Below are 115,343 nucleotides of genomic sequence, written 5' to 3'. Positions count from 1 at the left end.
GGTCCCGTCGGCCGGCGCGGCCCCGGCCGCCACGGCGGGCGGGCGGGAGCACCTGGCCCCCGGATGGCCCGCGGTCCCGCCGCAGGGCATCGAGCTGCGGCTCACCGTCGGCTGCGGCGGCATCGGTCCCGTCGACGCGCTCACCGTCGCCGCGCCGTGGGTGCAGCGGCTGTGCGCCGAGCTCCGCACCCACGGCGCGACGGTCGCCGAACGGACACCCGCCGACGGACTCGTCGAGCTCGTGGTGACGGCCCCGTCCACCGCCCCGGCCCCGTCCACCGCCCCGTCCACCGCCCCGGTCACGGCCCCGGCGGCCCCGGCCGCGCCCCCCGCGCCGGCCTCTGCGCCCGCGGCCACGGGATCCCCGGACCCGCTCGTCGAACGGACCGTCGCGCGGGTGTTCAGCGACCTGCTCGGCGGACCGGTCGAGGTGGGCACCCCGTTCTTCCAGCTCGGTGCGTCCTCGCTGACCCTGGTCCTGGCCCACCGGAGGCTGGTCGAGCTGGACCCGCAGCTCACGGTGGTCGACCTGTTCGCCCATCCCACCGTCCGCGACCTGGCCCGGCACCTCACCGCGACCGCGGCCGCGACGGAGCCGACCGGGGCGGGCGCACCCCCACCGGTGCCGGACCCGCCGGCCCCGCAGCCCGGCGACGGCCGCGCCGCCGGCCGCCGCGCCGCCCGCGCCCGCGCCGCGGCGGTGGCCGGATGAGCGACACGCACGAGCCCGTCGCCGTCGTCGGCATGGCGTGCCGGTTCCCCGGGGCCGACGACCTCGACGCCTTCTGGCAGCTGCTCGTCGACGGCCGCGAGGGCCTCACCCGGGTCGACCCGGGCGGCGTGCCGCGCGCCCTGCGCGAGCGCCCCGGCTACGTCCCCGTCGCCGGGATCCTCTCCGACCAGGACCGCTTCGACCCGGCCCCGTTCGGGCTGACCGGGGCCGAGGCGGACCTGCTCGACCCCCAGCAGCGCCTGTTCCTCCAGACCGCCTGGCACGCCCTGGACCACGCCGGGCACGGCGGCGTCCGGGACGCCGGAGCGGTCGGGGTGTTCGCCGGGTCCATGCAGTCGAGCTACCTGGCCTCCAACCTCGCCGACCGGTGGGACCCCACCGGCGCGGGCCCGGACCCGCTCGGGAGCCTCGCCACCGCCATGGCGACCCAGCCGGACTACCTGCCGTTGCAGACGGCCTTCCGGCTGGGACTGTCCGGGCCGGCCGTGGCGGTGTCGACGAGCTGCTCGACCTCGCTGGTCGCGGTGCACCTGGCCGTGCAGTCGCTGCTGAGCGGGGAGTCCGACACCGCGCTCGCCGGCGGGGTGTCGCTGATCGTGCCGCAGGGCCGCGGCTACGTGCACGTGCCCGGCGGGATCTTCTCCGCCGACGGGCACGTGCGGCCCTTCGCCGCCGCGGGCAGCGGGATCGTCTACACCCAGGGCGTCGGCGTCGTGGCGCTGCGCAGGCTGTCCGACGCGCTCGCCTCCGGCGACGTGGTCCACGCCGTCGTGCACGGCACCGCGGTCAACAACGACGGCGCCGACAAGGCCGGGTTCACCGCGCCGTCGGTACGCGGCCAGGCCCGCGTCGTCGCCGAGGCGCTCGCCGTCGCCGGGCTCGGCCCCGCCGACATCGGCCTGGTCGAGGCGCACGGCACCGCGACACCGCTCGGCGACCCGGTCGAGGTCACCGCGCTGCGCCGGGTACTCGGCGACACCGGTGAGCCGTGCGCGCTCGGCTCGGTGAAGGGCAACATCGGCCACACCAACTCCGCGGCGGGCGTCGCGTCGCTGATCAAGGCCGTGCTGGCGGTGGCGCACCGGAGGGTCCCCGCCACGCTGCACGCGGAACCGGCGAACCCGGCGCTGCGCCTGGACGGGAGCCGGTTCCGGCTCCCCGCGGTCTGCGCGCCGTGGACCGGACCCGTGCACGCCGGTGTCAGCTCGTTCGGCATCGGCGGCACCAACGCCCACGTCGTCCTCGGGCCGGCCCCGCAGCGGGCCCCGGCCGCCGACGACCCCCGGCCGCAGCTGCTGTGCGTGTCCGCCGCGACCGCCGAGGCCGCGCGGGCGACGGCCGCGCGGGTGGCCGCCGCCCTGACCTCGGGCCCGTCCGGGGTGCGGCCCGCCGACGCCGCGCACACCCTCGCCCGCGGGCGGGTCGCGCTGCCCCACCGGGTCGTCGGCGTCGGGCCCGCCGCGCTGGCCGCGGCCGCACCGGTCCACGCCGGCACCCCCCGCCTGGTGTTCGCCTTCCCCGGTGCCGGCAGTCCCCGGCCGGGGATGGCGGCCGGGCTGCACCGCGACGAACCGGTCTTCGCCGCCGCGTTCGACGAGGCCGCCGCCCTGCTCGCCCCGCACCTGGGTGCCGACGTCACCGACGCGCTGGACCCCGGCGGGCCCGCCGACCGGGTCGCCGACCCCGCGTTCGGGCTGCCCGCGCTGTTCGCGGTCTCGGTCGGCGCGGCCGCGCTGCTGCGGAGCTGGGGTGCCCGCCCGGACGCGCTGGTCGGGCACAGCCTCGGCGAGTGCGTCGCCGCCACCGTGGGCGGCGCGCTCGCGCTGCCCGACGCCGCCCGGCTCGTCGCGGCCCGCTGCCTCGCCGCGTCCCGCGCCGCGGGCGGCGGAGCGATGCTCGCCGTCGGCCTGTCCGAGGACGCGCTCACGGCCCGGCTGCCCCGCGCGCTGGACCTCGCCGTGGTCAACGGGCCCTCGGCCTGCGTGGTGTCCGGTCCCGCCGCCGAGGTGACCGCGTTCGCCGCTGCCCTCGCCGCCGATGGCGTCGGCCACGCCCCGCTCGCGGTGTCGGCCGCCATGCACTCCCGGGCGATGGACGCCGAGCTGGCCGGACTGGAGGCGGCGCTCGCCGGGCTGACCGGCGGCGCCCCGCAGATCCCGGTCGCCAGCACCGTCACCGGCCGGCTCGCCGGCGCCGAGCTGGGCACCGCGGCGCACTGGGCCGGGCAGCTGCGCCGCCCGGTGCGGTTCGCCGACGCCCTGGCGGCCGCCGTCGGGGAGGGGCCCGCCGTCGTCGTCGAGGTGGGACCGGGCACCGCACTGTCCCGGCTCGCCACCGGCGCGGAGGGGGTCGTCGCGACCGTGCCGCTCCTCGACCCCGGGCCGGGCGCCACCGGGCCGGACGCCACCGGGCCGGACGAGACCGCCGCGGCCCGCGCCGCGCTGGGACGGCTGTGGGCACACGGCGTCCCGGTCGAGCCGGGCACCCCGGCCGGGTCCGGACGCCGCCGCGTCGTGCTGCCCGGCTACGCCTTCACCCGGTCCCGGCACTGGATCGACCCGCCCGAGCAGGCCACCGGCACCGCGCCCGACGAACCGCTGCAGCTCCTCACCTGGGAGCCGGTCGCCCCGGTGACCGGCCGGCCGGACGGGGGATGGACCGTGCTCGGCGACGGCCCGCTCGCCGACACCCTGCGGCAGCGGCTCACCCCCGGACCGGACGTCATCGTCGTCGGCCCGGACCCGGGCGCCGACCCCGCGACGGCCGTGGCCGGGTTCGGGGCCCACGCCGCCGACCTCCCCGACGACGACGCGCCGCGGCTGCTGCTGGTGACCCGCCGCGGCGCCCGGATCGCCGCCGACGGCCCGGCCGACCCCGCCGCGGCCGCACTGCGTGCGCTGCCGCGGGTGCTCGGACAGGAACGGCCCGGCCTGGCCTGGGCCACCACCGACCTCGGCGCCGACACCGGCGCCGACACCGGCTCCGGTGCCGGGCCGGGTCCCGGAACCGACCGGGAGGCCGGGCTCGTCCTGGCCGAGGCCGCCGCCCTGGCCGCCGGTGGCGCCGGTGCGGTGACCGCCTGGCGCGGCGGCACCCGCTGGCGGCTCGCCCTGCGCGGCTGGGACGCCGAGCCGGACCCCGCGGCCGCCCCCGCACCGGGGACGGCGGTCGTCATCGGCGGCGCGGGCGCGGTCGGGCAGGTCGTCGCCCACCGCCTCGCCGCGGCCGGGCACCGCGTGGTCGTCACCTCCCGCACCGGGCGGGACGGCACCCGCGCCGTCGACGCCACCGACCCCGCCGCGACGACGGCCCTGCTCACCGAGCTGGCCGGCGACGGGCCGCTGTCGGTCGTCGTCCACGCCGCCGGGGTGCTCGCCGGTGCCGAGCTGGACCCGCTCCGCGAGCTCGACGCCGGACGGGTCCGCGCCCACCTCGACGCCAAGCTCGGCGGGGCACTGGCCCTGCACCGGGCGGTCACGGCGCTGCCCGCCGACCGGCGCCCGTCCCGCGTGCTGCTGATGTCCTCGGTCGCGACGCTGCTCGGCGGCGTCGGCACCGGGGCCTACGCCGCGGCCAACGCCGCGCTGGCCGCCGTCGCCGGGCCGGGATGGCAGGCCGTGCACTGGGACGGCTGGAGTGTCGGGACGGGCGCGACCGCATCGGCCGCGCTCGACGCGACCACCGGCGGCGACGCGCTCGACCGGGTGCTCGCCCTGCCCGCCGTCGACGAGCTGGCGGTCACCGCCTCGCCCCTGGCGCGCCGGATCGCCGCGGCCGGTCGGCCCCGGGCCGCGGCCGCACCCACGGGGCCCGCCCTCGACGGGGTCGAGGGGGAGGTCGCGGCGCTGTGGGGCGAGCTGTTCGGCACCCCGGTCACCGACCCGCAGGACGACTTCTTCGCCCTCGGCGGGCACTCGCTGCTCGCGACGCGGATGCTCGCGGCCCTGCACGACCGCCACGGCGTCGCGCTCGCCCTGCGCGACCTGCTCGCCGCCCCCACCGTCGCCGGGCTGGCCGCTCTGCTGACCGGGGGAGCGGCCGCCCCCACGGCCCCGGACCCGGTCGCGGCGGGGCATGACGGCGTCGCCGCCGACGGGACGTTCCCGATGACCCGGGTCCAGCACGCCTACCGGGTCGGCCGCGACGGCGGCTACGACGACGGCGGCGTGCCCTGCTACTTCTACCTGGAGTACGACGCGGACGGGCTCGACGTGCCCCGGCTGGAGACCGCCTGGAACGTCGTCGTCGCCCGGCACCCGATGCTGCGCGTGGTCGCCACCGCCGACGGCCGCTTCCGCGTCCTCGACGACGTCCCGCACTACCGGATCCGGGTGCACGACCTCACCGGCGCCGACCCGGAGCGGCGGGAGTCACGGCTCGCGTCGCTGCGCGAGCGGATCTCGACCCGGCCCGGCCCGCCGGACCGCTGGCCCCTGGTGACGATCCAGGCGGCCCTGCTCCCCGCGGGCCGGGTACGGGTCCTGATCGGCGTCGACGTACTGGTGTGCGACGCCGCGTCCTGGTGGATCGTCTCCGACGAGTGGCGGGCCGCCTACGCCGACGCCGCCGCCCCGCAGGCGCCGCCGTCGCTGCCGCCGCCGCCGCGTGTCCACCCGGCGGCGTGCACCGCCGCACTGGCCGCGCGCGCCGCCGGACCGGAGGGCCGTGCCGCCGCGGACTGGTGGCGCGGACGGCCGGTCCCCGGCCCGCCCGCGCTCCCGGTCCGGACGCCGGCGTCGACGGACGGACGGCCGCCGCGGTTCCGCCGCCGGGTCCACCGGATCGCCCCGGCCGACCATGCGGCGCTGCGCGCGCAGGCCGCCCGCCACCGCGTCACACCGACCGCGGTGCTGCTCACCGCGTTCACCGACGTGCTCGCCGAGTGGGCGGGTGCGGGCGGGTTCGGCGTGCTCCTCACGCTCTTCGACCGCCCGCCGGGCACCGCGGGCGTCGTTGGGGACTTCACCTCGCTGGTCCTGCACGGCACGCCGGAGACCCCGCACCCGGTGTTCGCCGAGCGCGCCGCCGCCACCCAGGCCCGGCTGTTCGACGAGCTCGACCACCGCGCGGCCTCCGCGCTCGACGTGCTGGCCGAACGCTCCGCCCGCACCGGCGCGGTGCACCGGGTGCCCGTGGTGTTCACCAGCGCGCTCGGCCTCGACGACGGCCGGTCCCTGGAGTGGATCGGCGAGCAGGTCGCCGCGCTGTCCTCCACCCCGCAGGTGTGGCTGGACCACCAGGTCGTCGAGGTCGCGGGCGAGCTGCGGCTGCAGTGGGACGGCCCCGAGGGCGTCCTGCCCGACGACGAGCTGGACGCCGTCACCGCCCGGCACGCCGAGCGGGTACGCCTGCTGGCCACCGACCCGGCGGCCTGGGGACCCGTCCTCGACCCGGCGGGCCCGGCTCCCTCCCCGGTTCCGGCCCCTCCGGTGCCCGGCCGGGGGGCGACGGTGCGTGCGGACGCGGCCGACGCGGTCATCCCGCTGCGCGGCGGGGACGACCCGGACCGGCCGGCGCTCGTGCTCGTCCACCCCTCCGGCGGGGACGTGCTCTGCTACGTCGAGCTGTCCCGGATGATCGACCGCCGGTTCGACGTGCTCGCCGTCGCCGACCCCCACCTGTCGCTCCCGGTGCCGCACCCCGACGCGCCGGAGACGGTGCCCGCCCTCGCGGCCGCCCACCTGGCCGCGCTGCGCGCCGCCGGACGGCGCGGGCCGTGGCTGCTGGGCGGCTGGTCGATGGGCGGCACGCTCGCCCAGGAGATGGCCGTCCAGCTGACGGCGGCGGGGGAGTCCGTCCCGCTCCTGGTCATGGTCGACTCCAACGACCCGGCGCACATCCGGCCGGTCCCCGGCACCGGGGCCGAGCTCGACCGCGCCGTCGCCGTCCGGCACCTGCGGGCGCTGGAGGCCTACCTCGGGGCGGACCTCGACGCCGACGGTCTCACCGGACCCGGCGCCCCGCCCGACCTCGTCGCGGCCGTCGCGGACCGGCTGCGCGACCACGGCCTGCTGGGCCGGGCCGAACCGGACGCGGCCGTCGTCGGGCGGCTCGCGGTGATGGCCCGGCACCTGCGGGCGCTGGCCGCGCACCGGGCGCGGCGACTCGAGGCCACCGGCACCTCGACCGTCCTGGTCCGCGCCGACCGGCGGGCGCCCCGCAACTCCGGCATCGGCATGGGCGTCGACGACACCCCGCCCGGTGCCGGGCCCGACCTCGGCTGGTCGGCGCACCTCGCCGGCCCGCTGCACACCGTCGGCGTCGACGCCCACCACTACGGCGTGCTGCACCGGCCCGCCCTCCCCGACGTCGGCGCCGCGATCGACGCGGCGCTGCTCGCACTCCTGGAACGGATCGCATGAGACGACTGCTCACCGCGGGCCTGCTGGCCTGCGCCGTCCTCGCCGGCTGCGCGGCCCCGGCACCCACCGCCGCCGGTCCGGCGGACACGGTCCGCTACGTCGCACCCGGCTCCGGCGGCGCGGCCGTCGACGACCCGCACGGGATGCTTCCCGCCGAGAGCGACATCGTGCGGATGGCGCTCACCTACGACGTGCTGACCGTCCCGGGCGACGACGGCTCCCCGCAGCCCCGGCTGGCGACGTCGTGGACCCCGGACCCCACGCTGACCCGCTGGACCGTCCGGCTGCGCGACGACGCCGTGTTCACGACCGGTGCGAAGGTCCGGGCCGCCGACGCGCTGTTCTCACTGCGCCGCATGGCGTCGAAGTCCGCGGAGAACTTCGGCCGGACGGCCATGTTCGACCTCGCCGCCTCCCGCGCCACCGACGACACCACGCTGACGCTGGTCACCCGGGCGCCCTACGCCGAGGTCGGCACCGCGCTGATGGGCGCCACGTTCGTGGTACCCGAGGGCAGCACCGACTTCACCTCCGGCCTCGTCCCGGGGTCCGGCCCGTTCCGGCCGGTGCGCTCCGACGCCCAGACCACCGTGTTCGAACGCAACGACTCCTGGTGGGGGCCGCGGCCGCCGAGCCGGGTGATCGAGGTGCGGGCGCTGGCCGACCCGCAGGCCCGCGCCCAGGCCGTGCTGTCCGGTGAGGCCGACCTCGCCGGCAGCGTCCCGCCCACCGCCGCCGACCAGGGCGCGGCCGCCGGCCTGACCGTGGTCCGCAAACCGGGCGCGACGATGTACCCGCTGGTCATGCGCACCGACACCGCGCCCTTCTCCGACCCCCGGGTCCGCGAGGCGATCCGGCTCGGCGTCGACCGGCGCCAGCTGCTCGACGCCGTGTTCGGCGGCAAGGGCACGCTCGGCAACGACCTGATCACCCCCACCGACCCGAGCAGCCCGCGCGACCTCCCGCAGATCGAACGCGACGTGCCCCGCGCCCGCGCACTGATGGCGCAGGCCGGCCTGGCCGGTGGCGTCGACGTCACGCTGCACACCACCACCGCCTACCCGGGCATGGACACCGCGGCGACCCTGCTGTCCCAGCAGCTCGCCGAGATCGGGGTGCGGGCGCGCATCGAGGTCGGCCCGCCGGACACCTACTTCAGCACCGTCTACGGCGCCGAGCCGTTCTACGTCAGCTTCCTCGGCGGCATCCCCTTCCTCGACGTGGTGCGGGTGGCGCTGACCCCCGGCTCGCCGACCAACGAGACCGCCTGGGCGGACCCGTCGTGGAACGCCCAGCTGGCCACCGCGCTGGCCGAGCCGGACACCGCGAAGCGCCGCGCCGGGCTCGGGGCTCTTCAGACCCGCCTGCGCGACGAGGGCGGCTACCTCGTGTGGGGCGTCGGCGACCGGCTCGACCTCGCCGCACCCGGGGTGACCGGGGTGTCCCCGGCGATCGGGTTCGGCGCCGGCTTCCTCGACCGGGTGCACCACGACCGATGACCGACGTCCGACCCGGCCGGGCGCCGGGCCGCAGGCGGGCGGTGGCCCGTGCGGCGGCCCGCGCCGTCCTGCGGGCCGCCGGGCTGCTGGCCGGGTCCGCGGTGGTGGTCTCCGCCGCCACCGCGGTCCTGCCCGCCGACGCCGTGACGGTCCGGGCGGGCGGCCGGGTCGACCCGGCCGCGCTCGCGGAGCTGCGCGCCGCGGCGGGCCTGGACCGGCCGTGGCCCGCCCGGTTCCTGACCTGGGTCGCCGGCCTGCTCACCGGGGACCCAGGACGGTCGCTGGTCAGCGGCCGTCCGGTCGCCGACCTCGTCGCCGGACGGGCCGGGACCACCGCCGTGCTGGTGGTCGCGGCCCTGGTGGTGGCCGTGCCGCTCGCCGCGCTGCTCGCCCGCCGGCGCGGCGCCGCCGTCGCCGCGGTCGGCTCCGCGGTGCCCCCGGTCGTGGTCGCGGTCGGGCTCGCGACGCTGCTGTCCGGCGTCCTGGGCTGGGTCCCGCCGGTGTCGCTGCTGCCGCCCGGTGAGCCCGCGTGGGCCCGGCCCGACCTGCTCGTCCTGCCCGTCCTCGCACTCGCGCTGCCGTCGGGTGCCTTCGCCGCGGGCCAGCTGCGCGGGGTCGTCGAAGACGTCGCGGCGCGGCCGTTCGTGCGCGACGCCGTGCTGCGCGGGGTCCCCGCACCGGTCGTGGCCCTGCGCTACGCCGGTCCGTTCGTCGCGGCCCCCGCGCTGCGCGTGCTCGCGGTGACCGCGGGCTCGCTGGTCGCGGGCAGCACCGTCGTCGAGACGCTGTTCGGGGTCGCCGGGCTCGGGGAGCTGCTCGTGGGCGCCGTCGCCACCCGTGACCTGCCGGTGGTCTCGGCGGTGGCGCTGCTCGCCGCGTCCGTGGTGGTCGCGGGGATGCTGGCCGCCGACCTCGTCGCCGCCGCGGCGGGCAGCCCGTGAGGCGCTCCGTGCTCCTGCCCGGGGGGCTGCTGCTCGGCCTGCTGGTCGCGCTGCCCGTCGCGGGTCCGCTCGCCGGTGGCGACCCGCTGCGGGTCGTCGCCGCGCCGTGGTCCCCGCCGCGGCCCGGCCTGCCGTGGGGCGCCGATGTCCTGGGCCGCGACGTGCTCGCCCGGGTGCTCGCCGGCGGAACCGGACCGGTCACGACGGCGGTGGCCGCCGCCCTGCTCGCCACGGCGATCGGCACCGCGGGCGGGCTGTGGGTGGGGTGGACCGGCGGGCGCCGCGCGCGTGCCGTCACCGCGCTGAGCGACCTGCTGGTCGCGGTGCCGTTGCTGCTGCTCGTCCTGGTCGCCGCGGTGACGCTGCCCGGGCCGGCCGCGGTCGTCGTCGGCACCGTCGTCGGCGGCGCGCCGCTCACCGTCCGGGTCGTCGCCGACGCCACCGCACGGGCCCGCACCGCGGGCCACGTCGAGGCCGCACTCGTCCACGGCGAACGCCCGGTCGCGGTGCTGCTGCGCGAGGTGCTGCCCGCGCACGCACCCCTGGTGGCCGCCGACCTCGCCGGCCGCGCGGTGCTCGCGCTGCAGCTGGCCGCGGCCACCTCGGTGCTCGGGTTCGGCCCGCCGCCGCCGGCCCCGGACTGGGCGGTGATGCTGCGGGAGAACCTGCCGGGGCTGAGCGTGAACCCGGCTGCGGTGCTCGCCCCGGCCGTCGCGCTCGGTGCGGTCGCGACGGTGCTGGCCGTGGTGTCGCTGCGGCTCGTGCCCGCTCGCACCGGTACGACGCGGGTCCCCGGCGGCCCGGTGCCGCCCGGCCCCGGGCTCACCGTGCGCGGGCTGCGTGTCCTCGATCCCGACGGGCGCGTCGTCCTCGACGGCCCCGACCTCGACGCGCACCCCGGGGAGGTCGTCGCCGTCGTCGGCTCGTCGGGGAGCGGCAAGACCACGCTGCTGCACGCGGTCCTGGGCACCCTGCCGGGGGGCCTGCGCGCCGTCTCGGGCGGTGTCGGCTGGGACGGCGCTCCGCTGCCCCGGGGGCGCCGCTGGCGACGGCGCACGCTCGGGCTGCTGGGGCAGGACCCGGCGCTGCACCCGCTGCGCGACGCCCGGGCCCAGCTGCCCGTCCCCGACCCGGACGCGGCGCTGCGTGCGGTCGGCCTCGACCCGGCGGCCGTCGGGGGGCTGCGGCCCGACCGGCTCTCCGGGGGCCAGGCCCGCCGGGTCGCGCTCGCCAGGGCGCTGGCCGGTGACCCCGCCCTGCTCGTGCTCGACGAGCCCACCGCGGGCCTCGACCCCGCCGCGACCGCCGTCGTCGTCGGGCTGCTGCGCGCCCGCGGCGGCGTCACCCTCGTCGTCACCCACGACCCGGCCGTCGCCGCGGTCGCCGACCGGGTCGTGCGGGTGGGCGCCCCCGCGCCGCCGCCGGCCCCGGCGGCTCCGCCGCCGTCCGGGGCCGGAACGCCGCCGTCGCCCGCCGCGGTGCCGGTCCTCGACGCGCGGCACGTCACCACGGCCGTCCCCGGGGCCGCCGCGGACGTGGACGTTCCCGTGCGGCCCGGCGGGCTGACCGTGGTCACCGGGCCGTCCGGCTGCGGCAAGACCACCCTGCTGCGGGCACTGGCCGGGGTACGGCCGGTCACCGGGGGCACCCTCGCACTGGCCGGTGCCGCGACGCCGTGGCCGGTGGGTGACCGCACGCCGGGCGTCGTCGCGCTGGTCGGGCAGCACCCCGTCCACGAGCTCAACCCGGCCCGCACCGCGGGGGCCGCCGTCGCCCGCCCGCTGCGCCGGCTCCACGGCCTGCCCGCCGCCGTCGCCCGCGCCGAGGCGGTCCGGCTGCTGGGCGCGGTCGGCCTGCCGCCCGACGTGGCGGGACGGCGCCCGGCGGCGCTGTCGGGCGGGCAGCGGCAACGGGTCGCGCTGGCCCGTGCGCTGGCCGTGCGGCCCGCGGTCCTGCTCGCCGACGAGCCGACCTCCGCGCTGGACGCGGCGACCACGGCCGCCGTCCTCGACCTGCTCGACGCCGCCCGGGCCGACGGCCTCGCCGTGCTCGCCACCACCCACGACCGCGCGCTCGTCGAACGCGCCGACCACGTCGTCGACCTCGTCGACCTCGTCGACCGCACAGCCCCCGCCCCGACCCCGTCACCCCGACCGAGAGGAACCGCCCGGTGCGCACCGAACCCACCGCCGACCCGACCCACCCCTGGATCGCGCGCATCACCCGGGGCGAGGACCTGACCCGGGTCGTCGTCGACCCGGCCGCGCTCGTCCCGCCGGACGGCGCGCTCGTCGTCGAGCACCGCGAGCACTGGACCGAGGTCTACGACTGGACCTACTCCGATCCGTCGCCGCTGGCCGGCTGGCGGGCCTCGGGGACCGGCGCGCCGCTGCCCGCCGCGCACATGGGGGAGTGGGCCGACCGCACGGCCGAGCTCGTGCTCGCCGCGCGCCCGCGCCGGGTGCTGGAGCTGGGCTGCGGCACGGGGATGCTGCTGGAGCGGATCGCCCCGCACGTCGAGGTCTACGTCGGCACCGACATCGCGGGCGACGTCGTCGACCGGCACCGCGCCGCCGCCGCGCCCGGGGTGCGGGTCGTGCGGGGCGCCGCGCACGAGGCCGGCTCGGCCGCCGTCCGGGAGGCGCTCGGCGGGCGGGCACCGGACTGCGTGGTGATCAACTCGGTGACGCAGTGCTTCCCCGACCTCGCCTACCTGACCGAGGTACTCCGTACCGCGACCGCGGTCGTCGCCGCCGGGGGGACGGTCGTCGTCGGCGACGTGCGGCACGCGGGCCTGCACCTGCGGCACTGGCGGGAGACCGTCACCGCCACCGGGCCCGCCCTCGACGACGACACCCTGGCGCGCACCGTCGCCGAGCGCGCCGCGACGGACCGTGAGCTGCTGGTCGACCCGGCCGCCCTCGCCACCGCGGCCCTCGCGGGCGGGCGCCGGATCGCCGTCGCCGTGCACGCCAAGACCCTCACCGACGACACCGAGCTGTCGCGCCACCGGTTCGACGCCGTCCTGCACGTCGACGCAGGACCCTCGCCGGTTCCGCAGGTCCTGGACTGGACCGGCGACCCGCTGGCCGGGGCGGAGCCGGTCCTGCTGCGCGGCATCCCCAACGCGTTGCTGCGTCCCGGCCCGCACGCGGTCACCGCGGCCCGGCTGCGCACCGACCTCGCCGGTCACGACGCCGCCGTCCTGCTCGACCCGGACGACCCCGAGCTGCTGGCGGTCGCCCGGCCCGCCGCCGCGGCCGCCCGGCCCGCCGCCGGGCTGGCAGGCCCGGGCCGGGCCCACGAGCCGTTCCCCGCGTTCGTGCGGAGCCGGGTCGGGCCGCTCGCACGGCGTCTCACCGGCACCGACGCGACGGTCCTGCTGCCCGTCGCCGGGCCGGACGACGTCGCAGCGGCCGACGCGGCGGGCCGGGCCGCGCTGCCCGGCGGCGCACCGGCCGGCGACGCGGGCCCCGCCGACGCGGTCGCCCGGCTCGACGCCGTCGCGCTGCGTGCCATGGCCTCGGTGCTCGACGCGGGGGACCCCGACGTCGCCCCGCGGCACGCGTGGCTGGTGCGGCGGTGGCGGGCCGAGCTCGCCGCGCACGGCGACCCCGGGCCGCAGCCGGACGGCGCGCTGCACGCGGCCTGCACCGACCTGGGCTACCCGCCCGCGATGGTCGAGTTCTTCGCCGCCGCCATGGCCCACCTGCCCGCGCTGCTGCGCGACGAGGTGCCGCTGCAGGCGCTGCTGTTCCCCGACGGCGAGATCGCCACCGCCCTGGCGAGCTACCAGGACAACACGATCAACACCTACCTCAACGGGGCGCTGGCCCACCTCGCCGCGACCACCGCACGGACCCGGGCGGAGCCGCTGCGCGTCCTGGAGCTGGGCGGCGGCGTCGGCGGCAGCACCCGCGCCGTCCTCGACGGCCTGGGGGAGGCGCCGGTCGACTACCTGTTCACCGACGTCTCACGGTTCTTCCTCGACCTGGCCGCGACCCGGTTCCCCGGGGTGCGGACCGCGCTGCTCGACGTCACCACCGACCTGGCCGCCCACGACGGCCGCCACGACCTCGTCGTCGCGGCGAACGTCCTGCACAACGCCGTCGACGTCTGCGCGACGCTCGCCGCCGTCCGCGGGGTGCTGGCCCCCGGCGGGGTGCTCGCCCTGGTCGAGTCGACCCGCGAGCACCTCCCGGCGCTGGTGTCGATGCAGTTCCTCATGTCCGCGCGTCCGGGCGCGGCCGCCGCGGGCAGCGGGGACCTGCGCGCCGGCACCGACCGGATCTTCCTGACCGAGCGGCAGTGGTGGGCCGAGCTCGCCGCTGCCGGTCTGCGGCCGGTCGCGGCGCTGCCCGGTGACACGGACCCGCTGCGGGCGCTGGGGCAGCAGCTGCTGGTGGCGACGTAGTCACCCCGCCCCGGCGGCGGTACGGCGCGGTGCGGTCACCCCTTCGCGCAGACGCACCCCTGCGAGGACCCACCCGCGATCTTCGCCGAGCAGAACCTCCGGTCGATCGCGTCGTGGTCCTCCCAGGGGTGCGGGCAGACCGGGCACAGCTCGTCCGGGGTGGTGTGGTCGGAGGCGGTCGAGGGGGTCGGGTCGTCCATGCTGGTGGTTCTCCTTCGGGGTTGTCGCCCCGAGCGGACCCGGGGACGGGTCAGCCGGCCGGTGGCCCGGTGGGGCGCCGCAGCGGGGCGCCGACCTCGTGCAGGTGACGGAGGACCTCGGCGTAGGAACGCAGGGGACCGGTCCGGGTGTAGGGCAGGCCGTGGGTGGTGCAGAACTCCTGCACGATCGGCTGAGCGCGGCGCAGGTGCGGGCGCGGCATCCGAGGGAACAGGTGGTGCTCGATCTGGTAGTTCAGGCCGCCCAGCGCGACGTCGAGCACCCGGCCGCCGAGCACGTTGCGCGAGGTCAGCACCTGCTTGTGCAGGTGGTCCAGTCGACGGCCCGCCGGGATGACCGGCATCCCCTTGTGGTTCGGAGCGAACGCCAGGCCCATGTACACGCCCCAGAGCCCCTGGTGCACGACGACGAACGCGACGGCCTGCACCGGCGCGAGGACCCAGAACACCGCCCCCAGGTACCCGACGGCGTGCGCGACGAGCAACGCCGCCTCCAGCCGCGGGCGGGGGACCTCTCGACGCAGGATCGCCCGGACGGCGGTGAGGTGCAGGCTCCACCCCTCCAGGAACAGCAGCGGGAGGAACAGGAACGCCTGGTGGCCGACCATCCATCGGACGGGGCCCCGCGTGGCGGCGGCCTGCTCGGGGCTGAAGGCGAGCACCGGGATGTCGATGTCCGGGTCGTCGTCGGCGTGGTTGGGATGGGCGTGGTGTGCGGTGTGCTGGGTGACCCAGGCACCGTAGCTCAGCCCGACCAGCCCGCCGTGCAGGTAGCCGACGACGTCGTTGGCACGCCGGCCGGCGAAGATCTGACGGTGGCCCGCGTCGTGGCCGATGAAGGCCAGCTGCGTGGTCACGACCGCGAAGAACACCGCGAGCAGCAGCTGCCACCAGGACGGGCCGAGCCACACGAACACCGTGAGGCCGCCGGCGAGCAGGACCGCGTTCGCCGCGAACAGGAGCAGGTAGGTGCGGCGGGCCTCCTGCAGCAGACCCGCTCCGGACACCAGGGCGGCCAGCTCGCCGAACCCGCCCTCCGTCGTCGGACGGGTACGACGGGGGGACGTGCCGGTGGGTGGGGACGTCGTCATGCGTGCTCTCCGGTCGACCCTCGGGACACGGGACGAGCGGTCCTCACGACCGCACGGCTCACGCGTCGGAACGAGCCGCCGGGACAGCGACCACGCGACCTGGCCGGTGCGGGAGCGGCCGGAACCGCACCACGGGACGGCACGGTCACGCCTCCGTAATGTGGCACACCGGTCGCCGGGCCGCACGCCCACGCCCGGTCGCAGTCCGGCCGGGGGCCTTCTCAGGAGCCGGGCCGGAAGGCGCGGCGGGCCGCCGCCGACAGGGCCGCCCTGCGGCGCTCGTGCACCGCGGCGGCGTCGGCCGGGTCGGCGGTGATCGTGGGGGAGGCGGGGGACCAGGCCGGTGGGAGGCCGATGACCAGGGGTGGACGTCGCGCGCGTCGAGATCGGGGTCGACGAGGCCGGCGGCCTGCGCCGCGCCGGGCTCCGGCCGGCCCGGCGGGCGCTCAGCGCTGCCGGACCGGCCGGACGAGGATCTCGTTGACGTCGATGTCGGGGGAGGTGCCGACCGCGTAGGCGACGGCGTCGGCGACGGCCTCCGGTGCGATCGCGTGCCTGCGGTAGACGGCCATGGCGTCGCGGGCGGTCGGGTCGGTGATGCCGGCGGCGAGCTCGGAGGTCACGACACCGGGGGACACCGTGGTGACCCGGATGCCCGGCGACGACTCCAGACGCAGGCCCTCGGTGATCGCCCACGCCGCGTGCTTGGTGCCGGCGTAGACCGCCGCCGTCGCGTCCACCTCGTGGGCGCCGACCGAGGCCGTCGTCACGAAGTGACCCCGGTCCGCGGAAGTGAAGTGCCCCAGGACGGCGTGGATCGTGTGGAGGAGCCCCCGGACGTTCACGTCGACCATGCGGTCCCACTCCTGCACCAGGCCGGCATCGAGGCGCGACAGCGGCATCACCCCCGCGTTGGCGACGGCGACGTCGATCCGCCCGTGCCGGGCGACGACGTCGTCGACGAGCGTGACGAGGGCGTCGCGGTCCACGACGTCGACCGGGTGCGGCTCGACACCGGGCACCTGTGCGGCGAGGTCGGCGAGCCGGTCGGCCCGCCGGGCGGTGGCGATCACGTGGTGGCCGTCGTGGGCGAGCCGGGTGGCGATCGCGCGGCCGATGCCGCTGCTCGCGCCGGTCACCAGGGCCACGGGGGTGGGGTCCGTGTCGGTCATGCCCCCTTCCTACGAGTCGCGGCGACGGCGCGGCAGGGCGCGACGGTCGTGGGAGTGCCGCACCCACCCCGGCCGGCGCGGGGTCGCCTAGGGTCGCGTCCATGGTGGCCACACCGCTCGGCGAGTACCTACGGACCCGGCGCGCACAGGTGACCCCCGACGCCGTCGGCCTGGTCCCGGCGGGGGTCCGTCGTGTCCCGGGGCTGCGTCGGGAGGAGGTCGCGCTGCTGGCCGGGATGAGCGCCGACTACTACGTGCGGCTGGAGCAGGGCCGCGAGCGGAACCCGTCGGCGCAGGTGCTGGAGGCGCTCGCGGCCGTCCTGCGGCTCGACGACGACGCCCGGATGCACCTGTTCCGGCTGGCGGGTGCGGCGCCGCGGCCCCGGGCCCCGATCGCGGACGAGCGGCTCGACCCGCAACTGGCGGCCCTGCTCGACAGCTGGCCGGGCCTGCCCGCGATCGTCCTCGGCCGCGCCTACGACGTGCTGGGGGCCAACCGGCTCGGGGCGGTGCTCGGGTTCGCCCCCGGGACCAACCTCGTCGAGAAGGTCTTCGAGGACCCGGCCTCCCGCACCTTCTACGCCGACTGGACCGCCGCGGCGGCGAACACCGCCGCCGGGTTCCGGGTGCTGCACGGCCAGGCCCCCGACGACCCCCGTGTCCGGCAGGTCCTCACGGCGATGCTCGACCGCAGCCCCGAGTTCGCCGAGCACTGGGCCCGGCACGACGCCCGGGGCAAGGGTGCCGAGCACAAGCGGCTGGTGCACCCCGACGTCGGCGCGCTGGACCTGCACCTGCAGTCGTTCGACGTCCGGTCGGCGCCGGGTCAGCAGCTCGTCGTCTACGGGTGCGAGCCGGGGTCGGAGACGGCGGACCGGCTGGAGCTGCTGGGGATCGCCGCCGCGTCCCGCGCCTGACCCCGTCGCCCGCCCGGGGCCTCAGTGCGCCGCGTCCGCCACGTCCTCGCGGGTCAGCCGCCGCCGGAACACCCAGAACGTCCACGCCTGGTAGGCGAGCACGACCGGCGTGACGACCGCGGCCACCCACGTCATGATCGTCAGCGTGTAGGGCGTCGACGCCGCGTTCACCACGGTCAGCGAGAAGGCCGGGTCGGTCGTCGACGGCAGCACGTCCGGGTACAGCGACCCGAACAGCGTCACCGCGACGGCGACGATCGCGACCGTGGTCGCGGTGAACGACCGGCCCGAGCGGCCCCGGACGGCGGCGAGGGTCCCGACGGCCAGCCCGAGGGCCGCGACCAGGACCGGGGCGAGGATCCACGCCGGGGCACCGTCGAGCAGCGTCCAGACCAGGAACACCGCACCCGCCGGGATCGCGCCCAGCCCGGCCGTCACCGCGACGGTGGCGGCGCGCTCGCGCACCGGGCCGTCGGTCTTCAGGGCCAGGAAGGCGGCTCCGTGCAGGGCGAAGACCAGGACCGTGGTGACGCCGCCGAGCAGCGCGTAGGGGTGGAGCAGGGTGAGCAGCGTGCCGGTGAACTCGTGGTCGGCGTCGAGCGGGACACCGTGCACGATGTTCGCCAGCGCCACCCCGAGCAGCAGTGCCGCGGCGAGCGACGAGCCGGTCAGCACGCGGTCCAGCACCGGGGCCCAGCGCGGCTCCTTGGCCCGGTACTCCAGCGCGATCCCGCGCAGGATCAGCGCGACGAGCAGCAGCAGGAACGCCAGGTAGAAGCCGGAGAACAGGCTCGCGTACCACTCGGGGAAGGCGGCGAAGGTTGCCCCGCCCGCGACGAGCAGCCACACCTCGTTGCCGTCCCACACCGGGCCGATCGTGCCGAGCGCGACGCGACGGTCGGTCTCGTCGCGGGCGACGACGGGCAGCAGCATCCCCACCCCGAAGTCGAAGCCCTCCAGGCAGAGGTACCCGGTCCACAGGACCGCGATCAGGACGAACCAGACGTCGACGAGAGCCATGGCGGTCTCCTCCTCAGTAGGTCGCCACGGGGGCGGCGGTGCCGGACGGTTCCGGGACGGCCGGAGCCGCAGGGGGCGGCGGACCGGCCTGGACGGCCCGGACGAGCAGGACGACCTCGACGACGGCCAGCGCGCCGTAGAGCAGCGTGAACACGACCAGCGAGGTGAGGACCGACGTCCAGCCGACGCTCGGCGAGACGCCGTCGGCGGTGCGCAGCACGCCGTAGACGACCCAGGGCTGGCGGCCCGCCTCGGTGAAGATCCAGCCCGCGGTGTTCGCGAGGAGCGGTGCGGCCAGACCCAGACCGGCGGCCGGGCCGAACCAGCGCGGCAGCCGCCGCGTGGCCCGCGCACGCCGGGTCAGCCAGAGCCCCGTGACGGCGAGCAGCCCCGCCAGCACCCCGAAACCGATCATGAGTCGGAACATCCAGTAGCTGAGCGGGATGTCCGGTGTGTACAGACCCGGCCCGAACGCGGCGACGGCCTTCTCCTGCAGCTGGTGGATGCCCTCCACCTCGCCGTCCCAGGTGCCGGTGGCCAGGAACGACAGCAGCCGCGGCACCCGCAGGCTCCACAGCTCGCGGGTGCCGTCGAGGGAGCCGACGGTGAACACCGAGAACGACGCCGGCGCGACGGTGTCGTAGAGCGCCTCCGCCGCGGCCATCTTCATCGGCTGCTGCTCGGTCATCAGCCGGGCCTGCAGGTCCCCGGTGAGGACGACGCCGAGGCTCCCGGCCAGCGTCGTCCACAGCCCGACCCGGATCGAGGGACGGAAGACCTCGGGGTGGCGGTCCCGCACCAGGTTCCACGTGCTGATCGTGACCAGGAACATCCCGGCCGTCACCAGGCAGGCGGTCAGGGTGTGGGAGAACGCCCCGACCGCGGTGGAGTTGGTCAGCAGCGCACCGAAGTCGGTCAGCTCCGCCCGGCCGGTCGCGGCGTCCACGGTGGACCCGACCGGGTGCTGCATCCAGGAGTTCGCGGCGAGGATGAAGTAGGCGCTCAGCACCGTGCCGGTCGCGGCCAGCCAGATGCAGGCCAGGTGCACGCCCTTCGACAGCCGGTCCCAGCCGAAGATCCACAGACCGAGGAAGGTGGACTCCAGGAAGAAGGCGAGCAGTCCCTCGATCGCCAGCGGGGCACCGAAGACGTCGCCGACGAAGCGGCTGTAGTCGCTCCAGTTCATCCCGAACTGGAACTCCTGCACGATGCCGGTGACGACGCCCATCGCGAAGTTGATCAGGAAGAGCTTTCCCCAGAACTGCGTCGCGCGCAGCCAGCGGTCGTCGGCGGTGACGAACCAGGTGGTCTGCAGGCCCGCGACGAGCAGGGACAGGCCGATCGTCAGCGGGACGAACAGGAAGTGGTAGACGGTGGTGATCGCGAACTGCCACCGCGCGAGGTCGAGGTTCATCACGCCCCTCCGGAGCCGGCGGGTCCCGTGTGGACCCGTCACCCGATCGTCGTCCGCGCCGGGTGGACGGGGCTCCGGGCGAAGGTCGGCCCGCGGCCCACCGGAGGGCCCGCCGGCCCGGGACGAAGGTCCCGGGCCGGTGCTCCGGGTCAGCCCGGGTCGACCAGGTCGGCGGCCGGGCGCCGCGGCGTCGCCGGGACGGGGACCCCGTGGCCCAGGCGCAGGACGACCTGCGGGGGCCGGTCCCGGGCGAGCGAGCGGCGCACCCGCTCCCGCACGTCGGGGACCTCCACCAGCTGGGACACCGGCGAGGCCGACAGTCCCTCGGCGGTCGCGGTCAGCAGCACCCGCGCCAGCGCCTCGCCGGCGCGCAGGTCGTCGCGGGGGCCGTCGAGGTGCGAGGTCAGCACCGCGATCAGCGGCGCCGACTCGAACGCGGCCGGCGCGGGCCGCGGGTGGGCGGGGCCGCCGAAGTCCCGGGTCACCCACGGGTGGTTCGGGGCCGGCAGCGGTCCGCCCGCGGAGGCGGGGACACCGTCGTCGTGGCCGCCGTGCCGCCCGGTCCAGGCCGCCATCTCCGCGACGAACGCGGGGTCGGCGGACTGGCGGGCGTGCGCCTCGCGGGCGAGGCGGCCCAGCACGGCGAGGTCGTCCGGGTCGGTCACCAGCTGCAGCCAGGCGCCCTCCTCGTAGGCGGCGCGGGTGAGCGCGGTGCGGGCCGGGGCCGGCACCGGCACGTCGGAGAACGGTCGCCGGTTCGTGTGCCGGCGCGGCACCGCCTCCAGCAGCCGTCGCTGCTCGGGGGTCGGGGGCATCACCGCGCCGCGACGGACCACCGCCAGCAGCTCCGGGTCCGACGGGTCGGGGAGCCGGGTGACGAGTGGGCGGATCCCGGCCCCGGCCAGCGCGAGACGCAGCGAGTACAGCGCCGCCCCGCAGCCGATCCGCAGCTCGCGGTCGGTCGGGTCGGCGACCGGCAGCCGTCGCGCGGGGTCGGCCCGCAGCTCGACGTGGTCGGCGCCGGTCCGGAACCGCCACGGCTGGGCGTTGTGCAGCGACGGCGCCCGACCCGCCGTGGCCAGCACCCGGGCGGTCGTCGCGGCGTCGAGACCGAGGATCGGGGTGACCGGCGCGTCCGCATCGACGGTGTCCATGATGTGCGTCCTTCCCGGGACCGGGCGTTCACCGGTGCCTGCGGGGGCGATGGTCGGCGCTGCCGGTTCCGGTCGGACAGGTGCGAAGGTCCCGGACCCCGACGGCCGTATCGTCGGGGTGGGGCGGCCCGGGACGCGGCTCCCCGGGGAGGCGGTGCCAGTGACGACCGACGACGCCGGTGACGGGACCGGGGAGATCTCCGGGCTCCTGGCCGGGCTGCGCCTGGACCACCTCATCGCCGAGGTGCAGGAGCGCCTCGCCGAGATCGCCTCCACCCGTCGGCGGACGCAGCGGCTGCTCGACGCGGTGCTCGGGGTCGCGGCCGGCCTGGAGCTGGACACCACGCTGCAGCGGATCGTGCAGTCCGCGGTGGATCTGGTCGACGCCCGCTACGGCGCACTGGGGGTGCTCGCCCCGGACGGCGGCATCGCCCGCTTCATCGACGTCGGCCTGGACGAGGCGACCCGTACCGCGCTGGGGCGCCCGCCCGAGGGCCGTGGCCTGCTCGGCCAGCTGATCGCCGACCCCCGGCCGTTGCGCCTGCACGACCTGTCGGCGCACCCGTCCTCGGTCGGCTTCCCGCCGCACCACCCGCCGATGCGCAGCTTCATCGGCGTCCCCGTGCTGGTCCGTGACTCCGTCTACGGCAATCTCTACCTCACCGAGAAGCGCACCGGCACCGAGTTCACCGCCGACGACGAGCTGATCCTCATGGCGCTCGCCGCCGCCGCCGGGATCGCCGTGCAGAACGCCGACCTGTTCGAGAAGGGCCTGCTCCGGCAGCAGTGGCTGGAGGCGCTGGCCGAGATCCGCGGGGAGGTACTGGCCGGAGCCGACGAGGCCGCCACACTCGGGCTCGTCGCCCGCCGCAGCCTGGAGCTGTCGCGCGCCGACGGGACGTCGATCGCGCTGGGCCCCGACCACGACGGCGGGTTCCGCGAGGGCGCGACCGCGGGCCGCCCGCCGCTCGTCAGCGGTCCCAAAGACGCGCTGCTGCGCCGGGCCGTCGAGCTCGGCCAGCCGGTCCTGGCCGACATCACCGAGGTCGCGGTCAGCGTCGACGGTGCCCGCGGGCCGGTCGTCGCGGTGCCGATGCGGGTCGTGGGAACGGTGCGCGGGGTCCTGGTCGCCCGCCGTGCCGCCGGGGACCCGCCGTTCCGTCCGTCCGAGGTGCCGCTGCTGGTGTCCTTCGCCGACCAGGCGGCGCTGGCCCTGGAGCTGGGGGAGAAGCAGCGGACCCAGCGCGAGCTCGCAGTGCTCGCCGACCGCGACCGCATCGCCCGCGACCTGCACGACCACGTCATCCAACGGCTGTTCGCGGTCGGCCTCACGCTGCAGGGCTCGCTGCGCCGCCTCGGCGACGACCCCGCGGGCAGCGGGGTGCGCGAGCAGGTCGAGCAGGCCGTCGGCGAGCTGGACCGCACGGTCCGCGACATCCGCACCTCGATCTTCGACCTGCACACCGCGGACCAGGAGGAGGGCGGCCTGCGGCGGCAGCTGCTCGACGCGGTCGCGCACGCGACGGCCGCATCGGGGATCGACGCGACCGTCGACACCGCGGGACCGATCGACACCGTCGTGCCCGCGCAGGTCGCCGTGCACCTGCTGGCCGTGGTGCGCGAGGCCGTGTCGAACGCGGTCCGCCACTCCGGTGCGAGCACGTTGCACGTGTCCGTCGACGCCGGGCAGGAGCTGACCGTGGAGGTCACCGACGACGGCTGCGGCATCGCGCCCACCGGCCGGCGCGGCGGACTGCGCAACCTCGCCGACCGCGCCGCCGAGCTCGGCGGCACCTCGGTCGCCGAGCGTGTCGCGACCGGTGGCACCCGGCTGCGGTGGCGGGTCCCGCTGGACTGAGCGGGTCAGTGCCCGTGGCGGCGCTCGACCGCGTAGACGGCGGCCTCGGTGCGCCGGGAGAACCCGAGCTTGTGCAGGATCGAGGACACGTAGTTCTTCACGGTCTTCTCGGCCAGGTGCAGGGTGGCGCCGATCTGACGGTTGGTGAGCCCGTCGGCGACGAGCCCGAGGATCCGCTGTTCCTGTGGGCTGAGGGTGTCGTAGCGCGGGTCGGTGTCGGCGTCGGAGCCGCCGGTGCGTAGCCGCTGCAGCACCGCGGCGGTCGCCCGCGGGTCGAGCAGCGAGCCGCCGTCCGCGACCGTGCGCACGGCACCCACGAGGTCGACGCCCGCGACCTGCTTGAGCAGGTACCCGGCGGCCCCGGCCATGATCGCGCCGAACAGTGCCTCGTCGTCGGAGTACGAGGTCAGCATCAGACAGGCCGGCGGCGGGACGACCGCGGAGCGCAGGTCGCGGCACACCGAGACGCCGTCGCCGTCGGGCAGCCGGACGTCGAGCAGGGCGACGTCCGGGCGCAGCGCGGGGACGCGGGCGAGGGCCTGCGCCGCGGTCGCGGCCTCGCCGACGATCTCGATGTCGTCCTCCATGCCGAGCAGCTGGGCCAGCCCGCGGCGGACGATCTCGTGGTCGTCGAGCAGGAACACCGAGATCGTCATGGTCGTCCTCCGGGGCCGGTCCGTCGTCGGCCCCGAGGCTAACGGGCGTTCCGGGCACCGGGCGGGTCGAAGGTCCCGGGGCCCGGGTGCCCCCGGTCACGGCGACGCCGGTGCCGCGGTCGGGTGGCGCGGCCGGTGCTGCAGTCGGTGCCGCAGTCGGTGCAGCAGTCAGTGCAGCAGGACGTCGGCGGGGCTCCGGCGCGGTGTCTCCGGCAGCTCCGCGTCGTCCTGGGGCCGGCCGACGCGCAGCAGCAGCTGCGGGTGGTCGGCGGTGCGCAGGACCTGGCGGGCCAGGTCGGCCCGGGTCCGCGAGGTCTCCAGCACCCGCGAGAGCGGGCAGGTCGCGAGACCGAGTGCGGTGGCGGCGAGCAGCACGACCCCGGCCGCCTCCCCGGCGGCGAGCCGGGCCGGGTCGTCGTCGGCGTGGGTGGTCAGCACCATGATCGTGGCCTCGTCGCGGACGGCGGCCCGGGCCGGCAGGGAGCCGCCCGGGAAGCGCACGCCCAGGTCGGCACCCGGCCGCCACGGGGCGCCGCGGGGGAGCGACCCGGCCGGGACACCGTCGTGGGAACCCGGGTAGCGGTGGGTCCAGACCAGCAGCTCGGCGGCCTGGCCGGGGCGGGCACGGATCTCCCGCGCGGCCGTGTCCTCCAGCGCGGCGAGGTGCTCGCGGGCGACCGCGTCGGTCACGGTGTGCAGGGTGGTGCCGTAGCGCGCCGCGTGCTCGCCGAGGACCGCGCGCGCGTGCCGCGAGTCCACGCCCTCGCGGAAGGGCCGCCGGTCGGTGCGCCGGTGCGGGATCGCCCGGGCCAGCGCCGCGACGGTGTGGTCGGCGGGGTCCGGGGCCGCCCCGGTGAGCCGGACCGTCGCCAGGTGGTTCCGGTCCCCGGTCGGGAACCGGACGACCTCGTGGCCCGCCCCGAGCGCGGCGAGCGCGACGTGCAGGAAGCCCAGTGCGGACCCGCAGCTGACCAGCTGGTCGCGCCGGTCGGGGTCGGTGTAGGGCAGCCGTCGGTCGGGGTCGGCGTGCAGCTCCAGCCGGTCGGTCGTGACCCGCCAGCGCCACGGCTGGGTGTTGTGCACCGAGGGCGCGCGCACCGCCGCCGCGAGCGCACGCCGCAGCACGTCCGGCCCGGACGGCGACGCCGTCACCGCGACACCGCCGCGGCGGCGAGCCCGGCCGCCCACTCCCGCCCGCCGTGTGTCCCGGCGGTGTGCAGCCGCACCGGGAGCTCCAGATCCGGCGCCGGCACCGGGTGGGGGTGCCCGTCCCCGGCGGGCGCGGCGTCGACCATCCACAGCGGACGGACCCGCAGCACGGTCGCGTGCCGGTGCAGGAACCGGCTCGCGGCGGCGCGGGCCCACGGCCTGCCCCACGCCCCGACGAGCACGACCCCGGCGACCCCGGCGAGCGTGTCCGCGTCGCCCGCCCGGACGAGGAGTGGCCGCAGCCCCTGCACCACCAGCTCGGTACCGATCGCGGCCGCGGTGTCCAGCGACCGCCGGTCGGCACCGGCCAGCGCGACCATCACCGTGAACTGCTCGCGCACCCCGGCCTCGACCATGGTGACCTCCTCCGTCGTCCCCGATCCGATGCTCCGCCGGGCACCGGGTGCAGGGCAGGGCCGGGCGGCACGCCCGGCCCGGCCGAAGGTCCCGCACTACGACTTCGGTCGGAGGCCGTGGCCGTCGGACCGATGTGCGGAGCCGGACGGCGTTCCTAGCGTCCGTCCCGACCGCGACGAGGGGACGGGAACGATGCGAGGACGACGGAGCCTCCTACGGGCGACGGTGCTGGCGCTGCTGGCCGGGCTGGCGGGTGCGGCGGTCGCCGCACCCGCGGGGGCGGCGGAACCCGCGGCGGGGCCGGAGTGGGGCCCCTGCCCCGCGGACGTGGTGGCGCCGCTGGTGGCGCTGCAGTGCACGCAGATCCCGGTGCCGCTGGACCACGGCAGCCCCGACGGCGCGCAGATCTCGATCACGGTGTCGCGGCTGGCGAGCACGAAGCCGGAGAAGCGCCGCGGGATCCTGATCCTGAACCCCGGGGGGCCGGGCGGGTCCGGGCTGGCGTTCGCGAACGACCTGGTGAAGCGCGGTCTGCCGGCGAGCGTGCAGGACAGCTACGACATCATCGGGTTCGACACCCGCGGGGTCGGCCACTCGGACCCGGTGAGCTGCGGGTTCACCACCGACCAGGACTACATCGGCAACATCCCGCCGTACGCCGCCGACGACGCGGCGGTCCTGCGGACGGCCGAGGTCGCGCGGGAGGTGGCCCAGCGGTGCGCGGCGAACGACCGCAACGGGCACCTGCGGCACGTCACGACCGCCAACGTCGCCCGGGACATGGACCGCATCCGGGCCGCGCTCGGCGAGGAGAAGGCGAGCTTCCTCGGCTTCTCCTACGGGTCGGCGCTCGGGGCGGCCTACGCCTCCCTGTTCCCCGACCGCTCCGACCGCGTCGTACTCGACAGCAACGTCGGTGACACCCACCTCGACCCCGACGGCATCCGCCGCTACGCACTCGGCGCCGAGGAGACCTTCGGGGACTTCGCCCGCTGGGCCGCCGACCGGCACGGCACCTACGGGCTGGGCGCCACCCCGGAGGAGGTGCGGCAGACCTATCTCCGGCTCGCCGCGCGGCTCGACGACCGGCCGTCGGGCGGGGTCGACGGCCGGATGTTCCGGGCGGCCACCTTCGTCGGTCTGTACGGCCCGACCCTCTACGGCAGCACCGCCGCGGCCTGGCAGTCGCTGCTGTCCGGCGACGCGCCGCCCGCCCCGGTACCGCCCGCCCCGGCACCGCCCGCGGGCCCGTCGCCGCAGGACAACGCGTACACGGCGTTCCTCGCCACCACCTGCAACGACGTCGCCTGGCCGCGGGACGTCGCGGTCTACCAGCGGGCGGTGGCGCAGGACCGCGAGCGGTTCCCCGTGTACGGCGCGGCGAGCGCGAACGTGCTGCCCTGCGCCTTCTGGCCGTACGAGCCGGCCGAGCCGCCGGTCCGTGTGCTCGACGAGGGCCCGGCGAACGTGCTGATCGTGCAGAACCGCCACGACCCGGTCACCCCGCTGCGCGGCGGTGAGCTCCTCCGGGAGAAGTTCGGCGACCGGGCCCGGCTCGTCGTCGAGAACGGGAGCGGCCACGGCGTCTACGCCGGCGTCGGGGACACCCCGTGCGCGCTGGGGGTCACGACGTCGTACCTGGTGGACGGGACACTCCCGCCCGACGACGTGGTCTGCCGCTGACCCGCTCGCGGCGGCTCGGCAGGCAGCTGTGTGCCGGGCCGCCGGGGCCCTCACCCCAGGAGCGTGAGCAGCCCGGAGAGCTCCAGCGCGTGCCGCGCCGGGCCCGGCGGCACCTCGACCCGCAGCCGGTGCCCGCGGGCGCCCGCCCGGTCGGCGGCCTCGGCGAGCAGGGCGGCGCCGTTGCTCGCGACGTAGGTCGGCCCGTCGAGGACGAGGAGCACCGGCCCGGCGGCGACCAGCTCCAGGAGCCGGTCGCGGATCTCGGCGGCCCCGGCGAGGTCGAGGTCGCCGGCCAGGGTGAGGCGGCGGGCGTCGCCGCTGCGGCCGTCGTCGTGCAGCTCGGTGCGCCGGCGTCCGGGGGAGGGCCGTACGGGCGGCGCGGGCTGCTGCGCCACGGCGGGCGTGCGCGGGTCCGGGGTGATCTGCATGCGCACCACGGTGCCCCCGCCCGCCGTGTCGATCTCGGCGGTGGTGGCGATGGCGCGGATCATCTGCAGGCCGCGCCCGCGGTAGCCGGGGTCGGGCGGCGGCGGCCGCCAGCGGCCGGTGTCGGCGACCCGGGCCCAGACGCCGTCGTGCGGGGTGTAGCCGAGGCGCAGGTGCACCTCGCCGGGCGGGTCGAACTCGGCGTAGCCGTGCTCGACGCTGTTGGCGGCGGCCTCGTCGATCGCGCGGACCAGGTCGTCGCCGAGGTCCTCGCCCAGGCCCACGTGGCCGGCCCAGCGCCGGACCCGGCGGCGCATCGCCGGCAGTTCCCGGGCGGACCCGGGGACGGTGAGGTCGATGTCGGGCGGGAGGACGCGGACGCAGACCAGCGCGGCGTCGTCGGTGTGGGCGGCCCCGGCCAGGGCCCGGCCGACGATCTGGTCGGCGAACTGCTCGGGCGGCAGCCCCGCGACCTCGGCGGCGATCCGGGCCAGCCGGTCCAGCCCCTCGTCGACGACCTCGCCGCGGCGCTCGACGAGCCCGTCGGTGTAGAGGACCAGCGTCTGCCCGGCCGCGATCGGGGCGACACCCTCGCCGAAGGGCGGCCGGCCGCGGACGCCGAGGACGGGGTTGTGGCCGCCCGCGAGGTAACGGCTGCCGTTCTCGTCGACCACCAGCACGGGCAGGTGCCCGGCCCGCGCCCAGCGCAGCTCCCCGCGGCCGGGGTCGACGACCACGCAGGCCGCCGTCGAGTAGCGGGCACCGGGGATCCAGGTCGCGAACTCGTCCAGCAGCTCCAGCGCGGACGCGGGGTCGCGGCCCTGCCGGACGGCGCCGGAGAGCACGGTCCGCAGCTGGGCCATCACCGCGGCCGCCGCGACGCCCTGTCCGACGACGTCGCCCACCGACAGCCCGACCCGCCCGTCGCCGAGGTCGACGACGTCGTACCAGTCGCCGCCGGCCTCGGTGCCCGCGGCGCCGGCCTGGTAGCGCACCGCGATCTCCACGGTGTCGAGGTCGGGCAGCCGGGTGGGTAGCAGCGTGCGCTGCAGGGTGTGGGCCACCTCCCGCTCGGCGCGGTAGAGCCGGGCGCGTTCGAGCGCCTGCGCGGCCGGGTCGGTCAGCGCGAGCAGGGTGGCGCGCTCGTTCGGGGTGAGCGGGCGCGGGGTCCCGAACGCGACCGCGATGACGCCGACGGTGCGGGCGGCGGTGACCAGCGGGAGGGTGAAGACGGTCGCGTGGCCGAGGCCGTCGAGCAGGGTGGCGGTCTCCGGGTGGCGCTCCCGCCAGTCGGTGCCCGGTTCCAGCCACAGCGCGCGGGCCTGGCGGGCGGTCACCGCCGCCGGCACCGGCGAGGTCAGCGGCACCTCGCGCCACGCCTGCGGGTCGGCGACGCCGTGCAGGGCCAGTGCCCGCAGCTGCTGCCCGGCCGGGTCGAGCTCGTAGACCGCGATCCGGCAGGTGCCGAGCAGCGCCGTCAGGTGGGTGACGACGGTCCGGGCGACCTCGGTCGGGTCGGCGGCGGCCGACAGCTGCGCGGTGGCCCGCTGCAGCAGCGCCAGCCGGTCGGCGTTGGCCCGCTCGTCGGCGAGCAGCAGCGCGTTGTCGAGCGCGAGCGCGGCCCGGTCGGCGAGCTCGGTGACGAGCTCGATGTCGTCAGGGGTGTACGGCGTGGTCCGCGGGCCCCGGACCAGCACCAGGACAGCCAGCGTCCGGCCGCGCGCGGACAGCGGCACCCCGACCGCGGAGCGTGCGGGGATCGAGGAGCCGGGGACCATCGCGCCGGGGGCGGTGTCGTCCCACAGGACGGCGGTGCCGGTGTCGAGGACCCGGAGGCCGAACGAGGTCTCGGCGGAGCGCTCGTCGAGCGCCTCCTCGGTCGCGGCGTCCGGACCGTACCGGGCGACGCGGACGAGCTGCCCGGCGTCGTCGACGCGGCGGACCGTGCACACGTCGGCCAGCCGGGTCTCGACGAGCAGCGCGGTCAGCCGCCGCAGCCGGTCGTCGACGCCGTCGGAGCCGTCCAGCTCCCGGCTGAGCCGGGCGAGCAGGGTCTGGCGTTCGGACTCGCGGTACCGGGCGTTGATGTCGGTGCCGCTGCCCACCCAGCCGGTGACCGTCCCGTCGGTGCCGGTGTGCAGCGGGACGGCGTGCTCGAGGATCCAGCGGAAGGCGCCGTCGGCGCGGCGGAGCCGGTACTCGATCTGCCAGCCCGTCCCGGAGGCGAGCGCCGGGGTCACGCGGTCGCGGTAGCGCTGCCGGTCCTGGGGGTGCAGCCCGTCGGTCCAGCCGTCGCCGAGGTCCGCGGGGACGTCCCGGCCGGTGAACTCCTGCCAGCCGGAGTTGACGTAGGTCCGCGCGCCGTCCGGGTCCGCGACCCAGATCAGGGCCGGGGCCAGGTCGGCCATGGCGGTGAACCGGGCCTCGGCGTCGCGGCGGACCCGGCCCAGCTTCAGGTGGGCGTTGACCCGGGCCACGAGCTCGGCCGCGGAGAAGGGCTTGACCAGGTAATCGTCCGCGCCGGCGCCGAGGCCCTCGATCGCGGCCTCCTCACCGGCCCGGGCGGAGAGCAGCAGGACGGGCACCCCGGCCGTACGACGGTCGCCGCGCAGCGCCGCGAGCAGCTCCATGCCGTCGAGGACCGGCATCATGATGTCGGTGACGACCAGGTCCGGCGGGCGTTCCCGGGCCGCGGTCAGCGCGGACTTCCCGTCCTCGACGAGCTGGACCTCGTAGCGGTCGGCCAGCAGCCGCTGCAGGTACTCGCGCATGTCGGCGTTGTCGTCGGCGACGAGGATCCGGCCCGCGGAGGCCGGTGCATCCGGGCCCGCCCCGTCCACGACGACGGGCGCCGGTGCCGGGCCGGGCAGCCAGCGCAGCGCCTCGCCGACGAACGCCTCCGAGGTCGCGGTCGGTGCGCCGCCCGACGCCGTGTCGGTGACGCGGTCCGGGTCGAGGTGGGCGGTGCCGGTCGGGATCCGGACGGTGAACGTGGTGCCCGCGCCCGCGGTGCTCGCCGCGGTGATCGTCCCCCCGTGCAGGGTGACCAGCTCGCGGGTCATGGCGAGCCCGATGCCCGACCCCTCGGTCGAGCGGGCGCGGGCGCCGGCGATGCGGTGGAACCGCTCGAACAGCCGGGGCAGCTCCTCGGCCGCGATCCCGGCCCCGGTGTCGGCGACGGTCAGCTCGACCGCGTCGTCGCCGTCGGCGCGCAGGGTGACCGCGACGCGGCCGTCCAGGGTGAACTTCAGAGCGTTGGACAGCAGGTTGAGGACGACCTTCTCCCAGGACTCCCGGTCGACGTGGACCGGCCCGGGCAGCGGCGGGCAGTCCACCGTGTAGTCCAGCCCGGCGCGCTCCATCGCCGACCGGAACAGGCTGGTCAGCTCGGTGGTGAAGGCGGCGAGGTCGGTCGGCTCGAACGTGGCGCGCAGCCGCCCGGCCTGCAGCCGGGAGAAGTCGAGCAGCGTGGTGACCAGCCGCCCGAGGCGCAGCGCGTTGCGGTGCACGACGTCGAGCTCCGCGGCGAGCCGGTCGGGCCCCGGCGGGTCGTCGCGCAGCTGCTCGACCGGTCCCATGATGAGCGTCAGGGGCGTGCGGAACTCGTGGCTGACGTTCGAGAAGAAGTCGGTCTTGGCGCGGTCGAGCTCGGCGAGCGCCTCGGCCCGCCGGCGCTCGGCCTCGTAGGCGCCCGCGGCGACCAGCGCGGCCCCGACCTGGCCCGCCAGGAGGTCGACGAAGGCCCGGTAGCGCTCGTCGAAGATCCGGAACGGGTTCAGCCCGACGACCAGCGCCCCCCGGATCCGGGTCTCGCCCTGCGCCCCGGCGAGCGGGACCAGCACGGCGTGCGACGGCGGCCGATCCCAGGCGCCGTGGGGCAGGCCCGGCAGGCGGGAGGCCAGGTCCTCGACGACCGCGGTGCCGCCTTCGCGCACCGGGTCGAGCGGCCAGCCGGCCGGGTCGGCACCGGGCGCGTCGGCCGCGATGCCCGTGGAGCCGGCGAGCCGGGTCCCGCCGTCCTCGGTGAACTCGTAGACGAGCCCGAACGGCACGTCCTGCGGGTTGCCTGCCAGCGCGCGCCCGACCGCGGCGTACACCTGCGCCCCGGTGCGGGTCGGCCCCAGGTCGGCGGCGAGGTCGCGCAGCGTCTGCATGCGGCGTTCGCTGAGCACGCGGTCGGTGTTCTCGGTGACCACGCACAGCATCCCGGCGACGGCGCCGTCCTCGTGCAACGGGCTGTAGGAGAAGGTGTGGTAGGTCTCCTCGGGGTAGCCGCTGCGTTCGAGGAACAGCAGGAGGTCCTCGTCCCAGGTGGCCCCACCGCCGGCGAGCACCGACCCGATCAGCGGGCTGACGTCGTCCCAGACCTCGGCCCACACCTCGCGCGCGGATCGGCCGAGCGCCCACGGGTGCTTGTCGCGCAACGTGTCGCGCCGGTAGGCGTCGTTGTAGAACATCGTGAGGTCCGGGCCCCACGCCATCCACATCGAGAACCGGGAGTCGAGCAGCATCCGGACGACGCTGCGCAGGTCCGGTGACCAGCGCTCGGGCGGGCCGAGCGGGTGGGAGGACCAGTCGTGGGCCGCCATCGCGGCGTGGACGAGGTCGGACTGCGTGCTCTCGACCGCGTCGTCGTCGCCGCGCATGAACCACCTCCTCGGCCCCGTCGGGCGGCCGTGGAAAATCTAGCCGACACCGTCCGGACGTGCGCCACTCATCGCCGAGGCGAGACATCGTCCGCGGCACCGTCGTCCGGCTCGCGGCCCGCCCGAGGTCCGCGGAGCCGCTCGGCGGCCGACGACCTGCGGCTCCACCACGAGGTGACCGTGGCCGAGGGGGACGACACCGGGTTCGTCGACGTCGGGTGTCACGACCGGACGGGGTTGTTGCGGGCGGTGGGGGCGTAGCGGCCGGGCCCGCTCAGCTGCCGTCCCAGCCGCAGATCTCACCGGTGCCGGCGTTGCGGGTGGGCTCGTCGGGGTCGGCCGGGAGCGTGGTGCCGTAGGGGCAGGGCTTGAGGCCGTGGACGCCGACCGTGCCGTCGTGGGCCACACCGCGGCCGGTGGCCGGGTCGGTGCAGGGGTAGCCCTCCGCTGGACGGTCGAGGGTGCCCGCGGTGCAACCGGTGGGTGCGGTCCAGGTCGGTCCGGCCACCGGTGGCGTCGTGCTCCGAGGCGTGGCGGCGGCGGACGTGTCCTCGCGCCACGGGCCGTCGATGCTGAGCAGGCCCGCGCCGGTGCCGGTGTCGGCCGCGTACCAGCCGAACGTGACGGAGGTCCCGTCCGCGGCGAACCGGAACGAGTCCGATCGCTTCGTGGGGGCGGTCCGCAGCGCCGCCAGGACGTCGCGACGGACGGCGGCGTTGTCGAGGTACTGCTCGGTGGCGATCCAGTCGTCCGAGCCGGTCACGCTGTAGGCGGCCCGGACCGGGTCGAGGTCCCCGGTGTCGAGCGCGGTGTGGACGGTCCGCACGGACTTCGCGATGTCGGCGGGTAACGGTGTGCCACCCGTGTCGACGAGCACGGGACCGGGCTCCGGAGCCGGCGTCGGGCGTGCCGCCGGGGCGACGACGACCGCGGGGACCGGCGCGGCGGCGGCCACGACCGCCGGAACCGGCGCGCCGTCACCGCGTCCGGCCTCGTAGGCCAGCAGCGCCGTGGAGGCGAGCAGCGAGGTCAGTACCGCAGTGGCGGCGACCGCGCGCAGCCCGGTCCTGCGTCGGGCGGGTCGCCCGGCCCACGTGGCGGTGTGTCCGTGACGATTGTTCACTGCGGCCCCCGATGGACGACGTCTACTACGCCGTCTGTCGTAGCGGGGGCTCGGATGTGAGCAGGACCGGCGGCACTTCCTCAGAACTGGGGAGGGCGTCGTGTCCGGGGAACTCGGATCACGCCGGATCCGCCGAGGCGAACCGCAGATCGGCCAGGACGTCGCGGTAGCCCTCCTCCCCGGCCGCGGCGAGGGCGTGATGAACGGTCTCGAGCAGGGCGACGGTGGCATCGGGGTGCGTCACCGCGGCGAGGGCGGGCAGAGCCATCGCCTGGGCGAGAGTCGGCGCGCGACGCTCGTCGGGGGAGGTGACGACCGTGCACGGGACCTTCGGGGTGGCGGCCAGGGCCGCGAGCGCGGTGCTCTCGTCGAGGAACACCCCCGGCAGCGGAGCCTGACCGAGGCGGGGGAGGACGTCGCCGATCCAGGCGACCCGGTCCAGACCCGTGCCGGCGATGGTGCGGTGCGCGGTCCGGAGGGCCAGCCCGCGCTGCCGGTCCGGCGGCAGTGACGTGAGGTGGTCGGCGAGGTCGTCGTCGACGAGGGCGAGCGTGTACGCGAACTCGATCGAACCGAGTGGTCCGGGCGCTCGCTGCCCGGCCCGACGGAGGTTGAGCTCGATGGCCCGCTGCCGGGCGTGCTCGGGGTCGCGGGCCCGGTCGTCCGCCCGTTGGCTCGGTGTCCGGGTCGGTGACGGGAGCCCAGCGGCGTTGTCGTGCCAGTGGCGCGCGATCTCGCTCCCGGTGCGCACCACCCGGTCGGGTTCGGCCGGGGCGGGCCAGAACTGCAGGAGGTAGTCGTCGAGCGCGGAGGCGTCGTCGATCCGGCAGTCCATGGCACGGGCGGCGTCCATCCCGTCGGCGCAGTAGCGGACCCGGTAGAAGCCGGGAGGGAGACCGAGGTCGGCGTGGTCGTCGACGAAGCCCGAGAACAGGCCCACGGGCCCGCGGGTGATCGGGAACGACACCTCGACGACATCCGGGGCGTCCGGCACCGGTGGCGCGGTCTCGTGCAGCTCGACGGTGACCGGAACGTTCCCGGTGTGCAGGCCTGTGATGAGGAAGAGCTGCCCGCGTTCGGCTGCACCACACAACCCGTTGCGTTGCCCCGCGAAGCAGTCGTCCATCGTCCAGCCCTCAACCGGTTCGGTACCGGTGCCGAGGTGGAACTGGTTGTAGCCGACATGCTTCTCGCCACGGAACAGGGTCTGCACCGCACGAGTCTGTCGGACTCCGAGGCGCGGGTCTGCCCTGGACCTGGCCGCCGACCTGGAACGGGCGCTGCCCTGGGCGGACCGCCGCCCCGGGACCGTCGTCGGCCGACCGGGGGAGATCCCGACCGGACCACCGCCGGCGCGCCCACGACCACCTCGGTAGGAGCACCTCCGTGGTGACCGGGCGGTCGTGGTCGCGCCCGCCGGGACACTGCCGGACCGGCTGGTGGACCGGCGTCGACGCCGGGGGCGGTCCCGCGTGTCGGACCGGCCACGCCGAGGGCGGCCGGGCGCCCTCGGTAGGCTCGGGTCATGTCCGGAGCGACCGTGAACGACCCCATCGCCGAGCTCATCGCGTGCCGGGACTGCGGCCAGGACTGCCTGCTGCAGGTCGCGGACCTCTGCGCGGACTGCATCGCCCGGATCGGGACCGCCGCCGACGACGCCGACTACCGCGCCTGGCGGACGGAGAACGAGCGCCGCGTGGTGACCGGGGAGCTGACCGGCGCGATCTGACCGCCCCGCGACGCGGGTCGGCCCGGCCTCTTGACGGGACATGGAATCGATCCCATAGTGGAATGCATTCCACACGCCGCCGTGAGGTGGCGCGACGCAGCGCCCTGGAGGTTCGATGACGACCCCGACCGCCGGACGGTCCCCGTTCTCCCTGCTCACGCATCTGGCCGGAGACGCGGAACAGCTCGCGATCTTCTCGGAGGACTCGGCCGTCGAGAGCTGGCTCGCGACCGAGCGCGCGCTGGCGGCGGCGCAGGCCGAGCTCGGCGTCATCACCGCCGACGACGCGGCGGCCGTCGTCTCCGCGGCGCGGGCGTCGAACATCGACCGTGAGACGCTGTGGAGGACCGCCCGCAACGTCGGCTACCCGATCCTCGGCCTGGTCCGCGAGGTCTGCGGCGCGCTGCCGCCCGGCCCGGACGGACGCGTCCACTACGGCGCCACCACCCAGGACATCATGGACACCGGCCAGGCGCTGCAGCTCGCGCGCTCGCTCGCCGCGCTCGACCGGCGGCTGGCCGAGGTCGGCGACGCCCTCGCGGAGCGGGTCGCCGAGCACGCCGGCACCGTCATGGCCGCCCGGACCCACGCCCAGCAGGCCGTCCCCACCACCTTCGGCGCGACCCTCGGCACGCTGCTGGCCCAGTTCGCCCGCCAGCGTGAACGCCTCGCGCAGGCAGCGCCGCGGATCGCCCTGGTCTCGCTGTTCGGTGCGGGCGGGACCGCGGCGGCGCTCGGTCCGCGCTCCGCGGAGACGAGGGCCGCCGTGGCCGGGAAGCTGGGTCTGCACCACACCGACGTGCCCTGGCACGTCGACCGTGACGGGGTCGCCGAGTTCGGCTGGCTCTGCGCGACGATCACCGCCACCTGCGCCAAGCTCGCCCGCAACGTCGTCGACCTGTCCCGCACCGAGATCGGCGAGGTCTTCGAGCCGTTCGAGAGCCACCGTGGCGCCTCCTCGACCATGCCGCAGAAGGTCAACCCGATCTCCTCGGAGATCGTGATCGGGCTGACCGGGACCACCGGGGCCCTCGCCTCGTCGCTGCCACGCCTGCAGGAGTCCGGCCACGAGCGGGCCGCGGGGGAGTGGCAGATCGAGTGGCAGGTGATCCCGCAGCTGGCCGTACTGGCCGGCACCGCCCTGAGCGAGACGCTCGTCGTCGTGCGGGGCATGCGGGTGGACACCGCACGCATGCGGGCCAACCTGGAGCAGGACGGCGGACTGGTCATGGCCGAGGCCCAGATGATCTCCCTCGCCGCGGCGATGGGACGTGAGCACGCCCACGACCTCGTCTACGAGGCCGCGGCGCGGGCCCGTCGTGACGGGCGCACCCTCGCGTCGGTACTGCCCGAGGTCGCCGCCGAGCAGGGGAGGGCGGACCTGCTGCCCGACCCGCTGGTCACCGCGGACGACTACGTGGGCGAGGCCGCCGCGATCGCCGACGCCGCCGTCGCCACCTGGAAGTCCACCGCGGGCCCGCAGCTGGTGACCACGCCGCTGTCGGAGCTGGCGTCGTGAGCGCCCCGACGGCCGGACCCGCCGTCACGACCACCGAGGGCGACGCCGAGGGACCGGAGAACCGCTTCGACCGTGTCCGCAGCCGGGTCGGCGCCTGGGCCGTCGTCCCGATCATGCTGGCCGCGCTGCTGCTGCCCGACCTGCCGGTCGAGCAGCGCGGGATGCTCGCCGTGCTCGGCTTCGTCGTCCTGCTCTGGATCTGCGAGACCATCCCGATCGCGGCCACCGCGCTGATCGGCATCGCGCTGCTGGTGCTGCTCGGCGTCGGCACCCCGGCCGAGGTGTTCGGGGCCTTCGGGTCGCCGACCGTCTTCCTCGTCATCGGCGCGTTCCTGCTGGCCCGGGCCATGACGGTGCACGGGCTCGACCGCCGCTTCGCGCTGCGGGTGCTGTCGCTGCCCGGCATCGGGAACAGCACCTACCGCACCGCGCTCGCGTTCGGCGTCGTCGCGATGCTGCTCGCCACCCTCGTGTCGGCCTCGGCCACCGCGGCCATGCTGCTGCCGATCGGCGTCGGCGTCGTGCGGACGGTCGGCGACCTCATCCAGGAGCAGAACCCGCAGGTCCGCGACCACCGCACCCGCTTCTCCTGCATGCTCATGCTCGCCATCGCCTACGGCGCGGGGGTCGGGTCGGTCCTGACACCGATCACCGGCATCGCCAACGTGATCGGCCGCGGTGCCGTCGAGGAGATGACCGGCTACCAGATCCCGCTGTTCGACTGGCTGACCATGTCGGCGCCGTACGTGCTGGTGCTCGGCGTCGTCATGTTCACCACGCTGGTGCTGCTCAACCGGCCGGAGACCCGGCGGATCCCGGGCGGTCAGGAGCACTTCCGGGCCGCGCACGGTGCGCTCGGCGCGATGAGCCGCGGGGAGCGGAACGTCCTGTGGATCTTCCTGGTGACGGTGGTGCTGTGGGTGGTGCCGTCGCTGCTCGACACCGTCGGTCTCGTCACCCCGGACACGCTGCTCGCGACCGTGCTGGACCGCTTCAACGAGGGCGCGGTCGTGGTCGCGACGGCCGGGCTGCTGTTCTTCCTGCCCGCCGGCGCCGGGGAGCGGACGCTGACCTGGCCGGACGCGTCCCGCATCGACTGGGGCACCGTCGTCCTGGTCGGGGTCGGGCTCACCATCGGCCGGATGATGAGCCGGACCGGCCTCGCCGACACCGTCGGTGCCGCGGTCGCCTCGGTCACCGGGGTGGACTCGCTGCTCCTGCTGTGCCTGGTGGCGGTCGTGCTCGGCATGGCCATCTCGGAGACGACGAGCAACACCGCCTCGGTCGGCATCGTCGTACCGATCGTCGTGCCGATCGCCGTCGCCATCGGGGTGGACCCGCTCATCCCGGCGATGGCCGCGATCTTCGGGGGCAACGCCGGCGCGATGCTGCCGGTCTCCACCCCGCCGAACGCGATCGTCTACGGCTCCGGCTACGTCCCCATGATCCGCATGATCCGCACCGGGGTCGTCGCGGACCTCGCCACCATCCCGCTGATCCTGCTCGCCACCGTCGGGATCGGCTCGATGATCGGGCTCGCCCTGCCCTGAGCCCGCCGGCCCCGGTGGGTAGGTTCGACCCCCGTGAGCACCCTCGCGGACGTCGCCCGGCTCGCCGGGGTCGGCACCGGCACGGCGTCCCGCGCGATCAGCGGGAACGGCTACGTCGACCCGGACACCCGCAGGAAGGTCCTCGACGCCGCGGCCGAGCTCGGCTACCGCCGCAACGCCGCCGCCCGGGCCCTGCGCGAGCGGCGCAGCAGGGTCGTCGGCCTGGTGCTGCCCGACCTGCACAATGAGTTCTACACCGCCAGTGCCGCCGTCCTGCAGGCCGACCTGCACGCCGCCGGCTACCAGCTGCTCGTCCTGGCGACCGGCAACGACCCGTCCGGCGAGCGGGCGGCCTGGGAGACCCTGCTCGACCGGCAGGTCGACGGGGTCGTCCACGTGCCCGTCGATCCCGACGGGACCGCGCCGCCCGGTCTCCCCGTGGTCCAGCTGAACCGTCACACCCGCGACACGACCGCGAGCGCCGTCGTCAGCGACGACGTCGCGGGCGTCGCCGACCTGACCCGCGGGGTCCTCGACGCCGGGCACACCGACGTCGTCGCGATCGTGGGGGCGACGCAGCTGTCCACCAGCGCCGAACGCCTCGCCGGGTTCCGCCGCGCCGCGGAGGACGCGGGCCTCGTCGAGGACGGCACCGACGGTCCCCGCTTCCGCGTGCTGGTCACCGAGTTCAGCGCCGACGGGGGCGCCGCCGCGATGCGGCGGCTCGGTGACGACCTGCCCTCCGCCGTCGTCGCCCTCAGCAGCCGGCTGGTCATGGGCGTGCTGCGCTGGGCGGGGGAGGGCGGCGTGCGGATCCCGGAGGACATGTCGCTCGCGGGTCTCGGCGACCCGGAGTGGTTCGCGATCTGGCGCCCGGCGATCACCACGTTCGCACCACCGCTGGCCGACATGGGCCGGCACGCCGCGCGACGGCTGATCGCCGCGATGTCCGGCGAGGAGCCGGAGACCGGCATCCTGCGGCTGGCCGGCGAGGTGCGGACCCGCGGGTCGGTCAGCACCCGCCGGCGACGGTGACGGGTGCCGCCGGGTTCCCGGCCCAGACCCCGCCCGCGCCGACGCGCTCGCCCTTCATGAGGAACGAGTCCGGGGCCAGCACGGCACCGTCGCCGACGACCGTGTCGTAGTGGACGAACACCCCGGCGCCGAGCACGCAGCCGTCGCCGATCCGGATGTGGTCGGCCTTGAAGACGCCGTCCTCCATCGAGTGCGCCTGCAGGATCGCCCCGGCGCCGAGCACGGTGTCGTCGCCGATCGCGACCAGGGTCTTCTCGCTGATCGCGGCGCCGTCGTCGAACACGCGGCGGCCGACCCGGACCCCGAGCAGCCGCCAGACCAGCGGCTTGAGCGGGGTGCCGTCGAGCAGCGACGGCTGGATGCTCAGCTTCCAGAAGCGCTCGTGCCACCAGAAGTAGCGGTCGTAGATCGAGCAGTGCTGCGGCCGCAGCCGCCGGAACCCGGTCACCGCCCTCTCGACGAGCACGGTGAGGGTCAGGTCGGCGAGCCCGCCGGCCAGGACGCCACCGACGATCGCGAGCGGGCCCGCGGCGGCCAGAAGGCCCGCCGCCACCAGCCCGACGGTCAGCAGCACGTGCAGCCGCACCCAGGTGACCAGCAGGAACAGCGCCATCGTGGCGAGGTTGTGCCGGTCCTTCGCGGCGAGCCTGCGGCGCAGCCGTGCACCGGTGACGGCGAGGCGCGGGTCCTCGGGGCGGGCCCGGGGGATCTCGAACGCGGGGGACCCGAGCAGGCCGACGTCGCGTCGCAGCGGTCCGTCGGTGGGGATCATCGTCTTCGTGCCGACCAGACAGCCGTCGCCGATCCGGTCGCCCGCCGGGACGGTCAGGACGTTGCCGAGGAAGCAGTCCGCGCCGAGGCTGACCGGCACGGTCCGGAACGAGGTGCTGGTGAACTCGGCGGTCCGCAGGAACACCCCGTCGGAGAGCATCGTGTTCGGGCCGATCGCGACCAGGTTCGGCAGCTCGTGGGCGATGTCGGCGCCGACGTTCGACCCGGTCTGGCCGCCACGGGCGATCCGGTAGCCGATCCGGCGCAGGTAGCCGACGACGAACGAGCTGTCCCCGAACAGCTGCACGAACAGCGGCACGTTGCTCAGCCGCGCGACCGTGCGGTGGCACCAGTAGGCGGCGCCGTAGAGACGGTGCACCCGGCCGGGACGCAGCAGCGGCCACAGCAGCCGCGGCACCAGGGTGACCACCAGCAGCCCGGTGACCAGCGCGGCGGCGCCCACACCCAGCGACAGCCCGAGTCCGAGCGGGGACAGCGCCAGGGCGAGCAGCTCGCCGGGGCCGCGCCCGTCGACCAGTGCGGTGACCCGCGGCCCGTCGCCCAGCACGGCGACGGCCAGGGTCACCACGGCGGGCCCGACCAGGAACAGGTTGAGCAGCTGGACGGTCGCGAACAGCGCCCGGCGGGCGGTCGGGCAGCGGGCCGGCTCCGGGCCGCGGAAGTCCGACGTCGTCGCGACGGCCGGTGAGCCGTGCGCCCGGGTGCCGTCGGGGATCCGGGCACCCCGCGGCAGCGACGACGCGTGCCCCAGCTGGGCGTCGTCGCCGACGACGGTGTCGATGTCGAGGACCGTCGCGTCGGACACGACCGCGCCGCGGCCGATCGTCACCGGCCCGGTGACGATCCGGCCGCGCTCCACCCGGTAGCCGGTGAACGAGCTGCGCGACCGGACGACCGCGCCGTCGCCGATGGAGAGCAGGTCGGTGCAGACCGGGACGGTCCGGGAGAACACGACGGCGCCGCGCCCCACCCGGGCGCCGAGCGCGCGCAGGTGCAGCAGATAGAGCGGGGACCCGGCGAACAGCACCATCGGGCTGGTCCGCACCAGCGTGGCGACGACCCAGAACCGCAGGTGCGCCGCGCTCCACAACGGGATCTCCCCGGCCCGCCAGCGCCCGACGAGCAACCACTTCGCCAGCACCGGCACGACCGTGAGCAGCAGGAACGTCGCGGCGAGCGCGGTGCCGGACCGCTCGAACAGGTCGAGCAGGCCGGTGGCGAGGTCCATCCACTCGATGTCGGCCCAGGCGACCACGGCGCCCGCGGCGAGGCCGAGCAGCAGCAGGACCAGCTGCACGGTCCCGCACAGCAGGTGCCGCGCCCGGCCCACCGGGGGCGGCGCGGCGGGGGCGGCGGCCGGCGCAGCGCCGACGGTGCCGGGCCCGGACCCGTCGAGCAGCGTGGCGAGCGAGCGCACCGTCGGGTGCTGGTAGAGCACCCGCATCCCGACCGGGCAGGTCGGCCCGCGCCGGTCGCGGACCAGCGCCGCGAACTGGGCGAGCGCGAGGGAGTCGGCGCGCAGGTCGTCGACCAGGTGGCTCTCCACGGACACCTCGGTGAGCCCGAGGGACTCCCCGAGCAGCGCCGCGAGCTCGGCCTCGGTCGGCGTCGCCGGTGCGACGACCGGCGACGCCGACGCCGTGCCCCGGCCGCTCGGTGCGGGCAGCGCCGTCCGGTCGACCTTGCCGCTGGTCGTGGTGGGCAGGGCGGGCAGGTGCTCGTAGAAGGCGGGGACCATGTGCGCGGGCAGCCGTGACCGCAGCCCGGCGGCCACCTCGTGGTCGTCGATGCGCAGGCCGGGGCCGGTGCAGTAGTAGGCGACCAGCTCGGGCACCGAGGGCCGCACCTCGTGCACGGTCACCGCGGCGGCGGCGATGCCGGGCAGGTCGGCGAGCACCGACTCGATCTCGGAGAGCTCGACCCGGAACCCGCGGATCTTGACCTGGCCGTCGGCCCGGCCGACGAAGCCCAGCCCCTCGGGGTCGGCCCGCACGAGGTCGCCGCTGCGGTAGGCCCGCTGCGGACCGAGCGCGGGGACGGGGGAGAACCTGTCGCGGTCCTTGTCGCGGTCCAGGTAGCGGGCGGTGCCGACGCCGGCGATCAGCAGCTCGCCGACCTCACCGGCCCCGACCGGCACGCCCGTCGCCGGGTCGACGACGGCGAGCTGCCACCCCGCGAGCGGCAGTCCGATGCGGACGGGGCCGTCCCCGGTCAGCCGGGCGGCGCAGGACACCACGGTGGCCTCGGTGGGGCCGTAGGTGTTCCAGACCTCCGGGCAGGCCCGGGCCAGCCGGTGCGCCAGCGGCTCCGGGCAGGCCTCGCCGCCGAGGATCAGCAGCCGGACCGCGCGGAGCTGCTCGGCGGTCCACAGTGCCGCCAGCGTCGGCACGGTCGAGACGACGGTGATCCCCAGGTCGACCAGCCGGTCCCCGAACTCGGCGCCGGAGCGCACAAGCGCGCGCGGCGCCGGCACCAGGCAGGCACCGTGCCGCCAGGCCAGCCACATCTCCTCGCAGGAGGCGTCGAAGGCGACCGACAGTCCGGCGAGGACCCGGTCGCCCGGGCCGAGCGGACGGCCCCGGGCGAACAGGCGCGCCTCGGCGTCGACGAACGCGGCGGCGCTGCGGTGGGTGACCGCGACGCCCTTGGGTGTGCCGGTGGAGCCGGAGGTGAAGATGACCCAGGCGTCGTCGCGGACGTCCGGGCCGCGCGAGGGGATGCGGCGCGCGTGCACCGGCCCGGGCACGATCCGCCCGCCGGCCTCGACCACGGCGCACACCGCGGCCTCGGTGAACACGGTGCGGGCGCGCTCGTGCGGGTCGTCGGCGTCGACCGGGACGTAGGCGGCGCCGCGGCGCAGGACCGCGAGGATCGCCACGTACAGGTCCGGGGTGCCCGACGGCACCCGGATGCCGACGCGGTCGCCGCGGCCGACCCCGCAGGCGGCGAGCCGGGCGGCGGTCCGCTCGACCGCCGCCCTCAGCCCGGCGTAGTCGAGCCGGACCCCGCCGGTGTCCAGCGCCGGGGCGTGCGGGTGGTCGGCGACGGTGCGGGTGAAGACGTCCCACAGCGTGCGGGGCGGGGAGGGCGGGGCGCCGGTCAGGACGCTCCCGTGGACCGCGTGCCGCCCCGGCGCCGCGGGCGTACGGACGGTGACCCCGCCGAACGGGACCCGCGGCGGGGAGCCCGGACGCAGGGGAATCGTGCCGGGACCGAACTGCGACACCGAGGCCCTCCAGAAACGTCGTCGAACGGCCGGAGACTAACCGGTGGAATGAACACCCCCGACTCGGGTGTGTCCTTTCCCGTTCGACGGGGCGCGGAAGGTCATGCATTCTTCAACCGATGTCCACCGGTCCGGTGGATCCGGCGTTTTACCTGTTCGTTGCCGGTCCTTAGGGGAGTCCCATACCGCGCCGACCGCTGCCGCAGCGGTACCCGACACCATTCCTGTGGTTCTCCGTCCGCCGGTCGACGAACGCGTCGTCCCGTACGGTGGACGTGGGTACCCCTCGGCGCGAACGGGAATGGCGTCGCCCCGTTCCGGTAAAGGAATGGTCAGGAATCGTCCCGGAATGCGCGTGGTCACCGGTCGTGGCCGACGGTCACCCCGTCGGTGGTGGGCCGGGACCGGCAGGTCCGTGCTCCACCCGGCCGGTGCCGCGGACCGCACGGCCGCTCCGCGGCGTCCTCGACGGCGCCGCCCGGCCGGGCGGACCGGGGTCAGACCCGGCTGAGGACGTCGAACCCGGTCGTGACGACGCCGTCGCCGACGCAGCGCTGGATGTGCGGCCGCGCGACGCCGATCGCGGCGACCCCCGGCACCGAGCCGCCCGCACCGAGCAGTGCCCGCCCGGCGGCCCGCAGGACCGCCGCGCCCCGGCGCCGGTGCCCGTCGCGGGGCGCGACCACCGACAGGCACACGCGCTGGCACACCGTGCCGTCGGCCGCGGCACGCGGCGGCGACCAGGTCAGGGACAGCACGTCCTCGGTCGCGCGCGCGGGCACCGCGTACGACCCGCCGATCCCCGGCAGCGCGACGACGGTCGCGAAGGTGACACCGAGCCGGGTGAGGGCCGGGTCCCCGGCGAGCAGCAGCAGGGTCTGGTCGCGGGCGAACTCGGCGGGTCCGACGAGCTGCAGATCCGGCTGGATCATCGGGCCTCCGGGGACGGTCGTCGCTGTGTCCCCGACCGTAGGACGCCCCACCTCAGCCCGCGGACAGCCCTGGGGAAGCCGACGGTAAAAACGGGCCGGGCTCAGCCGAGCAGGTGCTCGCCGAACCAGTCCCGGGCCGGGTGCCCGGAGGCGGTGAAGCCGTCGACGTAGGCGTCGAAGTGGCCGCCGGGAAGGATTTCCAGGCGCTTGGGCTCACGGGCCCGCTCGTAGGCGTTGATGGCCAGGTGGGTCGGGGTGAGCACGTCGTTGCGGGCCGGGAGCAGCAGCAGCGGGGTCGGGCTGATCTGCGCGATGTAGTCCACCGGGTTGTACTCGGCGAGCATCTCGACGCTGCGCAGCGTCACCTCGTTGCGCCAGTTCGGGGCGCGCAGCTCGTGGGTCCGGGTGAACCAGGTCCACGAGTCCGGGGTGGGCAGCGCCGACGGGGCCAGCGGGTCCTCGGCGACGACTGGCACCATCGCCGGGTCCTTGCCGTGGAAGCGGTCGAGGCGGTCGGCGTCGAACTGGGCGCGGAACCCGTCGAGGAAGTCCGCGCGGACCAGTGCCCGCAGGTTGTCGTACCCGCTGACCAGCGGCACCTGGGCGACGACGGCCTTCACCCTGCGGTCGATCGCCGCGACGACGAGCACGTGCCCGCCCGAGTAGCTCGACCCCCACACCCCGATCCGGTCGGCGTCGGTCTCCGGCAGGGTGGTGGCGTAGGTGATGGCGTGCCGGTAGTCGCGGACCTGCGCCCACGGGTCGATCTCCTGGCGGGGCGTGCCGTCGCTGTCGCCGAAGTTGCGGTTGTCGTAGACCAGCGCGTTGAGGCCCGCCGCGGCGAACAGCTCGGCGTAGCGGTCGAGGTACATCTCCTTGACCGCGGAGTAGCCGTGGGCCATGACGACCGTCGGCGCCGGACCGCCCGCGCCCTCGGCCTCCTGGAACCAGCCGCGCAGTGTCACGCCCTCGGCGTCGAACTCCACATCACGACGGGCCATGGTGCCCTCCTCGGGGTCGGTGGTCGCGTGTGACCCCAGTCTCGCCGCCGCCGTCGCCGGGACCTTGAACCGTCGTGACAGGTCCTTGGACCTGCGTGTCACGGGCGCGCTCGCGCCAGGCGCTGGGGGAGGTGCCGTAGGCGGCCTTGAACGAGCGGCTGAAGTGGCTGGTGTCGGAGAAGCCCCAGCGGTGCGCGATCGCCGAGACCGGCCGGTCGGTGTCGGCGAGCTCGGTCCGGGCCCGGGCCAGCCGCCGCACCCGGACCACCTCGCCCACGGAGCGGCCGTCGGCGCTGTAGACCCGGTGGACGGTGCGGACCGACACCCCGTGCGCCGCCGCGATCTCCCGGGGCGAGACCCCGGCGGGCAGGTGGCGGTCGATCCAGCGGTCCATCCGGGCCCGCAGCGCCGGGCGGACCGCGTCGGTCCCGGGGAGCCCGGTGTCCGACCGCAGTGCGCCCGCGACCAGCTCCAGTGTCGCGTTCCGCGCGGCCCGGACCGCGCCGCGGTCCAGCTCGGCCACGGTGTCGGCGAGCGTGCCCAGGTAGGAGACCAGCAGCCGCGTCGCGGGCCGGGACCCGTCGAGCACGGCCGCGCCCCGGGACAGCGAGCGGCCGTCGACCTCCTCCAGTGCGGCGCGCGGGATCACCAGGCTGCGTTTCACCAGCCGCTCCCACACGGTGAACGTCGCGGGACGGGTGCTGTCCCAGGTGACGGCGTCCCCCGGCCGCAGACAGCGCTCCGTCGCGTCCTGGCCGACCGTCTCGCGCCCGGCGAGGGTCATCAGCACGACGACGAACTCGCCGTCGGTCCCGGCGATCTGCCGCCGGGAGCGGCGGCCCGAGCAGGGGCTGCAGGTGCAGTCGACCAGCGCGAGGTCGTCGATCCAGGCCCGGCGGGCGGTCGCCCGGAACCCCTGCGCCGGCGGCGCGACCGACCAGGGCAGGTGCGTCGCGGACAGCATCCGCTCCCAGGCCCCGGTCGTGTCCGGGTCCGCCGGGGAGGTCGAGAACAGCTCGTGGTCCTGCGGCACCGGCCCGCCCCCGTCCGATCGCGTCCTCGCGTCGAGCGGGGTCAGCCTAGGACCGCCGGGACGCCCGTCACCAGGCCCGGACGCCCCGGCGGGGGCTCAGGCGTGGATGTCCGACGGGTGCGTGGCCAGCGGGGTCACCTGCATCGTCATGTAGGGGAACAGCGGCAGGCCCCACAGGATCTCGTGGAGCTGCTCGTTGTCGCGCACCTCGAAGATCGACAGGTTGGCGTACTCGCCGACGCAGCGCCAGATGCTCACCCACTCACCCGAGCGCTGCCACTGCTGCGACCAGGCCTTCTCCCGCGCCAGCAGGTCGGCCCTGGCGTCGGCGTCCATGTCGGCGGGGAGATCGACCTCCATCCGGACGGCGAAGCGGGCCATCAGGCGGGGTCCAGCGCGAAGTCGTAGGTGACCTCGTTGCCGGTGCCGTCGGCGGCCGGGCCGGGCCGCAGGACCAGCTCCGGCTTGACGGCCTGGGCGACGTCGTCGGTGACGTAGTCGCCGCCGTCGAAGTACAGCTGGGTGGTGACCAGCTGCTTCCCGGGTGCGGACACCTTGAGGTGCAGGTGCGCGGGGCGCCACGGGTGCCAGCCGGCCGCGGTGATGAACGCACCGGTCGAGCCGTCGGTCGGGATCTGGTACGGCGCGGGCTGCATGGTGTGGAACGCGAAACGCCCGTCGGCGCCGGTGTGGACGACCGCGCGCAGGTTCCACTCGGGGATGCCCGGGGCGAACTGGGAGTAGTAGCCCTCGTCGTCGGCGTGCCAGAGATCGACCGTCGCGCCGGCGACCGGGGTGCCGTCGAGGTCGGTGACGGTGCCCTGGAACAGCAGCGGGGTGCCCTTCTCGTCGGGACGCATCGGCATCGCGGACCCGGACTCGATGACCGGGGCGCCCGGCACGTAGTACGGGCCCTCGATGGTGCCGACGGCGCCGCGGCGGTCGGCGTTGGCGACCTCCTCGACGACGTGCTCGACGAACACGTCGAGGAACAGCGGCCACTCGCCGTCGGCGCCGACCTGGATCAGCCACGCCTTGAGCGCGTCGTACTCGGCGTAGGTCACCTCGTGCTTGCGGATGACCTCGTGCAGGGCCTGCAGGGTGTCGGTGGCGATGGCGGACACCCGGGCCGGGTCGGCGGCGGCGCCGGTGCGCTCCTTCCTCGCGAAGGTGGCGGTGGCGTTCGCGCCGGAGCCGGCGGCGGTGGCGGTCTCGGACATGTCTCTCTCCTGTGGTGGGGCGGTGCTCAGGTGTCGGTGCGGTAGTGGGCGAGCTTGTCGGGGTCGACGTCGACGCCGATCCCGGGCCCGCCGGGGACGCGCAGCTCGCCGCCGCTGATCCGCAGCGGCTCGGTGAGCAGGTCGTCGCTCATGTCGAGGTAGTTCGACAGCTCCCCGGCGCGGGTGCTGGTGTGGCGGTGCGCCGCGCCGAAGGCGACCGTGCAGGCGGTGCCGAGCTGACCGTCGATCTGGTTGCCCATGACCACCTCGGTGCCGAGTCCCTCGCACAGGTGCAGCACCCGCTGCGAGCCGGTGAACCCGGTCCGCGCGGTCTTGATGCTGATCATGGTGGCGGCGCCGTCGAGCAGCTCGCGGGTCACCTCGCCGGGCCGGGTGGCGGACTCGTCGGCGACGGTCGGGACGGTGGTGCGGGCGGTGAGCCAGCGTCGCCCGAGCACCTGGTCGGCGGGCATGAGCTCCTCGGACAGGGTCAGGCCGAGGTCGGCCATCTCGTCCAGGGCCCGGGCCGCCTCCGACGCGGTCCAGCCGCGGTTGCCGTCGACATAGAGCTCCACGTCGGGGCCCAGCGCCTCGCGCAGCGCCCGGCAGGCGCCGGTGTCCAGCGCGACGGGGCGGCGGCCGACCTTGACCTTGAAGGTGGTGACGCCGTGCTCGTCGCGCATCCGCTGCGCCTCGGCGACCATCACGTCGTCGGGGGCGAAGCCGACCATGTGCGAGACCCGCATCCGGTCGGTGTATCCGCCGAGCAGCTCGGAGACGCCGACGCCGAGCCGGCGCCCGATGACGTCCCAGACGGCCATGTCGATCGCGGCCTTCGCGGTGGGGTTGCCGATCGTGCGGTCCAGGACGGCGTGGATGCGTTCCCGTTCGAACACGCTCAGGCCCACGATCTCCGGGGCGAACACGGTGTCGACCACCGCGCGGATGGAGGCCTGGGTCTCGCCGTAGGTGTAGGGGCGGGGCGGGGCCTCGGCGACGCCGACGACGCCGTCCTCGGCGTGCACCCGCACCAGCACGTGGTCGGCGGTGTGCACCTCGCCGGAGGCGAACCGCAGCGGTTTGCGGTAGGGCACGGCGAACGGGATCGCCTCGACGGCCACGATCTTCACTGCGGTCCTCCGGGGACGGTGGCGGGGCGGGGGTCCAGCTCGTGGGCGCGCTCGGCGAGTACGTCGAGCAGCCGGACGAGGGCGGGGGAGTCGTCGTCGGTGCGCCAGGCCAGGGCCAGGTCGACGCGCAGCTCGCGGTCCAGGTCGGCGTAGACCACGCCCTCGGTGCCCAGGGCGCGCACCGACTCGGGCAGCAGCGCGACCCCGGCACCGGCGGCGACGTGGGTGAGCAGGATGGGGGTGTCGCGGGCCTCGGTGCGGCGCCGCGGGAGGAACCCGGAGTCCAGGCAGCCCTGGGTGGCGACCGAGTCGACCACCGACCCGGGTGCGCCGTAGGCGACGAAGTCGTCGCCGCGCAGCTCGGCCAGCGCGACCGTCCCGGCCCCGGCGAGCCGGTGCGTGGCCGGCAGCGCCGCGAGGAGCCGTTCCTGGGCGATCGGGCGGACCGACATCTCCGGGCGCACCACCGGCGGGCGCAGCACGGCGAGGTCGATGCGGCGCTCGTCGAGCGCGTCCTCCTGGGCCGCGGTGAGGAGCCCGGGCAGGAACCGCAGCGAGACGCCCGGCATCCGGCGGGCGGCGACCCGGGCCAGCCGCGGCAGCAGCCGGTAGGCGGCGAGGTCGGTGGCACCGACGGTCACCACGCCCTCGGTGCCCGCGGCGATCTGCTCGACGCGGCGGCGCGCGTCCTCGACGCCGGCGAGGATCCGCCGTGCGTCCTCCAGCAGCGAGGTCCCCGCCGGGGTCAGGTCGACCCGGCGGGTGGTGCGCTCGAACAGGGTGGCGCCGACCTGGCTCTCCAGCTGGCGGATGGCCTGGGAGAGCGGGGACTGGGCCATGTGCAGCCGCTCGGCGGCGCGGCCGAAGTGCCGCGTCTCCGCGACCGCCACGAAGTAGCGGAGCTGCCGCAGGTCCATTCCCGTCACCTCCCTCGCATCCGGCGCGTCACCTGACGGTAGGCGGGTGACTCTGTAGACACAAAGACCGGAAAAGGCCCGATTCAGAGATGGAGCAGCTGAATCTCGGGTCAGGCCGGTACGGGCCGGGTGTCGGCCCGCGCGTCGACGCCGTGGATCCAGGTCAACCACGGGTCGAGCCCGGTCAGCCCCGCGTTGCGGGCGTCGGCCGCCGGGCCGTCGGGCAGGTGCAGCAGCCCGCTGGTGACCAGCGAGCTGCGCTGGATCGACCGGGTCCGCGCCCGGCGCAGCCGCTGGTAGCGGTCGAACACCGCGGTGTGACCGCCGTCGAGCGCACCGGGGGCGGCGAGCAGGTCGGCGAGCACCGCCGCGTCCTCGATGGACTGGTTCGCGCCCTGACCGTGGTGCGGCAGCATCGTGTGCACGGCGTCGCCGAGCAGGACGACGCGGCCGCGGGACCAGCGCGTCATCGGGGGAAGCGTGTACAGCGGCCAGCGCGGGGACTGCGGCACCGCCGTCAGCATCTGCACGACGCCCGGGGACCAGCCGTCGAAGGCCCGCGCCAGGGTGCCGGGGTCGGTCTCGGTCGGCCCGGTCTCGCCCGTCCACGGGTCGGGGCCCTCCAGCACCGCGAAGAAGTTGATCTGCTCGGCGTGCGGGCCGATCGCGTAGTGCAGCACGTGCGCGTCCGGGCCCATCCAGAACTGGATCGCGCCGGGGTCGGGCAGCAGCGGGGCGTCGGCGACGTCGACGATCCCGCGGAAGGCCGACGTCCCGGTGTAGCGGGGGCGGGCCGCGGGGTCGACGACCGAGCGCACCCGGGAGTGCACCCCGTCCGCACCGACGACGACCGAGCCCCGGACGCGCTCCCCGGAGGCGAGGGTGACCGTCCCGTCCGGGTCGACCGCGGTCACCTCGCAGCCGAGTCGCACCATCCCGGCGGGGCAGGCGCCGGCGAGGACCCGCTGGAACTCGGCGCGGTGGATGCCCAGGTAGGGGGCGCCGAAGCGGCGCCGGTAGCTGCCGTCGGAGCCGACCGGGAAGGCGGTCACCCGCTCGTCGTCGCGCCAGCCGCGGTGGATGAGCTCGGTCGGCTGGGCGGACACCTTCTCCAGTTCGCCCAGCAGGCCGAGCTCGTCCAGCGGGCGCAGCCCGTTCGCCGACAGCGCGACGGCCGCGCCGACCTCGCGCAGCTCGGCCGCCCGCTCGAGCACGGTGACCCGGACGCCGCGGGCGTGCAGCGAGAGGGCCAGCGAGAGGCCCCCGATCCCGGCACCGACGATCACCACTGATTCGTCCATGACTCTGATCCTGACACGGATACCGAGGGGGTATTCCTCCACGGATCGTCTCAGTCGGGACCCCTTTCGGCACGACCCGCACGGCCTCTTCTCCGGACCCCGCCGGTCCGCCAGGCTCACCCGCCGGGGGCCGTTGCCCCGTTCCGACCTCGACGAGGAGTGAGCGATGTCCGAGACGTTCGTGCTGGTGACCGGTGCCTGGCACGGGGGCTGGGCCTGGCGCCCGGTCGCCGAGCGGCTGCGTGCGGCGGGACACCGCGTGCTGACCCCCACCCTGCCGGGGCTGCACGACGGTGACGACCCGACCCGCTACCGGCTGTCCGACACCGTGGACGCGGTCGTCGACCTGATCGAGTCGCACGACCTGACCGACGTGACGCTCGTCGGGCACAGCTGGGGTGGCTACGTGATCACCGGTGCCGCGCACCGGGTCTCCTCCCGGCTGCGCAAGCTCGTCTACTGGAGCGCGTTCGTGCCCGCCGCGGGCCGCTCGCTCAACGACGAGGTGCCCCCGCAGTACCGGGAGCTGTTCGCCGGTCAGGCCGCCGCCTCGGGGAACAACTCCGTGGCACTGCCGTTCGAGGTGTGGCAGGGCGCGTTCATGAACGACGCCGACGAGCCGGTCCAGCGCCTGGTGCACGAGCTCCTGGTGCCGCAGCCGCTGCAGTACTTCACCGAGACCGTGGACCCGATCGACCCGGCGACGCTCGGGGTGCCGGTGGCCTACGTGCTCTCGACCGAGGACGTCGCGCTGCCGCCCGGCGAGTACGGCTGGGACCGCTTCCCGCAGCGGCTCGGGGTCACCCCGGTCACCGTGCCGGGCAGCCACGAGGGCTGCTTCACCCGCCCCGACGCCCTGGCCGAGGCACTGCTGAAGGCCTGACCCCCGCCGCCGCGCGCCCCACCCCGCCGTCGCGCACGAACAGGCCCCTCGTACGGAAGGTTCGTACGAGGGGCCCGTGCGTGCGGATCCGGGGTCAGCCGGTCGGGGACTCCTGCGCGCCGTCACCGGGCGCCGGGTCCTGGCCGAGCTGGTTCGGCGGGAACCGCAGGGGCGGGAGCTCCTGCAGCGGCGCCTGCGGGGCGTTGCCCACCTCCGGCGGGAGCGGCGTGCCCTGCGCCGGGTTGCCGAGCGGCGCCAGCGGGTCGGCCGGCGCGAACGTCGCCGGCTTCGCCAGGCCACCGGAGTCGCTGCCGTCGAAGGACTCGGTCCGGCCGCAGCCGTCGAGCATGACGGTCAGCGGGCCGTCGGTGTGCACGTCGAGGCGGGCGTCGCACCCGACGCCGGCGCGCTCCGGGTCGACGGTCACGGTGCCGACCCCGGCCGAGCGGATCTCCAGCACGTCCTCGGCGTCGGCGTCGACCGGCGCGTCGAGGTGGCGGAACTCCCGCAGGTACGGGTTGACCGGCGAGAACGTTCCCTCGACCTGACCGACCTCCTGCCCGGCGGCCGGGACCGGCGCGTCGGCGCGGCCCTGCCCCCGGGTGATGACGTCGATCGCGCCCAGCTCGTGCGGATCGCGGCTCTGGATGCCCGACAGCCAGTAGGCGTGGTCACCGACGAGGCCGGCCTCCGGGTCGTCCATCAGCGGGTTGCGCACGTAGGTGACGTGCGGCGGGTCGACCGCGCGCGGCTCGTCGCCCATCCAGCGGGCGGCCAGGTCCCACATGCCGTTCTTGCACATCACCAGGTGCTCGGCGGCGAGGCCGACGTGGCTGATGAACTCGTAGTCGTAGTCCCCGGCCCGGTAGAGGTCGGCGCGCTCGCGGGTGATCGGGTAGGGGATGAAGTCGTCGTTGACCCCCGCCCACTCCATCACCGGCTGGTTGCGGCGGCTGGGCAGCAGCTCGGAGATCTTCGAGCCGGGCTCGTGCCGGGTGACGGTGTCGACCCCGGCGGTCTCGGCGACCTCGTCGGCCACCCCGTTCACCCCCGGCAGCGACGGCGCCACGTTCAGCCCGTCGCAGATGAACGCCCTGGCGAACACGTCGGGGAAGGTCAGCGACAGCTTGTTCGCGGTGTAGGCGCCGGAGGAGAACCCGCCCATCGCGGTGCGCTCGCGGTCGAGGTCGTAGTGGCGACGGGCGTCCGCCAGCGCCTCGAAGACGATCGCGCCGCCCTCGCCGTAGCCCCAGTTGTCGGCGCCGCGGAAGTCGACGTCGATCACCATCGTGGGGTCGCCCGGCCGGTCGGCGAACTGCCGGTAGAGGTCACGGTCGCCGGCGACGTCGTCGCCGGGGCGCAGCGCGTAGCCCTGGGTCCAGACCATCGAGGCGTAGCCGTGCGACGGCGCGGGCGCCTCGGGGACGTAGACCGTGTAGCGCTGCATCCGGCCCGGCAGGTCGGGGACGCAGTCGTCGCGGCAGGGGTAGCCGAACGACAGGCTCGGCCGCCGGTCCCCGGAGCCCTCGCCGGAGCCGGTGGCGATGCCGCCCTGCTGCAGCCCGGTGCCCGGTGCGGGCCCGCCCGGGTCCGACGGGAGCCTGCGCCCCTGGGCCTTCTCCGAGTGCGAGGCGAAGACCCGGGTCACGTAGCCGGAGGTGGGGACACCGGACTCGTCGTCGGTGCCGGAGCGGAGCTTCCCGAAGTCGACGTCGGCGAAGAACTCCGACAGGTCGCCGTTCGCGATCGCGCGCTTCTGGTCGTTGTTCCGGTAGGGCGCCTCGAAGGGCTCGTGGAACCGGAAGGCCGCGTCGAAGAACGCCGACGGCGTCGGGTCGCCGACGACGGCGCCGCCGGGGTGCGTCGCGTCCGCGGTGACCTGCGGGACGAGGTAGGCGTCGGCGTCGCGGTCCCACAGCCCGGCCGCGGCGGCGAGTCGCTGCGTCCCGTCGGCGGGGTCCCACGCGGAGTGCGGCACGCGGATCTCGACCTGGCGCCGCTCGACGTCGACGTGCACCTGTGGTGCGTCGGGCAGGGTCCGCCCGGTGGCCGCGTCGACGATGTCGCCCCCGCTGCCGTGCACCGTCACGAACACCTGGGCCGGCATGACGGTGTTCGCGCCGTGCGGGGCCTCGCGCGGGGTGTCCGAGCCGCCGAGCGCGAGGGTCAGACCGAGCAGCCCGGGGTCGGTCATCGTGTTCATGGTGACCCGGAACGCGGTCGCGTCGTCCTGGGGCTTCGCGCGGACCTCGAGGATGTCCGCGGCGTTGCGCCGGTAGGCGGCGTCCTCGGGGTAGGTGTAGTTGCGCAGCAGGGTGTCGTTGGGCCAGCGGTACTGGTTGCCGCCGCCCTCGTCGTCGTAGACGCAGCCCTGGTGCACGTACTCGCCGTGCCGGTAGGCGCTGGTCATGCAGACGCCGATCGGGTCGGCGGACCAGATGCCGGTGTTCTGCAGCTGGGGTGCGTCCACGGCGGGGGCGCGCAGCAGGTCGGGACCCGCCGTGTCCGCCCGTCCGTCGGGCGCCGCGAGCGCCGACCCGGCGCCGACCGCCGCACCGGCGATCAGGCCGGCGACGACGAGCGCCACACCGGCTCGCTTCGTCTTCTTCATCGGGAGCCTTCCACCGGCGCCGCCCGGTCGCGCCTCACTGCGCGACGGGATGCGGGCGGCCCCGTCGCCTGCCTCAACTGATCCGCCATGAGCCCGGTGACGTGCGACGACGACTTATCGTTAGCCCGAATGGACTAGGATCGTCCGGATCTGGATGCGGCCGCCATGGTTCTCCTAGTGTAGAAAAACCGGGAGCTACCACGAGGAGCGGCCGTGCCGAAGCGGGTGGACCACGAGCAGCGCCGGGGCGAGATCGCCGACGCCGCCTGGCGGTTGATCGCCGAGCGCGGTCCGGACGCGGTCACGCTGCGGGAGGTGAGCGCGGCACTGGGGGTCGCACACGGGGCGCCGGCGCACTACTTCGCCGGCCGCGCCGCGATCGTCGAGTGCGCGTTCCGGCGGGCCCTCGACGACCTCGACGCCCGGGTGGCGCGGCGTGCGGCCGGGCTGTCCGGGACGGCGGCGCTGCACGTGTTCTGCGAGGAGGTCATCGCGCACACCGGGACGCCGTTCGCCCGGGTCGCGGCGTCCGGACCCGGGCCGGCCGCGGTCCTCGCCGAGGTGACCGTGCGGTGGCGGACCCGGCTGGCGGCCCGGTTCGAGGAGGGCCGCCGGGCGGGCGGGATCGTCGCCCCGGCCCCCGACGGGGTGCTCGTGGAGCAGCTGCTGGCCCTGCTCCACGGGGTGCAGGCACTGGCCGAGCCGGGGCCCGGCGGAGCGGGGACGACGCCGGAGCCGGGCGGAGCGGGGGCGGCGCCGGGGTCGGGCGGAGCGGGGGCGGCGCCGGGGTCGGGCGGGGCGGGGGCGGCGCCGGGCGAGGTGGTCGCCGCGTTCCTCGCGGGGCTCGGTGGCGGCGCGACCCGGGCCGGGACCGCCGGGCCGGGCGGGGACCCGCCGGGGGCCGGGGCGCGGTCACCGGGCCGGGCGGCGGCCGCACGGGACGGAGCCGGCGACGGCGTGGGCGGCGTGGACGGCAGCGGGAACGACGCGGACGGGTTCCTCACCTTCACCGACGTCGCGCTCGCCCGCACCGGCGATCGGCTCCCCGGCACCGACCGCGAGGCCATGGCGCTGGTGCTGAACCTGCACCGGATCGCCGGCTCCCTGGTCTACGACCTCGAGTCGACCGTGCACCGCCCCGCCGGATGGAGCTGGTCGGCGTTCCGGCTGTTGTTCACGCTGTGGGTCGCGGGCGGGCAGGAGGCGGGCCGGGCGGCGGAGCTGTGCGGGATGAGCCGGGCCGCGGTGTCCAGCCTGGCCAACACCCTCGCGGCCGGTGAGCTGGTCCGGCGCACGCCGGCCGCCGGGGACCGGCGGACCGTGCACCTGTCGCTGACCGACGCGGGGACCGACCGGCTGGTCGCCGCGTTCGGCACCCACAACCGTCGCGAGTCGGAGTGGGCGGCGCTGCTCGGCGCCGAGGACCTCGCCGCCCTGAACGCCCTGCTCGTCCGCCTCGCCCGGGCGGCGCACCGGGCGGACTGGATCAACCGGCGGACCTGAACCGCTCGGCGCGCGCCGCCGGACCGGCCCTGGCGCCGGGCGACGCGGCCCTCTACGGTCCTGCACAAGTGATTCAACCTTTGATCGTCGGGTGTACCCGGCCGGTCGGAGGTCCCGACGACGGGTCGCCGCGGTCGCCGCCCGTCTCCCGGCTCCGAGAGGACACCCGCCGTGGCCAAGCCCTTCGCCTCCTCCGCCGACACCGCCGCCAAGGAGCAGACCCTCGAGGTGCTCGCGGACGGCGTCTACGCACTCACCGCCGAGGGCGACCCGAACATCGGCGCGATCGAGGGGGAGGACTTCGTCGTCTGCTTCGAGGCCCTCGCCACCCCGGTCGCCGCCCGGAAGTGGCTCGCGATGCTGCGCGAGCACACCGACAAGCCGGTCCGGTACCTCGTGCTGTCGCACTACCACGCGGTCCGGGTGCTGGGCGCGAGCGCGTTCGACGCCCAGACCGTCGTCGCGCACGAGGCGACCGCGGCCCTGATCGCCGAGCGTGGCATGGAGGACTGGGCCTCGGAGTTCGCGCGGATGCCGCGGCTGGCCGAGGCCGCCGACTCCGTGCCCGGACTCACCTGGCCGACGCTCACCTTCGCCGACCGTCTCACCCTCGACCTGGGCGGTGACCGCGGCGAGCTGGTGCTGCAGTTCCACGGCCGCGGCCACACCGAGGGCGACATCACCGCCTGGCTGCCGCGGCACCGGATCCTGTTCGCCGGTGACCTCGTGGAGGCCCGGGCCGCGCTCTACACCGGCGACGCGTTCCACCGCGACTGGGCGGGCGGCACCCTCGACCGGCTCGCCGCGCTCGGCGCCGAGCAGCTCGTCGGCGGGCGCGGCGCGGTCAGCCGCGGCCGCGCCGAGGTCGACGCCGCGATCGCCCAGACCCGCGGGTTCCTGCAGGTCATGATCCGGGAGGTCGGCGCGGTGCAGGGGCGCGGCGGCACGCTGAAGGAGGCGTTCGAGGCGACCCACGCCGCACTCGTCGACGACTACGGGCACTGGCCGATCTTCGAGCACTGTCTGCCGTTCGACGTCTCCCGGCTGTGGGACGAGCTGTCCGGTGTGGAGCGTCCGGTGATCTGGACCGCGGAACGCGACCAGGAGGTCTGGGCCCGGCTGCAGGGCTGAGACACCGGCGAGGGGAGGGAACCCATGTCGACGTCCGCCGCGCCGGCCTGGCCGTCGTCGCCCGTCCTGGTGCTCGGCGCCGGGCCGGTCGGGCAGACCACCGCGCTGCTGCTGGCCCGCCACGGCGTCCCGACGGTCGTGCTGGACCGCCGCCCGGAGCGGGACCGGACCGGGTCGAAGGCGATCTGTCAGCAGCGCGACGTCCTCGACGTGTGGGAGTCCGTCGGTGCCGGGCGCCGGATCGCGGACGAGGGCGTCACCTGGACCACCGCGCGCACCTTCCACCGCGACACCGAGCTGTTCGCCCACACCTTCGCCGAGCCGGGGCGGCCCGCGTTCCCGCCGTTCGTGAACCTCTCGCAGGCCCGGACCGAGCAGATCCTCGACGAGCGGATCGCCGACGAGGCCCTGGTAGACCTGCGCTGGGGGCACGACGTCGTCGGCGTGGAGCAGACCGCCGACGGTGTCGCCGTCACCCTCGACGGCGGTGGGCGGGTCGCGGGGAGCTTCCTCGTCGTCTGTGCCGGTGCCCGCGGCGACGCGCTGCGCGGGTTGCTCGGGGTCACCTTCGAGGGCACCAGCTTCGACGACCGCTTCCTGATCTGCGACGTCCGTGCCGACCTCCCGGGGTGGGCGACCGAGCGCCGCTTCCACTTCGACCCGGCCGCGAACCCGGGCCGCCAGGTGCTGGTCCACCCCTGCCCGGACTCGACGTTCCGGATCGACTGGCAGGTCCCGGCCGGGTACGACCTCGACGCCGAGACCGCGTCCGGCGCGCTGGACGCCCGGATCCGCGCGGTCATCGGGGACGTCGACCACGAGGTGGTCTGGTCCTCGGTCTACCGGTTCCACTCGCGCGTGGTGGACCGGATGCGGTGCGGCCGGGTCCTGCTGGCGGGCGACGCGGCACACCTGGTGTCCCCGTTCGGTGCCCGCGGGCTGAACTCCGGCGTCGCCGACGCCGAGAACGCCGCCTGGAAGATCGCCTGGGTCGGCCGCGGCTGGGCGCAGGAGGAGCTCCTGGAGAGCTACCACGCCGAGCGGCACGCGGCCGCCCGGGAGAACGTCGCCGTCACCACCGCGACGATGGACTTCCTGGTCCCGCGGGACGCGGAGCGGGCGCGGGCCCGCGCGGAGGTCCTCGCCGCGGCGGCGACGGACCCCGCGGCCCGGGCGCGGGTCGACTCGGGCCGGCTGGCCGAGCCGTTCTGGTACGTCGACTCCGCCCTGACCACCGCCGACGCGCGTCGCCCGTTCGCCGGGCGCCCCGCCCGCGGCGAGGTCCCGCCCGCCGGACCGGGCGTGCTCGTCCCGGACGCCCCGGTGCGCACCCCGGCCGGTCCGGGACGGCTGCGCGCGCTGGCCCGCGACGGGTTCCTGTTGCTCACCGGCCCACAGGCCGACGCGGACGCGGTCGCCGCAGCGGCGGCCGGTGCGCCCGGCCCGGTCCGGGTGCTCGCCCTCGCCGAGCTGGACGGCCGCACGGGCACCGGAGCCCTCGACGAGGACGGAGACGGGGACGGAGGCGGTCCGACGGTGACGGCCGCCCTGGCCGCCCGGCCCGACGAGGTGTGGCTGCTCCGCCCGGACGCCCACGTCGCCGCCGTGCTCGCCGCCCCGTCCCGCGACGACGTCGCGGCCGCCCTCGCCCGCGCGACCGCCCGCGGCACGACGGCGCCACCGCCACGGACACGCACACGGACATCGAACGGACCGGAGGAGGGCCACGATGGCGTACTACAGGCGAGCCGGTGACGTCCCGCCGAAGCGGCACACCCAGCACCGACGCCCCGACGGGACGCTGTACCACGAGGAGCTGATGGGGGAGGAGGGCTTCTCCTCGGACTCCTCGCTGCTCTACCACGCGGGCGTCCCGTCGGCGATCGTCGACGCCACCCCCTGGGACCCGGGCGACCAGTCGCTGACCGACAACCGGCCGCTCCTCCCGCGCCACCTGCGGCTGCACGACCTCGGCACCCCGGACTGGAAGTCGGTCGACGTCGTGACCGGGCGCCGGCTGGTGCTCGGCAACGCCGACGTGCGGATCTCCTACGTCGTCGCGGGGGAGACCAGCCCGCTCTACCGCAACGCCGTCGGCGACGAGGTCGTCTACCTGGAGTCCGGGTCGGCGATCGTCGAGACCGTGTTCGGCGCGCTGGACGTGGCCGGGGGCGACTACGTCGTCCTCCCGCGGGCGACGACCCACCGCTGGGTCCCCACCGGTTCCGAGCCGCTGCGCGCCTACGCCATCGAGGCGTCGTCGCACATCGCCCCGCCCAAGCGGTACCTGTCGCGCTACGGCCAGCTGCTCGAGCACGCCCCGTACTGCGAGCGCGACCTGCACGGACCGGGGGCGCCGCTGCTCGTCGAGCAGAACGACGTCGAGGTGCTGGTGAAGCACCGCGGCGGGCCCGACGGGATCACCGGCACCCGCTACGTGGTGCCCACCCACCCGTTCGACGTCGTCGGCTGGGACGGCTGCCTGTACCCGTACACGTTCAACGTCGCCGACTTCGAGCCGATCACCGGCCGCGTGCACCAGCCACCGCCGGTGCACCAGGTCTTCGAGGGCTCCGGCTTCGTGATCTGCAACTTCGTGCCGCGCAAGGTCGACTACCACCCGCTCGCCGTACCGGTGCCCTACTACCACGCCAATGTGGACTCCGACGAGGTCATGTTCTACTGCGGCGGCGACTACGAGGCCCGCAAGGGCTCCGGGATCGGGCAGGGATCGATCTCGCTGCACCCGGGCGGGCACAGCCACGGCCCGCAGCCCGGCGCCGTCGAGCGGGCGCTCGGCGCGGAGTCCTTCGACGAGCTCGCGGTCATGGTCGACACGTTCCGGCCGCTGGCCCTCGGTGAGGGCGGACGGGCCTGCGAGGACCCGTCGTACGCCTGGAGCTGGGCGGGGCGCGGCCCGGCCCGGTGACCGGGCCGACCGCTCACCGGGCGGGGACGAGCACCGGCACCAGCCGTACCAGCACGACCAGGGCGACGAGCTCGACCAGGGTCTGGGTGACGACGGCGAGCGGGGCGAGGGCGAGCGCGCCGGGCAGCGCCAGCGCGAGCGGCAGGACGACCAGCGAGTTGCGGGTCGTCACCGAGAACACCACCGCCCGGGTGGCCGGCACGTCCAGGCGGGCCACCCGGGCGGTGAGCAGACCGATCACCACGGCCGCGACGACGAACGCCAGGTAGAGCGGCACCAGCCGCACCAGGGTGAGCGCCTGCGCCCCGACGGCGGCGGTCTGCGAGCCCACGACCGCGGCCAGGGTCGCCGCCATCAGCGGCACCATCGTCCCGGCGACGGCGCCCTCGACACGGACTGCGCGGCCGGCCGGGCGCCGTCGTCGCAGGCCCTGGACCAGGGCCGCCGCGGCCAGCGGGGCCAGGACCAGTACGAGGAACGCGTGCAGGAACGGCCCGGCCTCGACCACGGCGAGGACCTCCGGTCCGGCCGCGAGCCACAGGTAGCCAGGCAGCAGGAGCATCTGCGCGACCATCAGCAGCGGTGTCGCGGCGAGCATCTGCGCGCGGGCGCCACCGGCGAGCCCGGTGAACACGACGACGTAGTCGATGCACGGCGTCAGCAGCACGAGCAGGACGCCCACGAGCAGGCCGCGGTCGTCGGCGACCCATCGCGACAGCCCGATCGCGACCGGCGGGACCACCACGGCGTTCGCCACCAGCACGACCACCGGGAAACGGGTACCGGTCAGGGCCCGCGCGAGGTCGGCGAGCGGGACCGCGAGGAACGTCGCGAACAGCAGCAGCGCGAGCAGCGGGGTGACCGACGCGGCGAGCGCGGGCGCGACCCGCGGCGCGAGGAGACCGAGGAGCGCCCCGGCGAGGATCGCGGCCAGGTACAGCGCGACCTGGTGGCGGTCCCACCAGGCGACGAGCCGGCTCAGTCGGTGCCCCCGGCCGAGCGGTACGCCGACTGCACGGCCGGGCCGAGGTCGGCGCCGTAGGAGACGTCGGGGGAGTCCCCGCCCTGCTGGTAGCCACCGGTGACGGCCAGGATCTCGGAGTCGTCCGGGCCGGTCAGCCACGGGCCGCCGCTGGAACCCTGGTCGAGGCCGGGCTGGTCGAGCTGCCACTGGTCCTCGTCGAGCGTCCCGGCGGTGCCGGACACCGTCGTCGCGTCCTCGTCGCCGTCGTTGTAGCCGACCGCGGTCACCGGGGTGTCGTCGTCGCCGGTGCCGGATGCGCCGAAGGCGAGCCGGTAGGCGCCGGTGACCTGCTGGATCGGCGGGGCGTCCGGCCGGGAGACCGTCAGGAACGCGACGTCGGAGTCGGGGTCGCCGCTCTCCAGCCAGCCCGGGGGGACCGCGGCGGCGGTGACGGTCCAGTAGCCGAAGGGGGCGGTGCCGTCGTCGTAGCCGGGGGCGAAGCTCATGCCCGTCCGGGCCGGGGTGCCGTCGCCGTCGGCCACGCAGTGCGCGGCGGTGACGACGAGGTCGCCGGTGGCGGACTCGACCACCGAGGCGGAGCAGAAGTGGTCACCGGGGTCCTCCGCCGGCCCGTCGAACAGGGCGCCGGTCGCGGGCCGCGCGACCGGGGTGCCGTCCGGGGCCGTGACCGCCGGGACGGACGGTCCTGTCGCGACGGGGACGACCGTGGCCGGGCCGGCCGGGACGGCACCGGTGCCGGCCGCAGCGGCCGCAGTGGCCGCCGCGGCGGTCGCCACCTGCGGTGGTGTCGTGGGCGTCCACGACGGAACCGCGAGCGCGACGCCGACGGACGCCGCGAGCGCGGCGCCGAGCAGCCCGGGGACGCGCCACCGCGGGAGGGAGGGGCCGTGGCCGGGCCGGGTGTCGGTCCGCATGTCCACCTCCCCCGCTCGTCCCGCTGACCGGATCAACGGTAGAGGGCACTCCTGTGCTCCGTCGGCCGGACCGCTGTGGACGCGCTGTGAATCCCGGTCCGGTCGGGTGGTGGCCCCGCCCGCGGGCGGACCGGTGGCCGGTGTCCGACGACCGGTCCGGCGTGTCCGCCCGCGTGTCGCCGCTGCGTCGACGGGGGGAGCCGACCGTGCCCCGACCGGCCCACCTGCTGATGCGCCGAGTGGCTCATCAGCTCTGATGAGGCCGTGTAGCGACCGCGACCGCCGCCACGACACACGGGCCGTCGGGAGCGCCGAGGCCCCGGCGACGACGGCCCGGGGACGGGCGGAGCGGTGGAGGCAGTCATGGCGCGTCGGGTCGGGGAGCACGGAGCACGGGTGGGCGGACGACGCCTGCTGGCGGCCGCGCTGGTGGCGGCGGTCGGGTTCGTCCCGCTCGTCGCCGGGACCGCCGCCGCCGCCGACGGCGTCCGGGTCGGCAACGACCAGATCCCGGCGTGTGGCGCGACGGTGAGCCCGACCGGCTACTGCACGGCCGTCCGGGGCGCCGGCACCGCCGCCGTCGTCGACGACGCCCGGGCCCGCACCGGACGCGGCTACCTGCGCCTGGACACCCCCGGCGGCGGTGACAAGGTCACCGTGTACGCCCAGGCCTTCAACGGGCGCAAGCTCTCGGAGATCACCGACCTCGAGTACCAGACCCTCGTCGAGCAGGGCAACGACTCGCGGCAGGTCCCCGCGCTCAACATCCCGGTCAACCCGAACAAGGCAGGCTCCACGTTCACCACGCTGGTGTTCGAGCCCGTCTACACCGCGACCACACCGCTGCAGGACGGGACCTGGCAGACGTGGCCGGCGTCGAGCACCGGCGGCGGGTGGTGGGCCAGTGGGACGGACCCCGTCACCGGTGTGCCCAACAAGTACGGCTTCGACAGCTACACCGCCGACTTCGCCGCGGTGAAGGCCGCGCTGCCCGACGCCGTCGTCGTCGGCGGGATCGCGGTCAACCAGGGCAGCGGCAACCCGGGGCTGCGCTCGGGCGTCGACAACCTGCGGATCAACGGCACCACGGTCGACTTCGACAACCCGGTCGTCCCGACCGCGCTCGCCGCGACCGGCGGCAACGGGCAGAGCGCCCAGGTCCGCACCGCCTTCGCCCAGCCGCTGTCGGCCACCCTCACCGGAGCGGGCAACGCCCCGGTGGCGGGCCAGGACGTCACCTTCACGGTGACCGGCGGCAGTGCCGCCTTTCCCGGCGGGGCCACCGCCACCGCCACCACCGGCGCCGACGGCGTCGCCACCAGCCCGGCGCTGTCGGCCGGTGACACCGCGGGCCCGGTGACGGTCACCGCCACCGCCGGCACACTGAGCACCACCTTCGCCCTCACCGTGACCCCCGCGCCGGTGATCCCGCGGGAGGCCGACCTCTCGATCGTGCTCGGCGTGCCGAACACGACGAAGGCGGGCACCACCGTCCCCGTCACCGTGACCATCCGCAACGCGGGCCCGGCCGCCGCGACCCGGGTGGCCGGTGCCGTCACCCTCCCGACCGGCCTGCGGGCCACCGCGGCCCCGGGCGGGATCGTCAGCGGCGGCCGCAGCGTCGCCTACCTGGTCCCGAGCATCGCCGCGGGCACCGAGCGGACCTTCACGGTCACCGTGACCGTGGACCGCACGGCGGCCGGGGCGCGGACCCTCGAGGCGGGCGTCGCCCCGTCGCAGGTCCGTGACCCGAAGCTCGCGAACAACGCCGCACGGGTGACCACGACCGTCGTGCGCTGACCCGGGGTCCCGGCGGGCGGGTCGCGGCGCACGGGCGCCGCGACCCGCCCGTCACCCGTTCCCGGGTCCGGATCTGATACGTCTGTGCACACCGGCCGCCCCTGCCGGGGTGCGGTAGGCCGGCGACGAACGGGAGTGGCATGGACGCGGACGTGATCGTCGTCGGGGCCGGGCTGGCCGGTCTGGTCGCCACCCACGAGCTGACCCGGCGGGGCCGCCGGGTCGCCGTCGTCGACCAGGAGGGGCCGGTCGACCTGGGCGGGCAGGCGTGGTGGTCCTTCGGCGGCATCTTCCTCGTCGACAGCCCCGAGCAGCGCCGCATGCGGGTGCACGACTCGGTCGAGCTGGCCTGGAGCGACTGGCAGGGCAGCGCCGGGTTCGACCGCCTCGACGACGAGGACACCCACGCCGCGCGCTGGGCCCGCGCCTACGTCGAGTTCGCCGCGGGGGAGAAGCGCTCCTACCTCACCGAGCTGGGCATCTCCTTCCTCCCCACGGTCGGCTGGGCCGAGCGCGGCGACCTCACCGCCACCGGCCACGGCAACTCCGTGCCCCGCTTCCACGTCAGCTGGGGGACCGGCACGGGCGTCGTCGGACCGTTCGTCGACTCCGCCCTGCGCGCCGCCGAGGCCGGGCTGGTGACCTTCCACCACCGGCACCGTGTCGACGGGCTGGTCCGCACCGACGGCGCCGTCACCGGCGTCCGCGGCGCCGTCCTCGCCCCGGACGACTCGCCGCGCGGCGCCCCCAGCAACCGCGACGTGACCGGGGAGTTCACCCTCTCCGCGCCCGCGGTCGTCCTGGCCACCGGCGGGATCGGCGCGAACCACGAGATGGTCCGCCGGTACTGGCCCGAGCGGATGGGCACCCCGCCGTCGTCGATGATCACCGGGGTGCCCGCCTACGTGGACGGGCGGATGCTCGACATCGCCGCCGACGCGGGCGTGCGGCTGGTCAACCGCGACCGCATGTGGCACTACACCGAGGGCGTCGTGAACTGGGACCCGGTCTGGCCCGGCCACGCCATCCGCATCCTGCCCGGGCCGTCGTCGATGTGGTTCGACGCGCTGGGGCGGCGGCTGCCCGCGCCGTACCTGCCCGGCTACGACACCCTCGGCACCCTGCGCCACCTGCGCACCACCCCGGACATCGCGCCCTACGACCACTCGTGGTTCGTGCTCACCCAGAAGATCGTCGAGAAGGAGTTCGCGCTGTCGGGCTCCGAGCAGAACCCCGACATCACCTCCGGGCGCCGCAGCGCCTTCCTCCGCGAACGGCTGCTCAGCCGGGGTGCGCCCGGCCCGGTCGAGGCCTTCACGACCCACGGGGAGGACTTCGTCGTCGCCGACACCCTCGACGAGCTCGTCGCGGGGATGAACGCCCTCACCGACGCCCCGCCCCTCGACCCGGCCCTGATCCGCGGCCAGATCGAGGCCCGCGACCGGCAGCTGGCCCACCCCTACAGCAAGGACGCCCAGGTCCAGGGCATCCACAACGCCCGCCGCTCGCTCGGTGACCGGATCGGGCGGGTCGCGGCGCCGCACCGGATCCTCGACCCCGCCGCCGGTCCGCTGATCGGGGTGAAGCTGCACGTGCTGACCCGCAAGACCCTCGGCGGGATCCAGACCGACCTCGACTCCCGTGCCCTCGACGCCCACGGCGAACCGATCCCCGGGCTCTACGCGGCGGGGGAGGCCGCCGGGTTCGGCGGGGGCGGGGTGCACGGCTACAACGCGCTGGAGGGCACGTTCCTCGGTGGCTGCATCTTCTCCGGCCGGGCCGCCGGGCGGAGTCTCGCGGGAACCGTCTGAACCCGGTCTCTCACTGAGCGAGAGTCGCCTTCCCGGGCGGTGGCCGCGCGACGGATGCTCGGCTCCTCGACGACGAGGGGAGCGACGGTGACCGGTGCCGAGAACCGCACGGTCCGGGTGGCGGGCCGCCACCGGGAGTCCGACGGCGTGCTGTCGCTGGAGCTGGTCGCCGCCGACGGCGGGCGGCTGCCGGACTGGACCCCCGGCGCGCACGTCGACCTCGTGCTGCCCGGCGGGCACACCCGTCAGTACTCGCTGTGCGGGGACCGGTGGGACGCCCACCGCTACCGGGTCGCCGTGCTGCGCGAGCCCGCCGGACGCGGCGGCTCGGCCTGGGTCCACGACCGCCTCGCGGTCGGGGACGAGATCGGGCTCGGCGGGCCGCGCAACAACTTCCCGCTGGTCCCGGCCCCGCGCTACCTGTTCGTCGCGGGCGGCATCGGGATCACCCCGATCCTGCCGATGATCACCACGGCGGACCTGGTCGGCGCGGACTGGGCGCTGCTCTACGGCGGCCGTACCCGCGCGTCGATGGCGTTCACCCGCGAGCTCGCGGTCCACGGGGACCGGGTCCGGATCGTCCCGCAGGACGAGGAGGGACTGCTCGACCTCCCCGGCTTCCTGGGGCGGCCCACCCCGGGCACCCGGGTGTACGGCTGCGGTCCCGCCCCGCTGCTCGCGGCGCTGGCCGAGACCGCGGCCGGGTGGCCGTCGCACACGGTGCGGACCGAGCGCTTCGTGCCGCGCGCGACCGGCCCGGTCCGCGACACCGCCTTCGCGGTCCACCTCGCCCGCCGCGGTACCGAGGTGACCGTGCCGCCCGGGCGCAGCGTGCTCGACGCGGTCGCCGACGCCGGCGTCGACGTCCTGTCCTCCTGCCGGCAGGGCACCTGCGGGACCTGCGAGACGACCGTGCTGGCGGGCGAGCCGGACCACCGCGACTCCGTCCTCGACGACGACGAGCGCGCCGCCGCCGACTGCATGCTCGTCTGCGTCTCGCGCTCGGTCGGCCCGCGCCTGGTCCTCGACCTCTGAGCCGTACCCCGACCCGACCCGACCGGAAGGCGACGCCCATGACGGCCGCGCTCGACCACCTGCCCACCACCGACGTCGACCCGTTCGCCCCCGAGGTCCTCACCGACCCGCTCGCGTTCCACGAGGAGCTCCGCGCCGCGGGCCCGCTGGTCCGGCTCACCCGCTACGACGTGCTCGCCCTCGGCCGCTACACCGATGTCCGGGCCGCACTCGTCGACTGGCAGTCCTTCCGTTCCGGGGCCGGCGTCGGGATGCTGAACTTCCACACCGAGACACCGTGGCGGCCGCCGTCGCTGCTGCTGGAGGCCGACCCGCCGCACCACGACGCGCCTCGCCGCGTGCTCGGGAAGGTCCTCGGCCCCCGGGCGCTGCGCGTGCTGCGGGAGCGCTGGGCGGCCGACGCCGAGACCCTCGTCGACGAGGTGCTGGCCGGCGGGTACGAGTTCGACGCCGTCCCCGCCCTCGCCGAGGCGTTCCCGCTGCGCGTGTTCCCCGACGCCGTCGGGCTGCCCGAGCAGGGACGGGAGAACCTGCTGCCCTACGGCGACCTGCTGTTCAACGCCTTCGGCCCGCGCAACGCGCTGCTGGAGGAGAAGCTTCCGCGGCTCGGGGAGCTCTCGGCCTGGGTGAACGCCCAGTGCGCCCGCGAGGCCCTGGCCGGGGAGGGTTTCGGCGCCGACATCTGGGCCGCCGCCGACCGCGGCGACATCACCGCCGAGCAGGCTCCGCTGGTCGTGCGGTCGCTCCTGTCGGCCGGGGTCGACACCACCGTCACCGGGCTCGCGGCGGTGCTGCACGCCGTCGCCCGGCACCCGGAGCAGTGGGCGCGGCTGCGCGCCGACCCCGGGCTCGCCCGGGTCGCGTTCGACGAGGCGGTCCGCTGGGAGTCACCGGTACAGACCTTCTTCCGCACGACGGCGACCGACACCCAGCTCGCCGGCGTGCGGATCCCGGCCGGGCGCAAGGTGCTGATGTTCCTCGGCTCGGCGAACCGGGACCCCCGGCACTGGGGCCCCGGCGCAGGCACCTTCGACCTGGACCGCGACCCGTCGGGCCACGTCGGGTTCGGGATGGGTCTGCACCAGTGCGTCGGCCAGCACGTCGCCCGGCTGGAGGCCGAGGCGGTGCTGACCGCGCTCGCCGCGCGGGTCGCGACGATCACCCCCGCCGGACCGCCGCGCCGGCGGCCGAACAACACCATGCGCGCCTGGGCGTCGATGCCGCTGCGGGTCACACCGGCCTAGGTGGTGGGACCGGACAGGTGTCGTAGGCGCTCGGCGCTGGCGACGAAGTCCGCGACCAGTGGGTGCGCGGCCAACCGGGGCCAGGCCAGCGTGATCGGTACCCGTGGCGAGTCGGCGACGAGCCGGTAGCGGATCTGCGGGTGGGTGTAGAGCCGTCCGGTGGACGCGGGTGTGAGCCCGACGCCTCGCCCGGCCGCGATCGCCTCCATCCATTCGTCGACGTTCCGCACCCGTACGACGGTGTCCGGGCGCCGGGCCGGCTCCCAGAGATCGAGCGTGGTCGTGCCCGAGACCACGTTGATCACGATCGCCTCGTCGGCGAGGTCGTCCAGCACCACGGTTCCGCCGTCCACCAGCCGGTGGTCCGCCGGCAGGGCCACGACGCGGGGCTCGTCGGCGAGCACCAGCGTCCCGAACCGGGGGTCACCGGGGTCACCCGGCAGGAACCCCACGTGCGTACGCCCGTCCGCCAGACCGGCCACGGTGTCGTCGTAACGCCGGATCTCCACCGTCACGTCCGGGTGGGCACGTTCGAAGTCGCGCACGATCGGCGCGGTGTACTCGGCCGTGGAGCCCCAGGTGAAGCCGACCCGCAGGGTGGGAGGTGCGCCGGTCGCGGCGCCGACCGCCTCGTCGAGTGCCGCCAGCACCCGGTGCACGTGTGGCAGGACCTGCTGACCGGCGGCGGTCAACTGCACCGTCCGGCGGTTCCGTGCCAGGAGTGTGGTGCCGAGCAGTCGTTCCAGCGAGGCGACGGTGCGGCTCAGAGCAGGCTGGGTGATCCGGAGATGGTGCGCGGCGCGGGTGAAGTTCCGCTCCCGGGCCACGGCCACGAAGGCGCGGAGATGCCGGAACTCCACTCCGTGCTCCGCCGGAATCTCTGTCATGCGTCCGAAGCATAAGCAGTGCTGAAACGGCATTTCATCCCGCATGGTCGACCGGCCTAGCGTCGGTGCCAGCGCGCTGATCCGACGAGGAGAAGCCGAGCCGACGAAGAGAGGACGGGACCGACGATGGTCTCCTTCCACGGGGTGATCCCGGCGCATCTGCTCCCGTTCACCGAGGACCTGCAGATCGACGAGACCAACCTCCGTCGCCACCTGCGTGCGCTGCTCGACGTCGAGGGCGTCGCGGGCATCACGACCAACGCGCACGCCTCCGAGGTGGCCACGCTGACCGCGGACGAGCAGCGCCGCCAGCTCGACATCGTCCTCGACGAGGTCGCCGGGCGGGTCCCGGTCATCTCCGGGGTCTACCAGGACGGCTCGGCCAAGGCCGCGCGGATCGCCGCGGACGCCGAAGCCGCCGGCGCCGACGGCCTGCTCGTGTTCCCCACGGTCGTGTTCGAGGGCGGCGCCCAGCTGCGCCCGGAGATGGCGGTGGGCCACTACGCCACGATCGCCGATGCCACGTCGCTCCCGATGATCGCGTTCGTCTACCCGGCGACGTCGGGACTCCGGCTGGACACCGACACGCTGGTCCGGATCTGTTCCGAGATCGACAGCGTCGTCGCGGTGAAGGAGTGGTCGAACGACATCGTCGCCTACGAGCGCAACCTGCGGGCGCTGCGGGCGCTGGACCGGCCGGTGTCGCTGCTGTCCAGCTTCAGCCGCTCACTGCTCGCCTCCCTGGTGCTCGGCGCCGACGGGATCCTCTCCGGGCACGGCAGCGTCGTCGTGGACCTGCAGGTGGAGCTGTTCTGCGCGGTGGAGAAGCAGGACCTGGGTGAGGCACGCCGGGTCTGGGACCGCATCCAGCCCTTCGCCGAGGCCTGCTACGCGGATCCGTTCCTGGACGGGCACAACCGGATGAAGGTGGCGCTGGCGCAGCTGGGCCGGATCGACGCCGCGCACGTCCGCCCACCCCTGCAGCCGGTGTCCGACACCGAGCGGGCCACGCTGCGGGCGGCCGTCGAGCGGGCGGAGCTGCCCCGTGGCTGAGGTCCCCGGCCTGTTCGACCCGATCGAGATCGGGGGCGTGCGGCTCCGCAACCGCACGCTGCTGCCCTCGATGACCACCCGCCTCGCCGACGACGCCGGGCACGTCACCGACGCGACGCTCGCCTACTACCGGGCCCGCGCGGAAGGCGGCGTCGGTCTGGTCACCGTCGAGATGGCCTCACCCGAGATCGCCGGCAAGCACCGCTTCCGCGAGCTGGGCATCTACGACGACGAGTTCCTGCCCGGCCTGCGCCGGCTGGTGGACACGCTCCACGAGGCCGGGGCGCGGGCGTCGATCCAGCTCGGGCACGGCGGCAGCCGGGCGCGGTCCGTCGTCTCCGGCACCACGCCCGTGGCGCCGTCGGCGGTGCCCACCCCGGTCTTCGAGATCGAGGCCGAGCTCGCCGTCCCCGAGGCCATGTCGGCTGCCCGGATGCGCGAGACGGTCGACGCCTACGTGGCCGCGGCGGCCCGCGCGCAGCGGGCCGGGTTCGACATGGTCGAGCTGCACGGCGCGCACGGCTACCTGATCTCGCAGTTCCTGTCCCCGCTGGAGAACACCCGCTCCGACGCCTACGGCGGGTCGCTGGAGAACCGCGCACGCTTCGGGCTGGAGATCCTGCGCCGCATCAAGTCCGAGGTCCCCGGCCTGCCGGTGATCTTCCGGATCGGGGTGGAGGACTTCTTCCCGGGCGGGCTCACCGCCGACGAGGGCATGCAGGTCGGCCGGTGGGCGGAGCGGGACGGCGCCGACGCGGTCAGCGTGACCGCCGGGCACTACCGCTCCCTGCCGGCCGCCGAGCGGATGATCCCGCCGATGGCGTACCCCGCGGCGACGTTCGTCGAGTACGCGGCACGGATGAAGCAGCTGGTGGACGTCCCGGTGATCGGGGTCGGGCGGCTCGGCGACCCCGAGGTCGCCGCCGGCGCCGTGGCCGACGGCAAGCTCGACATCGTGGCCCTGGGCCGCCCACTGATCGCGGACCCGCACTGGGTGGCCAAGGCACAGGCCGGAGTCCCGGTCCGGCGTTGCCTGGCCTGCAACCACTGCATCACGAACATGCGCTCCGGCGCGCAGCTGTCCTGTGTGGTCAACCCGGCGACCGGCCGGGAGGAGGTCTACGCCGGCACGAGCGCGCCGGGAGGCCGCCGGATCGTGGTGCTCGGCGCCGGACCGGCCGGGCTGACCTACGCCTCCCAGGTCGCCGAGGGCAACGACGTCATGGTGATCGACAGGGCGGAACGCGCCGGCGGGGCGTTCCGGCTCACCGGGCTCGCACCCCGGTTCAACGACGTCGCCGCGGCCGAACCGACGTTCACCGCCTACGTCGACGAGCTGGAACGGACCTGCCGGCTCGGCGGCGTCCGGTTCCGCTACGGCTCCGAAGCCACCGGTGACGACCTGCGCGGCGCCGACCTGGTGGTCGTGGCCACCGGCGCGCACTACCGGTTCGGCCTCGGCGCCGTCGTCCCCCGCCTGCTGCGCACCCGTGCCGCCCGCTCGCGGGCAGCCGCCCGCCTGTTCGCCTCCCCGCGGATCCGGGACGCGCTCTACTACCGGCTCCGCACCGGACGCGGCGCCGAACTGGCCCGCCGACTGCCCGTCGACCCGGGGAGCACGGTGCTCGTCGTCGGCGACGCCGCCCGGGCCGGCAAGGCCCGCGAGGCCATCACCAGCGCCTTCGACGCCGCCCTGGCTCCCAGCGCCCGATCCGCCCCCACCCCCTGACATCGACAAGAGGTCCCGTGCCATGACAGAGCCGTCAGTGAGCGCAGTACACGCACCACCGGGCAACCGGCGGCAGAGCAGCAAGGTCGCCTTCGCCAGCCTGATCGGCACCACCGTCGAGTGGTACGACTTCTACATCTACGGCACCGCCGCAGCGCTGGTGTTCCCGAAGCTGTTCTTCCCCGAGTTCTCCCCGGGTGCGGGCCTGCTCGCCTCGCTGTCCACCTACGCGGTGGGCTTCGCCGCCCGCCCGCTCGGCGGCATCGTGTTCGGCCACTTCGGCGACCGGGTCGGCCGCAAGAAGATGCTGGTGGTCTCGCTGCTCGCGATGGGCCTCGGCACCCTGGCGATGGGGCTGGTCCCCGGCTTCGCCGAGATCGGCATCCTGGCCCCGGTCCTCATCGTGGCGCTCCGGTTCCTGCAGGGCGTCGCCGTCGGCGGCGAATGGGGCGGTGCGGTGCTGATGGCCGTCGAGCACGCGCCGCCCGGCAGGGCCGGCTGGTACGGGTCGTGGCCGCAGGTCGGCAGCCCGCTCGGGCTCGTGCTGTCCACCGCGGCGTTCTCCGCGGTGAGCAGCCTGCCCGACGAGGACTTCCTGTCCTGGGGCTGGCGGGTGCCGTTCCTGGCCAGCGCGCTGCTCATCGTCGTCGGGCTCGTCGTCCGGCTGCGGCTGATGGAGTCCCCGGTGTTCGCACAGATGCAGTCGGCCGGGGAGACCGCCCGCCTGCCCGTGCGCGACGCACTGGCCCGGCACCCGGGCAGTGTGCTCGGCGCCGCCGGCGCGTTCATCGTGATCAACACGGTCTTCTACCTGGTCACCGTGCTCGGGCTGTCCTGGGCCACGTCGCACCTGGGCATCCCGCGCGGCACGTTCCTCGCCGCCGTCCTGGTCGCCGCCGTGATCATGTGCGGCACCGTCCCGCTGTTCGGCGCGCTGTCCGACCGGGTCGGCCGACGACCGGTGTTCGCGGCCGGGACGATCCTGGTGGCCGTGTTCGCGTTCCCGCTGTTCTGGCTGATCGAGACGATGTCGACGCCGCTGCTGTTCCTCGGTGTCATCGTGATCATGGGCATCGGGCACCCGTTGATGTACGGGCCGCAGGCGGCGCTGTACTCGGAGATGTTCCCGCCCGCGCTGCGCTACTCGGGTGCCTCCCTGGGCTACCAGATCGGCGGCATGCTCGGTGGGCTGGTCCCGCTCGTGGCCAGCGCACTGCTGGTCGGCTACGACCAGGCGTCCTGGCCGATGGCCGCGCTCCTCGTCGCCACCGCCCTGATCAGCCTGGCGTCCCTGCTCACCATGCGGGCCCGCTACGCCGACCACACCACCGCGGAGGTCGCGTCGTGACCGCACTCGATCTCACCGGTCGCACCGCCGCCGTCACCGGCGCGGCCCGCGGCATCGGCCGGGCCATCGCCACGGCGCTGGCCGACGCCGGGGCCCGGGTGGCGGTGATCGACAAGGACGCCGACGGCGCGCGGCTGGTCGCCGAGAAGCTCGGCGGCGTCCCGGTGTCGGCCGACCTCACCGACGCCGACGCCGTCGACCGGGCGTTCGCCGAGGTCGTCGAGCGGCTCGGGGCACCCCAGGTGTTCGTCAACAACGCCGGCATCCTGCGGGCCGGTGACCTGGTCACCTCCGCCGTCGAGGACTGGGACGCCCAGTTCGCCGTCAACACCCGGGCGGCGTTCCTGTCGGTGCGCGCGGCGGCGGGACACATGCGGGCCCGCGGCGGGCCCGGCTCGATCGTCGTGGTCACCTCCAACTGCGCCCGGACCCCGCGGATGGACCTGGGCGCCTACTGCGCGTCCAAGGCGGCCACGGACATGATGGCCCGCTGCCTGGCGCTCGAGCTCGCCGGCGAGCACATCCGGGTCAACACGCTGTGCCCCGGCTCCTGCGACACCGAGCTGCAACGCGCCCAGTGGCGCGAGCTCGGCGTCGGCCCGGAGCGCCAGATCCACGGTGACCCCGCGAAGTACCGCACCGGCATCCCGATGGGACGCCTCACCACCCCGCAGGACGTCGCCGACCTGGCCCTGGTGCTCGCCTCGGACACCAGCCGGTTCGTCACCGGGCAGTCCTGGCACGTCGACGGAGGACAGACCCTGCCATGACCGACACCACCGACCCCCGCGCGGACTTCGCCGGGCTGACCGCCGTCGTGACCGGCGGGGCCTCCGGCATCGGCGCGGCCACGGCGGCCCTGTTCGCGGCGCGCGGCGCCCGGGTCGCCGTGCTCGACCTCGACCCGGGCGGTGTGCCGAGCCCGCTGCTCGGCGTGCGCGCCGACGTCACCGACGACGACTCCGTCACCGCGGCCGTCGACGAGGTCGTGACGGCGTTCGGCCGGATCGACATCCTGGTCAACAACGCCGGTGTCGGCGCGGCCGGCACCGTCGAGGCCAACGACCTCGACGAGTGGCGCCGGGTGCTCGACGTGAACCTGCTCGGGCTGGTGCGCACCACCAGGGCCGCACTACCCGCACTGCGTCGCGCGGGCTCGGCCTCGGTGGTGAACGTCGGCTCCATCGTGGCCACCGCCGGACTGCCCGACCGGGCGTTGTACTCGGCGAGCAAGGGGGCCGTGCTGTCCCTGACGCGGGCCATGGCCGCCGACCACGTCCGCGACGGCATCCGCGTCAACTGTGTGTGCCCCGGCACCGTGGACACCCCGTGGATCGGCAGGCTGCTCGATGCCGCCGCCGACCCCGGCACCGAGCTCGCGGCGTTACGCAGCCGCCAGCCGACCGGGGGCCTCGTGGGGATGGAGGAGGTCGCACGATCGATCCTCCATCTCGCCGACCCGCACCAGCGCTCCCTCACCGGCGCCGTCCTGGCGGTCGACGGCGGGATGTCCGGCCTCCGCGTCCCGCAGGGCTGAGCCGCGGGGCGGTCTCCTCCGACGGTCCGTGCGGGGCACCCGCGACGACGGGCCCGGGCCGGCCCGCCCGTCGCGGCGTCACGGGCAGGTGATCACCACCGGGCCGCGTGACCGGGGACGCACCCTGGGGCAGACTCGACCCGTGGTCGCGGGCGAACCGGTGCTGGCCCGGGCGGTGCGGATCCTGTCGGTGTTCGAGCCCGGGCGGGCCGAGCTGGGCGTCGCCGAGATCGCCCGCGCCTCGGGGCTGCACGTCGCGACCGCGTCGCGGCTGGTCGGGCAGCTCGTCGAGCAGGGGCTGCTCACCCGCACCGGCTCCGGGCGGCTGCGGATCGGGATGCGGCTGTGGGAACTGGGGCAGCGGGCGTCGCCGACGCTGACCCTGCGGGCCGCGGCGCTGCCGTTCCTCGGGGACCTGCACGCCGTCGTCGGGCACCACGTGCAGCTGGGTGTCCTCGACGGCGACGAGGTCATCTTCCTGGAGCGGCTCTCCGCGCCCGGGGCGGTGGTCAACCTGACCCGGATCGCCGGGCGGCTGCCGCTGCACGTCTCGTCGTCGGGGCTGGTGCTGCTCGCCCACGCGCCGCCCGAGCAGCAGGAACGCGTGCTCGCGGCGCCCCTGGAACGACGGACCCCCGCCACGGTGACCGACCCGGACCGGCTGCGGGTCCTGCTCGCCCGCGTCCGGCGCGACGGCCACGTCGTCACCGAGGGCCACGTGCACCCCGACGCGACCGGTGTCGCGGTCCCGGTACGTGGCCGGGACGCGGCCGTCGTCGCGGCACTGTCGACGGTGCAGCCGCACGACGGCCGGGCGCGCACGCTCGTCCCCGCCCTGCGCGCCGCGGCCCACGGCATCGCCCGGGCGCACGGCGGGGGAGACCCCGTGCCCTGAGTGCGCTCAGCCGAGGAACTTCTCCACCACCGCGTCGAACGCGGCCGGGTTCTCCAGGAACACGAAGTGCGAGTTCGCCTCGTCGGACCCGAACACGTGCAGCGTCGCGCCGGGGACACGGTCGGCGATCCAACGCTGCGACTCCGGGCTCACGTGGCTGCCCTCGCACCCCAGGACCAGCGTCGGGACGTCGATCCGGGGGAGCACGTCGCGCCAGTCCTGTGCGCAGTGGTCGAACAGCAGCGGTACCCCGGCGTGGGCGGGGGTGTGGGTGATCTCCCGGGCGACCAGGGACCAGACGTCGTCGGCGGGGGTGCCGGAGAACATCGAGCGGACGAACGCCTCCCGCACCGTGTCCCCGTCGGGGCCGGCGAGGCTGCCGGCGAGGTCCAGCAGGCCGCCGACGTCGAAGATGGCGCCCGAACCGGCCTGCTCCTGCGCCGGCATCCACGGCACCGCGGCGACGGCCGCGGGCTGGTCGACCAGCACCAGCCGGCCGATCCGGCCCGTGCCGTGGGTGTCGATGTGGCTCCACAGCACCGAGGCGCCCATGGACCAGCCGAGCAGGTCGGCACGGTCGAGACCGAGGTGGTCGAGCAGCTCGACGAGGTCCTGCGCGAGCCGGGCGATGCGGTAGCCGTGGTGCGGCTTGTCCGAGACGCCGTGCCCGCGCTGGTCGTAGGTGACCACGCGGCGCCGCGCGCCGAGGCCGGTGAGCTGGTGGGCGAACATCGCCTGGGTCTGGCCCCAGCCGTGCAGCATCACCAGCGGGACGCCCTCCCCGCCGGAGTCGCGGTAGTCGAGCGTCACACCGTCGGCGGTGGTGAAGGTGGGCATCGGTGTCCTCCTCGGGTCCGCGGAGGAGTCTGGGCCGCAGTGGCGCCGGTCACCACCGCCGGTGGTCGAGGGATCAGGCCGGTCCGTGCTCCGTCTGTCGAAGCTCCCGGCCGGGTGCCGGGTGCCGGGCCGCGACGACGTCGAGCGCGACCAGCCCCAGGTGCAGCGCCAGCCGGGTCGCGCCGTCGGAGACGTCGAGACCGGTGAGCCGGGTGACCCGGTCGAGCCGGTAGTAGAGCGAGGTGCGGTGGATGTGCAGGCGGGCGGCCGCGGCCGGGCCGTTGCCCGCCTCGTCGAGGTAGGCGCGGACGGTGGCCACCAGCCGTCCGTCGGGGTCGGCGGCACGCAGCCGGCGCACCTCGTCGGGGACCACGTCGTCGGTCAGCAGGGCCGGGGGGAGAGCGAGCAGCGGGCCGAGCGCCCCGAGCCCGGCCCACCGGGCGACCGGGGGCCGGAGCCCGAGCTCGGCGGCCGTGCACGCGGTCCGGGCCCGCGTCACCGACCCGGCCAGCAGCTCCGGTGCGGGAACCGGGTCGCCGATCCCGGCGACGCAGCGGAAGCGGCCGTGAGCCAGCTCGCCGACGCGGTCGACGACCCGGCGCACCCGCGCGGGAAGCTCTTCGGAGCCGGGCGCCTGCGGCGCGGCGAGCAGGACCGCGGTGCCGCCGGCGACGGCGGTGAGCCACCCGTCGGTCCCGTCGCGGCGGCGCCCGGACAGGGCCGTGCGCAGGGCGATCCCGGCGTGCTCGTGGTGCCCGTCCGCCCCGGGCACCACGACGACGACGGCCGTCGTGCCCGGCTCCGGCGCCCGGCCCACCGCGGCGAGGGCGGCCGAGGCCCGGACCCGGGCCACCGGGTCGTCGCCGACGAGATCGAGCACCCGGCGCTCGTCCTCGCGGGCCGCGTCGGCGGTGCGCGCCAGGTCCTGCAGCGACAGGGCCAGCTGCTCGGCGACCGCGGTGATGCGCCCGAGCTCGCCGGTGGTGAGCGAGCCGTCGGCGTCCATCACCATCAGCAGTGCCAGCAGCCGGCCCTCCCAGCGGACCGGGACGCACACCCGGGCGTGCATACCCAGCTCGTCGCTGGCCGGGATGATCCCGGGACGGGTCCAGGACAGCACGCCCTGGGAGAGCACGTAGCCGCGGATGCGGGGCTCCGCGCCGCGGTTGAGCACCGCCGCGACGCGGGTGGGGTCGGCGTCGCCGTAGTGCGCGCTCGCGTAGAGGACCTGCACGGCGGGGTCGTCGACGACGACCGACCGGGACAGCTCCTCGGCGAGCCGGTCGATCAGCGCCGTCGCCGCGTCACCGAGCACCCGGCGATCCTACAGACGGAGCACACCGCGGCAGCCGCGTTCGTCGGCGGACGGTGTCGGCCGCACGCACCGCGGGCGCACCGTGGCCCGGAGCAGGGGACGGCGCGGCAGGCACGACGAGGCGGGGAGGGTCCGGTGCGGGATCTGGAGGGCCGGGTTGCGGTGGTGTTCGGCGCGGGGTCGGGCGGGCGGGGGACGAGCAACGGCGAGGCCGCGGCGCTGGCCTACGCCGGGGCCGGTGCGGTCGTCGCCGCGGTCGACCGCGACACCGCCGAGGCCGCCCGGGTGGCGGGGGAGATCACCCGAGCCGGTGGCGCGGCGCTGGCGGTCACCGCCGACGTCACCGACGAGGACGACGTCGCCCGCGCCGTCGCCGCGGTCGTGGACACCCTCGGGGTGCCGCACGTACTGCACAACAACGTCGGCGCCGCGGTGCTCGGTGAGGTCGTCGACCTCGACCTCGCCGGATGGAACCGGGCGCTCGCGCTGAACCTGACCAGCGCCTACCTGACCTGCCGACACACGCTGCCGCACATGCGCGCCGCCGGGCGCGGGGCGATCGTGAACGTGTCGTCGTTGGCCGCGATCCGCGACACCGGCTACGTCTACCCCGCCTACAGCGCGGCCAAGGCCGGGGTCGACCAGCTGACCGTGTCGCTGGCGCTGACCTACGCCCGCGACGGGATCCGCGCCAACGCGGTGTTGCCCGGCCTGATCGACACCCCGATGGTGCGCGAGCAGGTCGTCGACGACCCCGGTGCGCTGGCCGCCCGGCACGAGGTGAGCCCCACCGGCCGGATGGGCTCCCCGCACGACGTCGCCCAGGCCGCGCTGTTCCTCGCGTCGGACCGCGCCGCCTACGTCAACGGGGTCTGCCTGCCCGTCGACGGCGGGCTGTCCGCGCGGTCGCGGTGAGGTCCGGCGCTCAGGCCCCGGCGCCCGCGCCGACCGGCACCGGGCGCAGGGTCAGCGGCAGCAGGTCGCGGACCTCGGCGCGCAGGGTGTCCAACGCGTGCGGGTCGTCGCCGGTGAGGAACCCCAGCAGGGCCTGCTGAAACACGCCGTCGACCATCCCGTAGGCGGCGTGCGGGCTCAGCGCGACCGCGGTGCCGGTGAGGTCGGCGTAGCGGGTGACGACCCGCCACACCATGTCCTCCAGGGTGCGGTCGATCTGCCCGACGGCCTCGCGCAGGTTCGGCTCGAACATGCTCTGGGCGCGCAGGTCGTACCAGAGGCGGTGCATCGGGGCCTCGTCGACGATCGTCTCGCACAGCTTGTCCGCGAACGCGGTGACCAGGCCGTCGGCCGTCGTCGCGTCGGCGACGGCGCCGTCGTAGCGGGTCACGCACACCGCCTTGTACTGCCGCACGCAGTAGACGATCAGCTCCAGCTTGTCGGCGAAGTAGTAGTGCACGACGCCATGGCTGTACGGGGAGTTCTGCGCGATCTCGCGCAGCGACGCCCGGGCGTAGCCGAGCTCGCCGAGGGTCTGCAGGGCCGAGTCCGCCAGCGCTCGGCGGCGCGCGTCGTGCTTGTCGACCGGGTTCGCCCGTGCCACGCGGCCCCCTCCCGTCGTCCGCCGGGAGCCACTGTAACCGACCGCTGCGTCTCCGACGCCGTCGTTCTGGACGCCCGCCCGACGATATCTTGACAACTGGTCAGAGATCGCGGCAGGGTGTGGCCCATATCACCGATCGACACTGGAGTCGCCGTGACGCAGATCGACCTGACCGGACGCACCGTGCTCGTGACCGGGGGCGCACAGGGGCTGGGCGAGGGGATGGCCCGCGCGCTGGCCGACTCGGGCGGCCGGGTCGTCGTCGCCGACCTGCAGGACGAGGCGGGCGGCACGCTCGCGAAGTCCCTGGGGGAGCAGCACGGGTTCGTGCACCTGGACGTCACCGACGACGCCTCGTGGACCGCCGCGGTCGCCGAGACCGTGGAGCGGTTCGGCGGCCTCGACGTCGTCGTCAACAACGCGGGCGTCGAGGTCACCCAGCTGCTCGTCGACACCGAGCCCGACGACGTCCGCAGGATGCTCGAGGTCAACCTGCTCGGCACGATGCTCGGCATCAAGCACGCCTTCCGTGCCATGCGCCCGGGTGGCGCGGCGGGCCGCGGCGGAGCCGTGATCAACGTGGCCTCGGTCGCCGCGACCATCGCGTTCCCCTCCATCGGCGGCTACTCCGCGACCAAGTCCGGTGTCGACCGGCTCACCCGGGTCGCGGCGATGGAGTCGGGCAAGCTCGGCTACGGGGTGCGGGTCAACTGCGTGTACCCCGGGCTCGTCCCGACCGCGATGGGGCAGAAGCTCGCCGTCGAGACCGCCGGGCTCGGGCTGTTCGAGAGCCCGGAGGCCGCGGTCGGCGCGGTGGTCGAGCTGACCCCGTCGGGCCGGCTCGGCGAGGTCGCCGACATCGCCGACGCGGTCGCCTTCCTGGCCTCCGACGCCGCCCGGTTCGTCAACGGCGCCGGGCTGCCGGTCGACGGCGGCATGGGCATGTGACCCACCGGGTCCCCGCCGCCCGGGATCACCGGTCCCGGGCGGCGAGGACCTCGTCGAGCACCACGGTGGCGCGGAACCCGCACAGCACCAGGATGTGCAGCAGGTAGAGCCACAGCGCCAGCGCCGACACCGTCCCGACCACGGGGAGCCCGGCGAACGGTGCCGACCACTCGATCGGGATGGCCAGGAACAGCAGGAAACCCTGCAGGAACCCGGCCAGCACCGACCCGGTGCCGAACGCGCCGAGCACCAGCGCGCGCCGGCCCAGCCGCCCCGGCCCGACCAGCCCGAACACCGCGAGCAGCGCGGTCGACAGCGTCACCCACACCACGTGGAACGCCACGACGACGCCCCACACCAGCGACCAGCCACCCGCGGCGTAGAGCGGACCGACGTAGGGAGCCGCGCCCAGCACGACCAGCACGAGGAACGGCGCGACCGCCGCGACCCCCAGCAGCCCGGCGCGGCCGCGCCAGCCGGTGAGCCGGTCGCGGGCTGCGGACATCTGGACGAACGCGCGGCGCAGGCCCTCGCCGTAGAGGCTGGCCGGGAACAGCACGACCAGCGCCTGCCACCAGGCCATCGACAGCGACACCGCGGCCAGTGTGCGCAGCGCCTCGGGCGTGCCGTGCCCGCCGGGGAGCCCGCCGATCGCCGCGTCCATCGCCGTGGTCACCGTCTCCGGCCCGGCCAGCGCACCGACGCCCCACAGCGCGACCATCGCCAGCGGCACCAGCCCGATCACCCCGAAGTAGGTCGCACCGGCGGCCCACAGCGCGATGTCGCTGCCGGGGAAGGTGTTCCCGAGCCGGCGGGCGAGGGCGCGGGCCCGGTTCACGGCGCGCCCCCGCTGCGGCGCTGGCACGCTGGTCCGATGACGACCGGGGACGACGACGGCTGGTCGGCCCTGCACGGCGGCATCCGGCCCTCCCCGGTGGTACGCGGCTGGCTCCGGATGGTGCGGGTCCTCTCCGCGGGCCCGGTGGCCCGGGTCCCGCCGGACGTGCTGTCGGCGTCCGGCGTGGTCGTGCTGGCCGGGGCGTGGGCGGTCGCGCTCGCCGGGGCGCCGTGGACGGCGGCGGCGGCTCTGCTCGTCGTCGCCGCGGGGGTGCTCGACGGCCTCGACGGCGCCGTTGCGCTGCGCACCGGGCGGGCCCGGCCGCTGGGTGCGGTGGTCGACGCCGTCGCCGACCGCCTCGGGGACCTGCTGCTCGGGGCGGTGCTGGTCGCGCTCGGCGCCGCGCCCGGCTGGGTCCTCGCGGCGCTCGCGCTGGTGTTCGTGCACGAGTTCCTGCGGGCCCGCGCGCAGTCGGTCGGCATGCCGGGGGTGGGCGCGGTGACCGTCGCCGAGCGGCCGACCCGGCTGGTCGTGGTCGCCCTGCCCGCACTCGGTGCGGCGGTGCTCCCGGCCGGCCCGCCGCTGGTCGGGGTGTCGTGGGGGACCGTCTTCGCCCTCACCTGGACGGTCCTGGGTGCGATCGGGCTGGCGCAGCTCGCGGTGGGCGTGGTCCGGACGACCCCGCCGCGGTTCCCGGGGTCCCCGCCGGGCCGATGAGACCGGCGACGATCTCGGCCGACATCAGCACCAGCGGGATGCCGCCGCCCGGGTGCGCGGACCCGCCCACCAGGTAGAGGCCCGGCACCGGGCCGCGGTTGGCGGGCCGGCGCAGCGCGGCCCGGGGGCCGTGCGAGGCGGTGCCGTAGATCGCGCCGCCCGGCGAACCGGTGCGCCGCTCCAGCTCGGCCGGGGTCAGGACCTCGGCGAACCGCAGGCGGTCGCGCACGTCGGTGCCGCGGGCGGCGAGCACGCCGAGCACCCGGTCCCGGTAGCGCTCCGCGAGCCCGGGGGCGTCCCAGTCGACACCGCGCCCCGGGGCGTGCAGGGGTGCGTTGACCAGCACGAACCAGCCCTCGGAGGTGTCGTCGGGGCGCAGCGCCGGGTCGTCGGGGGCGTGCACGTACACCGTCGGGTCGGGCACCGGGCGGGGCTCGCGACCGAAGATCGCGTCGAACTCGGCGTGCTGGTCGCGCGGGAACCAGACCCGGTGCGCCGGCCCTGGCTCCCGGCCGGACAGCCCGAGCAGCAGCACGAACCCGGCGGTCGAGCGGGGCGTGCGGCGCAGCCGCCTGCGGGCCCGGCGCGCGACGTCGCGGGGGAGCAGCCGCTCGTGCAGCACGTGCGCGTCGACCCCGGAGACGACGACGTCGGCGCGCACCTCGCGGCCCCCGGCCCGGACCCCGGCGGCCCGGCCGCGCTCCACGAGGACCTCGTCGACGGCCGTGCCCGGGTGCAGCGTGACGCCGAGGGCGAGGCAGCGGTCCACGACGGCGTCGACGATGCGGCGCAGCCCGCCCGGCACCCACCACGCGCCGAACTCCTGCTCGACGAAGGCGGTCACCGCCAGCACCGCCGGTGTGCGGCGCGGGTCGGAACCGGAGTAGGTGGCGTAGCGGTTCAGCCAGGTCCGCAGCCGCGGGTCGGGCAGCAGCCGCGCGCCCAGCCCGTCGAGGGTCCGCCACGGCGCGACCGCGCGCAGGTCGGCAGGGCGGGCGCTCATCCGGGCGAGCGCGGCCGTGGTGAGCGGGCGGCGCAGGACCGGCTCGCCGACGAGGTCCCACAGCCGTCGCGAGTGCTCGTGCAGCGCCGTCCAGGACGCGCCGGCGCCGTCGCCCAGGGCGGCGTCGAGGGCGGCCGGGACCGCGGCCGCGGCGTGCGGGAGGTCCAGCCGGGTGCCGTCGGCGAAGACGTGGCCGCAGGCCGGGTCGACCGGCGTGACCGGCAGGTCCGCGGGACCGCCGGTCGCGGCGAACAGGTCGTCGAGCAGGTCCGGCATCGTGAGCAGCGACGGGCCGGTGTCGAAGGTGAACCCGTCCCGGGTGACGACGCCGAGCTTCCCGCCCGGGGTGTCGGCCCGTTCGAACACGGTGACCGCGTGCCCGGCGGCGGCCAGCCGCGCCGCCGCCGCGAGCCCGCCCAGCCCGGCGCCGACCACCACGACCCGGCTCACAGCGCACGCCCCTTCCAGCTCAGCGTGCCGCGCAGCCTGCCCGCCCACGAGGACGCGAGCAGCCCGATCAGAGCCAGCACCGACACCGGGTGGGCGAGCGCGTCGACCGCGCCGCCGCCGCCCGACGGCCCGGTGACCCACCGCGCGGCGGGCACCCGCCCGGCGACGGCGGCGGCGTACCCGAGCAGCCCGGCCCGCGACCCGGTCAGCGCGGCGAGCGCGGGCAGCACGTAGACCAGCACCAGCCCGGCGCCGACCGCGACCGCCCCGGCGGGCGAGCCGAACGCCGCCCACAGCGACTTGCGGTAGCCCGCCCGCAGCTCCGCGCCGGTCGCGTACATCCGGCAGGACGCGACCTGCGACCCGTCGGCGATGCCGGTCCGGCCCCCGGCGGCGCGGACCGCCCGGGCCAGCCCGATGTCGTCGAGGACGGCGCCCGACACCGCGGCCCAACCGCCCGCCCGGGCCAGTGCGGCCGCCTCGACCAGCAGGAACTGTCCGTTCGCGACGGCCATCGACCCCCGTCCGGACCGTTCCGCGACGACCAGCGGCAGCGTCGTCAGCCACGACCAGGCCAGCAGCGGTTGCACCAGCCGGCCGAGCGGGCCGGAGGCGACCTGCCGTGGCCACGGGCACAGCAGGTCCAGCGGCCGGTCCCGGTCGCGCAGCAGCGCCACCGCGGCGGCGACGGCGTGCGGGACGAGGACGACGTCGGCGTCGACGAAGACGAGGACCTCGCCGCGGGCGGCCGCGGCCAGCGCGGCACAGGCGTGCGGTTTGCCTAGCACCCCGGGCGGGGGCGGGGTTCCGGTGAGCACCCGTAGCCGGGGGTCGCCGCCGGCCGCGGTACGGACGACGGCGGCGGTCCCGTCGGTGGAGCCGTCGTCGAGGACGAGGATCTCGACGTCGGCCAGCCCGCGCTGCCCGGTCAGCGCCCGCACGGTCGGCGCGATCCGGTGTGCCTCGTCGCGGGCCGGGACCAGCACCGACACCGGCACGGTCACCGTGGGCGGCGCGGCGGGCGGGCGTCGCAGCCCGGCCCGGTTCACCCAGGCCTGCACCGTCCCGGCCGCGGCGAGGACGGACCCGGCGGCCACGAGCGGACGGACGGCGCGCAGCGGCCGGCGGAGGAGCACGCAGGCGACCCTACGGAGGGGGCGGCCCGGCCGCGCGACGTCGCCGCGGCCGCGGACGACGCGCGGGTGTGCCCGGGTGGTGGCACCGTGGGACCACCCCCGACCGGACCGTGTGGAGGTTCCCGCGTGGCGTTGGCCGCTGCCCCCCGGGCACTGCGCACGACCCTGCCCGCCTGGGTGCTGGTCGCCGGAGCGGTGACCGTCCAGATCCTCTACCCGCTCACCCCCGCCCCGCTGCGGACGTCGGTGACGGTGCTGAGCGTGGCGGTGTTCTTCCTGGCCGCGGTCGCCGACGTCGTCCGGGTGCACGGCACCCGGGGCGGGCTGGTGCTGCTCGGCGTCGCGGGCGGCGGGGGACTGGTCGCGGAGTCCGTCGGGCTGGCCACGGGGTGGCCGTTCGGCGCCTACGCCTACACCGGGACCCTCGGCGCCGAGGTGGCCGGTGTCCCGCTGGTCGTGCCGATGGCCTGGGCGATGATGGCGTGGCCCGCGCTGGTCGTGGGCAGGGCGCTGGCCCGGCGCGGGGCGGGGACCGTCGCCGTCGGTGCGTTCGCCCTGGCCGCCTGGGACGTGTTCCTCGACCCGCAGATGGTCGACGCGGGCCACTGGGTGTGGGCGCGCCCCGACCCGGGTCTCCCGCTGGTGCCCGGCATCCCGCTGACCAACTACGCCGGCTGGCTGGTCGTCTCGCTGCTGATCGTCGGGACCCTGCACCGTGCGCTGCCCGGCGGCCCCCGGCGCTCGGGGCCCGCGGCCGCGCTGTACCTGTGGGTCTACGCCTCCTCGGTGCTCGCCCACCTGGTGTTCTTCGGCCTGCCCGGCTCGGCCCTGGCCGGCGGGGTGCTGATGGGGCTGGTCGCGGTCCCGTACGCGCTCGTCCTGCGTCGCGACCGCGCCGCCCACCGCCCCGGGACCCGCCACCGCGGTGCCCACGACTCCGCTGCCCGCCACCCCGGCGGACACGGTCCGCACGTCCGTCCCGGAGGGACCCTGTGACCGACCCGCTGCGGCACCGCGCCGCACCGCTGCGCATGCGCCGACGACGGCTGGTGACCCCCGACCCGCTGCTGCCGCGTGAGGTGCCCGCCGGGTCGGAGGCGGTCGTCGTCGGGGGCGGGATCGCCGGGGTGTCCGCGGCGGTGGTGCTGGCCGAACGCGGGGTGCGGGTCACCCTGCTCGAGGCGGCCGACCACCTCGGCGGACGGCTCGGGGCCTGGCCGCACACCCTCTCCGACGGCACCGTCGCGCAGGTCGAGCACGGCTTCCACGCCTTCTTCCGGCAGTACTACACCTGGCGGTCGATCCTGCGCCGCGCCGACCCGCAGCTGTCGTTCCTGCGCCCGGTCGGGAACTACCCGGTGATCTCCGCGCGGTGGCCCGACGAGGACCTGTCGGGACTGCCCGCCGCCCCGCCGTTCAACCTGCTCGCGCTGGCGCTGCGCAGCAGGAGCCTGTCGCGCCGCGAGCTCACCTCCGCCGACCCCGAGGCCGGACGCGCCCTGCTGGCCTACGACCGGGCCACCACCACGACCGAGCTCGACGGCGTCGACGCCGCGTCGTTCCTCGACCGGCTCGGGATGACCGAGCGCACCCGCAGCATGCTGTTCGAGGCGTTCGCCCGGTCGTTCTTCTGCAACCAGGGCGACCTGTCCGCCGCCGAGCTCGTCGCGATGTTCCACTACTACTTCCTCGGCAACCCCGAGGGCATCGCCTTCGACGCCCCGTGCACCGACCACGCCACCGCCGTGTGGCAGCCGCTGTGGCGCCACCTGACCTCCCTCGGGGCGCAGGTCCGCACCGGGGCGCGGGTCACCGCGGTGCACCCCGACGGCGCAGGCTGGCGGGTCGAGGGCCCCGGGGCGACCACCACCCGGCACCTCGTGCTCGCCCTCGACCCGGGTGCGCTGCGCGCGGTGGTCACCGGCTCACCCGGGCTGGCGACGACGGCGCCGCGGCTGCACGCGCAGTGTGCGGCGCTGCGCGTCGCGCCCCCGTTCGCGGTCAGCAGGCTGTGGCTGGACCGCGACGTCGACCCGGGACGGGCGGTGTTCAGCGCCGTCAGCGGGCAGCCGACCCTGGACTCGGTCACCGTCTACTCCCGGCTGGAGGAGCCCTCGGCCCGGTGGGCCGCCGGGACCGGCGGGTCGGTGGTGGAGCTGCACTCCTACTCCTGCGCCGAGCCCGACGCGGCGTCCGCCGCGGCCGCGCTGCGCGCCGAGCTGGCCGTGCTGTGGCCCGAGACCGCGGACGCGACCGTCCTCGACCGGTGCGACCGGCTGGAGGCCACCGCGCCCGCGTTCCCGCCCGGGACGGCGGGCACCCGGCCGGGGGTGCGGACCGACGCGCGCGGCCTGCGGGTGGCCGGTGACTTCGTGGAGACGCCCTACCTCGCCGGGCTGATGGAGCGCTCGTCGATGTCGGGGGTGCTCGCCGCGAACGACGTGCTCGCCGAGCTGGGGGCGGCCGCCGAACCGGTCGACGGGATCCCGCAGCGCGGGCTGCTCGCCGGCGTCCCGGCGCTGCGCGGGGCCCGCGGACGCCACGCCGCGACCCGCTGACCGCGGCCGTGCGGGTCGCGTCGCTGAACCTCGCCTCCGGACGTGGGGCGGACGGGCGGTACCTGACCGGCCCCGCGCTCGGGGCGGCCGTCGCCGGGGTGGGCGCCGACGTCGTCGCGGTGCAGGAGGTCGACACCGGCCAGTCCCGCTCGGCGGGCGACGACCAGCCGTCGCTGCTCGCGGCCGGGCTCGGTGCCGTGGACTGGCGCTGCGCCGCGACCATGCACGGCGAGCCGCGTCCGGACCCGCTGCCGTCGTGGACCCCGCTCGACCCCCCGGTCCTGCGCGGTCCCGGCGACCCCGCGCCCGGGCCGCGCTACGGCGTCGCGCTGTTCTCCCGGCTCCCGGTGCGCCGCTGGCACGTGCTGGGGTTCGAGGCCGGCCGGGCCCGGCTGCCGGTGCCGGTGCCCGCCCCCGGCGGGGGGACCCGGCTCGCCTGGTTCCCCGACGAGCCGCGCGTCGCCGTCGCCGCGGAGCTGGGGACGCTCACGGTGGTGGCGACCCATCTGTCGTTCGCCCCGCCGACGGCGGTCCGCCAGCTCCGGGCGCTGCGGCGCTGGACGGCACGGCTGCCCGGGCCGGTGGTCGTCGCCGGGGACCTGAACCTGCCCGGCTCGCTCCCCGCGACGGTGACCGGCGGCCGGCGGCTCGTCGACGGGCGGACGTTCCCGGCGGCGACGCCGCGCGCCCAGCTCGACCACCTGATCGCGCTCGGCCGCCTGACCGGGCGGGACCCGGCCGTGCTGCATCTCGACGTCGGTGACCACCGCGCCGTCGCCGCGACGGTCGGGCCCGGCTGAGCCCTCAGCCGTCCGCGGGCGGGTCGGCGCGCGAACGGACCGGCCGGCGCCGGGCGAGGACGACCCCGGTCAGCACGACGACCGCGAGCCCGGCCACCGACACCAGGAACGGCAGCGACCCGGGGTCGGTGCCGAACGCGCCGACCGCGACCAGCGCCGTCGTACCCGGGGTGACCCCCAGGACGGTGCCGAGGAGGTAGTGCCGGAACCGGACCGCGGTCAGCCCCCACAGCAGGTTCAGCACCGAGTACGGCAGGACCGGCGCGAGCCGGACCCCCACCACGGCCAGGAGGCCGCGACGGCGCACCACGTCGTCGACCACCGCCATCCGCTCCGCACCCCGGCCCGAGCGGTCCACCAGCCGCAGCACCGTGTCCCGGCCCAGCCGCCGCGCCAGGGCGAACCCGACCGCCGCGCCGACGAACTTCCCGGCGAGCGTGGCGGGCAGCCCCTCGCCGAACCCGAACAGCACCCCACCGAGCACGGCGAGCAGGCTGACCGGCACCGGGGTGAGCGACAGCCCGGCGTACAGCGCCGCCCACAGCAGCGGTCCCGCCCATCCGGTCCCGGCCAGGCCGTCGCGGAGCTGCTCCACCGAGGGCACCCCGACGGCGACCGCGACGCCGACCGCGACACCCACCAGCGCCACGAGCAGGACGGGACGCCAGAGGCGGGCGACGACGGGCCCGGTCACCGGGCTCCGGCGGGCGGTCGGGTCCCGGCGGCCCGGGGGATCTCCGGTGCGGTCGGCATCGTCGTGAGTATCCCCGCCGGGGCGCCGGCCCGCCGGGGGAGCGGACCGCACCCTGGACACCCGGTGTCGGCGACGGCTACGGTGACGGGCCGGGCCCGTCGACCGTGACGATCCCGGTCCAGCTCGACGCATCCTCGGGCGACGCCTCCTCGGAGCCGTCGCCGTTCGGTCGTCCGGTACAGCACCGTGCCCCGACGGCACCACGGGCCGACCGTCCCCGCAACCGGGACCGGCCCCCCTCCCTCCTGGCGGACCCATGACCGCGCCCACGCCATCCCGTCGTCTCCTCCTCGTCCCCGAGTCCGACCCCGCTCCCGCCGACCCGCAGGTCGAGGTCGGGTGCGGTCCCGCCGCGACCGTCGTCATCGGTGTGTCCGGCGACCTCGACCTCGCCACCGGACCCGCGGTCGAGGTGCGGGTGCTCGCCGCCGTCGACCTCGCGGCGGGTGGCCGGGTCGTCCTCGACCTCAACGCCGTCCGATTCCTCGGGCTGCGCGGGGTCACGATCCTGCGCGCGGCCGCCGACCGCGCCCGTGCCCACGGGACCGCGGTCGTGGTGGTACTGGACCCGGCGGCGCCTGCGGCCCGGGCGCTGAGGCTGGTGCCCTGCCTCGGTCTCACCGTGGTCGCGGTCGACACCCCGGTGGCCGACGCGTCCTGACCGGGCGGGTGCCGGCGTCGCCGGTCCACGCCGCCGGTGCCACCGGCGGAGTCAGCGGGGCGCCGGGGTCTGCCGCGGGGCCGTCGGTGACGCGGGCAGCGGCGGTGCGGCGGGGGCGTCGAACCAGGGCTCGTCCGGGATCGACGGGTCCGGCGTCTCCCGGACCGCCGGGTCCCCGACGCCGTCGGTGGCCTGCGCCGGTCGCGTCGCGCCGAGGTAGCCGTCGCCGCGCCACCGGTACCAGGAGGTCTGCACCGGCAGCCCGAACGTCGGAGCGCTCACCATCCGGTCCTGCCCGACGAACAGTCCGACGTGGTGGACCTTGTCGACGGTGCCGTAGAAGACCAGGTCACCCGGGCGCAGCGGGGAGCCGGCGGGGACCCGCGGGCCGCGGCGGTACTGGGCGTGCGCGGTCCGTGGCAGGACGACCCCGGCCTTGCCGTAGGCGAAGGCGGTCAGCCCGGAGCAGTCGAAGCCGCGGTCGCCGTTCTCCGGCCCGTTGCCGCCCCACACGAACGGCAGCCCGATCTGGCGCAGTGCGACCTCGACCGCGGTGGCCGCACGCTGTTCGGGCGTCGCCGCCGGCCCGGCCGCGGCCACACCGCCGGTGACCAGCAGCAGGACCACGGCGGCGAGCACCGTCGCGAACGGGGACCGAAGCGGCACGGCGTTCCTCCCGGTCGCCCGCGGTCGGCGGGTGCGACGGGCCACCGGGCGGTGACCTGCGCCGAACCTAGGGACGGGACCGCGGCGACCGGAAGCGGAAGCGATCGAGCGGGTGAACGGGGTGACCCGGTCGGTGCCGCGTGGGTCCGGGGACCGGCGCGGGCCACCGACCGGGGCGGGTCAGCCCAGGCCCGGGATGCCCGGCATCTGCGGCAGCACCGGCGTCGAGGCGAACAGGTCGAGGTACATGCCGCCGGACACCAGCAGCCCCAGGACGCCGAGCACCAGGCCGCCGAGGGCGACCGGCCGGACCCAGGCGCCCGCGGCGGGCCGGGCGGCGGGGCCGAGGACCAGGACGAGCCCGACGAGGACCGCGACCAGCGCGACGACGCCGTTGACCACCGCGGCGACGTCCCAGGGCGCGCCGTAGAAGGACTCGATGGTGTCGCCCGGGCTGCCGGTCGCGGCCTGGATCTGCCCGACGAGCGACTCGCGCTCGCGCAGCATGTCGCCCACCGAGGTGCCGGTCAGCGAGGCGAGACCGAGTCCCGCGGCGACGACGGCGCCCGCCCCGGCGAGGCCGCCGCCGGAGGCGGTGTCGGCCGGGGTCCCGGCGGGGGTGGCGGCCGCGGTGCGCACACGGGCGGCGCGGCCGGTGCCGGCGTCGTCGGTGGCCGCGCCCGCGGCCGCGGTGGAGCCGGTCGCGGTGCCGTCGGTGGCGGTGGAGCCCGCCGTGGTGGAGCCGGTGGCCGTCGTGCCGGTGGCCGCGCCGTCGGCGGTGTCGGTGGCGGTCGTGGCGGGGCCGTCGGCGGTCGCCCGGTCCGTCGCGACGGAGCCGGCCGCGTCGTCGGTCTCCGGGGTGCCGGTCGCCGTGCTGCCGTCCGTGGGCCTGCTCGTGTCGGAAGCCATGGGCCGCACCGTACGCGAGGTCAAGATCGCCGTGACGGCCCCCCACCTGGGCGGATACGCCGTCGTGTCCGTTCCGCCGGGCCCGTCACCGGATGGGGGCGGTGACCGGTCGCTACCCGACGGTCGCGCCGGCCGCGGTCCGGCCGGCGGGTTCGCCGGTGCCGGCGAGCACGGTGACACCGTCCGCGGGGGACCCGGCCCCGACCCGTCGCACGGGGCCGTCGCGCAGCCCGGACAGCACGCCCTCGATCCGGGCCAGCACCGCCGTGCGGGTGCGTCCGTCGACGCCGACGACGTCGACGACCACCGTGCCGAGCGCCGCCGAACCCGACGCCGCCCACTGCCCGGACCAGCCCAGCACGATGCCCGGTCCCGCGGGCGGGGGCGCGGACCCGACGGAACGGTGGTCGAACCCGAGGGTCCGCAGGACCGGGTCGGCGGTGAGGGCGTCGCGGATCCGCTGGTCGGGCGTCGTGGTCATGCGGGCCTCCCGGTGCCGACCGTCGTCGATCATGTCCGGTACCGACGGTAGGGAGCCCGTGTGCCACGGGGGATGAGGTGGAGGTTAGGAGGAGGTAAGCGATCGGCCGTCCCGGACCGGTTCCAGCGGCAGCAGCAGGGTGACCACCGACGGCGACCGGCGGGCGGTGAGCCGTCCGCCCTCGGCCTCGGCGAGCCGCCGGGCGAGGGCGACCCCGAGGCCGCGCCGGCCGTCGCTGCCCGACAGGTCCTCCTCGGCCACCCCGGGCCCCTCGTCGGCGACGTCGACGGCCACGGCGTCCGGCCCGGCCTCCCGCGCGGTCAGCGCGACCGCACCGGCCCCGTGCTGGACGGCGTTGTCGAGCAGCGCGGCGACGATCTGGCGGACCGCCGCGGCGGAGGCGGGCGGGTCGGGCAGGGCGCCGTCGCGGGACACCGAGAACGACCGCCCGGCGCGGGACAGCCGGTCGCCCCACTCGGCCTGCGCCTCGTCGAAGAGCCGGGCGAGGTCGACCGGAACGGCGTCACGGCTGCGTTCGCGGGCGAGCAGCAGCAGCTCGTCGATGGTGCGCTCCAGCCGGTCGACCGAGGCCAGCCCGTCCTCCACGGTCGCGGGCCGCAGCAGCGACGGGTCGTCGAGCGCGGACTCCAGCCGCAGCCGCAGCCCGGCCAGCGGCGTCCGCAGCTGGTGCGAGGCCTCCGCGGAGAACGCCCGCTCGCGGGCCAGCAGGTCGTCGAGGCGGCCCGCGGTGTGGCCGAGCGCGGACCCGACGCGGTCGAGCTCCCCGATACCGGTGGGCGCGGGACGGACCCCGAAGTCGCCCTCGCCGAGCCGGGCCGCGTCGCGGGCCATCGACTCCAGCGGCGCCGACAGGTGCGCGGCCAGGCGCATCGCGAGGGCCCACACCGCGACCAGCACCAGCCCGGCCAGCGCGACCATGCCGAGGTAGAGCGGTACGAGCGAGGACCACACCGCCGAGGTCGGGCGCGCCGCGCGCACCACCCCGACGACGTCGTCGCCGTCGGTCACCGGGGACACCGCGACGAGCTGCCCCGGCGGGGACGACGACAGACCCCGGTCCAGGACCCGGTCGACGCCCTCGTCGCCCTCCGGCGGGCCGTCGCCGGTGGTGCGGTCGCCGTCGGAGTCGTAGAGCGCGACGGCGGTGTCGTCGTCGCGGCCGTCGGGCAGCCGGGCCGGGACCCGGTCGTGGACGACGTCGTCGTAGACCGAGCGGGCGGCGAAGTCCGCGATGCGCTGCAGCGACTCGCGCTGCTGGGCGACGGTGTAGCGCTCCAGCCCGGCGGCCAGCGGGACCCCGAACAGCACCAGCGTCACCCCGACCGCGACGAGGGTGAGGCGCACGATGCGGCGTCTCACCGGTGGCCCCCGGGCAGCTCCAGGCGGTACCCGTGCCCGCGCAGGGTGGTGATCAGCGGGACCCGGGGGCCGTCGTGCGCGGCGAGGTGGCGGCGCACCGCGGCCACGTGCACGTCGAGGGTCTTGGTGGAGCCGAACCAGTGCGCGTCCCACACGTCGGTCATCAGCACCTCGCGGCTCAGCGCGGTGCCCGGGTCGGTCGCGAGCCGGGCGAGCAGGTCGAACTCGCGGGTGCGCAGGACCAGCTCCCGCCCGGCGACGGTGGCGCGGCGCGCCCCGGTATCGACGCGCAGGTCCCCGACCTCCAGCACGTCCTCGGTGCGGTCGCCGCCGGCGCGCCGCAGGTGCGCCCGGATCCGGGCGAGCAGCTCGGCCAGGCGCACCGGCTTGGTCAGGTAGTCGTCGGCGCCGGCCTCCAGGCCGAGCACCACGTCCATCTCCGCGGTCCGGGCGGTCAGCACGACCAGCACCGCGTCGGGGCGCAGCGTGCGCAGCCGACGGCACACCTCGACGCCGTCGAGGTCGGGCAGTCCGAGGTCGAGCAGGACCAGGTCGAACGGGGTGTGCCCGGCCGCCGCGAGCGCCGGGCCGCCCGCCTGCTCCCACCGGACGTCGTAGCCGTGTCCGGTCAGGCTGCCGCGCAGGACGTCACCGATCGTGCGGTCGTCCTCGACGAGCAGGATGCGGGCGTTCACCGGCCCGATCATCGTCCATCCGGCCGGGCCGCCGCACCCCGTGCGGCCTCCTAGGAACCGCCGTAGGGCGGCTCACCCGTCTCCGGGACGAGCACCGGGGTGTCCTCGTCGAGGGTCTCGCCGCGGAAGAACGGCCGCAGCCGCACCGCGCAGGCCAGCATCAGCGGCACCCCGAGCGCGATCATGCCGACGCCGATCACGAACACCCCGCCGACCGGACCGAAGGAGGTCTCGCCGTAGGCCGGGTCGAGCATGTCGACCGAGCTCTGCACGAACGCCCACACCATGACCACGCCGCCGAGCAGCGGCAGCAGACCGCGCAGCAGCAGGTCGCGTGGCGAGCGGAGCAGGGTGCGCCGGAAGTACCAGACGCAGGCGAAGGCGGTGATGCCGTAGTAGAACGCCACGGCCAGGCCCAGCGAGGCGACGGTGTCGAGCAGCGCGTCGGAGCTGACCAGCCCCAGCACCAGGTAGAACACCACCGCGGACAGACCCATGACGACGGTGGCGAACCCGGGCGTCGCGTAGCGGGGGTGGACGCTGCCGAAGCGGCGCGGGACCGCCCCGTAGACGGCCATCGCCAGCGCGCCGCGCGCGGTGGGCAGGATCGTGGTCTGGGTCGACGACGCCGCCGACACCGCGACGGTCAGCAGCAGCACCGCGGTGAGCACCGAGCCGCCCATCGGGGCGCCGAGCAGGGTGAGCACGTCCTCGGAGTGCTCGGGGTTCGCCAGGCCGATCCCGGTGTCGCCGAACCCTGCGTAGGACTGCAGCGCGACCGCGACGACGACGTAGATCGCCAGCAGGATCACGGTGGCGAGCAGCGCGGCGCGGCCCGGGGTGCTGGTCGAGCCGCGGGTCTCCTCGCCGACGGCCAGACAGGCGTCCCAGCCCCAGTAGACGAAGATGCAGAGGATCAGCGCCTGCGCGGCGGCGGAGCCGGAGATCCCGGTCGGGTCGAACCAGCTCCAGCTCGGCAGCACGGCCTGCGGGCCGGCGTCGCCGGAGTACACGAGCCACAGCGCCCCGGCGGCCAGGACGGCGAGCACCACGATCTGGAACACGATCAGCGCGTTCTGGAACCGCTCGGACAGCACGATCCCGCGGTGGCTGACCCAGGTCATGACGAGGATGAACAGCACCCCGACGCCGACCTTGACCAGCGTGTTCTCCGCGGCGGCGACGAACCCGAGCGCGCGCAGGGTGTACACGGCGGCGATCTCGGCGACGTTGGCCAGCACGATGATCGCCGACACCGCGACGCCCCAGCCGCCCATCCACCCGACCCACGGCCCGAAGGCCTTGGTGCCCCAGGTGAACGTCGTCCCGCAGTCGGGCACCGCGCGGTTCAGCTCGCGGTAGGCGACGGCGACGAACAACATCGGCACGAACGCGACGAGGAACATCGCGGGCGCCTTCTCACCGACGGCGAGGACGACGTAGCCGAGCGTCGCGGCCAGGCTGTAGGCCGGCGCGGTGGCGCCGAGCCCGATGACGGTGTTGCCCCACAGGCCCAGCGCTCCGGTGCGGAGACCCTTCGGGCCGGCCTCCACGACGGGAGGCGGTGCGGCGGCGGTCAACCGCCGTTCTCGGCGGTGAGGATGGTCAGCACGGTGGTCGTTCCCCGTCTCGTCGGCTCCCGCCCGGGCCGGCGGCGGCACACAGGATGCGGCACGGACGCGCCCGAACGGAAACAGCGGTGTCGCGTCTCACGCCGCGACCCCGCCGGGGTCAGAACTGCCGGTGCGGCGTGCCCCGCACGCTGAACCAGTAGGCGCCCGCCTCGGCGCCCGAGATCCCGGTGCGGACCTCGGCGGTGGCCGGACGGCCGAAACGGCGCCGGATCGCCTTGCGGGCCGTCTTCTCGATGCGGGCGGCGAGCCGCTCCGGCTCGGAGCACCCGGACATGGTCAGCACGGCGACGAAGGCGTACCGGGCGGGTCCGCGCCGCGGCCAGGGGCCGGTGCCGTCGGCCAGGGACAGCTCGACGGTCATCGGACGCTTGCGGTGCGTGTACAGGGCGCGGGTCAGCTCGGCCTCCACGACGTCCGCCTCGACGCCCGCGGGTGCCTCGACCCGGACGACCGCCATCACGGCGTTCGCCGCGGCCCCACCTGTCACCACGGTCACGGTCTCGGACTCCTTCCGGGTGCGCGTCACCCCCGACGGAACGCGCATCACGGACATTCATCCCCGGTCCCGGGGGGTCTAAACAAGGGCTTGACCGAAAAAGAGGCGTCAGGATCACGAAAATCGCTCATCTCGTCACCCGTTCGAGCACCTCCAGGACGTGCTCGTAGTCACGCCCGGTAGCGCGGCTCATGCCGAGCTCGCAGGTCCGGTTGCAGGAGGCGTGGGCGTCGGCGTCGACCCCGGCGAGCTCCCAGGCCTGCGGTGCGGTGGCCGCCGCGGTCAGCTCCGGGTGCAGCATCCCGCGGTCCCCGGCGAACCCGCAGCAGCTCCACGAGTCGGGGACGACGACGTCGTCGGCGACGGCCCCGGCCAGGCGCCGCAGCGGGTCGAGCAGGCCGAGCTGGGTGGCCGAGCAGGTCGGGTGCAGCACGAGCCGGGCCAGCCGGGCGGACACGGTGAGCGCGGGCAGGATCCGGTCGGCGGTGAACTCGACGGCGTCGAGGACCCGCAGGCCGCGGTAGCGCTCGGGGCCGGACGCGACCATCACCCGCAGCCCCTCGGTGCACGACGACGCGTCGGACACCACCGGGACCGCCCCGGCGCGGGTCGTCGTCCACAGCGCGGGCAGGACCCGCTCGGCCATCGCGGCGGCGCCGTCGGTGAGCCCCTTGGACTTCCACGGCGTGCCGCAGCACAGCGACCCCAGGCCGGCGGGCGCGCTCGCCCGCAGGCCCGCCCGCGCGCAGAGCCGGGCGAACGCCTCGCCCGCGCCGGTGCCCGCCGAGCCGAACATGGCGCCGGTACAGGAGGAGAACAGGACGAGGTCGGCGTCGGTGGACACGAGCCCGCCGGGGACCCGGTTCCCGCCGCCGCGGGGCAGGTCGGGGCTCCACTGCGGGACCTGCTCGGGGTCGGCGACGCGGCGCAGCGCGGCCGAGACGGGTGCGGCGCCGGGTACGGCCCGCGCGAGGGTGAGGGCCATCCCGGCGGCCCGGGTGGTGGCGCCCCAGTGCTTCGCCGCGAGGGTCCAGCCCGCGCCCGCGGCGCCGTGGTCGCGTTCGCCGCGCAGCCGTCGCACCAGGTCGCCGGTGTTGATCAGGACCGGGCAGGCGGTGCCGCACATGCCGTCGACGGCGCAGGTGTCGACGCCGTCGTAGGCGTAGTCGGCCTCCAGCTCGGCGAGCAGGGCCTCGTCTCCCGCGGCCCGGGCGGCGGCCATCTCGCGGCGCAGCACGATCCGCTGCCGCGGGGTGGTGGTCAGGTCACGGCTGGGGCAGACCGGCTCGCAGAACCCGCACTCCACGCAGCGGTCCACCTCGGACTCGACGGCCGGGGCGGACTTGAGCCCGGCCAGGTGCGCGGTCGGGTCGTCGTCGAGGACGACGCCGGGGGAGAGGATCCCCTGCGGGTCGCAGAGCCGCTTGATCTCCTGCATGACCTCGTAGAGCTCGTCGCCGTACTGGCGGCGGACGAACGGCGACATCATCCGGCCGGTGCCGTGCTCGGCCTTGAGCGTCCCGCCGTGGGCCAGCACGAGGTCGACCATGTCGTCGGTGAACCGGCCGAAGCGGTCCCGGCCGCCCGCCGTGCCCGAGTCGTCGAGGTCCTCGGTGAGCATGAAGTGGACGTTGCCGTCCTTGGCGTGCCCGAAGATCACGGCGTGGTCGTAGTCGTGCTTCGCGAACAGCGCGATGAGGCCCTCGCAGGTCGCGAGCAGGTCCGGGACGGGGACGGCGACGTCCTCCAGCAGCGCCGCGGTGCCCGGCGGGCGGGCGCCCGCGACCTTGGCGTAGAGCGCCTTGCGCAGCTTCCACAGCCCGGCCTTCGCGACCGGGTCCGCGGACAGCTCCCGCGGGCCCCGCAGCGGCAGCCCGGAGATCAGCCCGGAGGCGTCCCCGGCGAGCTGGGTGACCTCCTCGACGGTGTGCCCGCGGTACTCCACGAGGAACGCGGCGTGCTCGTCGACGGTCAGTGCCCGCAGCCGCGGGTCGGCGTCGGTGTCGCCCTGTCCGACCCGCAGCGACGTGGCGTCCAGCAGCTCGATCGTCGCGGCGCCGGAGTCCACCAGGCCGGGCAGCGCGCGGTTGGCGGCGGCGAGGTCGTCGAACACCAGCAGCCCGGTGCGGGTGTGGGCCAGCACCGGAACGGTGCGCATGGTGATCGAGGCGAGGAACGCCAGCGTCCCCTCCGAGCCGACGAGCAGCCGGGCCAGGATCTGCACCGGGTCGTGGTGGTCGAGGAAGGAGTTCAGGCCGTAGCCCATGGTGTTCTTCAGGGAGAACTGACGCTCGATCTCGGTGCGCAGCGCCGCGTCGCCGCGGAGCCGGTCGCGCAGCCGCGCCAGACCCGCCCACAGCCGGGGCTCGCGGGCGCGCAGCTCGTCGTCGGCGCCGGGGGCACCGGTGTCCAAGGTGGTGCCCGAGGGCAGGACGAGCTCGACGGAGTCCAGCAGCGCGTAGCTGTTCGCGGCGGTGCCGCAGGCCATGCCCGAGGAGTTGTTCGCGACGACCCCGCCGAGGGTGCAGGCGACCTCGCTGGCCGGGTCCGGGCCGAGCATCCGGCCGTACCGGGCCAGGCGGGTGTTGACCGAGCGCACCGTCGCGCCCGGCCCGACCCGCACCCGGGCGCCGTCGCCCTCGATCTCGATGCCGCGGAAGTGGCGGCGGACGTCGACGAGGATGCCGTCGGTGACGGCCTGGCCGGACAGGCTCGTCCCGCCGGAGCGGAAGGTCACCGGCACCCCGCCCGCGGCGCGGAACAGCGCGGCGACCTCGGCGGCGCTCGACGCCGTCACCACCGCGGCCGGGGTGCGGGCGAAGTGCGACGCGTCGTGCGCCATCCGGAGCCGGTCGATCGCCCGGGTGGCGACGGCGGCGGGGCGGACCGCGGCGGCGAGCCGGTCGTGCAGGGCGTGCACGGCCGGGCGGCCTGCCGGGTCGGTGGGCGGTGTCTCCGCGGGCGATCCGGTGAGGGTCACGGTGGTGCTCCTGGCGTGTGGTGGGACGCGCGTGCACCCACCCTGCCCCAGGGTCAGCCCCGTGCCGAGGGGAAGTTCGGGGGACGCTTCTCGCGCAGCGCGGCGGCGCCCTCCACCACGTCGGGGCCCATGAAGGTCAACATCTCGTAGGCGGCGGACTGCTCGAAGGCCGGTCCGGCGCTGCGCAGCCACGAGTTCAGTGCCCGCTTGGTGAGCCGGATGGCCTGCTGGGAGCCGGTGCCCAGGGCGTGCGCGACCCGCAGTGCCTCGTCGAGGACCTGCTCGCGCGGCACCGCCTTGGCGACCATCCCGAGCCGCTCGGCCTCGGCGCCGGTGACCATCTCGCCGGTCAGCAGGTAGTAGCGGGCCTTCGCCATGCCGGCCAGCAGCGGCCAGATGATCGCGGCGTGGTCCCCGGCGGCGACGCCGAGCCTCACGTGGCCGTCGCCCAGCTTCGCGTCCTCGGCGGCGATCGCGATGTCGGCGAGCAGCGCGACGACCACCCCGGCCCCGACGGCGACCCCGTTGATCGCCGACACGACCGGCTTCTCGCAGTCGATGATGTTCCAGACCAGGTCGGACATCTCCCGGAGCATGTGTGCGACGCGCTCGTGGTCGCCGGCCATCCGCTCGACCATGCCGAGGTCCCCGCCCGCGGAGAACGCCCTCCCGGCCCCGGTGATCACCGCGACCCGGGTGGCGGCGTCGGACGACACGTCCCGCCAGACCCGCGCGAGCTCGCCGTGCAGGACCTCGTCGGCGGCGTTGTACTTCGCCGGGTTGTCGATGGTGATGAGCAGGACGCCGTCGTCGCGGCGCTCGAACCGCAGCTGGGTGTAGGTGCTCGGGTCGAGGGTCATGGGGGTCCTCCCGGGGGCTGCGGTCAGAGCATGGACAGGCCGCCGCTGACGCTGACGGTCTGCCCGGTGAGGTAGTCGGCGTCGGGGGAGGCGAGGAAGGCGACGGTGGCGGCGACGTCCTCGGGGCGGGCCAGGCGGCGGAACGGGATCGCCTTCACCAGGGCGTCGCGCAGCCGGTCGTTCCCCTCGACGACGTCGGCGAACAGCGCCGTGTCGGTGGGCCCGGGGCACACGCAGTTGACGTTGACACCGTGCCGGGCGACCTCGCGGGCGAGGGTCTTGGTGAACGCGATGACCCCGCCCTTGGCGGCGGAGTAGACCGCCTCGCCGCTGGACCCGACGCGGCCCGCCTCGGAGGCGAGGTTCACCACCGTCCCGGAGCCCTGCGCGATCAGGTGCGGGACGACGGCGTGCGCGGTGTGCAGCACCCCGAACAGGTTGATCCGCACGATCCGGTCCCAGTCGGCCGGGTCGGAGTCGACGAACGCGCCGACCTTGTCCCAGCCGGCGTTGTTGATCAGCACGTCGATCCGGCCGAGGTCGCCGCGGACCCGCTCGACGGTGTCGCGCACGGCGTCGGGGTCGGCGACGTCGAGGGCGTACGCGGTCCCGGCCCCGCCCAGCTCCGCGGCGGTCGCGGCGGCGGTGTCACCGTCGAGGTCGGTCACCGCGACCCGGGCGCCCTCCCCGGCGAGCCGCAGTGCGGTGGCACGGCCGATGCCGCGCCCGGCCCCGGTGACGAGCACCGTCCGGTCGTCCATCCTGCCCACGGGCCGGTCCACCTCCTGGTCGCCGACACCGGTGTCGGACCCCGCCCACCATGACGACACCGGCCCCCATGGTCAATCTCCGACGGCGGGTCCGTGACGCCGGGCCGGGTCAGCGCACCACGGGCAGCGGGCCGGAGGGCCGGTCGAAGAACAGCGGGAGGGTCTCCTCGCGCGGGTCGGGGGTCCGGGGGAGGACCCCGGTCGTGGGCTCGTCGTCCTCCCGCGGACGGCGCATCCGCGGGAGGACGCCGGTCGGGGGCTCGGGCTCCCCGGACGGCGGGCGCATCCGCGGCAGGACGCCCGTGGGCGGCTCGGGCCCGTCGGCGGGTTCCCCGGCGGGCCGCACGGCGGGACCGGCGGCGGGCACCGCGGCCGGTCGCACGCCGGGCTCCCCGGTGGTCGCGGTGGTGGGTGCCGTGGCGTGTCCCGCGGAGTCGGCCGCGGCGCGGCAGTCGGTGAGCAGCTCCCGCACGTCGTCGGTCACCGCGTGCCCGGCGCCGAGCACCCGCTCGGCGATCTCGAGCGTCGCGGCGAGCAGGCCGGCCGCGCCGCGCAGGTCGCCGGTCTCGGCACGGGCGAGCGCCAGCGCGGCCCGGGACGCGATCGTGCAGGGGTGGGATCCGCCGAGCACCCGCGCCCGCCGGGTGATCACGTCCTCGTGCCGGCGGACCGCCTCCTCGGCGTCGCCGGTCACCCGGTGGGCCGCGGCCAGGGCGTCGGCGGCCGCGAGCGACGCCGGGTGGTCCGGGCCCAGCAGCGCCTCGCGGGAGGCGAGGTTGCGGGTGGCGATCTCCAGCCCGCCGGCGTGGTCGTAGCCCAGCAGCAGCGCGACGGCGAGGCTCCCCTCGGCGACGAGCGTGTCGGCGTCGTCCGGGCCGAGGTCGCGACGGGCGGTGGTGAGGACCTGCTGGACGCGACGGGTCGCGTCCAGCAGCGCGGGCATGTCGCCGCTGCGTCCCGCGGCGCGCACGTCGGTCGCGGCGCGGTCGTGACGGGACCGCAGGGCCTCGCGCAGGGGGTCGGCGGTCGTCGTCGACCGGTCCGCACCGTGGTGCGGGACGGTCACTCGCCGGTCGGCCACGGACACCCGACCTCCCCTCCTCACTGCGACGAGCAGTCCGGACTCACCCGGACGGCCCACTGGATCGTGACCGAACGTACCTGTAACCGGCGGTATCGCGCGCCCCGGACGAGCATCCGAGGCGAAGGCCACCCTTACCGATCACCGTGCGTCGCAGGAGGCGCACCGACGGTCCGAGGCCGGCGGACCCGTCCGGACGCAGTCACCCGGCCGTGCGGTCCCTGCCCCCGGACGGGTGCACGTCCGCCGCGGTGCCTGGAGTGCGGTGTCCGGGGGCTCGACAATCGCGCGCACGCCATCCGGAGAGGGGGCCTCGTGTCGGGGCAGGGGGACGCCGACCACACCGATGGTGAGGTCGCGGACGACGCAGGGGCGGTGAGGCGTCCAGACACCGGCGCCGACCCCGCCGCCGGTGACCGAGTGGGGCGGCCGGCGCGCCGACCGTCCCGACCGCCGCCTCCGCGGCCCCCGCTGCGGCCGACCTCGCCGTTCCTGGGGGTGGCCCCACCCGTCGCGCCGCCCGCGGACGAGCCCGGACCTCCGAGCATCGAGGACTTCGGGGCGGGAGGGACGCACCGGCCGGTGCCCGGCGCCCCGGTGCCCGGCGACGCGGCCCCTGCCGAACCGGTGTCCGCGGCTCCGGCAGGACCGGCCGCGGCTCGTCCGGCCACCGGGGCACCGGAGTCCGCCACGCCGGACGCCGCCGTGCCTGACGCCGCCGTGCCTGACGCCGCCGTGCCTGACGCCGCCGTGCCTGACGCCGCCGTGCCTGACCCCGCCGTGCCTGACGCCGCCGTGCCGGACGCGGTCGTGCCGGACACCGCCGACCCGGTGACCGCGCGTCCGGTGTCCGCCGACCCGGCCCCGGGTCACCCGGCTGCCGTGCCGGAGCCCGCCGACCCGGACCAGCGGGCGGCGGAGCCGGACGCGGTGCACCCGGGTGCTCCGCGATCCGGGGCCGGCGTGCCGGACGGCGTGCCCCCGGGCGTCCCGACGCCGGAGGTCCCGGTGCCGGCCGGCGGTTTCACCACACCGGACAGCGGGCGGACCGCGCCGGACGGCGGCGCCCCGGGGTCCGACGGCGGGTCCGCCCGGCCGCCCACGACCGGCCCCGACCCGACCCTGCACGGTGTCCCCGCGGTCACGCCGCGCCCGATCCCACGGCTCACCGCCGTGGTGCTGGCCGGATCGCTGCTGGCGGCCGCCGGTGCGGCCGCGGGCGCCGTCGCGCTGGTCTCGCAGCAGAGCGACGGCGCGGGCTGGCCCGGCGCGACCGACCCGACGGCGGTGACCCGCCCGGACGGGGTGACCGCCGGCCTCCCGGGGGGCGCGGCGCCCCTCGCCCCGGTGTCCGAGGACTCCTCCGGGGCGGGGGAGCGCGAGGGCGCCGTCGCGCCGGAGCGGTACCGGCCCGGCCCGGACACCGGCCGCGGGTCCCGCTCGGACCCGACCACGGGCCCGGGGGAGCGGCGGGCCGATCCCGCGGGCCCGCGCCCGGCCCCGGGTACCGGCCGCGCCCCGACGTCCTCCGCGGCTCCGCCGGCCCCGGCTGCACCGGCCCCGGGCGGCCCGGTGCGACCCGGCGGTCCGGCCGCTCCCGCGCCCGGCGGTTCCGGGACGGTCCCGGCAGCGCCCGGCGCCCCGGCCGGGGGTACGACCCCGGGGAGGCCCGGCACCCCGCCGGGCGGAACGGGCCCGGCCGGGCCCGGCACCCCCGGCGCGGGCACCACATCGGACCCCGGCGACGGGTCCGGCGCGGGACAGCCCTCCGACGGCGACGCCGGGACCGGCGGTGCGCCGGAGCCCGGGCCCACCGCGGGGGCCGGGTCCACGCCCGGCACCGCACCGGGGACGGGGACGGGATCCGGCCCGGGCACCGGGAACGGCGTCCCGGATGCGACCGGCCCCGGACCGGACGGCGGCGCGGGTGCCGACGGGCCGTCGACCGGCGCACCGCAGGCGGGCAGCACCGGCGGCGACGGCACCGGCGGCGACGGCACCGGCGGCACCGGCACCGCGAGCCCGTCCCAGCCCGGGTCCTGACCCGCGGGGGACCGCCGGAGGGCGGCGGTGAGCGGCTCAGCCCGCCGCCAGCACCTGCTCCCGCAGGATGTCGGCGTGTCCGCAGTGGTGGGCCAGCTCCCGCAGGACCTGCAGGAGGAGCCAGCGCACCGTGATCGGGTACCCGCGGCCGGACACGGTGTCGTCCAGCCCGAGCCCGGCGACGGCGGCCCGGGATCGTTCGCACACCTGCAGGTAGTGCCGGCGGACCGAGTCGACGGTCTCGTCGGCGCCGGGAAGGAAGGACTCCTCGACGGTGTCGGGGATCCCCAGCTCCGCCCGCGACCTGCCGGACACGGCCATCCCGAACCAGACGGTCTCCACGAACGCGGCGTGCCGCACCAGCCCGATCAGGGTCGTCGCCGACGGGACCAGCCGCCGTCGCGCCTGCTCCTCGGTCAGACCGTCGAGGACGCCGGCGACCAGCGTCCGGTACTCCTCGACGAACGCGGTCAGCTGGGTGCGCTCGTCGTCCACCTGCACGGAGAAGGGGTCACCCACGACGGCGACCCTACGACCGTGGTCGGACGGCGCAGATCGGCCCTCGCTCCGACGCGCCCGGGCCGCCCCGGCCCGCACCGTTGCCGCATGACCACGACAGACCGGGCCCCCGTCCCACCGTCGACGCCACCCGCCGGACCGGACAGCGGGTCGTGGCCGCGCGGCCGGCACCGTCCCGGCCGGCACCGTCCCGGGCACGCCCGGGTGGCCGGTGTCGACGCCGCCCGCGGCCTCGCCGTGCTCGGCATGATCGTCGCGCACGTCGCCGTCGCCGCGGGGTCGTCCTGGCTGGTCCAGGCGGTGAACGGGCGCGCGGCGGTGCTGTTCGCGGTGCTCGGCGGGGTGTCGCTGGCCCTGATGGCCGCGCCCGTCCTCGCCGCGCCGTCCGCGCGGAACCGGGTGTGGCTGCGTCGCCGGATCGCGGTCCGCGGACTGCTCCTGGTGGTCCTCGGGCTGCTCCTGGCCGAGGTCAGCAGCGGGCCGATGGTCATCCTCGTCGTCTACGGGGTGCTGTTCTGGCTGCTCCTGCCGGTGCTGTTCGCCCCGGCCCGGGCGCTGGCGGTCGCCGCCGCGGTCTGGGCCGTCGCCGGGGCGCTGCTGTCCTGGGTGCTGCGCGCCCGGTTCGGGTCCCCGGCCGACGCCGACGGGCGGACGGTGCTCGGCGCGACCGTGCACCTGTCCGACCTCACCTCGCCCGCCGGGCTCGTGCACGCGCTCGACACGGTGCTGCTCAGCGGTGCCTACCCGGTCCTGACCTGGATGCCGTTCCTGCTGCTCGGGATGGCGGTCGGCCGGCTCGACCTGCGTACGGCGGGCACCCGGCTGGTCGCCGGCGGGGCCGCCGGTGCGGTGCTCGGCTACGGCGGGTCCTGGCTGGCGCTGGACGTCCTGGGCGGCCGCGACGCGCTCCTCGCGTCGGTCGCGCCCGTCGCCGACCGGCTCGGTGTGCCCGCCGAGCTCGCGCTGCAGCTGCTCGGCGGCAGCGCCCTGGGCACGGTCGCCACCACCACACCCGCCTGGCTGCTCGCCGCGACCCCGCACAGCGGCAGCCCGTTCGACGTCGTCGGGGCGGCCGGGGTCGCCGTCGCCGTGCTCGGTCTGTGTCTGCTCACCGCCCGGTACGGGCGCCGTCTGCTCGCCCCGCTCACGGCGACCGGAGCGCTCGCGCTGACCCTCTACGCCGGGCACATCGCGCTGCTCGCCTCGCTCGGCGGGTGGCCGCAGACCGCGCCGTGGGCGGCGACGGCGCTGGTCGCGGTCCTGGCCGTGGCCTCCGCGTGGGCCTGGCGCGGTCTCGTCGGGCGCGGTCCGCTGGAAGCGCTGGTGCACAGCGTCTCCGTGCGCGCGGCCGGTTCTCCGCCCACGGTCGGAGACCGGGGATCGGACCGCGCTCCGATGCCCGGCGGGGCCACCCCGCGCGAGGCTGGGGACATGGACAGCACGACGCCGGGCCGGGCGGCCGACACGATCGGGTACCGGGGATCATCGGGGCCGGAGCGGGGGGAGGCGCGATGAGCATCACGACACGGGTGCGGGACTCCCTGCGCAGCCTGCCCACCCTGCGCTCCACCCCGTCGGAGGCCCCGACCCTCGTCGAACGCGCGGTGGCGCTCGGCCGCCGCAACCCGGTCGTCGTCGACGCCGTGCTGGCCGCCCTGCTCATCTGGGTCGCGGTCAGCTGGACCCTCGACGGCAAGGTCCGGTCGGACGTGCGGATCCTGGCCCTCGTCGTGGCCGTGCTCGCGGCCCTGCCCGTCCCGCTGCGCCGGGTCGTCCCGATGCCGGCCGCGTTCGCCACGGCCGCGGTCGCCCTCGTCTGCACCGTCGTCGAGCCGGCCGTGCACCCCGCGTACCTGCTGCCGTCGCTGGTCATGGGCTACTCGGCCGTCGCCTACGGGCCCCGCTGGGCTGGCTGGCTGGCGCTGGTCGTGCTGACCATGGGGATGTTCGGCCCGTTCCTGCTGCGTCCGCCGACGTCGATACTGCAGCTCCCCGGGGCCACCCCGCTCACCGTGCTGGCCCTGGCCGGGATGATGGCGATGGTCCCCGTGCTGGTGTGGCTGCTCGGATCGCTGCGCCGCGCCGCGCACCGCCGCACCCTGGACCTGCGCGAACGCAACCGGCTGCTGGAGGAGAGCCGCCGCCAGGAGGTCCGTCTCGAGCTGCTGGCCGAGCGGTCGCGGATCTCCCGCGAGGTGCACGACGTCGTCGCCCACTCGCTGTCCGGGATCATCGCCCAGGCCGACGGCGGCCAGTTCGCCGCGCAGCGCGACCCGGCGAAGGCCGTCGAGGTGCTCTCCGGCATCGCGTCGACGGGCCGGTCCGCGCTCTCCGACGTCCGCGGCCTGCTGTCGATGCTGCGCGACACCGGCCCGGACGACGACTCCGACACCGACCCGGCGCGTCCGCAGCCCGGTGCCGGCGACGTCCCCGCACTCGTCGAGCAGGTCCGCACCGGCGGGCTGCCGGCCGACCTGCGGACCATCGGCACCCCGCGGGAGCTCCCGACCGGTCCCGGCCTGACCGTCTACCGGATCGTGCAGGAGTCGCTGACCAACGTCATCAAGCACGCCGGGCCCGGCGTGCCCACCCACGTCGACCTGCGGTGGACCACCGACGAGCTGACCGTGCGCGTCCACGACGAGGGAGCCCGCGGCCCCGTCCCCACCCCACCGCGCGGCGGCCACGGCCTGACCGGCATGCGGGAGCGCGCCGCCCTGCACGGCGGCTCGGTCGAGGCCGGTCCGCACGCCGACGGCGGCTGGACGGTCCGGCTGCGCCTGCCCCTCACACCCCCGGCCCGAGGAGAACGGTGAACCCCGTACGACTGATGCTCGTCGACGACCAGGAGCTGGTCCGCACCGGCTTCGCGATGGTGCTCGACTCGTGCGACGACCTCGCCGTCGTCGCCCAGGCCGGTGACGGCGAGGCCGCGCTCGCCGAGCTGGGCCGCACCGAGGTCGACGTCGTGCTGATGGACGTGCGGATGCCCCGCCTCGACGGCATCGCCGCCACCCGCCGGGTCGTCGCCGAGCACCCCGGGGTGCGGGTCCTGGTGCTCACCACCTTCGACCTCGACGAGTCCGTCACCGAGGCCATCGCCGCCGGTGCCAGCGGCTTCCTGCTCAAGGACGTGTCCCCGCAGGACCTCATCGAGGCCGTCCGCACCGTGCACCGCGGCGACTCGGTCGTCGACCCCGTCTCCACCCGGCGGCTGCTGCGCGCCACCCGGCCGCTGCTCACCGCGCCCGAGCCGGCCGCCGCGGAGCCGTCGGTGGACGCCGTCGCCGCGCTCGCCGACCTGACCCCGCGGGAGCGGGAGGTGCTCGTCCTCGTCGGCAACGGCCGGTCCAACGCCGAGATCCGGGCCGACCTCGTCGTCTCCGAGGCGACCGTGAAGACCCACATCGGTCACCTGCTCGCCAAGACGCAGTCGCGTGACCGGGTGCAGCTCGTCGCGCTGGCGTTCCGGGCGGGTCTGGTCAGCTGAGCGGCGTGGTGAAGCCGGGGTGGTCGCGCAGGTTGACCTGGTCGCAGGTCAGCGCGAACGCGTCGACCTCCTCCGCCGACGGCGGCGTCGCCCGCGCCGCGAACTCCGCCAGCCCCCGGAAGTAGCGCTCCCGCGGTGCGCCGGGCACGAACAGGATGAGGAACCGCGCGTCGCTGTCCGGGCCGGTGCGGAACGCGTGCACCCCCCGGTGCGGGACGTGCACCAGGTCGCCCGGCCCGGCCTCGGTCCAGGTGTCGCCGGTCATGACCCGCAGTGCGCCGTCGAGGACGTAGAAGCTCTCGGTGAACCCGGTGTGCAGGTGCGGCAGCGCGCCCGGGGAGTCCGCCGGGATCCACGACTCGAACAGCCCGAACCCGCCACCGACCTCCGCGCCGGGTGCGGCGAACCGGGTCCACGAGCCGGTCGGGGAGGTCACGGCGCGCTCGGTGGTCGCGGCGGGGCGCCACACCGCGCCGGGCTCGGGGAAGCTCACGCACCGACCGTAGCGGCCCGGCGACCGGGCGTCCCGGCGCGGCGGCCGGTCGCCACCCACGCGGGCCGTGGGGGAGCACCGGGGCGGCGAGGGCCCCTCGGTATCGTCCTGGGCGCTGCCGGAGGCGTCCGGCCGTGGTCGGAGCGGAGAGGTGGGGTGAGGCACGTGCGCGTCCTCGCCCCGATGGCGTTGCTGGTCCTGGCCCTGGTGCTGTGCGCGGGCCCCGCCGTCGCGACCGCCCCGGGCGCCCACGGCGCCACCCCGGCGGTCGTCGTCGGCTCGGACTGCTCGCAGCACCCGCTCACGCTGATGCACGCGGGGGACTGCGAGCAGGCCCCCCGCCGCGACGACGACGTGCCCGTCCCGTCGCTGCTGCCGGTCGCCGTGGTCGCCGTCCTGGCGGCCGGGCACACCGGCACCGCGCCGCCCGCCGCACCGGAACGGACGCTGTGCGCGCCGTCGCCGGTGGAGCACCTCTGCGTGGACCGCAACTGAGGCGTGCGGACACCCCGCCACCGCGTCCCCGCACCCGTTCCGACCCGGCCACCGCGCCGGGCCCCGTGGAGGAAGACTCCCGATGACCCGCAACGTCAAGATCTCCCTGGCCGTCGTCGGCGCGTTCGCGCTGATCGTCGCCGCGCTGCTGTTCGCGACGCGACCCGGCGCCCCGGAGACCGGCGCCGCCGCCGGTGCGCCCGACAGCCTCGTCACCGCCGACGCCGCCCGCCTCAACGACGCCCCGAACGCCTCGGCCACCCTGGTCGAGTTCGCCGACTTCCAGTGCCCCGCCTGCGGCCAGGTCCAGCCGATCATGGACCAGCTGGTGCAGCAGTACGGCGACCGCGTGCAGTTCGTGTTCCGCAACTTCCCGCTGCCGATGCACCAGAACGCCGAGGCCGCCGCGCTCGCCGGTGAGGCGGCCCGCGCCCAGGGCGCGTTCCACCCGATGTACGAGCGCCTGTTCCAGACCCAGCGCGACTGGTCCGAGTCCCCGGACGCGGCGACGGTGTTCCGCGGCTACGCCCAGGACCTCGGCCTCGACCTGAACGCCTACGACGCCGCCGTCGCCGACCCGGCGACCGCCGCGAAGATCCAGGCCGACAAGGACGCCGGGCTCGCCGCCGGCGTCGAGGGCACCCCGACGATCTTCGTCAACGGTGAGAAGGTGCAGCTCCGCTCGGTGCAGGACATCACCGACGCCCTCGACGCCGCGGTGAACCGGTGAGCGTCCCCGCCGCGGCGCGGACCGAGGAGTTCTCCCGCGTCGCCACCGGCGCCCCGGCCGTGCCGGGGCCGGTGCCGCGGTTCCTGCCGTGGCTGCTCGTCGTCGGCGGCGTGCTGGGGCTGATCTCGGCGTTCACGCTGACCGTCGAGCGCATCGAGCTGCTGATCGACCCGGCCTACACGCCGTCGTGCAGCATCAACCCGGTGCTGTCCTGCGGGTCGGTCATGACGACCCCGCAGGCGGCGTTCTTCGGGTTCCCGAACCCGCTGCTCGGGATCGGGGCGTTCGCGGTCGTGGTGACGACGGGTGCGGCCCTGCTGGCCGGGGCCCGCTTCCCGCGCTGGTGGTGGGTGGGGCTGACGGCCGGGTCCGCGCTCGGCGTCGTCTTCGTGCACTACCTGATCGTCCAGAGCCTGTACCGGATCGGCGCGCTCTGCCCGTACTGCATGGTCGTGTGGGCCGTGACGATCCCGATCTTCTGGTACTCGCTGCTCGCGACCCTGGACGCCCTCGGCGGCGGCGCGCGTGCGCTGCACGCCCGGATCACCGGCTACCACGCGGTGCCGGTGGTGCTGTGGTTCCTGGTGGTCGTCGGGCTGATCCTGCAGCGCTTCTGGACCTACTGGTCCTCGCTGCTCTGAACCGGCCCGCGGGGCCGGGGACGTGCGTCCCCGGCCCCGCGACGGTCAGCGCTCGCCGGTGGTCCGTTCCTCCGCTACCCGCTCCCGGGCCGCCGGCTCCCCGGCGGGCCGCTCCTCGAGGTCCCGGTCCTCGGAGCGGGCCGCGCCGTCCTCGCGGGTCCCGCTCAGCTCGGACTTCAGGATGCGGGTGGACCGGCCCACCGAGCGGGCCAGGTCGGGCAGCTTCTTCGCGCCGAACAGCAGCACGACGACCAGCAGGACGACGAGCAGCTGGGTCGGTCCGGGTGGGGTCATCGGATCCTCTCCTTCTCCTGCCGGGGGTCCGCGGGGCGGATCCCCAGCACGTGACGCAGGTACAGCGGCCGCGTCGCGGCCACACACGACAGGAACGGCAGCACGACGGCCGCCAGCAGCGGCCACACCGCGGGCGGTGGCGCCGCCATCCCGAACAGGGGGGCGAGCGGGGTGAACGGCACCGCCAGCCCGGCCAGGACCACGGCCGTCACCGTCGCCACCACCGGCCGCGCGGCGCGCCCGGCCCGGGTCCGCAGCAGGAGCAGCACCAGGACCTGGGACAGCACCCCCTCCATGAACCAGACGGCCTGGAACACCGCCTGCTCCTGCGGGGTGTCCAAGCCCAGGAAGCGCCACACCGCCCAGAACGTGACCAGGTCGAACGCCGAGGCCAGCGGCCCGAGGACCGCCATGAACCACAGCATCCCGCGGGTGTCCCAGCGCCGGGGCCGCGCCGTCCAGCCCGGCTCGACCCGGTCGAACGACAGCGACAGCGCGGCCACCCCGAACAGCACGCCCTGCAGCAGCAGCTGCGCGGGCAGCAGCGGCAGGAACGGCAGCACCGCGGAGGCGACCAGCACCGACAGGGCGTTGCCGACGTTCAGCGCCGCGGTCACCGTCAGGTAGCGGGTGGCGCGGCCCAGGGTCCGCCTGCCCTCCTCGACCGCGGAGACGACGACGTCGGGGCTGCGGTCGGCCAGCACGATGTCCGCGGCCGCCCGGGCGGCGGGCACCGCTCCGTCGACGCCGATCCCGACGTCGGCGATCCGCAGCGCGCCGACGTCGTTGAGGCCGTCGCCGAGGAACCCGACGGTGTGCCCGCGGGCCTGCAGCGCGGCGACGACCCGCTCCTTCTGCAACGGCCCGAGCCGGGTGAACAGGGTGGTGCGCGCCACCGCTCGGGCCAGCGCGACGTCGTTGAGGGCATCGAGCCCGGCGCCGTCGAGCACCCCGGTGACCGCGATCCCGGCCCGCGCGCACACCTGCTCGGCGACGGCGGTGTCGTCGCCGGTCAGGACCTTCACCGCGACGCCCTGCTCGGCGAAGCGCTCCACCGCGCGGGCCGCGGACTCCCGCACCGGGTCGACCATCCCGACGAAGCCCAGCAGCAGCAGGTCGCGCTCGGGGTCGTCGTCGTCACCGGCGCCGAGCGGACGCAGCAGCGGTGTCCGGCGGGTGGCGACCGCGACGACCCGCAGCCCGGTCGCGCGGTGCCCGGCCGCGGCGTCGGCGGCCGCGGCCCGCAGCGACGCGGTCAGCTCCACGGCCCCGCCGTCGCGGGCGACCCGGGTGCAGCGGGGGAGCACGGTGTCCGGGTCGCCCCGCACGATCACCAGCTCACCGGGGTCGTGCGCGTCGCGCAGCACCATCGCCGAGCGCCGCCGGGAGTGGTCGAACGGCACCTCCTCGACCCGGGTGAGCAGGCCGTGGGCCAGCAGCGCCGACCCGTCCCGGTCGGCGGCGGACACCGCGTCGTCGAGGCCGTCGCGCGGGGTGGTCTGGAAGCGCACCGCGACCGCGGCCGCGTCGGCCGGGGCGGGGTCGGGACGGCCGTCGACGTCGACGGAGTGGGTGAACACCACCCGGTCCTCGGTGAGCGTGCCGGTCTTGTCCAGGCAGGCGACGTCGATCGAGCCGAGGTCGTGGATGGCCTCCGGGCGGGTGACCAGCACCCCGGACTCGCGCAGCCGGGACGCGCCGCGCAACAGCGTGGTCCCGACGATCAGCGGCAGCAGCTCCGGGGCCAGGCCGACCGTCACGACGACGGCGAACAGCAGCGCCTGCCGCACGTCACCGGACACCTCGACGTTCACCAGCAGCACCAGCGGCGCCGCGAGCAGCATGCAGCGCACCAGCGCCCGGCGCACCGACCGCAGTCCCCGGTCCACCTCGGACTCCGGACGGGGACGGCGGCCGCGCCCGGCCAGCTCCTCGGTGTGGGTGTGCGCCCCGGTGGCCAGCACGACCGCCGTCGCGGTGCCGCGGACCACGGTGCTCCCGGCGAACAGCAGCGCCGGGTGCGCGGTGACCGGGCCGTCGTCGGTCCCCGCCCGCGACGACCGTCGCCGCGGCGCCGGGCGCGGCTCGCGCGACGACGGCGGTGCCTTCGCCACCGGCAGCAGCTCCCCGGACAGCGACGACTGGTCGACCAGCAGGTCCCGGGCGTGCAGCAGCCGCGCGTCGGCCGGGACGGGGTCGCCCGCGCCGAGCAGCACGACGTCGCCGGGCACCAGGTCCTCCGGCGGCACCTCGCTGTCGCGCGGTGCGGTCCCGGGGGCCGGGCGGCGGCGGACCGTCACGGTGGTCGCGGCGTGCGCGCGCAGCTCCCGCGACAGCCGGTCGCCGCGGGCGGCGTGCCACAGGCGCAACCCGACGCCGAGCGCGGCGACGACGAGCACCAGCGTCGCGCTGCCGGGGCTGCCCGCGACGGCGAGCAGCACCCCGAGCACGGTCATCAGGCCGGAGAACGGGCCGGCGAGCGCGCGGCGGGCCCACACGGCCGCGCCCGGGCGCCGGACGGCATCGGTGGCGTTGTCGCCGTGGGCGTGCAGGCGTAGTGCGGCGGTGTCCTCGCACAGTCCGCGGCGCGAGGACTCCAGGCCCCGGAGCAGCGCGAACGCGTCGGCGCCCGCCCAGTGCCGCAGCGCGGGCTCGCCGGGCGTGACGGGCGGATCGGCCGGCGGGGGCGGTGGCCGCGCCGCGGCACCGTCGCGCCCGATCGTCCGGTCCAACGGTGCCCCTCCGGTCCCCGGCACCGCGTCCGGCGCCGCCCGGTACGGTAACAGTTGCGTAAGTGACGCAACTGTCTGGAGGCCCGGTGGAGACCGCCCCCGAGGACCCGCAGCCCCTCGACCCCGAGCTGCTGGCCGACGCGGCCGCGGCGTTCGGGATGCTCGCCGCGACCTCGCGGCTGCAGATCGTCTGGCTGCTCGCCGACGGCCCGCGCGACGTCGGCACCCTCGCGACGACCCTCGGCCAGCCGGTGGCGACGGTGAGCCAGCACCTGGCGAAGCTCAAGCTCGCCGGGCTGGTCCGCGCCCGCCGCGAGGGCCGCCACCAGATCTACGTCATCGCCGACGCCGGCATGGTCGAGGTGGTCCGGACCGTGGTGGCCGCGCAGGAGCGCAGGCGGGAGCCGGACGCCGTGCGCGGGCGGGGGATCGTGTGACGCCGCCGCCGGGTCCGGTGCCCCCGGACCGTCCGCGTCCGGACCGGGCCGGCGCACCCCGTGTCCCCGGCGTCCCGCCGGCTCCGGGCGCGCCGCGGACCGGGACCCGGGGTGCGGCGCCGCGGGACACCCGGTCGCCGGGCGCGTGGCCCCGTTCCGGCGGCCCGCCGGCGGCGCGCCCCGGCGCCCCGGCCGGTCCCCGTCCGTCGCGCGCGGTCCCCGGTGCTCCGTCGGGCGGCCCGGCCCGGCCCGGCGATCGGCCCCCGTCGGCCGGCCCGCGGGCCCGGCCCGCCGACCCCGGCGCCCGCCCCACCACCCCGATGCGCCCGGTCGCCCCCTGGCCGCGCGCCGAGCAGGGCGCCCCCGCCCCGCGGCGGCACCGCGTCCGCGGTCTCGTCGCGGCACTGTCGGTCGCGGTCTTCCTCGCCACCGGCGCCGGCTGGGCCATGGTCGGCGGCACCAGCGGTCTGACCACCGCGGACGTGACCGGACCGCACGTCGCCGACGGCGCGACCGACATCCTGCTGGTCGGCAGCGACTCCCGGGTCGACGCCCGCGGCAACCCGCTGCCCCGCGAGGTCCTCGACGCCCTGGACGCGGGCGACGCCGACGGCCAGGACAACACCGACACCCTGATGCTGGTCCGCATCCCGGACGACCCCGACCTCGGCGCCTCCGCGGTGTCGATCCCGCGCGACTCCTGGGTCGACGTCCCCGGCCTCGGCAAACACAAGATCAACTCTGCGCTGGCGCGCGGGGCGGCGATCGCCCGGCCGGACCTGATCCGGCGGGGGCTGAGCGGGCCGGACCTGGAGCGGGAGGCCAACGCCGCGGGCAGCAGGCTGCTCGTGCGCACCGTCGAGGAGCTCACCGGCGTCTCGATCGACCACTACGCCCAGGTCAACCTGGCCGGGTTCGCCGAGATCACCCGTGCGCTCGGCGGCGTCCCGGTGTGCCTCAGGGCCCCGGTGCGCGACAGCTACTCCGGCGCGGACTTCGCCGCGGGCCCGCAGACCGTGCAGGGCGCCCGGGCCCTGCAGTTCGTCCGGCAGCGGCACGGCCTGCCCGAGGGGGACCTCGACCGGGTCCGTCGCCAGCAGGCGTTCCTCGCGGGGCTGACCCACCGGCTCCTGTCGGCGGGCACCCTCACCGACCCGACGGCCGTCGCCGACCTGATGCAGGCGGTCAACGGTGCCGTCGTGCTCGACCAGGGCTGGGACCTCACCTCGATGCTCGCCCACGCCGCGCAGCTGCGCGGTGACCGGGTCACCTTCCGCACCATCCCCACCGGCCGGGCCGACTACCGGACCGGCAGCGAGGGCGTCGCGGTGAAGGTCGACCCGGGGCAGGTCACGGCGTTCTTCGCCGGGCTGACCGCGCCGGGGGCACCGGCCGATCCCGGGGACGGCGACGACGCGGACACCGGCGCGCCGGCGACACCGGCCCCGACGGAGAGCGGGACCGGACGGGCCGCGGCGCCCCGGGGTGACCCGACCCCGGCCGCCGACACCCAGCCCGAGCTGACCGCCGACGGGGTGCCCTGCGTCGACTGACGCGGCCCCGTCACCCCGGCCGAGGAGCCTCCCATCACCGAGATCATCGACTTCCTGACCTCCGTCCCGTTGTGGGTGGTGGTGCTCGTCGCGGGGCTGGTCACCCTCGGCGAGACCACGATCGGCGTCGGGCTGGTCCTGCCCGGCGAGACCGTGCTCATCGCCGCCGCGATGGCCGTCCCGGACGTCCCGGCCGCGGTGCTGGTCACCGGCGTGGTCGCGGTCGCCGCCGCCTGCGGCGACGCGATCGGCTACGCGATCGGCCGTCGTCTCGGCCCGCGGCTGCGCGAGTCGCGGATCATCGGCCGGATGGGCCGCGACGCCTGGGACGACGCCGCCCGCACCCTGCGCCGCTGGGGTCCGTGGGCGGTGCTCGGCGCCCGGTTCCTGCCGGTGGTGCGCACGATGACCCCGGCCGCGGCGGGGGCGTCCGGGCTGCCGCTGCGGCGGTTCCTGCCCGCCGTCGTCGTCGGGGCGACGGTCTGGTCGGCCGTGCACGTGACCGCCGGGTTCCTGCTGCGCGAGGCCGCCGAGCAGTTCGAGAAGGCCTTCGGGATCGCCGGCTGGGTGGTCCTGGCGGTCGTGGTCGTCGCCGGCGTCGCCGGGTGGCGGGTGCGGCGTCGTCGCGCCGAGGCCCGCCGGGCCGCCGCCCGCGAGACCGTCGCCGCCCTGGCCGAGGAGCGCCGCGACGCCGCCTGACGCCGGTCGTGCCGCACCGGGTGCGGGCCCGGACCGGCGACGGCAGGATGGCCGGGGTGAAGGCAGCCGGCTACTCCCGTGAAGGCACCGCCCGCGACGTCCTGACCGTCGGTGAGATCGACACCCCGGAGCCCGGCCCGGGCCAGGTCCGGGTCCGGGTCCGCATCTCGGCGGTCAACCCGACCGACACCAAGACCCGCGACGGCACCACGTCACGGCCCTTCGACGGGGTCCGCGTCCCGCACCAGGACGGCGTGGGCGAGATCGACGCCGTGGGGGAGGGGGTCGACCCGTCCCGGGTCGGGCAGCGGGTCTGGACCTGGCTCGCGTCGCCGGGCGGTGCCGGCGGCGCCGCGATCGCCGAGTGGGGCACCTGCGCGCAGTACACGGTGCTGCCGGCCGAGCAGGCCACCGTGCTGCCCGACGGCGCGCCGGACGACCTCGGCGCCTGCCTGGGCGTCCCGGCGATGACCGCCTACCACTGCCTGTTCGCCGACGGCCCGGTCGCCGGACGGACGGTGCTGGTCACCGGCGGTGCGGGCGCGGTCGGGCACTACGGCATCCAGCTCGCCCGCTGGGCCGGGGCGACCGTGGTGACCACCGTGTCCGGTCCGGAGAAGGCCGAGCTGGCCCGGGCCGCCGGCGCGCACCACGTCGTCAACTACCGCGACGGCGACCCCGGCGCCGCGATCCTCGCCGCCGCCGGACCGGTCGACCGGATCGTCGAGGTCTCGCTCGCCCAGAACCTGGCGCAGGACCTCGCGGTGCTGCGCAACGGGGGCGCTGTCGTCTCCTACGCCGCCACCCCGCAGGACCCGTCGATCCCGGTCCGCGCGCTGATGGGGGCGAACGCGGTGCTGCGGTTCGCGCTGCTCTACACCGTGCCCCGCCCGGTGCTGGCCGACGCGGCCCACGGGCTGGGCGTCGCGGCCGCGCACGGAGCGCTGACCCCGCTGCCGGTCACCCGGTTCGGGATCGACGACGTCGTCGCCGCGCACGAGGCCGTCGAGGCGGGGACGACGGGCAAGGTCGTGGTCGACCTCTGACCCGGTCCGGTCGGCCCTCCCCGCCCGGCCGGCGCGCCCCCCCCCCCCGAGCGGGGGGGGGGCGGGCCCGG

The 115,343-nt window shown here is 76.2% G+C and carries 93 protein-coding genes (1 of these 93 running past the window's edge); 46 read left to right on the top strand and 47 right to left on the bottom strand.

Annotated elements, in window-relative coordinates:
* The 6 genes in view from ND486_RS12740 to ND486_RS12705 are tightly spaced (at most 8 nt apart) and all read left to right on the top strand, a layout consistent with a single transcriptional unit that may run on beyond the window.
* Window positions 1–712, top strand: the 3' portion of a protein-coding gene (locus ND486_RS12740) for an amino acid adenylation domain-containing protein (RefSeq protein WP_251784520.1). The gene continues 3,320 nt to the left of window position 1, outside the view; 712 of the gene's 4,032 nt are visible here — the last part of the coding sequence; the start codon falls outside the window, past its left edge; its stop codon occupies window positions 710–712.
* Window positions 709–7,095: a type I polyketide synthase gene (locus ND486_RS29065; RefSeq protein WP_285898644.1), complete on the top strand. Its 6,387-nt coding sequence runs from the start codon at window positions 709–711 to the stop codon at window positions 7,093–7,095. Before ND486_RS12740 ends, ND486_RS29065 begins: the two co-directional genes overlap by 4 nt.
* Window positions 7,092–8,594 carry an ABC transporter substrate-binding protein gene (locus ND486_RS12720; protein ID WP_251784519.1) on the top strand — a complete coding sequence of 501 codons (1,503 nt, stop codon included), beginning with the start codon at window positions 7,092–7,094 and terminating at the stop codon, window positions 8,592–8,594. The genes ND486_RS29065 and ND486_RS12720 overlap by 4 nt, the downstream gene beginning before the upstream one ends.
* Entirely contained in the window at window positions 8,591–9,535 is a 945-nt protein-coding gene (locus ND486_RS12715) for an ABC transporter permease subunit (protein WP_251784518.1), read from the top strand. Before ND486_RS12720 ends, ND486_RS12715 begins: the two co-directional genes overlap by 4 nt.
* 8 nt (window positions 9,536–9,543) lie before the next feature.
* On the top strand, window positions 9,544–11,775 hold the full coding sequence (locus ND486_RS12710) for an ATP-binding cassette domain-containing protein (RefSeq protein WP_251784517.1): 2,232 nt from the start codon (window positions 9,544–9,546) through the stop codon (window positions 11,773–11,775).
* The gene (locus tag ND486_RS12705; protein WP_251784516.1) at window positions 11,706–13,949 is read left to right on the top strand and encodes a methyltransferase; all 2,244 of its coding nucleotides are present in this window, start codon (window positions 11,706–11,708) and stop codon (window positions 13,947–13,949) included. The genes ND486_RS12710 and ND486_RS12705 overlap by 70 nt, the downstream gene beginning before the upstream one ends.
* A gap of 35 nt (window positions 13,950–13,984) precedes the next feature.
* Here ND486_RS12705 and ND486_RS12700 read toward each other — a convergent pair whose 3' ends face one another.
* The 3 genes from ND486_RS12700 to ND486_RS12690 form a co-directional block, all read right to left on the bottom strand.
* Entirely contained in the window at window positions 13,985–14,149 is a 165-nt protein-coding gene (locus ND486_RS12700; RefSeq protein ID WP_251784515.1) for an RGCVC family protein, read from the bottom strand.
* A gap of 50 nt (window positions 14,150–14,199) precedes the next feature.
* Window positions 14,200–15,258 carry an acyl-CoA desaturase gene (locus tag ND486_RS12695; RefSeq protein ID WP_251784514.1) on the bottom strand — a complete coding sequence of 353 codons (1,059 nt, stop codon included), beginning with the start codon at window positions 15,256–15,258 and terminating at the stop codon, window positions 14,200–14,202.
* Window positions 15,259–15,704: 446 nt separating this feature from the next.
* Window positions 15,705–16,430: an SDR family oxidoreductase gene (locus tag ND486_RS12690; protein WP_251784513.1), complete on the bottom strand. Its 726-nt coding sequence runs from the start codon at window positions 16,428–16,430 to the stop codon at window positions 15,705–15,707.
* Window positions 16,431–16,531: 101 nt separating this feature from the next.
* On the opposite strand from ND486_RS12690, the gene ND486_RS12685 reads away from it, so the two are divergent.
* Window positions 16,532–17,347, top strand: a complete 816-nt coding sequence (locus ND486_RS12685) for a helix-turn-helix domain-containing protein (protein ID WP_251784512.1) — start codon at window positions 16,532–16,534, stop codon at window positions 17,345–17,347.
* 21 nt (window positions 17,348–17,368) lie between these two features.
* On the opposite strand, the gene cydB is transcribed toward ND486_RS12685, so the two are convergent.
* The 3 genes from cydB to ND486_RS12670 all read right to left on the bottom strand — a co-directional run bounded on the left by cydB (window position 17,369) and on the right by ND486_RS12670 (window position 20,935).
* Complete coding sequence (gene cydB, locus ND486_RS12680; protein WP_251784511.1) at window positions 17,369–18,367, bottom strand: cytochrome d ubiquinol oxidase subunit II; 999 nt, start codon at window positions 18,365–18,367, stop codon at window positions 17,369–17,371.
* Between the two features lie 13 nt (window positions 18,368–18,380).
* Complete coding sequence (locus tag ND486_RS12675) at window positions 18,381–19,781, bottom strand: cytochrome ubiquinol oxidase subunit I (protein WP_285898643.1); 1,401 nt, start codon at window positions 19,779–19,781, stop codon at window positions 18,381–18,383.
* Between the two features lie 149 nt (window positions 19,782–19,930).
* Window positions 19,931–20,935 carry a nitroreductase gene (locus tag ND486_RS12670; RefSeq protein ID WP_251784509.1) on the bottom strand — a complete coding sequence of 335 codons (1,005 nt, stop codon included), beginning with the start codon at window positions 20,933–20,935 and terminating at the stop codon, window positions 19,931–19,933.
* A 160-nt stretch (window positions 20,936–21,095) separates the two neighbouring features.
* Here ND486_RS12670 and ND486_RS12665 point away from each other — a divergent pair, with 160 nt between their 5' ends.
* Entirely contained in the window at window positions 21,096–22,793 is a 1,698-nt protein-coding gene (locus ND486_RS12665) for a GAF domain-containing protein (protein ID WP_251784508.1), read from the top strand.
* A 5-nt stretch (window positions 22,794–22,798) separates the two neighbouring features.
* Here ND486_RS12665 and ND486_RS12660 read toward each other — a convergent pair whose 3' ends face one another.
* The 3 genes from ND486_RS12660 to ND486_RS12650 all read right to left on the bottom strand — a co-directional run bounded on the left by ND486_RS12660 (window position 22,799) and on the right by ND486_RS12650 (window position 25,014).
* A complete protein-coding gene (locus tag ND486_RS12660; protein WP_179760412.1) occupies window positions 22,799–23,449 on the bottom strand; it encodes a response regulator transcription factor in 651 nt (216 codons plus the stop codon).
* A 168-nt stretch (window positions 23,450–23,617) separates the two neighbouring features.
* The gene (locus ND486_RS12655; RefSeq protein ID WP_251784919.1) at window positions 23,618–24,601 is read right to left on the bottom strand and encodes an NAD(P)H nitroreductase; all 984 of its coding nucleotides are present in this window, start codon (window positions 24,599–24,601) and stop codon (window positions 23,618–23,620) included.
* Window positions 24,598–25,014, bottom strand: coding sequence for a hypothetical protein (locus tag ND486_RS12650; RefSeq protein ID WP_251784918.1), 417 nt, complete (start codon window positions 25,012–25,014; stop codon window positions 24,598–24,600). The genes ND486_RS12655 and ND486_RS12650 overlap by 4 nt, the downstream gene beginning before the upstream one ends.
* Window positions 25,015–25,207: 193 nt before the next feature.
* Here ND486_RS12650 and ND486_RS12645 point away from each other — a divergent pair, with 193 nt between their 5' ends.
* Window positions 25,208–26,698 (top strand): alpha/beta hydrolase, encoded by a 1,491-nt coding sequence (locus tag ND486_RS12645; protein WP_251784507.1) that lies wholly within the window; start codon window positions 25,208–25,210, stop codon window positions 26,696–26,698.
* A 50-nt stretch (window positions 26,699–26,748) separates the two neighbouring features.
* Here ND486_RS12645 and ND486_RS12640 read toward each other — a convergent pair whose 3' ends face one another.
* The 3 genes from ND486_RS12640 to ND486_RS12630 form a co-directional block, all read right to left on the bottom strand.
* Entirely contained in the window at window positions 26,749–31,770 is a 5,022-nt protein-coding gene (locus ND486_RS12640; RefSeq protein ID WP_251784506.1) for a SpoIIE family protein phosphatase, read from the bottom strand.
* Between the two features lie 274 nt (window positions 31,771–32,044).
* Window positions 32,045–32,893 carry a hypothetical protein gene (locus ND486_RS12635; RefSeq protein ID WP_251784505.1) on the bottom strand — a complete coding sequence of 283 codons (849 nt, stop codon included), beginning with the start codon at window positions 32,891–32,893 and terminating at the stop codon, window positions 32,045–32,047.
* A gap of 118 nt (window positions 32,894–33,011) precedes the next feature.
* A complete protein-coding gene (locus ND486_RS12630) occupies window positions 33,012–34,106 on the bottom strand; it encodes a hypothetical protein (protein WP_251784504.1) in 1,095 nt (364 codons plus the stop codon).
* Between the two features lie 312 nt (window positions 34,107–34,418).
* Between ND486_RS12630 and ND486_RS12625 the strand changes: the two genes are divergently transcribed.
* The 4 genes from ND486_RS12625 to ND486_RS12610 all read left to right on the top strand — a co-directional run bounded on the left by ND486_RS12625 (window position 34,419) and on the right by ND486_RS12610 (window position 38,726).
* Entirely contained in the window at window positions 34,419–34,622 is a 204-nt protein-coding gene (locus ND486_RS12625; protein ID WP_139282678.1) for a hypothetical protein, read from the top strand.
* Window positions 34,623–34,737: 115 nt separating this feature from the next.
* Entirely contained in the window at window positions 34,738–36,141 is a 1,404-nt protein-coding gene (locus ND486_RS12620) for a lyase family protein (protein ID WP_251784503.1), read from the top strand.
* Window positions 36,138–37,691 carry a DASS family sodium-coupled anion symporter gene (locus ND486_RS12615; RefSeq protein WP_251784502.1) on the top strand — a complete coding sequence of 518 codons (1,554 nt, stop codon included), beginning with the start codon at window positions 36,138–36,140 and terminating at the stop codon, window positions 37,689–37,691. Before ND486_RS12620 ends, ND486_RS12615 begins: the two co-directional genes overlap by 4 nt.
* A gap of 33 nt (window positions 37,692–37,724) precedes the next feature.
* Window positions 37,725–38,726 (top strand): LacI family DNA-binding transcriptional regulator, encoded by a 1,002-nt coding sequence (locus tag ND486_RS12610; protein WP_251784501.1) that lies wholly within the window; start codon window positions 37,725–37,727, stop codon window positions 38,724–38,726.
* Here the strand turns inward: ND486_RS12610 and ND486_RS12605 are convergent.
* The 9 genes from ND486_RS12605 to ND486_RS12565 form a co-directional block, all read right to left on the bottom strand.
* Entirely contained in the window at window positions 38,704–42,744 is a 4,041-nt protein-coding gene (locus tag ND486_RS12605; protein ID WP_251784500.1) for a Pls/PosA family non-ribosomal peptide synthetase, read from the bottom strand. The two genes, ND486_RS12610 and ND486_RS12605, sit on opposite strands and share 23 nt — an antisense overlap.
* Window positions 42,745–43,241: 497 nt before the next feature.
* The gene (locus ND486_RS12600; protein WP_251784499.1) at window positions 43,242–43,676 is read right to left on the bottom strand and encodes a hypothetical protein; all 435 of its coding nucleotides are present in this window, start codon (window positions 43,674–43,676) and stop codon (window positions 43,242–43,244) included.
* 101 nt (window positions 43,677–43,777) lie between these two features.
* Entirely contained in the window at window positions 43,778–44,677 is a 900-nt protein-coding gene (locus ND486_RS12595) for an alpha/beta hydrolase (RefSeq protein WP_251784498.1), read from the bottom strand.
* Window positions 44,664–45,710 carry a helix-turn-helix domain-containing protein gene (locus tag ND486_RS12590; protein WP_251784497.1) on the bottom strand — a complete coding sequence of 349 codons (1,047 nt, stop codon included), beginning with the start codon at window positions 45,708–45,710 and terminating at the stop codon, window positions 44,664–44,666. The genes ND486_RS12595 and ND486_RS12590 overlap by 14 nt, the downstream gene beginning before the upstream one ends.
* A 96-nt stretch (window positions 45,711–45,806) precedes the next feature.
* The gene (locus ND486_RS12585; RefSeq protein ID WP_178375327.1) at window positions 45,807–46,091 is read right to left on the bottom strand and encodes a muconolactone Delta-isomerase family protein; all 285 of its coding nucleotides are present in this window, start codon (window positions 46,089–46,091) and stop codon (window positions 45,807–45,809) included.
* Window positions 46,091–46,930, bottom strand: a complete 840-nt coding sequence (gene catA, locus ND486_RS12580; RefSeq protein WP_224402942.1) for a catechol 1,2-dioxygenase — start codon at window positions 46,928–46,930, stop codon at window positions 46,091–46,093. The genes ND486_RS12585 and catA overlap by 1 nt, the downstream gene beginning before the upstream one ends.
* A 26-nt stretch (window positions 46,931–46,956) precedes the next feature.
* Entirely contained in the window at window positions 46,957–48,060 is a 1,104-nt protein-coding gene (locus ND486_RS12575; RefSeq protein ID WP_251784496.1) for an enolase C-terminal domain-like protein, read from the bottom strand.
* Window positions 48,057–48,977 (bottom strand): LysR family transcriptional regulator, encoded by a 921-nt coding sequence (locus tag ND486_RS12570; RefSeq protein ID WP_251784495.1) that lies wholly within the window; start codon window positions 48,975–48,977, stop codon window positions 48,057–48,059. The genes ND486_RS12575 and ND486_RS12570 overlap by 4 nt, the downstream gene beginning before the upstream one ends.
* Before the next feature lie 110 nt (window positions 48,978–49,087).
* On the bottom strand, window positions 49,088–50,278 hold the full coding sequence (locus ND486_RS12565; protein WP_251784494.1) for an FAD-dependent monooxygenase: 1,191 nt from the start codon (window positions 50,276–50,278) through the stop codon (window positions 49,088–49,090).
* Between the two features lie 166 nt (window positions 50,279–50,444).
* Between ND486_RS12565 and ND486_RS12560 the strand changes: the two genes are divergently transcribed.
* Window positions 50,445–51,161 (top strand): alpha/beta fold hydrolase, encoded by a 717-nt coding sequence (locus ND486_RS12560; protein WP_251784493.1) that lies wholly within the window; start codon window positions 50,445–50,447, stop codon window positions 51,159–51,161.
* A gap of 94 nt (window positions 51,162–51,255) precedes the next feature.
* Here ND486_RS12560 and ND486_RS12555 read toward each other — a convergent pair whose 3' ends face one another.
* Window positions 51,256–53,772: a hypothetical protein gene (locus ND486_RS12555; RefSeq protein ID WP_251784492.1), complete on the bottom strand. Its 2,517-nt coding sequence runs from the start codon at window positions 53,770–53,772 to the stop codon at window positions 51,256–51,258.
* Between the two features lie 213 nt (window positions 53,773–53,985).
* Between ND486_RS12555 and ND486_RS29725 the strand changes: the two genes are divergently transcribed.
* The 4 genes from ND486_RS29725 (at window position 53,986) to ND486_RS12535 (ending at window position 59,335) form a co-directional block, all read left to right on the top strand.
* Entirely contained in the window at window positions 53,986–55,275 is a 1,290-nt protein-coding gene (locus ND486_RS29725; RefSeq protein ID WP_251784491.1) for a TetR family transcriptional regulator, read from the top strand.
* 171 nt (window positions 55,276–55,446) lie between these two features.
* Window positions 55,447–56,406, top strand: a complete 960-nt coding sequence (locus ND486_RS12545) for an MBL fold metallo-hydrolase (RefSeq protein WP_251784490.1) — start codon at window positions 55,447–55,449, stop codon at window positions 56,404–56,406.
* Between the two features lie 24 nt (window positions 56,407–56,430).
* Complete coding sequence (locus ND486_RS12540) at window positions 56,431–58,161, top strand: FAD-dependent monooxygenase (RefSeq protein WP_251784489.1); 1,731 nt, start codon at window positions 56,431–56,433, stop codon at window positions 58,159–58,161.
* Window positions 58,136–59,335, top strand: coding sequence for a homogentisate 1,2-dioxygenase (locus ND486_RS12535; protein WP_251784488.1), 1,200 nt, complete (start codon window positions 58,136–58,138; stop codon window positions 59,333–59,335). Before ND486_RS12540 ends, ND486_RS12535 begins: the two co-directional genes overlap by 26 nt.
* A gap of 13 nt (window positions 59,336–59,348) precedes the next feature.
* Here the strand turns inward: ND486_RS12535 and ND486_RS12530 are convergent, their stop codons facing one another.
* Both ND486_RS12530 and ND486_RS12525 read right to left on the bottom strand, forming a co-directional pair.
* The gene (locus ND486_RS12530) at window positions 59,349–60,260 is read right to left on the bottom strand and encodes an arsenic resistance protein (protein WP_308215849.1); all 912 of its coding nucleotides are present in this window, start codon (window positions 60,258–60,260) and stop codon (window positions 59,349–59,351) included.
* A gap of 53 nt (window positions 60,261–60,313) precedes the next feature.
* Window positions 60,314–61,234: a serine protease gene (locus tag ND486_RS12525; protein WP_251784487.1), complete on the bottom strand. Its 921-nt coding sequence runs from the start codon at window positions 61,232–61,234 to the stop codon at window positions 60,314–60,316.
* A 396-nt stretch (window positions 61,235–61,630) separates the two neighbouring features.
* Between ND486_RS12525 and ND486_RS29050 the strand changes: the two genes are divergently transcribed.
* The 4 genes from ND486_RS29050 (at window position 61,631) to ND486_RS12505 (ending at window position 67,124) form a co-directional block, all read left to right on the top strand.
* Window positions 61,631–63,034 (top strand): CARDB domain-containing protein, encoded by a 1,404-nt coding sequence (locus ND486_RS29050; protein ID WP_308215842.1) that lies wholly within the window; start codon window positions 61,631–61,633, stop codon window positions 63,032–63,034.
* 140 nt (window positions 63,035–63,174) lie between these two features.
* Window positions 63,175–64,845, top strand: coding sequence for an FAD-binding dehydrogenase (locus tag ND486_RS12515; protein WP_251784486.1), 1,671 nt, complete (start codon window positions 63,175–63,177; stop codon window positions 64,843–64,845).
* 54 nt (window positions 64,846–64,899) lie between these two features.
* A complete protein-coding gene (locus ND486_RS12510) occupies window positions 64,900–65,880 on the top strand; it encodes a 2Fe-2S iron-sulfur cluster-binding protein (RefSeq protein ID WP_374231416.1) in 981 nt (326 codons plus the stop codon).
* Between the two features lie 38 nt (window positions 65,881–65,918).
* Window positions 65,919–67,124 (top strand): cytochrome P450, encoded by a 1,206-nt coding sequence (locus tag ND486_RS12505; protein WP_251784484.1) that lies wholly within the window; start codon window positions 65,919–65,921, stop codon window positions 67,122–67,124.
* Here the strand turns inward: ND486_RS12505 and ND486_RS12500 are convergent.
* Window positions 67,121–68,011 carry a LysR family transcriptional regulator gene (locus ND486_RS12500; protein WP_251784483.1) on the bottom strand — a complete coding sequence of 297 codons (891 nt, stop codon included), beginning with the start codon at window positions 68,009–68,011 and terminating at the stop codon, window positions 67,121–67,123. The two genes, ND486_RS12505 and ND486_RS12500, sit on opposite strands and share 4 nt — an antisense overlap.
* Window positions 68,012–68,137: 126 nt before the next feature.
* Here ND486_RS12500 and ND486_RS12495 point away from each other — a divergent pair, with 126 nt between their 5' ends.
* The 6 genes from ND486_RS12495 (at window position 68,138) to ND486_RS12470 (ending at window position 74,573) form a co-directional block, all read left to right on the top strand.
* Window positions 68,138–69,064 (top strand): dihydrodipicolinate synthase family protein, encoded by a 927-nt coding sequence (locus tag ND486_RS12495; protein WP_251784482.1) that lies wholly within the window; start codon window positions 68,138–68,140, stop codon window positions 69,062–69,064.
* The gene (locus ND486_RS12490; protein WP_251784481.1) at window positions 69,057–70,793 is read left to right on the top strand and encodes an NADH:flavin oxidoreductase; all 1,737 of its coding nucleotides are present in this window, start codon (window positions 69,057–69,059) and stop codon (window positions 70,791–70,793) included. The genes ND486_RS12495 and ND486_RS12490 overlap by 8 nt, the downstream gene beginning before the upstream one ends.
* Window positions 70,794–70,830: 37 nt before the next feature.
* Entirely contained in the window at window positions 70,831–72,141 is a 1,311-nt protein-coding gene (locus ND486_RS12485; protein WP_251784480.1) for an MFS transporter, read from the top strand.
* Window positions 72,138–72,911 (top strand): SDR family oxidoreductase, encoded by a 774-nt coding sequence (locus ND486_RS12480; RefSeq protein WP_251784479.1) that lies wholly within the window; start codon window positions 72,138–72,140, stop codon window positions 72,909–72,911. The genes ND486_RS12485 and ND486_RS12480 overlap by 4 nt, the downstream gene beginning before the upstream one ends.
* Window positions 72,908–73,678, top strand: coding sequence for an SDR family NAD(P)-dependent oxidoreductase (locus ND486_RS12475; protein ID WP_208826121.1), 771 nt, complete (start codon window positions 72,908–72,910; stop codon window positions 73,676–73,678). The genes ND486_RS12480 and ND486_RS12475 overlap by 4 nt, the downstream gene beginning before the upstream one ends.
* 142 nt (window positions 73,679–73,820) lie before the next feature.
* Entirely contained in the window at window positions 73,821–74,573 is a 753-nt protein-coding gene (locus ND486_RS12470; protein WP_251784478.1) for an IclR family transcriptional regulator, read from the top strand.
* 6 nt (window positions 74,574–74,579) lie between these two features.
* Here ND486_RS12470 and ND486_RS12465 read toward each other — a convergent pair whose 3' ends face one another.
* Complete coding sequence (locus ND486_RS12465; RefSeq protein WP_251784477.1) at window positions 74,580–75,410, bottom strand: alpha/beta fold hydrolase; 831 nt, start codon at window positions 75,408–75,410, stop codon at window positions 74,580–74,582.
* A gap of 73 nt (window positions 75,411–75,483) precedes the next feature.
* Window positions 75,484–76,725, bottom strand: a complete 1,242-nt coding sequence (locus ND486_RS12460; RefSeq protein ID WP_251784476.1) for a helix-turn-helix domain-containing protein — start codon at window positions 76,723–76,725, stop codon at window positions 75,484–75,486.
* Window positions 76,726–76,860: 135 nt separating this feature from the next.
* Here ND486_RS12460 and ND486_RS12455 point away from each other — a divergent pair, with 135 nt between their 5' ends.
* Window positions 76,861–77,640 (top strand): SDR family NAD(P)-dependent oxidoreductase, encoded by a 780-nt coding sequence (locus tag ND486_RS12455; RefSeq protein WP_178375313.1) that lies wholly within the window; start codon window positions 76,861–76,863, stop codon window positions 77,638–77,640.
* A 10-nt stretch (window positions 77,641–77,650) separates the two neighbouring features.
* Here the strand turns inward: ND486_RS12455 and ND486_RS12450 are convergent, their stop codons facing one another.
* The gene (locus ND486_RS12450) at window positions 77,651–78,283 is read right to left on the bottom strand and encodes a TetR/AcrR family transcriptional regulator (RefSeq protein WP_251784475.1); all 633 of its coding nucleotides are present in this window, start codon (window positions 78,281–78,283) and stop codon (window positions 77,651–77,653) included.
* A 153-nt stretch (window positions 78,284–78,436) separates the two neighbouring features.
* Here ND486_RS12450 and ND486_RS12445 point away from each other — a divergent pair, with 153 nt between their 5' ends.
* Window positions 78,437–79,231 carry an SDR family NAD(P)-dependent oxidoreductase gene (locus ND486_RS12445; protein WP_062402044.1) on the top strand — a complete coding sequence of 265 codons (795 nt, stop codon included), beginning with the start codon at window positions 78,437–78,439 and terminating at the stop codon, window positions 79,229–79,231.
* A gap of 25 nt (window positions 79,232–79,256) precedes the next feature.
* On the opposite strand, the gene ND486_RS12440 is transcribed toward ND486_RS12445, so the two are convergent.
* Window positions 79,257–80,069, bottom strand: a complete 813-nt coding sequence (locus tag ND486_RS12440; protein WP_062402047.1) for a YhjD/YihY/BrkB family envelope integrity protein — start codon at window positions 80,067–80,069, stop codon at window positions 79,257–79,259.
* A 36-nt stretch (window positions 80,070–80,105) separates the two neighbouring features.
* Between ND486_RS12440 and ND486_RS12435 the strand changes: the two genes are divergently transcribed.
* Window positions 80,106–80,786: a CDP-alcohol phosphatidyltransferase family protein gene (locus tag ND486_RS12435; RefSeq protein WP_251784474.1), complete on the top strand. Its 681-nt coding sequence runs from the start codon at window positions 80,106–80,108 to the stop codon at window positions 80,784–80,786.
* On the opposite strand, the gene ND486_RS12430 is transcribed toward ND486_RS12435, so the two are convergent.
* On the bottom strand, window positions 80,686–82,239 hold the full coding sequence (locus ND486_RS12430) for a phytoene desaturase family protein (RefSeq protein ID WP_251784473.1): 1,554 nt from the start codon (window positions 82,237–82,239) through the stop codon (window positions 80,686–80,688). The two genes, ND486_RS12435 and ND486_RS12430, sit on opposite strands and share 101 nt — an antisense overlap.
* Window positions 82,236–83,375, bottom strand: coding sequence for a glycosyltransferase family 2 protein (locus ND486_RS12425; protein ID WP_251784472.1), 1,140 nt, complete (start codon window positions 83,373–83,375; stop codon window positions 82,236–82,238). The genes ND486_RS12430 and ND486_RS12425 overlap by 4 nt, the downstream gene beginning before the upstream one ends.
* Window positions 83,376–83,501: 126 nt before the next feature.
* Between ND486_RS12425 and ND486_RS12420 the strand changes: the two genes are divergently transcribed.
* The 3 genes from ND486_RS12420 to ND486_RS12410 are packed head-to-tail and all read left to right on the top strand — an operon-like array spanning window position 83,502 to window position 86,733.
* Window positions 83,502–84,371 (top strand): carotenoid biosynthesis protein, encoded by an 870-nt coding sequence (locus ND486_RS12420; RefSeq protein ID WP_251784471.1) that lies wholly within the window; start codon window positions 83,502–83,504, stop codon window positions 84,369–84,371.
* A complete protein-coding gene (locus ND486_RS12415) occupies window positions 84,368–85,933 on the top strand; it encodes an FAD-dependent oxidoreductase (RefSeq protein ID WP_308215841.1) in 1,566 nt (521 codons plus the stop codon). The genes ND486_RS12420 and ND486_RS12415 overlap by 4 nt, the downstream gene beginning before the upstream one ends.
* Before the next feature lie 8 nt (window positions 85,934–85,941).
* Window positions 85,942–86,733: an endonuclease/exonuclease/phosphatase family protein gene (locus ND486_RS12410; RefSeq protein ID WP_251784470.1), complete on the top strand. Its 792-nt coding sequence runs from the start codon at window positions 85,942–85,944 to the stop codon at window positions 86,731–86,733.
* Between the two features lie 4 nt (window positions 86,734–86,737).
* Here ND486_RS12410 and ND486_RS12405 read toward each other — a convergent pair whose 3' ends face one another.
* Window positions 86,738–87,427 (bottom strand): TVP38/TMEM64 family protein, encoded by a 690-nt coding sequence (locus ND486_RS12405; protein WP_251784469.1) that lies wholly within the window; start codon window positions 87,425–87,427, stop codon window positions 86,738–86,740.
* Window positions 87,428–87,743: 316 nt separating this feature from the next.
* On the opposite strand from ND486_RS12405, the gene ND486_RS12400 reads away from it, so the two are divergent.
* Window positions 87,744–88,148, top strand: a complete 405-nt coding sequence (locus ND486_RS12400) for an STAS domain-containing protein (RefSeq protein WP_251784468.1) — start codon at window positions 87,744–87,746, stop codon at window positions 88,146–88,148.
* Between the two features lie 51 nt (window positions 88,149–88,199).
* Here ND486_RS12400 and ND486_RS29720 read toward each other — a convergent pair whose 3' ends face one another.
* The 11 genes from ND486_RS29720 to ND486_RS12345 form a co-directional block, all read right to left on the bottom strand.
* Complete coding sequence (locus ND486_RS29720) at window positions 88,200–88,814, bottom strand: C40 family peptidase (RefSeq protein WP_308215840.1); 615 nt, start codon at window positions 88,812–88,814, stop codon at window positions 88,200–88,202.
* A 180-nt stretch (window positions 88,815–88,994) separates the two neighbouring features.
* A complete protein-coding gene (locus ND486_RS12390; RefSeq protein WP_251784467.1) occupies window positions 88,995–89,723 on the bottom strand; it encodes a hypothetical protein in 729 nt (242 codons plus the stop codon).
* A 112-nt stretch (window positions 89,724–89,835) separates the two neighbouring features.
* A complete protein-coding gene (locus ND486_RS12385; RefSeq protein WP_251784466.1) occupies window positions 89,836–90,204 on the bottom strand; it encodes a hypothetical protein in 369 nt (122 codons plus the stop codon).
* A gap of 84 nt (window positions 90,205–90,288) precedes the next feature.
* Window positions 90,289–91,584: a HAMP domain-containing sensor histidine kinase gene (locus ND486_RS12380; protein ID WP_251784465.1), complete on the bottom strand. Its 1,296-nt coding sequence runs from the start codon at window positions 91,582–91,584 to the stop codon at window positions 90,289–90,291.
* A complete protein-coding gene (locus tag ND486_RS12375; RefSeq protein ID WP_374231404.1) occupies window positions 91,581–92,279 on the bottom strand; it encodes a response regulator transcription factor in 699 nt (232 codons plus the stop codon). The genes ND486_RS12380 and ND486_RS12375 overlap by 4 nt, the downstream gene beginning before the upstream one ends.
* A gap of 50 nt (window positions 92,280–92,329) precedes the next feature.
* A complete protein-coding gene (locus tag ND486_RS12370) occupies window positions 92,330–93,832 on the bottom strand; it encodes an APC family permease (RefSeq protein ID WP_251784464.1) in 1,503 nt (500 codons plus the stop codon).
* Between the two features lie 178 nt (window positions 93,833–94,010).
* Window positions 94,011–94,409, bottom strand: a complete 399-nt coding sequence (locus ND486_RS12365; RefSeq protein ID WP_208824489.1) for a hypothetical protein — start codon at window positions 94,407–94,409, stop codon at window positions 94,011–94,013.
* A gap of 127 nt (window positions 94,410–94,536) precedes the next feature.
* Complete coding sequence (locus ND486_RS12360) at window positions 94,537–97,389, bottom strand: FAD-binding and (Fe-S)-binding domain-containing protein (protein ID WP_251784463.1); 2,853 nt, start codon at window positions 97,387–97,389, stop codon at window positions 94,537–94,539.
* A gap of 53 nt (window positions 97,390–97,442) precedes the next feature.
* Entirely contained in the window at window positions 97,443–98,249 is an 807-nt protein-coding gene (locus ND486_RS12355; protein ID WP_251784462.1) for an enoyl-CoA hydratase/isomerase family protein, read from the bottom strand.
* 23 nt (window positions 98,250–98,272) lie between these two features.
* Entirely contained in the window at window positions 98,273–99,010 is a 738-nt protein-coding gene (locus ND486_RS12350; RefSeq protein ID WP_100880943.1) for an SDR family NAD(P)-dependent oxidoreductase, read from the bottom strand.
* A 118-nt stretch (window positions 99,011–99,128) separates the two neighbouring features.
* Window positions 99,129–100,100 (bottom strand): tetratricopeptide repeat protein, encoded by a 972-nt coding sequence (locus ND486_RS12345; RefSeq protein ID WP_251784461.1) that lies wholly within the window; start codon window positions 100,098–100,100, stop codon window positions 99,129–99,131.
* Window positions 100,101–100,880: 780 nt separating this feature from the next.
* Here ND486_RS12345 and ND486_RS12340 point away from each other — a divergent pair.
* Window positions 100,881–102,143 carry a hypothetical protein gene (locus ND486_RS12340; RefSeq protein WP_251784460.1) on the top strand — a complete coding sequence of 421 codons (1,263 nt, stop codon included), beginning with the start codon at window positions 100,881–100,883 and terminating at the stop codon, window positions 102,141–102,143.
* Window positions 102,144–102,179: 36 nt separating this feature from the next.
* Here ND486_RS12340 and ND486_RS12335 read toward each other — a convergent pair whose 3' ends face one another.
* Entirely contained in the window at window positions 102,180–102,662 is a 483-nt protein-coding gene (locus ND486_RS12335; protein WP_251784459.1) for a DinB family protein, read from the bottom strand.
* A gap of 87 nt (window positions 102,663–102,749) precedes the next feature.
* Between ND486_RS12335 and ND486_RS12330 the strand changes: the two genes are divergently transcribed.
* The 3 genes from ND486_RS12330 to ND486_RS12320 are packed head-to-tail and all read left to right on the top strand — an operon-like array spanning window position 102,750 to window position 106,152.
* Window positions 102,750–104,177 carry a heparan-alpha-glucosaminide N-acetyltransferase domain-containing protein gene (locus tag ND486_RS12330; protein WP_251784458.1) on the top strand — a complete coding sequence of 476 codons (1,428 nt, stop codon included), beginning with the start codon at window positions 102,750–102,752 and terminating at the stop codon, window positions 104,175–104,177.
* Window positions 104,174–105,478: a sensor histidine kinase gene (locus ND486_RS12325; RefSeq protein ID WP_251784457.1), complete on the top strand. Its 1,305-nt coding sequence runs from the start codon at window positions 104,174–104,176 to the stop codon at window positions 105,476–105,478. Before ND486_RS12330 ends, ND486_RS12325 begins: the two co-directional genes overlap by 4 nt.
* Entirely contained in the window at window positions 105,475–106,152 is a 678-nt protein-coding gene (locus ND486_RS12320; protein WP_224402914.1) for a response regulator transcription factor, read from the top strand. The genes ND486_RS12325 and ND486_RS12320 overlap by 4 nt, the downstream gene beginning before the upstream one ends.
* On the opposite strand, the gene ND486_RS29715 is transcribed toward ND486_RS12320, so the two are convergent.
* Entirely contained in the window at window positions 106,145–106,645 is a 501-nt protein-coding gene (locus ND486_RS29715; protein ID WP_251784456.1) for a cupin domain-containing protein, read from the bottom strand. The two genes, ND486_RS12320 and ND486_RS29715, sit on opposite strands and share 8 nt — an antisense overlap.
* Window positions 106,646–106,801: 156 nt before the next feature.
* Between ND486_RS29715 and ND486_RS29710 the strand changes: the two genes are divergently transcribed.
* The 3 genes from ND486_RS29710 (at window position 106,802) to ND486_RS12300 (ending at window position 108,511) form a co-directional block, all read left to right on the top strand.
* On the top strand, window positions 106,802–107,140 hold the full coding sequence (locus tag ND486_RS29710) for a hypothetical protein (protein ID WP_251784455.1): 339 nt from the start codon (window positions 106,802–106,804) through the stop codon (window positions 107,138–107,140).
* 82 nt (window positions 107,141–107,222) lie between these two features.
* Window positions 107,223–107,870, top strand: coding sequence for a thioredoxin domain-containing protein (locus ND486_RS12305; RefSeq protein ID WP_251784454.1), 648 nt, complete (start codon window positions 107,223–107,225; stop codon window positions 107,868–107,870).
* Window positions 107,867–108,511: a vitamin K epoxide reductase family protein gene (locus ND486_RS12300; protein WP_374231403.1), complete on the top strand. Its 645-nt coding sequence runs from the start codon at window positions 107,867–107,869 to the stop codon at window positions 108,509–108,511. The genes ND486_RS12305 and ND486_RS12300 overlap by 4 nt, the downstream gene beginning before the upstream one ends.
* Window positions 108,512–108,556: 45 nt before the next feature.
* On the opposite strand, the gene tatA is transcribed toward ND486_RS12300, so the two are convergent.
* A complete protein-coding gene (gene tatA / locus ND486_RS29040) occupies window positions 108,557–108,805 on the bottom strand; it encodes a twin-arginine translocase TatA/TatE family subunit (protein ID WP_285898640.1) in 249 nt (82 codons plus the stop codon).
* Window positions 108,802–111,537: a magnesium-translocating P-type ATPase gene (gene mgtA, locus ND486_RS12290; RefSeq protein ID WP_251784453.1), complete on the bottom strand. Its 2,736-nt coding sequence runs from the start codon at window positions 111,535–111,537 to the stop codon at window positions 108,802–108,804. Before mgtA ends, tatA begins: the two co-directional genes overlap by 4 nt.
* 86 nt (window positions 111,538–111,623) lie before the next feature.
* On the opposite strand from mgtA, the gene ND486_RS12285 reads away from it, so the two are divergent.
* From ND486_RS12285 to ND486_RS12270, 4 genes are all read left to right on the top strand, one after another.
* Window positions 111,624–111,974, top strand: coding sequence for a metalloregulator ArsR/SmtB family transcription factor (locus ND486_RS12285; RefSeq protein WP_251784452.1), 351 nt, complete (start codon window positions 111,624–111,626; stop codon window positions 111,972–111,974).
* 320 nt (window positions 111,975–112,294) lie between these two features.
* Window positions 112,295–113,527, top strand: a complete 1,233-nt coding sequence (locus ND486_RS12280) for an LCP family protein (protein WP_251784451.1) — start codon at window positions 112,295–112,297, stop codon at window positions 113,525–113,527.
* Window positions 113,528–113,605: 78 nt separating this feature from the next.
* Window positions 113,606–114,226: a DedA family protein gene (locus ND486_RS12275; RefSeq protein ID WP_251784450.1), complete on the top strand. Its 621-nt coding sequence runs from the start codon at window positions 113,606–113,608 to the stop codon at window positions 114,224–114,226.
* A gap of 47 nt (window positions 114,227–114,273) precedes the next feature.
* A complete protein-coding gene (locus ND486_RS12270; protein WP_251784449.1) occupies window positions 114,274–115,272 on the top strand; it encodes an NADPH:quinone reductase in 999 nt (332 codons plus the stop codon).
* Window positions 115,273–115,343: the final 71 nt, after the last annotated feature.

It is taken from the genome of Pseudonocardia sp. DR1-2 (genome assembly GCF_023717215.1).
Taxonomy (GTDB): domain Bacteria; phylum Actinomycetota; class Actinomycetes; order Mycobacteriales; family Pseudonocardiaceae; genus Pseudonocardia; species Pseudonocardia alni.
The sequence above is the reverse complement of the archived record's forward strand: the minus strand, read 5'-3'. Positions and strand labels throughout refer to the sequence as shown.

Coding starts and splice junctions, on each gene's coding strand:
- ND486_RS12650 (WP_251784918.1), bottom strand. CDS start 25,014: ATGGTCGAGGCCGGGGTGCGCGAGCAGTTCACGGTGATGGTCGCGCTG.
- ND486_RS12325 (WP_251784457.1), top strand. CDS start 104,174: ATGAGCATCACGACACGGGTGCGGGACTCCCTGCGCAGCCTGCCCACC.
- ND486_RS12540 (WP_251784489.1), top strand. CDS start 56,431: ATGTCGACGTCCGCCGCGCCGGCCTGGCCGTCGTCGCCCGTCCTGGTG.
- ND486_RS12355 (WP_251784462.1), bottom strand. CDS start 98,249: ATGACCCTCGACCCGAGCACCTACACCCAGCTGCGGTTCGAGCGCCGC.
- ND486_RS12720 (WP_251784519.1), top strand. CDS start 7,092: ATGAGACGACTGCTCACCGCGGGCCTGCTGGCCTGCGCCGTCCTCGCC.
- ND486_RS12400 (WP_251784468.1), top strand. CDS start 87,744: ATGACCGCGCCCACGCCATCCCGTCGTCTCCTCCTCGTCCCCGAGTCC.
- ND486_RS12385 (WP_251784466.1), bottom strand. CDS start 90,204: ATGACCACGACGCCCGACCAGCGGATCCGCGACGCCCTCACCGCCGAC.
- ND486_RS12645 (WP_251784507.1), top strand. CDS start 25,208: ATGCGAGGACGACGGAGCCTCCTACGGGCGACGGTGCTGGCGCTGCTG.
- ND486_RS12475 (WP_208826121.1), top strand. CDS start 72,908: ATGACCGACACCACCGACCCCCGCGCGGACTTCGCCGGGCTGACCGCC.
- ND486_RS12500 (WP_251784483.1), bottom strand. CDS start 68,011: ATGACAGAGATTCCGGCGGAGCACGGAGTGGAGTTCCGGCATCTCCGC.
- ND486_RS12625 (WP_139282678.1), top strand. CDS start 34,419: ATGTCCGGAGCGACCGTGAACGACCCCATCGCCGAGCTCATCGCGTGC.
- ND486_RS12700 (WP_251784515.1), bottom strand. CDS start 14,149: ATGGACGACCCGACCCCCTCGACCGCCTCCGACCACACCACCCCGGAC.
- ND486_RS12390 (WP_251784467.1), bottom strand. CDS start 89,723: ATGGCTTCCGACACGAGCAGGCCCACGGACGGCAGCACGGCGACCGGC.
- ND486_RS12675 (WP_285898643.1), bottom strand. CDS start 19,781: ATGAACCTCGACCTCGCGCGGTGGCAGTTCGCGATCACCACCGTCTAC.
- ND486_RS12565 (WP_251784494.1), bottom strand. CDS start 50,278: ATGGACGAATCAGTGGTGATCGTCGGTGCCGGGATCGGGGGCCTCTCG.
- ND486_RS12465 (WP_251784477.1), bottom strand. CDS start 75,410: ATGCCCACCTTCACCACCGCCGACGGTGTGACGCTCGACTACCGCGAC.
- ND486_RS12560 (WP_251784493.1), top strand. CDS start 50,445: ATGTCCGAGACGTTCGTGCTGGTGACCGGTGCCTGGCACGGGGGCTGG.
- ND486_RS12595 (WP_251784498.1), bottom strand. CDS start 44,677: ATGGCCCGTCGTGATGTGGAGTTCGACGCCGAGGGCGTGACACTGCGC.
- ND486_RS12535 (WP_251784488.1), top strand. CDS start 58,136: ATGGCGTACTACAGGCGAGCCGGTGACGTCCCGCCGAAGCGGCACACC.
- ND486_RS12525 (WP_251784487.1), bottom strand. CDS start 61,234: ATGCGGACCGACACCCGGCCCGGCCACGGCCCCTCCCTCCCGCGGTGG.
- ND486_RS12715 (WP_251784518.1), top strand. CDS start 8,591: ATGACCGACGTCCGACCCGGCCGGGCGCCGGGCCGCAGGCGGGCGGTG.
- ND486_RS12515 (WP_251784486.1), top strand. CDS start 63,175: ATGGACGCGGACGTGATCGTCGTCGGGGCCGGGCTGGCCGGTCTGGTC.
- ND486_RS12600 (WP_251784499.1), bottom strand. CDS start 43,676: ATGATCCAGCCGGATCTGCAGCTCGTCGGACCCGCCGAGTTCGCCCGC.
- ND486_RS12695 (WP_251784514.1), bottom strand. CDS start 15,258: ATGACGACGTCCCCACCCACCGGCACGTCCCCCCGTCGTACCCGTCCG.
- tatA (WP_285898640.1), bottom strand. CDS start 108,805: ATGACCCCACCCGGACCGACCCAGCTGCTCGTCGTCCTGCTGGTCGTC.
- ND486_RS12660 (WP_179760412.1), bottom strand. CDS start 23,449: ATGACGATCTCGGTGTTCCTGCTCGACGACCACGAGATCGTCCGCCGC.
- ND486_RS12505 (WP_251784484.1), top strand. CDS start 65,919: ATGACGGCCGCGCTCGACCACCTGCCCACCACCGACGTCGACCCGTTC.
- cydB (WP_251784511.1), bottom strand. CDS start 18,367: ATGGCTCTCGTCGACGTCTGGTTCGTCCTGATCGCGGTCCTGTGGACC.
- ND486_RS12585 (WP_178375327.1), bottom strand. CDS start 46,091: ATGGCCCGCTTCGCCGTCCGGATGGAGGTCGATCTCCCCGCCGACATG.
- ND486_RS12495 (WP_251784482.1), top strand. CDS start 68,138: ATGGTCTCCTTCCACGGGGTGATCCCGGCGCATCTGCTCCCGTTCACC.
- ND486_RS12350 (WP_100880943.1), bottom strand. CDS start 99,010: ATGGACGACCGGACGGTGCTCGTCACCGGGGCCGGGCGCGGCATCGGC.
- ND486_RS12510 (WP_374231416.1), top strand. CDS start 64,900: ATGCTCGGCTCCTCGACGACGAGGGGAGCGACGGTGACCGGTGCCGAG.
- ND486_RS12670 (WP_251784509.1), bottom strand. CDS start 20,935: ATGGACACCGTCGATGCGGACGCGCCGGTCACCCCGATCCTCGGTCTC.
- ND486_RS12690 (WP_251784513.1), bottom strand. CDS start 16,430: ATGACCGACACGGACCCCACCCCCGTGGCCCTGGTGACCGGCGCGAGC.
- catA (WP_224402942.1), bottom strand. CDS start 46,930: ATGTCCGAGACCGCCACCGCCGCCGGCTCCGGCGCGAACGCCACCGCC.
- ND486_RS12640 (WP_251784506.1), bottom strand. CDS start 31,770: ATGCGCGGCGACGACGACGCGGTCGAGAGCACGCAGTCCGACCTCGTC.
- ND486_RS12435 (WP_251784474.1), top strand. CDS start 80,106: ATGACGACCGGGGACGACGACGGCTGGTCGGCCCTGCACGGCGGCATC.
- ND486_RS12570 (WP_251784495.1), bottom strand. CDS start 48,977: ATGGACCTGCGGCAGCTCCGCTACTTCGTGGCGGTCGCGGAGACGCGG.
- ND486_RS12330 (WP_251784458.1), top strand. CDS start 102,750: ATGACCACGACAGACCGGGCCCCCGTCCCACCGTCGACGCCACCCGCC.
- ND486_RS12305 (WP_251784454.1), top strand. CDS start 107,223: ATGACCCGCAACGTCAAGATCTCCCTGGCCGTCGTCGGCGCGTTCGCG.
- ND486_RS12270 (WP_251784449.1), top strand. CDS start 114,274: ATGGCCGGGGTGAAGGCAGCCGGCTACTCCCGTGAAGGCACCGCCCGC.
- ND486_RS12685 (WP_251784512.1), top strand. CDS start 16,532: ATGGTGGCCACACCGCTCGGCGAGTACCTACGGACCCGGCGCGCACAG.
- ND486_RS12555 (WP_251784492.1), bottom strand. CDS start 53,772: ATGAAGAAGACGAAGCGAGCCGGTGTGGCGCTCGTCGTCGCCGGCCTG.
- ND486_RS12280 (WP_251784451.1), top strand. CDS start 112,295: ATGCGCCCGGTCGCCCCCTGGCCGCGCGCCGAGCAGGGCGCCCCCGCC.
- ND486_RS29065 (WP_285898644.1), top strand. CDS start 709: ATGAGCGACACGCACGAGCCCGTCGCCGTCGTCGGCATGGCGTGCCGG.
- ND486_RS12620 (WP_251784503.1), top strand. CDS start 34,738: ATGACGACCCCGACCGCCGGACGGTCCCCGTTCTCCCTGCTCACGCAT.